Source organism: Prochlorococcus sp. MIT 1304 (genome assembly GCF_047305015.1).
GTDB classification, from domain to species: Bacteria; Cyanobacteriota; Cyanobacteriia; order PCC-6307; family Cyanobiaceae; genus Prochlorococcus_A; species Prochlorococcus_A marinus_E.
On record NZ_CP138974.1, the window covers coordinates 576,716 to 689,248 of the forward strand.

Sequence of the window (112,533 nt, forward strand, 5' to 3'; positions counted from 1 at the left end):
ATCTTAATAAATAACCCATTGAAACGTATTTAATTCGTATTATAAATTGAGAATTTAATATTTAAAAAGTGCTTCAAATCTCAAATTTATTACTAGCAGCAGATTTTTCTGCTGAAGTTGCAAATAATTCCGCAGTGGGAATGATAGGCAGTTTTATTGCTGCTGCTTTACTTATCGTTATTCCAGCCACTGCATTTTTGATTTTTGTCAGCCAGAAAGATTCCCTCGATCGTACTTCTACCGGAAGACGCTAGTTTTTGTAAAAGTTTTAAGTACACTATATATATAGGGGATATAAGTAACCCTTTAAAAATAAATTTTTGGAGAAAGAATGTGGTCAATGCTAGTCTCAATTGGGCCAGTATTGTTGGTATAGTTCTCGCGGTATGTGGAGGAGGCCTTTATTTTTTGAGGTCCTTTAAGCCTGCTTTGGCGCGGGATTATGATGTTTTCTTCGCAGCAATTGGACTTTTGTGTGGAGGAATATTATTTTTTCAAGGCTGGAGGTTAGATCCCATCCTTCAGTTTGGTCAGTTTTTATTAGCAGGAACTACAGTTTTTTTCGCGTATGAAAGTGTGCGATTGAGGGGAGTTGCTACTGATCAAGCTAGAAGGTCATCTTATTTTGACGATGATCCTATTTCTGATCTTCCAAGAAATTCTAGAGGTCGATTTAATGACGATTATGATAGGTTTGAAGAATCGGAAAGACCATCTAGAAGATTTAAACCCCAAGAAGATGAATTTGAAGAAGACTATAAGGAGGGTAGATCTCGTAGGAGGAATGTTTCAAGAGCAATACCCTCTTCTGCAGCAAGTAGAAGTAGGCCATCTATAAGGGAGATAAGTCAGTTTGAAAATGACGAGCCTTTAAGAAGGACAAGACAGACTTCTGAAGATAGAAATAGGAAACAACCAGAAACAAATAACTTTGGTGAAAGAAGAAATTTATCTCGCGATGAAGTGAAAACAGGGTCAAGACCCAGAATGAATCGTAGAGTTTCTAGACAAGATAATATCTCTCCTCCTGCTGATTCTTCTCCATTAAGAAAGAAACCTACTGGTTCCCCTATTAGGCAGCAAGCTTCAACAGCTCAAGTGGAAGATGCTTCATTTAAAGATGCTAATCAAGCTAAAAAACCACGAGAGTCTCGTAGAGTAAGCTCTTCAGCTAGATCAAGTTCAAAAAATCAAAATAGTAGATATAACGTTGGAACAAACAAGAAAAAACCCAGAGATAACAGTTCTAGATTTGATGATTAATTATAGGATTCCTGCCCATTTTAAAAACGATTGTTTACTAAATAGTTCAATCAATATTATTGAAAGAAAGCCAATCATTGCAAATCTTCCATTAGTTTTTTCAGAATAACTACTCCATCCAAATTTATATTCATCTTTAATTTCTATCGATTTTTCATCTAATTGATTATCTCCAATTTGTTCATTGATATTATTTGGTTCTTTCTGCTGTTCGATAAAACTCTCATTCTCTAGATTAGTGACTTCTGAGTTAGTTTGTTCTTCTTTCGAATTCATTTTTTTTGTTAATCCTTAAAATTATACTTATCAGACGTCAATAATTTCCAGTCTCCGTTTCCATTTAATTCTAAAACATTCTCGTGAAAATCTTTCAAGCTTGGTCTATGTCCAACACTAATAAGAGAAAGTTCTCTTTCCTTAAGTAAACTATATAGTTTTTTTTCAGTATTAATATCTAAAGCACTTGTTGCTTCATCAAGTACTGCAAATCTTGGAGAATTTAGTAATAGTCTTGCAAAAGCCAATCTTTGTTGCTCGCCTAAGGAAAGAATTCGTGGCCAATCTTGTTTGATATCAAGATTAGGATACCGATCCACCAAAGTTTTTAAATTTACTTCATGAAGTACAGAAGTAAGATGTTCATCACTAAATTTCTTTACTTCTGTGGGATAACATAATTGTTCCCTTAAAGAACCAAGTAGCATATATGGTTTTTGAGGTATGAATAATAATTCCCCAATTTTTGGTTTTTTAATTACACCCTGATCAGGTTCCCATAAACCACTAATCATTCTTAGTAAAGATGTTTTCCCGCATCCAGATGGTCCTACTACCAAAAGTGATTGATTATTGTTGATGCTCAAATTTAAATTTTTAATTATTGTTTTTTTTGATCCTGGTGGACAAAGGTCAGCATTATTAATAAGAATTGAGGGGTAATCTGAAATAACGTTTTGATTGCTGGTTGGGTTGGTTTGACTAATGGATTCAACTTTTGATTGGAATCCTTCTAATCTGCCAATACCAGCAGTAAATTTTGCAAGTTCTTCGATTTGATTAACAATGAAAAATAACGAACCTTCAACCATTCCAAATGCAAAGCTTGCCTGAATAAAGCGTCCATAATCAATATCACCTTTAAAGTAAGGGATTGCCATTATTAAATATGGAAAGAAATTTCCAGCATAATTAATGGATCTTCTCATTACGTCTATAATTACTCTCCATATAATCAATAAATTAAAGTTTCTCACCACTTCTCCTAATCGTCTTTCAGTTTCACTTTGCTCAGGACTCTCCCCAGAGTAAAAGGCAATTGATTCAGCATTATCTCGAATATGTACTAAGCCATATCGAAAATCTGCTTCATATCTGAGTTGATCAAAGTCAATCTTTACAAGATTTTTTCCAGCAATTAAGAGTATAGAAGTTGCAAATGCGGCGTAACCAAATAAAGAAAAAGTAAGTGTTGTACTAATACTCCATAAAATAAGAATATTGAGTGAAAATGTTAGTAAGGCATCAAAAATACCTAATGTGAAAGAGAGACTTTGCCCGGTAAAAGCTCGGGTATCATCTGTGATTCTTTGATCGGGATTATCTACATCGGTTTGTTCTTCATCATTGGGATTTAACTGGTAATAAGCTTTATTAGTCATATAATCTTTGACTAGACTTTTTGAAAGCCATTCTCTCCAAATTATTCCTAACTTATATGTAAAAAATATTTGGGAAACCCGTATTGGTAGAGCCACAGCGAAACAACAAGCGTAAATTCCCAATATCCGATAAAATCCATCCTCTTGTTTTTCTACTAAAGCATTTGTTAAATCTCTTGCGATGAATCCAATACCTGCGTTTATTCCGTTTACAGCTAAAAGCATTAATACAATTATCGCAAGGAATAACCAATGTAACCATCTACGGTTTTTTAATTGACGTCTTAAGCTAAAAAAGCTTCCTGATCCAATTAGAAATAATGTAGAGAAAAGCAATCCCCAACTCCCAGACCAAATTGAATTGACAGTACTTACTACACCTCCGAAATACTTTTCAAGAAAAATTGGTTGAAAGCTTTCAAAAAAACTTATTATTCCTGTAAGACCTACAAGTACTACTCCACCAACACAAAATAAAAGCGAAATCAAAAGCCATATGAATTGGAATCCATTACATTGATCTATGGGAAGAAAAAAAGGCTGAGATAGCTTCCTTAATTTTTGCAATTGGTACAGTATTTTGGATTTATTATTAACTGCTTTATTCATTACTAGACTAGTGTTATGAAGTAAATTATAACTTTTAGCAGTCTATTGACCAAAGCCAATAAATGAAAGTGCCCAGTCAGGTAAATTCAAATGATTCAAGATTGTTGCATCAAATTCATGAACTTTTGGAAAAGATTTATCTAATGCCCACCATAGTAGAAAAGGTAAATTAAATAAAATTTGTAATTGCCATTTATAAGTTAAAACGTTCCAAATTTTTATTAACTTAGTTTTGAGTGAATCATCTAGCTCTTCCCAATTTTTTGAAATTAAATTGAATAAATTTTTAGATTCTGTATTTAAGGACTCTGGAGTATTCATTTTGTTTTTATTTATTTATAACCCATTAATATTTCTTTCGAGAGTTTTAACCCGGAGGCCAATTCATTTTTCTTCCAGATAAAAAATGAATATGTAAATGAAAAACTGTTTGTCCAGATTCTGCTCCAGTGTTAATTACTGTTCTCCAATTAGTTAAATTTTTTGATTTAGCTATTTTGCTTCCAACAAAAAGTAAATGCCCTAATAAATTTGCATCTTGCTCAATACACTCTAATAAACTGATTATTGGCTTTTTAGGAATAACTAAAAAATGTACTGGAGCTTGTGCCTGGATATCATTAAACGCAATACAAAACTCATCTTCATAAAGCTTATCGCAGGGTATTTCTTCATTAATGATTTTTTGAAATATTGTTGTTTCAGTCATTAAATTAATTAATTGAGATAACGTCTTTTTCGTTAAATCCTTCTTTTAAAAGTTCTTTGTTCAAATCATCTTTTGATGTAACTCTATCTACAAATAATATTCCGTTTAAGTGATCCATTTCGTGTTGAATACACCTCGCTAAAAGTCCATCTGCTTTCATTTTACGTGGCCGTCCCATTTCATCTCTAAATTTTAATTTTATAGTTGATGGTCTTACTACATTCAAATAGACGCCAGGTATACTCAAGCAGCCTTCTTCATATGAATTAAGGGTTGTTCCAAAGTCTGTAATTTCTGGATTGATTAATATTAAAGGTTCTGCTGCTGAATCTTCAAAATTTACGTCTATGACAAGAAGCTCTTTGTTGATTCCAATTTGAGGTGCAGCAAGTCCAATTCCTTTAGCTGCATACATGCTTTGAAGCATTTCTCTAGCAAGTTTTCTAATCGATTCGTCAACTTTAGTTATTCTTTTGGAATTTTGTCTTAATACATCATCACCAAGTTTATAAATGTCTAGAGACGGCTTACCTGGTTGTTCTTTTGCAATTTTTTCTGCGTTTCCATTTGTTCTTGACTTTTTTGCAAGTTGTGAAAAATGGTTTGCCACGTTAAAAAAAAGGTTTTTACTTAAGAGTTTAGCTATAAAAATACTAGCACTTTAATTTGCATTCTTTATAGTTTTTTTAAATGAGTAATGATGATCAATTAAAAGTTAGGCAAAGTGTATCTAAAAAAAAATCTTTTAAGGAATTAACTATTGTTAGGGATATCATTTTTTGGATTGATCTTGTTGGCGAAGGTCAAAATGAAAATGCGATTTTTGCAAGACCATTTAATGAAAAAAGGGCGTTTCCTCAGAAATTAACAAGTAAAAAATATAATATTAAAAATAACTTTCATGGATATGGTGGTAAATCTTATAAATGTATATATTTAAAAAATAATTTTTATTTGATATGGATAGATCAGATTACCAACGCAGTATGGTTTCAAATTTTTAAAGAGGTAGCATCAAATTATAAAAGTCAAAAAAGATATCTCGATTCAGTTCAAGAACCTAGACAACTATCTAAATCAATTGATGGAAATTTCGATTCTTCATTTGTTATTTCTCAAAAAAATTTTTTGTATGGTATTTGCGAAATTAATAATAGAGATTACTTATTTTCTTTAAACTTAAAAAAAACTAAACAAGATATTTACCGAATTAAAAAATTTAAAAATTTCGCTGGAGAATTATCTTCCAATACTTCTATTAACTTACTTTCTTGGGTCGAGTGGGATTCTCCATACATGCCCTGGGAGAAAAATGATCTTTGTTTTGCTCAAATTGGCTTAGATGGAGAGATAACAAAAATAAAAAAATTCTCAGATAAGCTGATTAATGCTAAAAAAAAAGTTTCTTTTTTTCAACCTTATTGGATAAGTGAAACTCTTTTAGTATGTTCTGAAGATAGTTCTGGATGGTGGAACTTATTGTTTTTAGATGCTAGTAAAATTGAGAATATTTTTATTAAAAAAAGAGTAGAGAGAAATTTTGTTGAATATGGAGTACCTCAGTGGGTCTCAGGAATAACATTTTTTTCAGGGGATATAGAAGATTTATTTTGTTTAGCAAAAAAAGAAAATAATTTAGTAGTTGAACAATATAAAGATCTTCAATTCGTTAAAGAATTTTCTACTCCTTTTACTTCAATAAGTGATTTTAGTGTTTTTGAAAAGAAAGTAGTTTTGAAAGGTTATGGATCTGATTTTCTTGGAAATTTACTTGAAATTGATTGTAAAAAGGAAGTTTTATCAAATGTTTTTGAGGAAATAAATTCTGAATATATAAAAGATTGTTCAAAACCCGAATCTTTTTGGTTTAAAGGTTTTGAAGATAAATCTACTCATTCTTTTTTATATCGGCCGCTTGTTGAAAAATTTAGAAAACCACCGCTTTTTGTTAGAGCTCATAGTGGACCAACTTCATTTTTTGATGGATCATATAATTCTGAAGTTCAATATTGGACGTCGAAGGGTTTTTTTGTTGCTGAAGTCAATTATGGAGGATCATCAGGATTTGGCAAAGCATATAGAGAGAGGTTGAACTATAAATGGGGTATTGTTGATTCTTATGATTGCAAAGCACTAGCTCTTGAATTGATTAAATCAAATCAAGTAGATAGTGAAAAAGTGGTAATTTTTGGGAATAGTGCCGGTGGGTTAACTGCCCTGAATTGTTTATTATATGGGTCTATTTTTAAAGCAGCAATTTGTAAATATCCTGTTATTGATTTGAAGGATATGCATTACAACACTCATAGGTTTGAAAAAGATTATTTAAATTCTTTGGTAGGAAATTTTGAAAAAAATCATAATGACTATTTAAATAGATCACCGATAAATCATATTAACAAAATAAAAAAACCTATCTTATTGTTTCATGGAAAAAAAGATATAGTTATTTCTTATAAACAAACTTTAAAAATTCAAGAAATTTTGATTCAGAATAATAAATATTCAGAAGTTATTTTTTTTGATAATGAAGGGCATGGGTTTAGAAATATTGAAAATAAAGAAGTAGTAATGCAAAAATCTCAGGAATTTTTAAGAAATGCTTTGAATATTTAAGAATTGATTTTTAGAAAATCAATAGTATCTTTTAATTTTTCTATAAACATATCAATTTCTTCCTTATTTGTTGTAAAATTCATGCTGATTCTAGCTGTCGATTTAATTCCAATGTATCTATGAAGAGGTTGACAGCAATGGTGACCGCTTCTGATGCAAATTCCTTTTGAATCAAGAATTTCGGCAATATCGTTTGAATGTATATTTTTTACATAAAAAGTGGCAAGTGATGCTCTTTCTGGATCTATTTCGGGTGATGGACCTATGATTTCAACATTTTCTATTGCACTTAATTTTTCAAATAAATATTTAGTAATATTCTTTTCATATTCATGAATTTCACTCAATCCAATAGTGTTTATATAGTTAATTGCTTCTGCAAGACCTATTGCTTCTGCAATGGCTGGAGTTCCAGCTTCAAATTTATGTGGTAAATCTGCCCAAGTACTTGTCTCTTCAAACACATCTTGTATCATTTCGCCACCTCCAAAGAGAGGAGGAATTTTTTCTAGGATTTCTTTTCTTGACCAGAGGAAGCCAATACCTGTAGGACCGCAAAGTTTATGTCCTGATCCCGCTAAAAAATCTATATTAAGATCATTAACATCTAGTTTTTGATGGGCCAAACTTTGACATGCATCTATTAAAACTAAAGAACCTTTTTGTTTAGCTAATTTAGTGATCTCTTTGATGGGATTACAGCAACCTAGAGTATTACTAATATGTACAAGGCTAACAAGCTTAGTTCTAGATGTTAGTTTTGATTTAAAATCGTCTAAATCTAATTTCCCATTTTTATCTATACCTATAAATTTTAATTTGCAATTATTTTTTGCTGCAACCATTTGCCATGGAACAATATTGCTATGATGTTCCATTATTGATAAGAGAATTTCATCGTTTTCTTTTAATGAAGATTCGCCCCATGATCTAGCAGCTAGATTGATTGCCTCAGTAGCATTTCTTGTGAAAATAATTTCTTTTGTAGAATTCGCTTTTATAAATTTGCTAATTAAATATCTTGAATTTTCAAATTCTTCTGTCGCTTTAGCACTTAATTGATGTGCACCTCTATGTACATTGGCATTAAAGTTTCTATAGTATTCATTAATTTTTTCTAAAACTTGAATTGGTTTTTGAGTAGTTGCAGCATGGTCTAAATAAATAATTTGCTCACTACTTTTTAAGTTCTTATTTAAAAGGGGAAAGTCCTTCTTTGTTATTTCAGGAAAATTTTGAATTGTATCCATTAATTTTCATTTAAAAGTTTATCAAGCAAATCCCATCTATCTTTTGAAACGGGAATAAATGAAATTATTTCTTGAAAGTAAGAAGTTAATTGTAGTTTACTTGCTTCTGTTAATGTGATTCCTCTTGTTCGCATATAAAAAAGTTCTTCTTCATTTAGTTGTGAAATTGTAGCCCCATGTTTGCATTTGACATCATCAGCAATTATTTCTAATTGAGGTTTGGTATCTATTTGTGCGAGATTTGATAAAAGTAAATTTCTGCTTAATTGAGAAGCATCAGTTTTCTGGGCAATTTTCGGAACTATTATTGAACCTTCAAATATTGCATGTGATTTATCGTCAGCGAGTGATTTATTTATTTGATCCAGAAATCCATTTGGCCCATCAAAGTCTATTTTTGTATAAGTAGAAATTTGCTCATCTTTCTTTGTTATTTGCATACCTTTGATATTGGTTTTAGCGTTTCCTTCAGATTGTTTAATACGAATTTCAAATCTTGCATAATTAAATTTAGAATGTAGAGATCCTAAATTGTATTCGCTATTTTTTTGTTGAATTACATTGAGAGAATTTAATAGATTTGATTCGTTTACACCGTAAGAAACAACACCATGGTTTAGGGAACTATTTTCTTCTAAAGAAAAGAAAGTCGATTGAGATAATGAAGAGTTGTCTTCACCAAGATTTACTTGTAATAATTCAACATTACAATTCTTTTCTAAAAATATTATTAGGGTTTTTGCGTTTAAAGAATTACTTGATGCATGACTAAAGACTTCAATAGGAGGAATTTTTGATCCATTTATTTTTAATCCCAAAATATTATTTTTACAACTTAAAGATAGATTTAGTAGGTCACTCCAATTTTCGTTTTGATTAAAAAAAGATATCTGTTCCTTGATATATTTTTGTAATTCATCCTCACTTAATTGTTGTATTGAATAATTTTTCTCTATTAGTTTAATTTGGTAATTCTCACCAATTATTAACCTAATAGTACTTTGAGAATTTTTCGGATATGGTATATCAAATTTTGAATTGTTTTCATTAACTGAGTAATGTAAAAAGTTTGATAATTTTGATTTATTTGAAAGTCTCCATTGTTCACTTCTAGGATTGGGGAGGGGACTCGATTGTAATTTATCTAGACAGATTTTTTGTATTTCTGTTTGATTATCAATCGATTTTTTGGTTTTTATTTTTTCAATAATTTCCATTTATTTAGGTCTCTTTTATAAAGTTATCAGTCCATTCATACCCTTTCTTCTCAAGCTCTAGAGCAAGATCGCTCTCACCAGTTTTTATGATTTGTCCGTCTGACATAACATGGACATAATTTGGTTTAATCTCATCTAATAATCTTTGATAGTGGGTAATGAGTATAATTCCAGTTTGTGCATTAGATATTTTTTTAATTCCTGATGCCACTATTCTTAGAGCATCGATATCTAGACCAGAATCGGTCTCATCTAATATTGCTATCTTGGGCTCAAGTAAAGCCATTTGTAGAATCTCATTTCTTTTTTTTTCACCTCCGGAAAAGCCTTGATTTACACTCCTTGAAAGGAATGCCTGATCCATTTTCACAATTTCTAACTTTTCTTTAACTAATTCTTCAAAATCAAAAGTATCCAATTCTTCTTTGTTGAGGAATTTCCTTCTAGCATTAGTTGAAACTCTAAGAAATTCAAGATTACTAACACCTGGAATCTCAATTGGATATTGAAAACCAAGAAAAATTCCTGATTGAGATCTCGCTTCAGGTTCTAGAGAGTTGATGTTTTCGCCTAAAAATTTTATGTCGCCATTCGTAATATTATATGAGGGGTGTCCTGCAATGATTTTTGAAAGAGTACTTTTACCACATCCATTTCTCCCCATAATGGCATGGATTTCTCCAGGATAGACAGTAAGTGAAACCCCTTTTAAAATTGGAAGATTATCAGTAGATGCAGAGAGATTTTTAACTTCTAAAATTGGATCTGATTCATTCATTTTACTTTGCATTTCAGTTTAGAAATTAATTAACCTACTGATCCCTCAAGTTTAAGTGCCAGTAACTTATCTGCTTCAGCAGCAAATTCCATAGGTAATTGATTAAATACATCTCTGCAAAAACCGCTGACCATCATAGATACTGCCTCCTCAAATTCTATACCTCTGCTTTGGAGATAAAAAAGTTGCTCTTCTGAAATTCTGCATGTACTTGCTTCATGCTCAATTTCAGAATTGGGTTGTTGAGATTTGATGTAAGGGAATGTATTTGCAGAAGCTTGATCCCCTATTAACATTGAATCACATTGACTGTAATTTCTTGATCCTGTAGCTTTTGTTCCCATTTTGACAAGACCTCTATAGCTATTTTTTGAGTTACCTGCACTAATACCTTTGCTAACAATAGTTGATTTGGTCTTAGGACCAATATGGATCATTTTTGTACCGGTATCTGCTTGCTGAAGATTATTGGTGAGAGCAACTGAATAAAATTCCCCTACAGATTCTTCTCCTAAAAGAAGACAGCTAGGATATTTCCATGTAATTGCAGACCCTGTTTCAACTTGAGACCAGCTAATTTTACTTCTCTTACCTAAACATTTTCCTCTCTTGGTGACAAAGTTAAAAATTCCGCCAATACCTTCTTCATCACCAGCATACCAATTTTGCACTGTTGAATATTTTATTGAGGCATCGTCTAATGCTATAAGCTCTACAACTGCTGCATGCAGGGTATTTGTATCAAACATCGGAGCCGTACAACCTTCTAGATAACTTACAGAACTTGATTCTTCAGCAATGATTAGTGTTCTTTCGAATTGTCCCGAATCTCCACTATTAATTCTGAAGTAGGAAGATAGATCCATAGGGCAGGTAACACCTTTTGGGATATAAACAAAAGAACCATCACTAAAAACTGCAGAATTTAGTGCTGCAAAATAATTATCACTAGCTGGAACAACTGTACCTAAATATTTTTCAATCAAATCCGCGTGATTTTTTACTGCTTCACTAATTGAGCAAAATATAACTCCATGCTCAGCAAGTTCTTCTCTAAAAGTTGTTGCTATGGAAACACTATCAAAGACAGCATCTACTGCTACATTTGTGAGTTTTTTTTGCTCCGTGAGGGGTATTCCTAATTTGTCAAAAGTCTCAAGAAGTTTGGGATCAACTTCATCTAAGCTAGAAATTTTTTCTTTTTGCTTAGGAGCAGAGTAATAAATAATATCTTGATAATCAATTTTTTCATATCCTAATGCTGCCCAATCAGGCTCTTTCATTTTTTGCCATTTTTTAAAGGCTTTTAATCTAAAATCGAGAAGAAATCTTGGCTCTTCTTTTTTCTGTGAAATTAATTTTATAATATCTTCATTTAAACCTTTTTCTATTTTTTCAGTTTCAATATCAGTAACGAACCCATATTTGTAAGTTTCGTTTACTACATCTTTAACTAAATTTTCGTTGACCATGTTATCCAAAAATAACTTATTACAATTAGCTTTATATACTTTAACGAAAGATATCCCCAATATTGAGTTTTTTCCCTTTATTAAAACTAAAAATTAATGTCTAATCATCTTGATCCCTTGTCTAACCCATTAAACATAGAAACTATTCAAGAAATTGATAATCTTGATCTACCTACAATGCAAAAACATCATTTAAGAATTCTTGCTCATTGCCTTCAGATTTTAAAAAGTATCAATTTAGATAATAGTTTGGAATATCAAAATAAAAATCCCCTGAGAGAATGGTGTGATAACCAGTCCAAAAAATTTGATGATAAAAAATTTAGTGATCTTTTTTATGAGCAGCTTGAATCAACTTCGAAAAAATTAAATACTTTTTCAAAAAAAATAGGTAAAAGTATTGAGGATTTAGAGATAGATGATTTGGTACTTCTAGTTGAGCAACGCTGAATTCCCTTTTATTAACTGATCCCGAAGAAAAAATATATTTTTGTTGAGTCGTTAACAAATTTAGGTAATAAAATTTAAAAAAAAAGAAAATTAATTTACATTTCAAAAAGATCTGAAAATTAATTAATTTCATTGATACCAAGTGTTTTGAAGATAAATATCAATTTTGAGAATTTTTTAGTAGTCAGAGGATCCTGACGACAGGCCAAAAAGACACACAATTCCTAAAAAAAAAGAACATACTGATCCCAAACAAAAATGGAGAATTTAAAGTGACTGATGGGATCATGAATAAAGATCAATTACTATCACTAACCCTCAGACAATTACGTCAAGAAGCAAGTAAATTATCGGTTCCGCTGTACAGTCGCAAAACAAAAGCTGTTTTAGTTGATCTAATCCTTAAATATCAAAAAAAATCTACAAATAAAACATACACATCACCTCTTGATTCAATATCTGAAGAAACTTATGAGTCCAATGCCTCTAACATTAGCGAAGAAGTTAAAACAAATGTAGTTTTCTTACCCCGAGACCCAGATTGGGCTTATGTTTTTTGGCAAATTTCAGATTCAGATAGAGAAAAAGCCCAATCTTTAGGAGCTAATAAATTATGTTTACGATTATTTGATGCATCTGGTTCTGGAGGAAACAATTTGAATCAAGGAACACTAAGGGAGATAGCAGTTGATAGTTATAGTACCGAGTGGTATTTGCCAATCCCCCTTGCAGATAGAGATTATAAAGTTGAATTGGGTTACAAATATGGTTTTAACTGGATGTCATTGGCATTTTCTTCGATAAGCCATGTTCCTGGGTCTCATCCTTCTGAGCAAATTCTTGATAAATTTGTACCTTTTAATTTAGATTCTACTTCTGAGTCAATCCCAGATATTTCTAATCCTATTGTTTCAGAACAAAATGGTATGCATGAGAGGTTATATCAAGCAGCAACAAACATTCCTCTCAGAAGAAAAGTTGGCTCTGAAGAATTTATGGAAAATGTAAATTCAACAAACCTCAATGATAATCTTACAGATTCAGGTGCTGGTAAATGGTCATCAGGTTTAAATGATTCAGGAAGCGGAATTGTTAAAAATAGATCTTTTTGGCTCGTTGCTGATGCTGAATTAATTGTTTATGGAGCTACAGAGCCTTCTGCAAAACTGACAATAGGTGGAGAAGATGTACCTCTTGCTGCAGACGGTACTTTTAGAATTCAAGTTCCATTTAGAGACGGCACTCAAAAATATGATATTAAAGCTGTTGATGTATCTGGTGAACAAGAAAAAAGTATATCAATGAAATTTGATAGAACTACACCACTTGACGATACTAATGAAAAAGATAATGCTGAGACTGAATGGTTTTAATAAATTAAATTAATGTTGAAAAAAATTGTAGCTTTTACTCCATTGTTTGGTGCATTAACGTTTCCAATAATAGTTCCAATTACAATTTCTAAATTTGGTGTTAACTATGGAATTCTTAGTGCATTATTAATTTCTTCATTATGGTTTATCGCTATGTTAAGAACTTCCGAAATGCCTCATTAATTTAGTTAGATTTTTGGAAGTTTCTTAAAAATATGAATCAAGTTAGTGTAATTAATATTAATTCTCCTTTTCTAGATCAAAAACCAGGTACCTCTGGATTAAGAAAAAGTACTTTAAAGTTTCAGGAAGAACATTATCTAGAAGTTTTTATTGAAGCAATCTTACAATCATTAGAAGATTTAAAAGATTCAACATTAGTAGTTGGTGGTGATGGCAGATATGGCAATATTGAAGCAATAGAAAAAATTGTCCAAATATGTATTGCTCATAAAGTTCAAAAGGTTATTGTTCCAAAATTCGGTTTATTATCCACTCCTGCGACATCACATTTAATTAGAAAAGAAAACGCTATTGGTGGAATTATTCTTTCTGCAAGCCATAATCCTGGTGGGATTGATGGCGATTTCGGAGTAAAATTGAATATCTCTAATGGTGGCCCAGCTCCTGAGATAATTACTAATAAGATTTTCAAAGCTTCACAATTATTAACTAGTTATAAAATTTGTAAAATTCAATTACCCGATTTTTGTCAATATGGGACTTATCTTTACGACGAAACTACCTTAGAAATTATTGATGGATTAACAGATTATTCTAATTTGATGGAGAAAATTTTTGATTTTGATCAAATTAGTGATTTTTTAAAAAAAGACTACTCTTTAATCTTTGATGCAATGAATGCAGTTACAGGACCATATGCAAAAAATATTTTTGTTGAAAAAATGGGTCTTGCGCCTGATTGTGTCATGAATGGTAACCCGTTAAAAGATTTTGGAGGTTTACATCCTGATCCTAATCTTACTTACGCATCCCACTTGGCTGATTTGTTATTAAATAAAAAATCTTATAGTTTTGGTGCTGCATGCGATGGAGACGGAGACAGGAATATGATTTTAGGAAGCGGATGTTTTGTAAATCCTAGTGATAGCCTTGCAGTCATTACTGCTAACACAAAATGTGTCCCTGGTTATAAAGATGGTATTACAGGTGTGGCACGATCCATGCCAACCAGCTCAGCGGTTGATAATGTGGCTCGAGCATTAAACATACCTTGTTTCGAGACACCTACTGGCTGGAAGTTTTTTGGAAATCTATTAGATTCTAATTTAATTACTTTATGTGGAGAAGAAAGTTTCGGAACAGGTAGTAATCATGTGAGAGAGAAAGATGGACTATGGGCAGTTTTGTATTGGTTACAAGTTTTAGCTGAGAAAAAATGTTCGGTAAGTGATTTGATGCATAATCATTGGACGCAATTTGGTAGGAATTATTATTCAAGACATGATTATGAGGCAATTCCCTCAAATATTGCTCATCAAATCTTTGGTAATTTGACTTCTATGCTCGAAAATTTAAAAGGAAATAGTTTTGCTGGCCATTTAGTTAAAGTTGCAGATAACTTTTCCTATATAGATCCCGTTGATAATTCCATAAGTGAAAATCAAGGTCTAAGACTGGTTCTTGATGATAATTCTCGAGTAATTGTTCGCCTTTCTGGAACTGGAACTAAAGGTGCAACATTAAGACTGTACTTTGAGAAATTTTTCGATCCACAACAGAATCTTTCGTTAAATCCTCAGATCGCTTTGAAACCTCTAATAAATGATTTAGATGCTTTATTGAACATTTCAAAACTTACTCAAATGGAAACTCCTACAGTAATTACATAGAATTGAAAGTAATGATTTTTTGATTTTATTTATATGCATTCAGAAAATTTATTTACTAATTATTCTCAAATAGAAAACAATGCACCTTTGGCAGATAAATTAAGACCAAAGAATTTGGAAGATTTTTTTGGTCAACAACCAATCCTAAATGAGAATTCGCTTTTAAGAAGTGCAATACTAAACGATAAGATTAGTAATTTTATTTTTTCTGGCCCTCCTGGTGTTGGAAAAACTACTCTAATTGAAATTATTTCTTTTAATACGCGGTCAAAATTAATTAAGTTAAATGCAGTATTATCGAGTGTTAAAGAATTAAGAAGTGAAATTGCCAATGCAAAAGATAGATTAATCAATTCAAAAAGAAAAACAATTTTATTTATCGATGAGGTTCATAGATTTACAGCTGTTCAGCAAGATGCTTTATTACCTTCAATAGAAAATGGAACTATAACTTTTATTGGTGCTACAACTGAAAACCCTTTCTTTGCTGTTAATAAAGCGCTTGTTAGCAGGTCTAGTATTTTTACATTACTTCCTTTGGCAGAAAATGATTTGCAGAAAATAATAGAAAAAGTCATTACTCACTATTCAAAACAAAAAGATTCAAAAAAGGTTTATTTAACTCAAGATGCTATAAGTCATTTAATTAAATTTTCTAGTGGAGATGCCAGAACATTAATCAATGCGCTAGAGATGGCCATAGAAACAACTGCTGCAAATGATGCTAAAGAAATCCATATTAATCTCTCAATAGCAGAGGATGCATTGCAAAAGAAAAATATTGTTTACGATAAGAATGGTCAAAATCATTACGATGTAATAAGTGCCTTTATCAAGTCCATAAGAGGTTCTGATCCAGATGCAACTTTATTCTGGCTTGCGAATATGCTTGAGGCTGGTGAAGATCCTAATTTTATTTTTAGAAGACTACTCATATCTGCAAGTGAAGATATTGGAATAGCTGATCCTAATGCCATAGTAGTTGTACAATCCTGTTCTGATGCTTTTGATAGAGTTGGTTTTCCAGAAGGATTATATTTCTTAACGCAGGCTTCTTTGTTTTTATCTATATCTCCAAAAAGTAATAGTGCGAAAAGTATTTTTAAAGCAATTGAAACAATTAAATGCACCAATGCTTTTGATGTTCCTCTTCATTTAAAAAATAATTCTAATAGTTATGTCAATCCTCATAATTATCCAGGTAATTGGGTAGAACAAGAATATCTTCCTAAATCTTTAAGAGGTTTAAAAATATGGGAACCAAATAATAATGGATGGGAGAAAACTAAATATGAAGAACTGCTTAGAAGAAAAGAAAACTAAAAATTCTTCGAACAACAAATAATCTCAGGATTAAAAGAAGTTTTTTCTTCGTAGGCTAAAGCGATAGTCCAATAATGGAAGTTAATCTGTGAATAATTTAAATGTATGTTTTTTTTGTTATGAATTAACTCTTTTGGCTTTTCAAAAAATTGCCAATGGTTAATGTCTTCAGCTAATTTTCCGTGATCCCATTTTATAGCCGCTTCAACAGCACACCATTGATTTAATATCATATTTTTTGTCAAATAATTACTATGGTTTGATTTATTGGTATGAAAAAAATATTTTTCTGCAAATTTTTTATGGTTAAAATCTCTATCTTTTCTCTCAATATCAATCCCAATTTTACTTTTGTGCCAGACTATAGTTATGGCATCTTTACAATGGCTTAAACTTATATTTCCCATGCCAGAGGGTAAAGTTGGAGGTTCTCCAGGTTGAGCATTAATTGGAATTTCTAGGGGATCTAAATCAAAAAGTGTTGAAAGTGACTGTCTTAAATAAGCTCTTGTCTCTAAAAAAATCTTTGATCTTGAACTTGTTAGGTTGTTTGCAGTTTTGATTTCTTCTACCGTTGCGACATCTTGCACACCTTTAATCTCATAAAACCAAATTTTTGGTATTTTATATTCATACTCATTTAATAATTTCAATGGCTCTTCAGGTTGGCGACAAAGCACCAGAATTTAAATTAAAAGATTCTTTCGAGAAAGAAGTTTCTCTTAGTGATTTTAAAGGTAAAAAAATAATACTATATTTTTATCCAAAAGATAATACTCCAGGATGTACTAAAGAGGCCTGTAATTTTAAAGAGAATTGGGACTTACTCCAAAAAAATAACATTGTTGTGCTTGGTATTAGTAAAGATAATGCCTCCTCTCATCAGAAGTTTATCGAAAAATTTAATTTACCTTTTATTCTTTTAACTGATCCTGAACCTTTTAAAGTTTCCTCTGATTACGATAGCTATGGACTTAAGAAATTTATGGGAAAAGAGTATATGGGAATGATGAGAAATACTTTTTTGATCGATACCGATGGTAACATCGAAAAAATTTACTTAAAGGTAAAAGCAGCAATAATGGCTGATCATATAATTGCAGACCTTGGGTTAAGCTAATTTTTTTACGGACAGGTGATGAATTATCATCCCTTCCATCACTAAATTAGGAGCATTGATAATATTTCCCTTCTGAGTCTTTAGAGATTTTGCAAGGAATTCAGAGTCTCCTCCACAAGTTATCAAGATATCCTTTAATGGATTAAATGAACATTTAATTACACCAGTAAGAGAATTGATTACTCCTTTTAAAATTGCCTCTTCTGTCTTAATCAAATAATCTTTAGAAGGGATTTCAAATTTTTTGGGTACTTTAAGTTTTTGTGTGTATTGTTCCATAGATTTTAATTGTGTTAGAAAACCTGGAATAAGTTGACCACCGAGAACCGATCCATTTGAATTTAATTTTGTTATAGATAATATTGTTCCAAAATCTGCAATTAGCAAATCCTTTTTTAAAGGGTTTTCAATAGTGTTTAGAGCTGCGAGACAAGCAAGAGCTCGATCAACTCCGAAATAATCAGGAAGATTTGATAATTGGATATCTTTAGTTTTTATTTCATTTTCTTCCTTCAGCAAAAAAATTGGCAGTTTTCCTACAGAAGCCCAAATTAATTGATCAAGATCTATATTTTCGGGAACTTTTTGCTCTTTTTTGGTATGGAAGAATTTAGATTGATTTTTAGAATATTTTGCCCAATGAAGCCTACTATTGCCTACTAATAAAAAATTTATATCTGAGACCATTGTTCTATGATCAATTTAATTATTAGTGTGTATTCCACATTCTTGTTTAATCCCTCCAAATCTTGTATCTCTGCCCTTTGTTTCCATACCATCGGGACTGCTTGAATGCCAATCTCCTACAGAAGAATAACCTTTGATAAAAAGTGGATGGGCAGGTAAATTATTCTCTTCCATATAATAAAAAATATCTTTATTTGTCCAATTTAATAAAGGTCTTAAAGAGAGTCTTTGACGAATTACGTCTATGAATTTCATTTTGTTTCTAGTTTCTGTTTGGCCTGCTCTAACTCCGCTTGCCCAGCAATAAATACTATATTTTTCTAGACCATTTTCTAGAGGTTTTATCTTTCTTAATTCATGATACTTGTCTAAATCACTCACTTTATTTGTTTCCCAAAGTTTTCCGTATTTGGCCTCCATTCTTGCTGGAGATAATTCACTTTGCAGAACTTCAACTTTTAAGGATAAACGATCAATAAGATTTTCAGCGTAATGGTATGTTTCTGTAGGTAGGTAACCTGTATCTATCCAAAATATTTTGATTTTTTTTTGTAGAGATAATTTGCTGACCATATGTAAAAGGACTGATGACTGTATACCAAAACTTGTTGTAATAGCAAATTGATCATCAAACTTTTCATAACCCCATGTAAGAATTTCTTGAGGCTTCATATTTACAAGCTCTTGATTATATTTCATCAAGTTAGTTTGAATATTTTTGTGGATTTTTTCAATCATTCTTCAGTTTGATTATGAGTTTAATTTTATTTCGCTCAATTTAAAAATTATTCGTATAGTTTAATAATACATTTACGCATAACAATATTTCTCTAATGAAATCAATACAAAAACCAATAGTAATAGTTGGAGCAGGTTTTGCAGGCATGACATTTGCTTTGAGTTTAAAAAATCTTTATCCCTCTTTACCGATTCTTGTGGTTGATTCTGAACCTAACTTCATATTTAAACCTTTAATGTATGAAGTTTTAAGCAAAGAAATAAGAAGTTGGGAAGCCACCCCAAAATTTGCAAATATTTTTTCTGATGCTGGTATAACTTTTTTAAGAAATTGTTTAACCAAGATTTCCTTCAAAGATAGTATTCTTGAATTTAGTGACGAATTAAAATTAAGTTATCAGTATCTCGTTATCTGTACAGGATCTATTCCAAATAGTTTTTTTATAAAAGGTGTAGATGAAAATTGTTATTTTTTTAATGATGTTCACGATTTAAATAAATTAAATTCTTTTTTAAAAGAATCACAAGATACTGCGTCGCATAAAAAGTTATTCATAGTGGGAGGTGGTCCCTCTGGCATCGAGTTGGCATGCAAAATTAAAGATATATATACAGACCAATTTGAAATTAATGTAATAGAAAAATCAAATGAAATCCTAAATAAAAACAAAATTTTTAATAGAGAACAATCAGAGAAGGCATTAGAAAAAAGAAAAATCAATGTTATTTTGAATTCCACAGTTAAAGAAGTCTCAGAAACTAAGATTAGTATTTCTAGTGAGGTTGGAATAACTTCCTTGGATAAAGATATTGTTATTTGGACAGCAGGAGTTAAACCTAATTTGTCTTTCTTAGAAACGGATCAAATAACAAAAAAATTTGGACGAATTTTAGTCAATAATAATTTGCAAATAGAAAACCATAAAAACTGTTTTGCTATTGGTGATATTTCAGTTATTGAAGGAATGGAGGATTTACCCATAACTGCTCAGGTCGCTATGCAGGAAGGAAATCATCTTGCTAATAATTTTGAACTTTTAATTCAAGGAAAAGATTCGTTACCCTTTGAATTTCAAGACAATGGTGAAATGATTAGCTTAGGAATAGGCGAAGCTTCAATTTCTGGACTAGGGGTTACTTTATCTGGGAAATTGGCTTTTGAGGCAAGAAGGCTTATATATGCTTCAAAATTGCCTGATATTACAGAAAGCTTAAAATCTGCATCTTCATGGATATTCGAAAAAAAATCTATTTTTAAAAAGTTTCTTAAAAAAGATTATTCAAATTAAACTTTTTTGAAATATTGTTTTTGGGTATATTGAGTTAAATAAGTTTTGTATGAATTTAATTGCAGTAATTAGTAATAATTTTGATGCGTTTATAACGGTAGTTGTTTTAATAATGTCGATAATTTTGTTTATTAGAAATACTATTGCACCTGAATTGACTGGTTTGTTATGTGTCGGAATATTTATATCTACTGGGGTTCTTTCTCCTGAAAAAGCTTTAGCTGGATTTGGTAGCCCTTCCTTAATTACCCTTATGGGTTTATTTGCAGTTTCCTCAGCATTATTTAAAAGTGGTGCCTTAGACAGAGTAAGAGAATTGATTTCTTCTGAGAGTATTCGAACTCCAAGAAAATTAATTTCTTTAATAGCTTTTTTGATTGCTCCTATATCTGGAATTGTACCTAATACTCCAGTAGTAGCATCATTGTTACCTTTAATTGAAAGTTGGTGCGAGCGAAGAAATATATCTCCTTCAAAAGTTTTATTACCTCTTTCTTTTGCTACTTTACTAGGTGGAACTCTGACATTATTAGGTAGCTCAGTAAATCTTCTTGTAAGTGATATTAGCCAACAATTAGGTTATGGAGGTTTGGAATTATTTAGTTTGACTTCAATTGGAATTCCTGTGTGGCTTATAGGTACAACCTATATGATTCTATTTTCTGAGATGCTTTTGCCAGATAGAGGGAGAGATAAGGAGTTTATTAAAAATGGAGATATGAACATCTATTTTACCGAAGTTACTATTCCCTCTACTTCAGAATTAGTTGGACAATCTGTCAGAAATAGTAGATTGCAAAGACGATTTGACGTTGATGTTCTGGAATTGCAACGAAATGGAAAAGTTATTCTTCCTCCTTTGGCAGATAGAAAGATTGAACCGGATGATAGATTAATAATCCGCGTTACAAGGGCAGACTTATTTAGGCTGCAGCAGGAACATACTATTCTGTTAGGAGAAAATAAAACATCTTTTGATGGGGCTAATGTTTTCTCAGATGATGAAGGTACTAAGACCTTTGAAGCCTTGTTACCAGCTGGTTCAACTTTAGCCGGTGCAAGTTTGAGAGAATTAAGATTTAGGCAGCGTCACAATGCAACAGTTTTAGCATTAAGAAGAGGTCAACAAACTGTTCAGGAGAGATTAGGTCAAGCTGTTTTGAGGGCTGGAGATGTTTTATTATTGCAAGCACCGCTAGATTCAATAAGAGGTCTGCAAGCTAGTAATGATTTGCTTATTTTAGATCAATTCGAAGATGATTTACCTTTTTTGATAAAAAAACCTATATCGATTGCAATTGCAATAGGAATGGTGGTTTTGCCTTCGATTTCTAATATTCCATTAGTAGGTTCAGTTCTTTTGGCAGTGATTGCAATGGTTGCTAGTGGATGTTTAAGACCTGCAGAGATAAAAAAATCAATTAGGTTAGACGTCATTTTATTGCTGGGATCTTTATCGTGTTTTAGTGTAGCTATGCAGATAACTGGATTAGCAGATGTAATTGCAGTTAATCTAAACTTTGTCCTAAACGGAATGCCTCTTTATTTTGCACTAGTCGTAATTTTTGTATCTACAGTTATTCTGACGCAATTTATAAGTAATGCTGCTTCGGTTGCTTTGATTTTGCCTGTTGCTATTGAATTCTCAAGTGTTTTAGAAATCTCACCAACCGCTTTAATAATGCTTGTTTTATTTGGTGCAAGTCAATCTTTCTTGACTCCAATGGGTTATCAAACAAATTTAATGGTTTATGGTCCTGGAAGATATAGATTTTTTGATATCGCAAAATACGGAGCCGGATTAACGCTTATAATGTCATTTACTGTTCCAGCATTGATAATTTTAAATTACGGGTAATATAGTGAAACTCACAAGTAAGGTTTATAAGTTAAAAGATGCTTACAAAAAGCTATCTGTACCTCAATTTACTATTGTTACGGGCTTGTTTATTATTTGCCTTGGAACTTTAATTTTGAGCTCTCCATTATGTTCATCTTCAAAGGTTGGTTTGTGGGAAGCATTTTTTACATCTACTTCTGCAATAACCGTTACAGGCTTAACCATAATAGATATTGGTGTTGATTTAAATTTTTTTGGTCAAGTTTTCTTAGCTTTTATGCTTTTATCAGGTGGTTTAGGATTAATGGCCATTACAACATTTTTACAAGGGTTTGTTGTTAAGGGCACAAAGCTAAGAACTAGATTAGACAAAGGAAAGACTTTAGATGAATTTGGAGTTGGAGGCATTGGTCGAACTTTTCAAAGCATTGCTATTACTGCGATTAGTATCATATCCTTTGGCGCAATTATCTTATATTCTTTCGGATTTGTAGATATTCAAAATAATTGGGAAAGACTATGGTCCTCGATTTTTCACAGCATTTCTGCATACAACAATGCAGGTTTTTCGTTAATGTCAAATAGTCTTCAAGATTATAGAACAAATTATTTGGTGAATATTGTTTTTGTTTTTCTCATTGTTATGGGTGGATTGGGTTGGCGGGTTATTGATGATATTTGGAGTCATAAAAAAAATCTTTCTTATAAGAAATTAAGCCTTCATTCCAGACTAGTTATTAGGACAAGTTTGTCTCTAATATTGTTCGGATCATTAGGATTCTTTATCACTGAATCATTGCTAAATAGTCAATTTTTTAATGATTTAAATTTGTTTGAACGGTTGATTTCATCTATCTTCGAAACAGTTAGTGCTAGAACTGCAGGCTTTACAAATTTTCCGATTTCTTTGAACTCTATCTCAGATACTGGCCTCTTATTACTAATGACGCTTATGTTTATTGGAGCAAGTACAGGAGGTACTGGTGGAGGCATAAAAACAACTACATTTATTGCCTTAATGGCTGCAACTAGATCAACTTTAAGAGGTCAGAAAGATGTAATTATTAGCAATAGATTAATTTCAGATAAAGTGATCCTAAAGGCAGTTGGAATCACAGTTGGATCTTTGCTTTTTGTTCTTTTAATGGCAATGTTGCTTAGTACAACTAATACTTTTGTTAAAAAAGAATCATTCACTTTCCTAGAAATTCTGTTCACTTGCATATCTGCATTTGCAACAGTTGGTTTTGATATTGGTTTAACCGCAAAATTAAATCATTTTGGTCAATTTATTCTTATTGTGGGTATGTTTGTTGGCAGACTTGGGATCCTTTTGCTTTTAAGTGCACTTTGGCAGGCTCTTTATAAGAGTAGAATAGATAGACAAAAGAGAATTGGCTATCCTAGGGCTGATCTATATGTTTAGAATTGACTGATTTTTATTATGGCTGATTGGTGGCAGTGGTCTCAAAAGAGAGAAAATGAAGCACTCACTTTTGCAGTTGTCGGCGTTGGAAGATTTGGAACCGCAGTTTGCAGAGAACTTATTAGTAATGGTGCTGATGTTTTGGCTGCAGATTATTCGGAAAAAGCTATTGATGATTTAAGGCAATTAGAACCATCCATAGAAGCGAGAGTTGTAGATTGTACTGATGAAGAGTCTATGAAGGAATCGGGAATTCTCGAAATGAATACTGTTGTAGTGGGTATTAGTGAACCTATTGAAGCAAGTATAACTACAACTCTTATAGCTAAGGATAGTGAAGGTAGCAAAGTGAAAAGAGTAATAGCAAGAGCTACCAGTGACTTGCACGAAAAAATGTTAAAAAGAGTAGGTGCAGATAAAGTTGTTTTCCCATCCAGGATGCAAGGAGAAAGATTAGGTTTAGAACTAGTAAGACCAAACCTAATCGAAAGATTGGAACTAGATAATCAAACTGGTATAGATGAAATAACTGTTCCAGAGGAATTTATTGGAAGATCTTTAAGAGATTTAAATTTGAGGAAAAATTATCTAGTAAATGTTCTTGCTGCAGGACCTGCTGAAGAGTTAACAGTTAATCCTCCAGCAAAATATATTTTGGAAAGAGGAAATATTTTAGTAGTCATGGGTAAAACTGTAGATTTACAGAAATTGCCTCAAAATTAATAATTTTTAATCAGATTTTTTATAGTATCTAATCCTTTGAGGAGCTCTTTTTAATCTTCTGACGCTTTGTTTTTCAAGTTCATCTCTAAATTTATCAGTATTTAAATTATTTTCTGAAACAGGTGATTTACTTTCTTTTTCGAAATATTTTTTTATACCCTCTTGTATTAAAACTTTTGCCATATTACTTACTGTCCTAGATTCATTATCGGCCAAAATAGTTAATTGCTCACATATTAATTCTGGAAGAACTACTTGAATTCTGGGGGATTTAGGCTTCCCATTAGTTGAGTTTTGGCGGGTAGCCATGAGTCAAAGTTGATAACTGTTACTTATTAGTATACACAGTTAGTCAAGGATACTATCTTTGTGTATATTATTAGTAAGGAAATTTATGTCCGTATCAATTAATTGTTTTATTGTCCCATGAAAAATTCAAGAAAAATTGATTCTCCTAAAAGGTCGATAATTGATAAACCGAAAAAAAGATTAGTCAATTCTGATTCTTACGATAATGAAAATAGTGACGTTTTGGTATCAGCCGTAATTAGTCCATATTTGTTAACTCATCTTCACCATATTCTTCAGCAGTCTGAGTATTATGCCCAAAAAGATGGTAGAAAATCTCACGCAGCTAACTTTGCGAAACTAAGAAAAGTTTTATGTTTAGACGCAAGAAGTATGGCAGATGCCTCTGCAAAAGAGATACAAGATGTGGATAATGATTTATCTAATAATAAATTTAATGAACAAAATGTAGCTTGAAGTAATAATCTATTAATAAATAGATTTTAAAAACATGACAAGTAATGCTGAAAAGCTCTATAAGTTAATAGCCAACGATTCCAAAAAGAAACAAAGTCTGTTTATGACAGCCTTAACTAATCCCAAAAAAGCCTTAGATAAAATATGTGATATTGGCAATGAGTTAAATATTTCTGTGACTAAAGAGGAGGTTATTGAATATTTGAGTACAATTGATGATGAGGCAACTAAAATGTGGTTAATCAAGGCTCGAGGAGGTCTTTAGGAAAAGGTTTCGAATAATTATTATTTGGATTAGAAATAGGTTTTATTCTTTTGTTGTAGCCACCTCCACCAGCCAAAGTCCAAAAAAACCAATAACTTGGAATTGCAAGAGCAGCAGCTATGAAAATCACTACAATTTGTTCTATTCTTTTCATGATTTAATTTTATTCCACAAAATATTTTTTAGTAAATAAGCCACAGATTTTGTAAATTCTATTTTTAAAACAGTGATTAGATTTGAAGGTGTAAGCAAAATTTATTCTACAGATGTTGTTTTAAAAAATATTAGTTGGGAGATTAAGAAAGGAGAAAAAGTTGGCTTAGTTGGTTCTAATGGTGCAGGTAAATCAACTCAATTTAAGATTTTAATTGGAGAGGAAGAGCAAACAAGTGGAACGATTATCAAAGAGGGAAATCCTAAAATTGCTCATTTAAAGCAAGAGTTTGATTGTAATTTGAATTTTTCAGTGAGACAGGAATTAGAAAGTTCTTTTAAAGATATACAAATTGTTGCCATTAAACTTTTAGAAATTGAGCATAAAATGAAATCGTTGGATATAAAAAAAAATTCTGATGAACTTGAAATATTAGTAAATCAACTCGCAAAATATCAGGCAAAATTTGAAGCTTTAGGTGGTTATAACATGCAATCTGATGTAGAAAAAATATTACCAAAATTAGGCTTTTCTATGGAGGATGCTGATAAATTAGTTGGCAATTTCTCAGGTGGTTGGCAGATGAAAGTTGCACTTGGAAAAATAATATTACAGAAACCTGATTTACTTTTACTGGATGAACCAACCAATCATTTAGATTTAGAAACTATTTTTTGGTTGGAGGAATATTTATCATCGCTTAAAATTGCAGTTATGATTATTAGCCATGATAGATATTTCTTAGATAAATTATGTAAAAAAACAATTTTTGTAGAAAGGGGAACATGTGAAACGTATAATGGGAACTATTCTTTTTTTGTCGAACAGAAATCTTTGAATGAAGAATCACAAAATAAGGCATATCAATTACAACAAAAAGAAATTGAGTTACAGAAGAGGTATATAGATAGATTTAGAGCTAGTGCAACTAGAAGTTCTCAAGCAAAAAGTAGAGAAAAACAATTAAAAAAGATTTCTAAAATTGAGGCTCCCATAGCAAAATCAAAAAGTCCTGTTTTTAATTTTCCAGAGTGCCCTCGCTCAGGAAAATTAGTTCTGAATATCAAAAATTTGTCTCATAGTTTCGAGGATAAAATTCTTTTTTTAGATATTAATTTAAAGATTTCTTCTGGGGAGAAAATAGCTATATTGGGACCTAATGGCTGCGGCAAATCTACATTGCTTAAAATCATTATGAAAAAAATATCTCCTGAAATTGGAGATATTAATCTTGGTAAACATAATATAATTACTAGCTATTATGAACAGAATCAAGCTGAAGCACTTTCCCTTGACGAAAGGGTTATTGATTTAATATGTAGTAAATCTCCAGAATGGTCCCAAAAAAAAGTTAGAACATTTTTAGGGGGTTTTGGCTTTCAAAATGAATCTGTTTTTAAATATATTAAACAACTCAGTGGGGGAGAAAAGGCAAGATTAGCATTGGCGCTCATGATTATTAATCCTAGTAATTTCCTTCTTTTGGACGAACCAACTAATCATTTGGATCTTCAATCTAAGGAAAACTTAGAATTAGCAATTAAAAATTATAAAGGTTCACTATTAATCATTTCTCATGATAGGTATTTTATTTCAAAGGTTGCAAATAGAATTATTGAAATTAAAGATTCAAAGTTATTTTCATATGATGGTAATTACGAATATTTTTTAGAAAAAACTCAAAGCCAAAAAATTTGATTATTTTTAAATAAATTTACAATTGGCTAAGTAAGATCACTCATTTATCTTTACATAGTTTACTGTCCTTGATTATTGTTGAAAATACAAAAATTGGTTTTGACAACTTAAATGAAAAATTACGATTTCCAAGAAAAACATTTTCAAATTTCTGATCCTATTGAAAGTTATTTTGAATGCATAACTTCCTGCGATATGAGGGATGGTAGATGTATTTCTAGATGTGTGGAAATACTCAAACGGAATGACAATTAAATTTTTTAGTTATTTTGTAGATTAGTAATATCAGTTGGTATTACTTTTAATTTAATAAATTTATTTTTACGCTTCAATAATATATTTACTTGTTTTTTGATACCATTTTTACTAATTTGTTCTATTACGTCTGATGCTGTTTCAATATCTTTATTTCCTATTTTAATTAAAATATCATCTATCTTGATTCCACTTTTTTCAGCTGGACTGTTTGGTACTACATATCCAACTTTTACAACCTTATTTTTTCTCTCAGAAATACTTTCTTCTATTAGGCTAATTCCAATCATAGGATGTATTACTTTCCCATTTTGTAAAAGTTGATAGGCAATTTCCTTAGCTTTATTAATTGGGATTGCAAAACTCAAACCCGCTCCTGGACCTGATCTTATCAACGTATTAATACCAATTACTTCACCATCGCTATTCAACAGTGGACCTCCAGAATTGCCAGGATTAATAGCAGCGTCTGTTTGTATCAGTTCAAGTTTTTTATCATATATTCCTAATTGATTTACGTTTCTATTTAGATTACTAATAATACCAAGAGTAACTGTGTTTTCCAGTCCGAATGGATTTCCAACTGCTATAGCCCAATCACCAACTTTAATCTTTGCAGAATCGCCCAATTTTGCTTTTGGCCAAGGCCCTTTCCCTTCAATCTTTAACACAGCTAAATCAGTAAAAGAGTCTTGACCTATCAGTTGGGCGTTTAATTTTTTGCCGTTGGTTAAACCAACAATTACCTTATCTGATCCATTCACTACATGAGCATTGGTCATGACAAGTCCATCTGCAAATATAAATCCACTGCCTTGGTTTTGCTCTATCCTTGGTCGGTTTTCGTTAGGCAAATCTAATCCAAAAAATCTTTCAAAATATGGGTCTATAAATAGTTGAGAATTTCTTGGAAATTTTCTTTTTTTAACATATCTTTGAGTATCAATTGTCACCACAGCTGCACCGGTTCTCTCTACAGCTTTTGTTATGAAAGATTTGTTTGAAAATAAACTAACTTCATTAATGTTTGATTTGCTTAATGGTTGGGATATTACTTTTGCAGGATATGTAATGCCTATTGGAATTAATGAGACGATTACTAATAGCTTATGGATGTATCTTTTCAATTTTGATTTTCTTGTGTTTTTTCAGAGATTAAATCCACCATACTAGTGTAATTTAAATATAACTAGTAATTTAATTAATTGAATCTAGAGAATAATTTAGTGACTTAAAATAGCTAAATTTCTTTTTTTCGGGCTATGATATTAAACATATATCCAATTAATTTATAAACTCAATGACTATTTTATTTCCAATTATATATTCTGCGGCCTTAACCTATTTAGTGTGGAAAGCTTTTAAAGTAATGTCTAATGGCTGGGGTATATCTGATAATAAAAATCAACGTTTAGGTACTTCAAGTTTTAAACAAAAAAAGTACACAATACATCCAGAACTTTTAGATAAATCGGGTAATATAACAGAAGAGGAGCTTTTAACAGTTAGGTTTTCTAATGATAATGACTCTACATTAGAAGAAAAAGGTTCAACAACTGATTAATCAAAATACATCTAAGGAAAAATTGGAATTAAGAACAAAAATTGTTTCAGCGGTAATAAGATCCCTCAAATTGCCACCTAGGTTTCGTTTGAAAATAGTTAAAGAAGATCCAGTGAGACTTGAACTAAGTCTTACTCCTTCTTACGGTAAAAATCCAGTTATTGTTGGTATAGTTGAATCTTTAGACTTAGTCGCGCGAAGAGATAGAGAGGGTAGACTACCTAGAGATCTTCAAGGGACTTGGGACTGGACTGTAAGACATGGAAAGGTTAGTACTGGAGGTTGGAATCCTATGTTAAAAGAGGCATTGCAAACAATGTTTGATACAGGATTGCCTGCCATTGTATATGAGGAATTAACTGGAGATGAGTATCGACCTGTTGATGGTCTAAGACATGTTAAATAAAAAATTTATTTTTTTTCATAAAATCTTCCTTAAAACGTTAAAATAATCTGATAGATAATTTAGTTAATTATGAATAAAGACAATCAACCAAGATTTGGCTTTGTAAATTTTGCAGAAACATGGAATGGCCGTATGGCAATGATGGGTATTTTGATTGGACTTGGTACTGAATTAATTACTGGACAAAGTATTCTTCGACAAATTGGAATAGGTTAGTACTTTACTTAATTTCTTCTGCTTTCACATCAATGGTACTTTCACTAGGCTTTTTATCTAATTGATCTTGGTTATTTATATTCTCTAAATCTGCACCGCAATTCATGCAGGTTTCACTTAAACCTAACGATACAGCTCCACAATTACTGCATGTATTAATTTTAGATTTGTAAGAGTTAAAACCTATAAACACTAAAACTATTAATAAAAGAGGAATTAAAAATAAAAGAACTAGAATATTTCCAACAAAGCTAATGAAAAAGTTAAATCCAAAAATTGGAATAACGATAAGTATGATTAATGAGTAAGTAAGAAGATTTTTATTAGCTTTAAGAAAATAATTCACCTTAATTATACTTATCTATAATTTCTTTTTTTATTTACTAAAGTCATACTAGCAATTACTACGCTCCAACACTGTCCAAAATATAAAATCACTCCTAATAGCCATACCCATAAAGTAAGTACTAGAAAACCTCCAATAAAACCGTATGCTTGAAACCTTACTCCAAGTGAGAGAATACTTTTACTTACTGCAAGGTTCAATGTTGTTAGGCCAATTCCAATAAGAAAAGATCCAGGTAATAGTGGTTTCAATGGAACTTTTCTACTTGGTAAAAGTGCTTGTAATAAAAGAGCCATTAAAGAAAACCCAATTAGTGGTATTGCAAACTGACCAACTTGTAATAACGGCAACTTTGATAATAAATCAGAAATAAGATTATTAGATTTTGAAAGATTTTCTAAAACGTTACTTGGGATCATCCTAAGATTTGCACTAATTTGATCTAGTACCATTAAAAAACCAATAAAGAATACTATTAAAAAGGCTTCAACTCTATTTCGGAGAAACTTCGAAGCTTGCACTCTCCAAGCAGCATTAACTTTTTTAGAAGGAATTTCGTCCTCCCAAAGCCTATCCGAACCTCTTTGAAGAGATAGATATGCATTTCCTGCTGTAAAAAGCAAAAACATAGCTCCAAGAATTCCTGCTCCAAAACCTTGATCTATTAATTTAAATAATGTTGTCTCTACTAACTCAACTACTGAAGGAGGTAAAAGCTGGGCAGCAATGGCAATTATTTGTTGATCTAATCCTTCTTGTTTTCCTAGGAACCATGAAGCTATTGAAAGAGAAATAAGAAGGATGGGAAAAAATGATTGAAGTGTGTAGTATGCAAATGCAGCACTTAAATCAACACAATCAGATTTGCTCCATCGCTCACAAGCTCCCCATAAACTTTTCAATATCCAAGTTGAACTTCTCTGCATATTTATTTTCTTCAAATATTTATTTATTTACTTAATTTTTATTGTATCTGATTAAGAAATTTTTCAAGCAATTTTTTATTTATCATGCAACTATTTTGCTAATAATAAATTGCCCCATGGCTTTAAAATTTCAAATTTTTCAATAGATCTACAAGCAATTAATGGAAAATTAACATCGCTCAAGTCTTCTCCTGGAATTAAATTTAAAGGATTTGTTTCTAACCACTCTATAGAACAATTGAGTTCTTCTAATAGAAGCCAGGCTGCTGCAATATCCCATATCTTAGGGGTAGATTCTATTGCTCCAAAAGTTTGTCCCATCGCTACACTCGTAAGATTTAAACTCGATACACCTAAGAGTCTGATCTTGCCAGGAAATACTGAGTTTGGTTTTTTTTGTAAAATTTTTATTGATCTACTACATAAAGAAATGCATTCACTTTGACGATTATATTGGCTAGGATCGATTTTCTCGTTATTTAACCAAACCCCTTTACCTTTAATGGATACAAACTTTTTTTTCAATGTAGGAATTATTAAAAAAGAAGATTCTGGTTTACCATCAACGAACCTTGCTACAGATATAGACCAGTAAGGAATACCGGCAGCGAAATTTGTTGTCCCATCGAGTGGATCGACAACCCAGTAAGCTTTTGAATTTGGAATTAGCTTTTGCCCTTCTTCACTAAGGACGCCTTCATCTGGAGCTATTGAAGCTAAGCCATCTACGATTGTTTTGTCACTCCATAAATCACAACTTGTTAATAATGAGCCATCTGCTTTGTTACTGGCGCTAATATTTCCAAAATCTTTTGTTTGGCGTTGACTAACCAATTCAAATAAAGAATCTAATTTACGTAGCTGCGTATTAGTTAAATTTGTTGGATTCATCTTTATAAATTGCAAATAGACTCTGCATCTTTAATTTTAGTATTATTACTATTCAAACAATTTTTACTTTTATCAAGGAAAGTTAATCTTTCTAATTCATCTATATTCAGATTGTAACTATATATTGCATTAATATTTTTTGATTTCGCAGTACTTAATTCACTTTGCCTAACAAGAACATCTTTTAGAGTTGATATTCCGACATCATATCTAAGTCTGGTAAGCCTTACAGACTCTTTGCTAGATTCAATTTCTTTAAGAGAAGAGATTATTTTTTCTTCATTTAATTTAAGATTTAAATAGGCCTTACTAATACTTGTGGTTAAAACATTTTTTAGATTTTCATAGACATATTTTTCGGATTCTGCATCTGCTATTTTTGATTTGTAGGAGTTCTTATTTTGTCCGCCATCAAAAATGCTCCATGCAAAATTTAGACTTATGGTATTTGTATAATTAGATCCTGATTTTTCAGAGTCGATTTTAGTTGCTAAAGAGTCACCCTTTGAAAATGTACTAGATAATGAATTACTGATATAGATATTTGGCCTATTTTGAGCTAAAAAGCTCTCTGCTTGGCTCTTTTTGATTGATGTTTGAAAAATAAGGTTTTTTAGGGAAAGATTTTTATCTAAACCCTCATCAATATTTTTTTTCAATTTATGATTCCAAAAGCCTATAAGATTTTGCTCTTTATTAGTTTCTAAATCTCCCTTAACATTAAGGATCTCTTTAAGAGAAATTTTATTAATTTCATGTTCTATTTTCTTTTCATTAAGTGATTGTTGATCTCGAGATAATTGAGCTTCTGCTTCAAGAACTTCAAATTTTGTACCAATTCCAGCATCTAGCTTCGCTTTAGCATTTTTTAAACTTGTAGTTGATAAATTAAGTGTGAATTTTTTATTTTGAATATCTTGATATGACTTTTTGTATTTGTGATATCTGATTCTTGCTTCTTGAATTAAATCTTTTTTCTTAATCTCATAATTATTTTCTGCAATTTTGTAATTTGTTTTGGCAATTTTAATTTCAGATCCTCTTAGCGGAGCAATTAAATCCCATTTAATATTCAGGGAGGGATTAGCCGTAAATTGTGATGTTTTTAAAGTAGGTGAACTGCTATTGTACTTTTTGCCTGCGACATATTTTGGTAACCCATTGGCTTGAAAATCTAGGGATGGGTATCTTTTGGCAATTTGACTGGAAAGATTAAAGCTTGCAGAGGCTACTAGATTTTGTAATGATTTTAATTCTTGATTATTTAATACAAGTTTTTCTATTTCTTGATAATCAACAAAAGTAATATTTAATTTTTCCTCTAAAACATTATCTATGTAATTTTTTGTTTCGCTCGATAGAACATTAAACGTATTCGTACTTAGAGTAAGTGGTAATAATAAAAAAGGATTTATTACTCTTCTAAGCATTTTTTATAATTTCGAAAATATTGGATTAACCAATCAAAGTATTAATAATATCATTTGAATCATCAAGAACGTGAATTTTAGTATTTATTTGAGTCTCAACTTCTTGAATATTTTTATCATCTAAAAATAAATCAGTATTAATTTTTAACATAATAGATGGTATGTAAACAGCTTCTCCTAAATCCTTATTTTTCAACCCGTAAATTAGATCTTCTCCAGTAAGAAGACCTGTAACAACTTGATCTTGACCCCAATAAATACTTGGCAAACCATATAAATTAATTGTTAATCCATTAATTAAATTTAATTTCTTAACTGTGGGAATTAGGGCTTCATACACTAATTTACCAACAATCCAACTAACTTTTTTTGGCTTTTTTACTTTTTGGGGTAGGTTTTGAGTCTTTTCTCTTAATGCTTCTAGAAAGTTTCTAATAGTCCCAACTCCATTAGATTCTTGTGGCATATTTTCGTAGGTTTTGTAACTAGGTAAATTTGTACCAGCAATTAAATACCATTCGTCTGCTAGCCAACAAAAACGAGTCCCAAGAGTAATTTGAAGAGAGGCTTGAATTCTCTCTACTTGTTTAATAGTTTTTTTTGCGTATTCTGGGCTGATTGATTTCAATCCATCATTTTCAGGTCTAAATTTTGTAAGTCCTACAGGAACTATTGCGACTGAAAGTACTGTTTGAGAGTTTTTTTTGTAGAATTCAGCAAGTTCCAAAATTGATTTCTCAAGAATATCTCCATCGTTTATGTCTGGACAAACAACAATTTGAGCATGTATTTGAATAGAGTTTTTTTCAAACCAAGAAATTTGATCAAGTATCACTCCTGCTTTTTTATTTTTTAATAATTTTTCTCTTATGGCGGGATCAGTAGCATGAACTGAAATAAAAAGTGGGGATAGTTTTTGCATAGCAATTCTTTCCCAGTCTTCTTTTTTTAAATTCGTAAGAGTTAAATAAGAGCCATATAGGAAACTTAATCTATAATCATCATCTTTTATATATAGACTTTTTCTTTTACCACTTGGCTGTTGATCAATAAAACAAAATGGACATCTATTATTGCATTGCTTTATTGAATCAAATAATGCATCTTTAAAATTTATACCTAAATTAACGTCTTGATCTTTTTCAATATTTATATTGTGAATTTCATGATTTTTATCTAAAACTGATATGTCTAAAATTTCTTCACTAATCAGAATCTGATAATCAATTAAATCTCTTGGTTTTTTTCCGTTAATACTAATAATTGAATCACCTGATTCAAATCCTATTTCTTCAGCAATAGAATTAGCTTCAATACTTTCAATTTCCGCAGGGTTTATTTTATAAGTAATATTAGGAACTAAAAGATCAATGGGATCTTCTGTTAAATTAATTTCTTGCCACACAATTTAAGGCCAAATACTCTTGTTTATATTTATTCTAAACTTATATATGACTCAAAGTGTATTAAATACTTTTAAAAAACTAAATATAGGTGTGAAATTATGGGCCTTTTGTTTATTAAAATATAGCATTCGCAGTTTTCTAAAACACGATTTAGATTAATTAAAATAACCTTTTTCATTGAAAGAATTAATTACAAAAAATTTAGAAGTAAAAGATAAATTCAACTATGAATCCAATGAGATAGTTGATTCATACGAAAATAGTTTTTTATCAAATCCTATATCTTTAAGATTGTGGTCTTCTTTTTTTGTAATTTTACCTATTTTTGTTCAAGCCCCTTGGGTTAGATTAGAACCAATAAGTGCTCTTTGTTTTACTTTTGTTATTGTCTTAGTGGCAATTGTTTTGAATCAGAAAGCATCAAATAAGTGGTTTATTGTCAGTTCATTATTACTTGGTATATCAGGTAGTTGGCTCGGTGGATGTTTGTTCTGGGGATGGTTAAGCCCATTTCCTATCCTACACATACCTGTTGAAGCTGTTGTTCTCCCACTAGCTTTAATTGGATTTGGTACTAATTGGAAAATAGGTTCAAGTTTTTTTATATCTTCTTTATTTGGAACCGCAGTTACCGACATTACAATATTTTTAATCGGAATCATGGATCAATGGAGGCAGGTAATTACAGCAGATTCTGAAAATGCACCTATGATTCTTCAAAAAACTTCAGAGAGTCTTATTCAAATAAAATCATTATCTATTATCTTTTTTGTTGCTCTTATACTTTGGTTTATTTCAAAAGAAATTTTAGATTCTGGCACAATTAATACTACTAATGGCAAAGCACTCTTAGTTTCTGGTTACGTAATTCAAACGACATTAATTGTTGATGGTATTTTTATTGTTTTAGCAATTCTGCAACCCACTTTTAGTGGATTGGTTTAATGTTAAGGCCTCCATTTTCGCAAGAACCGATACCAATAAATAATTGGGATGTAATCGTTATAGGCGCTGGAGCTGCTGGCCTTATGACTTGTCTTGAATTACCCTCAAATTTAAAAGTGCTCCTTTTAAATAGAAATACTAGTAAGGCATCTTCCAGTAGATGGGCTCAAGGCGGAATTGCATCTGTTGTTAGACAAGATGATTCATTTGATCTTCATGCTGAGGATACTTTAAAAGCAGGGGATGGACTATGTGATTTTCAAGCTGTAGAAATGCTAGTTAAAGAAGCTCCAAGTTGTGTAGAAAGGTTGCAGAATTTAGGGATGATTTTTGATCAAAGTTCTGATCAACTAGCTACTACCTTGGAAGCAGCCCATTCGCGAAGAAGAGTTTTACATGTTAAGGATCGTACTGGACGAGCATTAGTTGAAGTTCTAGAAGATCATATTGAGAATCAAAAAAATATTCTTCACTGCAGGGGTGTAAGAGTAACTGAACTTCTCATTGAAAATAAAGAATGTAGAGGAGTTCAGGTTCTTGATGGAGCAAATTTATATTGGATTAAATCTAGAGCTGTTGTTTTGGCTACAGGTGGGGGTGGGCACTTATTTACAAATACAACAAATCCTTCTCAATCCTCTGGTGAAGGGATTGCTCTTGCATGGAAAGCAGGAGCTGCTATCGAAGATTTAGAGTTCGTACAATTTCATCCAACAGCTTTAAAATTTTACGGTGCACCTTGCTTCTTAATATCTGAGGCCCTTAGAGGGGAGGGAGCGATTTTAGTTGATAAAAATGGTGACAGTCCAGTTAAAAATCTTGAAAATCGTGATCTAGCTACTAGAGATCAGGTAAGTAGAGCAATTATGAAAAATATGCATGATAATGATGAAGATCATGTTGGCTTAGATCTTCGGTATATTGACCCAGAAAAAATTGTAGAGCGCTTCCCCACGATTTTAAGTCGATGTCAGGATTATGGCGTTAACCCTTTAAATGAGGTTATTCCTGTAGCTCCTGCAGCTCATTATTGGATGGGAGGTGTTAAAACTGATCTAAATGCATCTTCAACAAGAAAAGGATTATATGCCGTTGGAGAAGTTGCTTCTACAGGTGTGCATGGTGCTAATAGACTGGCAAGTAATTCGCTGATGGAGTGTCTTGTTTTCGCAAGAAAAATGTCTTCAATTGTTTTGAATGACTTTTCTAAAGTTGAAAAATTTGATAGATCATTTCAAGAGTTTGATATTGAAGATCCTACAGAAGATCAAATTTCTATAATTACTGAAAAAATTGATGAACTAAGAAAACTATGCTGGTTAAATTTAGGTGTATCTCGAAATAAGGTAAATATGAGTAAATTTTTAAATTACATTCAAAATGATATAGATAAATTAAATAAAAATGATTTACTAAATAGTCTTGAAAAAATAAAATTTGATCAAAAAATAAAACTTAGTGAACGCAATAGAAGAACATTAAATCTTTTACTTGATTTAAAGAATAGACAAATAACCACCATAACTTTATTAAAAGCTTGTCTATTTAGAAAGGAAAGTAGAGGAGGGCATTATAGAGATGATTTCCCTGATAAAGATAAAAATTGGGAATGCCATACTAGACAACAGTTAGATCAAAAAATTCAAAAAAGATTTATTAAAAATTAAGATCTCCCTGATAGTCGGTTTTTGTTGCTAATTCATTTAAGGAACGCGTACCACTAATAATTTCTCCATTTATTTCCCAAGAAGGAAATCCACTGATTCCTTTCGTTTGGCACAGCTCATACTCATTATCTTTACCATCTTTGGCACACTCAACTACTTTTAATTCTTTAACTGCTTCTTTACCAAATAATTGTTTCTGATCGTAGCAATGAGGGCACCAGTATGCACTATACATAACAATATTGTTTTCACTTAAAAATTTTGCAAACTTTACTTTCTGGGGAGAGCTTGAAGTGGTAATTATTGGGGATACATTTTCAGTGGGGTTTGCAACATCAATAGCATTAGATGGGTCAACGCTTGTTGACCAAATTAGGCCTCCCAGCAGTACACTAATGGCTACAATGAAACCTCTAAAAATCATAGGTTCTCTACTTTCGAACTTTGCTCCAATCATAGAAATTATAAAGATAGAAAACGATAAAATTGCTGAAAGTATGCAAAAAAAGCAATATGCTTGAATCTTAAAAAACATTATATTTATCAATAAAAAGCTAAATGTTGATGACGCACAAGAAATTAGAAATACTAGCCACCAGAAAAACTTATTTAGTTTTTCTTTTGGGGAAATTACATTAAGCGAGAGTATTATTGTGATAAATAATATTGATAAATATGTTATAAATCCAGCTAATGAGAGAGGTATATTAACTTGATTATTTTCAAATAAAGTACCCCAAGGACTGTTTAAAACTGTTTCACAACCATTTTGTATCCCTGGGCATGAAAGCGAAGTAAATAATCCCCAGTTTTTTAAAGTAATCGAACCTGTATCAACTATGCCTATAGTGCTAAGGATTGCGATTATAATTTTTGGCCATTTCAAATCTTTTTTATTTCTTCTATTTAAAGTCTTAAGGGACATACAAAAAGAAAGTTTGTTATTTACATTATCTATCCTAATATTATCTTGGCATGATAGTTATATAAAAATGCTGCTTAAATCTTTTAATTATTGTTTTTTAAGTTGTGAAACAAAATAGTCTCAATGTAAAACAAAAAAAACTATCTAAGATCGCATTCAGTCATGTTGGTTGTGAGAAAAATCTTGTTGATACTGAACATATGCAAGGCTTATTACATAAAGAGGGTTATGAAGTTGACAGTAATATAAATGATGCAAATGTTGTTGTTGTAAATACTTGCAGTTTTATTGAAACAGCTAGAGAAGAATCTATTAGAAAAATTCTTGAATATACAAATCAAGGAAAGGAAGTAATAGTTGCAGGCTGTATGGCTCAGCATTTTAAAGATGAGCTTATAAAAGAAATCCCTGAAATAAAAGGTTTGGTTGGAACAGGAGATTATCAAAAGATAGCCAAGGTTTTAGACAGAGTAGAAAAAGGGGAAATAGTTAATGAAGTTTCAAAAATACCGGAATTTATTGCAGATGAGGAAATGCCTCGTTTTGTAGATAAAAATAAATTTGTTGCTTATCTTCGTATTGCAGAAGGCTGCAACTATAATTGCGCTTTTTGCATTATTCCTAAGTTGAGAGGTCCTCAAAGAAGTAGAACAATAGAATCTATACTCTCAGAAGCCAAAAGTCTTGCAAAAAAGGGTATTCAAGAAATCATTTTAATTAGTCAAATAACAACTAATTATGGTCAAGATATTTATGGAAAACCATCATTAGCCAAACTTTTGAATGAGCTTTCTAAAGTTCCAATTCCTTGGATAAGGATACATTATGCTTATCCAACAGGTTTAACTGATGAAGTTATTAGAGCTTTCAAAGATTCAAAGAATATAGTTCCTTACTTTGATTTACCACTTCAGCATAGTCATCCAGATGTGTTGAAGAGTATGAACAGACCTTGGCAAGCTTCCTTGAATGAATCAATTTTGGAGAAAATTAGAGAAGAAATTCCATCTGCTGTATTAAGAACTAGTCTCATTGTTGGTTTCCCTGGAGAAAAAAAAGAACATTTTGAACATCTTCTCCAATTTTTGGATAGGCATAAATTTGATCATGTTGGAGTTTTTATTTTTTCTCCTGAGGAAGGAACTGCAGCTTTTCATTTGCCAAATAAAGTATCTCCAGAGGTTGCAGAGGCAAGAAAAGATAACGTTATTTCAGTTCAACAAAATATCTCTAGAGAAAAAAATCAGATATATGTAGGTTCAAAAATGAAGATTATGGTAGAACAAATATCAGATAATAACGAATTAATTGGTCGGTCCTACAATTTCGCGCCTGAAATTGACGGAACTGTAATTTTATCTGTTAAAGAAAAAATTGATTTGAAAAATTATATTGGTAAATTTGTTGAAGCAAATATTTCTTTTGCGGATGAATATGATTTATATGGAGAGACTATTAAAATTTTGTAGTTTTTTAAATTAATTTAACTGCTCTTAATAGCTTATCTAATGCGAAAGCAGCTCCAAAACCAAAACCAATAAATGCAAAATAGAAAATGATGTTCATTAATTTTTTTATTTTTATTTAATTTAACATCAGATGAAAAGATTAGATTTTTTCGTTTAATTTCTTAATCTTGAATATATGGTAATTTTTTGTATAAACATTCCTCTGCTTTTTGTAGTTCCCGGCCTAGATATAGAGCATGATCGAATCTTGTTATTAAGTCATTTCTTTGTTCAGTGATCAATATTCCAAGTTGTTTCGCACTAATTCCTTCAAAAACTTCATTACAAACTCTTTTATTTTGAGAGTCGCATTTAATTGGTTCATTTGTTTCTGGGTCAAGCGCATATCCGTCATCATTAATAGTATTTAGAAAGTGCTCTAAAATTATTTTATTTTCTTCTAAATCTACTTTTATAATGAAATAACCGTTTGGATCTAAGTCTATAGATCGGTTGGATAGACTATTATCAATCTTTATTTTTCTATTTAAACTTTGACTTGAATCCATTTTAGGAATTTAATTTCAAACTATATTACTAATATAATCTTTGGTAAAGCCGAATAATTTTTTATTTAAAGGGTATAGATTTATTTTCAAAATCAATTTCCATCTCGGTTTGTTTATTCACTTCATTTAGCCAAGGACTAATTATATTTTCCATATTTTTGTCAAACCACTTATGCAAGCTAATAGTGCTTTTTGCAAAAAATCCTCTACGTCTCTTATGTTTGCCACCCGCTCCAGGATCAAACAAATGGATACCATTTTTTATTGCCCATTCAATTGGCTGGTAATAGCATAATTCAAAATGTAAATTAGATATTTCTTTTTGACTACCCCAATATCTACCCCATAAGTTGTTTTGATTTTTAACGCACATCGACATAGCAAAAATTTCATCTGAATCATGTTTTGATGCGCTAAAAAGTAAAAGATTTTTTTTATTATCAACCAGTGTTTCGAAAAATGTAGATGTTAGATATTTACTTCCCCAAACTCCCCACCTCGAGCAATGCTGTTCATAAAAATTATGCATTTTTTTGAGTATTTCTTGGTTGATATCATCTTCATTAAAAATTTCTACTTTAATATCTTGTTTAGTAATTGATTTCCTCTCTTTTTTTATATTTTTTCTCTGATTAGAGTTAAATCTAGAAAGAAAATCATTAAATGTTTTTTCTCCATTACTCCTCCATTCACTGCTGGAATTTATCCATTCATGGTATCCCAAAGATTTAAGATGGTTGCCCCAGCTTTCATCAATATATAAAAAATTACAACTTAGAACTTTGTTTTTAATCGCAAAGCTTTCGATGTGGTTTATAAGTAAATTTGTAATTTCGTTCTTGTCTTTATTTTTTTTATAAAGAAATTGATATCCATTTACAGGACTATAAGGACTCATTCCAATTAATTTAGGGTAATAATTTAAATTCAGCTCTTGAGCCAATCTTGCAAATGATTGGTCAAAAATGAATTCTCCATAGCTATGATTTTTTAAAAAAAGTGGTGCAATACCTAATATCTCTTCATTTTTAACAGCAACAAAATATAATGGCTGCCAACCAGTTTCTCTTGAAACACTTTTTGATATCTCAAGGTTTTTAATCCAAGTCCATTCATAAAATGGATTATTAATTCCATTGGCTAATTCATTCCATATCTCCTTGGAAATTTCTTTAATTGATAATTTGACTTCAACTTTATGTATTGGTTGGTTCATCTATTATTAAATCTATCTTAAATTTTTTTGTAATGAATATGGATTTCATTATTCATTAAATTTTTAATTGATTTTATTTCCCATAGTCTTTCGAGATTAAAAATCGCATTTGTTTGTTCTGGAGGGATCCATGTATATCTACCTCCAATAATTCGTGGAATTATTGTAATTTTTATATCTGTTATTAGATCCTCTTTTATAAATGAATTTATAAGTTTTGCACCTCCTAATAGAGCTAAATCATTTATCCCTTGTTTTTTGAGTGAAATTAAAGTTTTTTCCCATGAATCTTCGAAAAAGAGTTCTTTCTCGAATTCATTATTCGACGAATTATCAACTTTACTTGAGCTTATTAGCCATCTTCTAATTGGTTGACGAAAGTATTTCCAATTATTGTTAAATTTTTTGCTATTTGAAGCAACTATAGAAATTGGTTGGCTTTTTGATATATTTACTTCGTCATTATCATTGAGATTTTTAACCAGATACGTTGATTGATGAGCTACTAAAGTACCTAAACCAAAAATGGTGGCGTCAACCATTGATAAGTTTTGATTTAATATTTTTTTATCTTCATCGCTTCCAAGATGTGATTCTCCACCTCCAGGAAATGCAATTCTCCCATCAAGACTTGATGCTATAACAATTATTACTCTTGGGATACTCAAGTTTGCGTTACTAAACTATTTTCAAATTTCAACTTCAATGAGTTGGTTAACTTTTGATCAACATAAATTTCTGCAGCATTATTTGGACTCTCTTGGAGTCTTATTTTGTGTAATGTTGCACCAAGTTGATGTATTGGTTTTTTAAGAATATCAGAAATATATAAAGCTATATTTTCAGCAGTTGGAACGCAATTATGGAAAAATTCGATGTCTTTATTAAGAAAAGTATGATCTAGTTGTTCAACAATTAAATCGTTAATTGTATCTTGGAGGGCAGATAAGTCGCAAACCATTCCTGTTCTTTTATCAATGTCTCCTTTGACAGTAATATCAACAAGATAGTTATGACCATGTCCATTAACTCTGGCACATTTCCCATAGATTTTTTTATTCTCATCAAAGGATATCTCTTCTTTTGCAAGTCTATGAGCCGCTGCAAAATGAGTTTGTACTGTTAAAAATGCTTCCATGTTTTTTCCAAAATAATCTGCCCATAAATTTGGGTTTTCATAAAGTCTTAGACTTGTAAGAGGTAAATCATCCTTCAGACGATGCCAAATCACCTGTACTAATGCTTCAGTTGTTGGAAGTATACCCTCTTGATTATCAACATTAAATTCAGGCCAGACATCATTTAAAAAACGAAAATCTAATTGTCCAGTAACCTTATCTTTAATGGAGTGTTTTACATCAGAGAGATTAAGTACCATTCCATCAGAGTCTAGTTCTCCACCCATTGAAACAATAAGTTCATAATTATGACCATGTCCTGGTGCAATACTGCACTTTCCAAAAAGAGATAAATTTTCTTCTGGGCTTTTTTCAGGAAGCCAATAACGGTGACTAGAACTAAAGCAGGCACGTCGAGTTATGACGCATTCACGTCCTTTTCCATGTAATGGTTTGGATTGTGTAGAAGTCATACCTGTCTGCGATAATACTATCTTAAGGTTTTAAATACGCTTTTGTCTTTATGGAACAATCCATTATCGAAAAAACAGTTCATACCATCAAGGGCAGAAGCATATTTTTAATAGGAATGATGGGTTCTGGCAAGTCACAAACTGGTTTGAAGCTGGCTGAATTATTGAAGTATAAATACATTGATTTAGATACATTAATAGAGAAGTTGGCAAAAAAATCTATCAATCAAATTTTCAATGATGAAGGAGAAGATAATTTCCGTGAATTAGAAGCAAACTGTCTTAAAGAAACTATCAAAATTCCTTCATTAGTAATCTCAACTGGGGGAGGAATAGTTACCAAATCGGAAAACTGGGGAATCTTAAGACAGGGAATAATTGCTTGGATAGATCTCGACAAAGATATAGCAATTGAAAGATTGAAAAATGAAATTAAAAATAGGCCACTTCTTCAGGGAAAGAATCTAAATGATCTATATATGAGCATTTTTCAATCTAGAGAAAATTTGTATTCTCAAGCAGATTTAAGAATTCAAGTAAAAAAAGAAAATATTGAAGAAGTTGCTTTGAAAATAATTAATGCAATTAATAAAGAAATAATTAGTTAATCTGGTTCAATTCTTACTGCAAACCATTTGATAACGTATCCTAATTTTATTTCTAATTCATAAGTGCTTTCCAACAATTCTTCAAAAAATTCCTGATCAGGATCTTCTATATTTTGATATATTGTTTGTGTTTCTGTCTTACTAAGCCAATTCTTCAACCATAAAATTGCTTCTTGCTTAGATACAATTTTTTCTTTTGAATCTGGCTCTAATAATACATAATGATCTGATGCTCTTATTAGTGGATTTGACATAATGAAAATTCTTCTTGGATTAATTCTTTGCTTGATTTTTCAAGGAATTTTTTTAGAAAATTCTTTTGCTCTAGTAGATTCTAACGTAAGAGAGTTTTTGGAAAATCGTGTAAATCAATGGCCCGAATTATATTTACCAAGTTTTAAATTGTCGGATACTTCTAAGGATTTAATTTATCCTAAATGGTTCGAGGGGAATTGGCTTGTTACTTCTCAAGATATAGTTAATGATTCAGAAGAGCCAGTTATTTATAAAGTAAATTTCTTTAAGAATGATTCAGATTTAATTGTTGGTGATCGTGCAAAAAATTCTGAATCTATTGGAAAAGCAATATTTGGTGAAACCTTAATAAAGGTTGTAAATGATCCTCAATCTATTAATAATCAAATTACTTATTTAAAAGATGATTTTTATATTGATTCACGAATTACTGGGAGAAATCAGATCCAAGATGATGATATTTTTTTCGCAGATGAGCTAATTATTCAAACAGCACATAAGCCAGGTGCTTCAAGGATTAATCAGGTAGAGACCATAACTAAATTTCAAAAATGTTCCGAAGAAATATTGGAAGTTGATAATTCAATCAAACCATCAATTTGTGGAGTGCAATATGTAGCTTCTTATGGTTCAAAAGTTGGTGATCCTTCTATTCGTGCTATAAAAACAAATAAATATAAATTGAAGTTTGAATTTATTGAGAGTTAGCACTAAAAAGGTATTCTTCTAAGTTGTTTCTCCAAATGAAAAGATTTTCTAAGTAAGGGTTGTTTATGTATTCTTGGCTTCCCTCTCCTGAAAGAATTGGTCCTGCAGACTTTGGAAATTTTAGAAGGGATAATTGAGCAGCAATTGAAATATCTGCGATTGATAAACTATCTCCAACTAAATATTTCTTGTTGATCAAGGATTTTGATAAAGCTTCTAGTAATTTTTGGAGTTCTAAATTATCTTTAGAAGACAAAACTACATTAGAAATTTTGCTAAGATTTTTAAAAGGTAATTTATCAACAATACTTTTAACTGAAGAAGGTATTTCATCTGGAAGTAATGCAGTCCTTAGTTGTGGATTTTCAATTGCAGATTTTATTAAAGCTTTTCTACAAGTTGTAGCCATTGTAGTATCTGCCCAGTCTTCAATTAGTTTGCATTGTGCAAATAATATTGGATCCTCCGGAAAGAGTGGATTGTTTTCATTTTTTTTATCTAAATATTCACAAATAGTTGAAGAGTCATTAATAATTTGATCATTACTATCGACGATTATAGGTACTTGTTTTTGACCTGATAATTTAAAGATTTCAAATTGGCCTATTCCAGGTGTTACTTCTTCAACTCGATATTGTAGTTTTTTTGCATGAAGAGCCATTCTTGTTTTTAAACAAAAAGCACTATGCCTAAATTGATATAATGTAATCATGCTGTTTAATGTTTGTTAAAACTTAGCTAAAAAAGTAATCTATTTGTGGAGCTGATGGGCGAATTTTTCTCTAATGTTGCGAGATATCCAAAGTATTTGATATCTATCATTATTGGGGGACTTGTTGCTTTGCTTGAACCTTTATTCAAGAATAGATCAAATCCACTCACAATAGTAGGGTTGATATCTTCTGTCTTAAGTGCTTTCATAACTGTTTATTTTGTCTTGCAAGCGATGACAAACCCAATAAATTTACAACCATAATGCCAAATAATTACCGTCTTGCAAAAGTTTCTTCTCTTTTGAAGAAAGAAATAACCCTTATTTTGCAGAATGATTTGGAAAATGATCTCATTAGAGATCATTTCGTCAATATTTCTAAGATTGACTTATCAGGTGATTTGCAACACTGTAAAATTTACATAACTTCAACTGCTGAAGAGAAAGTCAGGAAAGAGATTGTGGAAAACTTGAATACTGCTAAAAGCTCTATAAGGCATAGTTTAGGAAAAAGAATTGAGATGAGAAGAGTTCCAGAGATAATTTTTAAAGACGATGTTGTTCTTGATAAAGGATTATCAGTCTTGAAACTTCTTGATGAATTAAAAAATAAAAATCAAAATAATAATGTTGAGGAAAAGGATGCCAAAAGTTAATCTACCCCTTGATCAAAGAAATATAATAATTACTCGATCAAAAGAAGGGATATTGGATATAAAAAAGATTTTCACAAGCAAGGGCGCTAATGTATTTGATTTGCCTGCAATAAGTATTGGTGATCCTGATGATTTGAATCCTCTTGACGAAGCATTAAATCAAATAAATGATTTTCATTGGATTATTTTTTCCAGTAGTAATGGGATTAAATTTGTAGATAAAAGACTTAGATACTTTAATAGTTCATTAAAAGAATGTTCTAAAAAAACAAAAATAGCCGTAGTCGGAGAAAAAACCTCTAAAACTCTTGATGATTTTGGGATTAAGGCTGATTTCATACCTCCAGAATTTGTTGCTGAAAGTTTAATTGATAATTTCCCAGTATCTGGTTATGGACTTCGAGTTTTTGTACCAAGAGTTCAGACAGGTGGTAGGGATCTAATTGCAGATCAATTTAGAATGGCTGGTGCTCGTGTATTTGAGGTTGCTGCATATGAAACTAGATGTCCTGACTCAATTCCGGAAGAAACAATTGATATTATTTCTAATCGAAAAGTAGATGCAATTATTTTCTCAAGCGGTAAAACCGTAGTAAATGCTGCTTTTTTACTAGAAAAAAAACTTGGTAAACAATGGTTAGATTATTTTGATCAGATTAAGTTGTTATCTATTGGACCTCAGACAACAAAAATATGTAACAAGATTTTTGGAAGAGTTGATAGTCAGGCACAAAAATATACCTTTGAAGGACTGCTAGATCTGGCAATTAATATTTTTAGTTAGAAAATTTTTTTGAATAGTTCTTTTCAACTAAATCTTTGAACCTATCAATATTGGCCTGTAATTCGTTTGTTACCATTTTGCCTAATATATTTTCTTCCATAAACCGTGCGATCATTTTAGGTAGCTCATAAGTTATTGCTAAATTTACCGTTGTGATTTGATCAGTTTTACTTTCGAAAACTACTGATCCCTCAGTTGGTAAACCTCCTATTGATTTCCATTTAAGTTTGCTTTTTTCAACCCTTTCTGTAATTTGAGCTTTCCATTTAAATCTAAAGCCATTTGCAGCTAAAGTCCATTCTGTTAAATCTGGTAACGTATTAGTTTCTTCGTCAACTGTTTTTACAGATTCAATCCAGCTCATCCAAAGTGACATTGAGTCCAAATCGCTCCATGTGTCCCATACATTTTCAAGAGGCGCATTAACAACTGTTATTACGTCATGTTTTAGCCAAGTACCCATTAATTAACTTACTGCAAGATTTTTTGCTAATTCGGCTTTCTTCTCTAAAATTGCAGCGGCAGCTAAATGACCACTCATTGTGGCTCCCTCCATAGAGTCTATATAATCTTGTTTTGTATAACTACCAGCCATGAAGAAATTAGATATAGATGTTTTTTGATCGGGTCTGAAAGGTTCCATACCTGGAGCTTCTCTATAGAGTGATTGTGGAATTTGTACCACGTTACTCCAAAGCAATTTAAGGTTTTTTGAGGATGGGAATAGACGGCGAACTTCTTTATCAATTTCTTTTGTAATTCTTTCTGTGGATCTTCCCATCCATCTATCGCCAGGAGTTAAAACACATTGGAGAAGCGATCCCATATCTTTTTTTCTATAGTCTGCTGGACTTGCTAGTGCTAAATCAGCAAAACAACTGAAAGAGGCATCAGCAGAATAAAGAAGGTTATCTAGTCCAATTGGTTTGTTTCCAGTATTATCTTTTTGTAATTCAGTAACCCAACCGTCATATCTTAATTGGATTGTGGCAACAGCTACAGCTCTAAGTTTTTTTAAACCTTCAAATTCTTTAAATTGATACCATTCCTTGGGAATTATTTTTTTTATTCCAGGAACATCACAGGCAGCTAGAAATTTATCTGCAAATACTGTTTTAATTCCTTCAGGAGAAGATATTTTTAATTGATTTACTGAATAAGAGGAAGATTCCTTTTCAAAAATGATTTCTTCTACCTTATGGTTAAGATGTATTTCTGCTCCTTTGCTTGTTATGTAGTCCACGATAGGTTGAGTTAACCACTTATGTGGGGAACCTTTTAAAAGATTAAGTTTTGAAGCTTCTGTTTTTGAAGCAAACATCATGAATATAGTTAGCATGCATCTTGCTGAAATATCTTTGCAATTAATAAAACCTAATGCATACGCGATAGGATCCCACATTCTTTCTAAACTTTTTTCACTTCCACCATGGTTTAAAAACCATTCTTTAAAACTAATTTTATCTAGATCTCTTATTATTTTCATTGCGCCTTCATAGTCTATCAATCCTCTAACGATCGGACTTGTCCCTAAAGCTAAGGCATTTCTGAACTTATCCACCCAAGTAAGTTGTTCGGTGGTAAAAAAAGCTTTAAGTCCGTTAAATGGAGCACCTAAAGGGAATCTGAAGTCTAAAGATTTTAAATTACCACCATTATTGATAAATAGATGAGTATGATCTTTAGGGAGTAAATTGTCCAGAGCTCCCACTTTTTTCATTAATTTAAAAAGGTTTGCATAATTGTAAAAAAATACATGTAAACCCATTTCTATGTGGTTGCCATCCTTATCTTCCCAACTTCCAACTTTACCTCCCCAAAATGACCTGCTCTCGTAAATTTCTACTTCGTGACCTTCATCAACTAAATTGACTGCTGCTGTAAGACCAGCTAATCCAGAACCAACTATTGCAATTTTCACTTTTTCTTAAAATTATAACAAATCAAGTTTGGATAATGTTTGTTCTATGCATCCTATCGATTAAGTTTTTATATTATAAATAGTAGAAATCCTTTGTTTATGGAAAATGTAGAAATTAAACAGGAAATTAAAAATTCTGATGATGGCAAAGGTATCTTAATTACGAATGATGCTATAGAACAAATTTCAAATTTATTGAAGGGCCAAAGTGATAAAAAAGCACTAAGAGTAGGAGTAAGATCAGGCGGTTGTAGTGGGATGAGTTATACGATGGATTTTATAGGAACTGATGAAATAAATCACGATGATAATGTTTATGATTATTCATTAAAAGCTGATCAAAGCTTTCAAGTGGTTTGTGATCCTAAAAGTCTTTTATATATTTATGGAATGCAGTTAGATTTTAGTAAGGAATTAATTGGAGGTGGCTTTAATTTTGTAAATCCCAATGCCTCCCAAACTTGTGGTTGTGGAAGCTCCTTCGCAGTTTAATAGATAATGACTAACGAAATTAATCCCATCGAAGAGGATTTTAATGCAGCTTTATCAAGATATAAAGCAGGGCAAGATTTAATTCCAATCGTTCAAGATTTTCAAAAAATTATACAGCAAATTCCAAATCATTTTGCTGCTTGGACTTGTTTATCATGGCTTCAATTACTTTTGAAAAATAATGAAGAAGCTTTGTCAGCTGCTAGACAAGCTGTTCGTTTAAATCAGCAAGATCCACAAGCAAGAATGAATTTGTCTTTAGCTCTTTTGGCTACCAATAATAAAGGTGTTAGGGATCATATTGAGTTAATAAAAAAAATGTCTATGATGATGCCAGATGTGAAAAGTGAGTTGAAAGAATCTGTTGAAGACGGATTAAGTAGATATCCAGATTGGCCTGAGTTAACCAAAGTAAAAAAATGGTTGGAATTTTAAATTGTTTAAGATTTTAATATTGAGTAATGGGCATGGAGAAGATCTATCTGGCAGTCTAATAGCTAAACAATTCGTAAAAAGTGGTTATTCTGTTCATGCTTTGCCAATTGTTGGTATGGGAAACCATTACGAAAAAGAACAAATTAAAATTATCGGTAAAACTAAAGAATTTAGCACTGGAGGAATTGGCTATAATTCTTTCAAGGGAAGACTTACTGAGATATTAGGAGGAGAAATATTTTATGTCTTAAAAAGATTATATTTAACTTTTAAAATAAGAAAAAAATATGATTATTTTTTTGTAGTTGGAGATATTGTGCCAGTTTTTTTTGCATGGGTTTGTAAGAAAGATTTTTTCACATATCTAGTAGCTTATTCCAGCCATTATGAAGGAAAGTTGAAATTACCATGGCCTTCTAAATTTTTCTTGCTCTCACAAAAAGCAAAAAAAATATATACGAGAGATTCCCTTACAGCTAATGATTTAACATTGCAATTAAAAAAGAAAGTGTCTTTTTTAGGAAACCCATTTATGGATAAGTTTTTTCCTAGAAAAAAAGAATTAAATAAAGCTGAATTTAGTATTGGATTATTTCCAGGAAGTAGATTCCCTGAGATTTTAGATAATTTTGTTTTGATTTTAGAGGTATTAGAGGCATTATCAGATTTAAGATATTTTCAAAAAATTAAGTTTAATTTTGCAATAGTTAATGCTCTTTCTTCATTAAAAATAAAGGAGATATTTCAAAAAAGAGGATGGTTAAAAATAGAAAATATAAAAAATAATAATCTCTTGAAATTCCAATATAAATTTTTAGAAGTGAACATATATTGGAATAATTTTGACAAAATATTATTGAAAAGTAGATGCTGTATCAGCATGGCAGGAACAGCAGCAGAGCAAGCGATTGGATTAGGAAAACCGGTTATTCAGATTGAAGGTAAAGGTCCACAATTTACGAGAACTTTTGCAGAAGCTCAGAGACGTTTGCTTGGAAAATATGTTTTTTGTGCCACTAAATATAAAGATAAGAATGATCAAATCAATCAGACAATAAAATTGATCATAAAAATAATATACCTTATACAGCTGAATAAGAAGTTTATGATCTCATGCAATGAAAATGCTAAAAAAAGACTGGGTGAAAACAAAGCTTGTTTTAAAATGGTTGATGATATGAATATTGTTATAAAAAATGATTAAGGAGAATAATCAAAATAAGTTAAAACAAATTATCGATAATTTGTTATTAATAAATTTATTTACAGTCATTTTTTTTGCAATATTTTTTATTTTTGCAATCATCATGCAATTTAATGGCATATTTATTTTTATTAATTTTATTCAGATAGTTTGGAATCCTCTTATAGTTCCATTGATAACAATTCTTATTTTTGGTGCTTTAGTAAACGGTATTAGTTCTTGGTGGAAGCGTAAATTGCTTTCTCAAGAAGAGGATATTTAAAAGTATAATTTTTGAGTTTACTGCTTATTACTTTTTGTCCTTCCAATACAACTTTTGCTCCATCTCCTAACAATATTTTTAAAACCGCTCCAGGCACTGGAAGTAAATTAGGTCTATTCAGACATTTGCCTAAAGTCTGAGAAAACTCTCTCATTAATACTGGATTTGGTGCAACAGCATTAAATACTCCTGAATACTTTTTATCAACTAATGCTTGAGTAATTAATGCACATAAATCAGTTCTATGAATCCAACTCATCCATTGCTTACCATCTCCAATTGGTCCACCTAATCCAACTTTAAATATAGGGAGCATTTTCCCTAATGCCCCTCCGTCTGCCTCTAGAACTATTCCAATTCTAAAAATAACTAACCTTGAGAAAAATGGTTTTTCATCAGCGACCGCTTCCCATTTTTTGCAAAGATTAGCTAAAAAGTCTTTTCCTCCAATACTATTTTCAGTGAATTCACCAGACAAACTTGTACCGTAATAACCTATTGCTGATCCATTTATAATGACTTTTGGGTTTATTTTTAAATTTTTAAGGGTCTTCATCATAAATTTTGTCGTTTTAATACGACTATTTTCAATCTCCTGTTTTTGTTCAGAAGTCCATTTTTTTTCTGCTATAGGTTCTCCCATCAAGTTAATAATTCCATCGGTCTCTCTTAAAATATTTAGAAGATTTTCGTTATTCCAGTTTTTTTCTTTTGATAAATCTGTTTGAAAAAACTTAAATTTGTTGAAATCTAAATCAACCTTTAATTTACTAATGGGTTTTCTACTTACAATGTATATTTCGTGATTTTCATTAAGTAGTGTTGGAACTAACTCTTTCCCAACAAATCCAGTGCAGCCAAGTAGTAAAAGACGCATACCATATTAATGTTTATCATTTAAGGCTATTAAATTTTTAAGACGTTTGTCATTGTTATTCCGGTATAAATTTTTTTTAATATTTTTCAAAAAAGTTTTTGTATAATAAATTTCAAATAACTTTCTTGAATTTATTATGACAGATTCTATTCCAAAGAAACCTCTCAAGAAAGGAAGCTTAGTTTTTGTCGATAAAGAAAATTATATAAAAAGTATCGAGGCTCTAGCTAGTGATCACGATTTACCTAATTATGTGTTTGAAGGTCCTGGAGAGATACTCTCAGTCAAAGACGAATATGCTCAGATTCGATGGCGCAGACCTGTCCCAGATGTTTGGTTTAAATTAGAACAACTCAAAGAATATTTGCAATAAAGTTTTGTATCTAAAAGTTTTTATTTTTTTTCTCTGTAGACATCTTTGATTGGATTCTTTTTGCCTCTTTGATCATTTCCTTACCATCAAATAAGTAATTATCTACATATCCTTGTGTATATCTATCAAACTCTGATAGTGCATCTTTAACTTGTGAAAAACAATGATAAAGATCAAGGCCTAAAGCTGAAATAGCCTTTGGAACTATTTTTTTGTTATAAATTTTTTCAACTTTTTCTATTTTTTTTTGTGAAAGATTTATGTAACTGCAGAAATTTTCCATTAGTTGGTCATCATATGGATCCGCAGATAGTTCTTTTGTTTCGTTGTTCAAAGGTTTAATTATTTGACTAATTAATCTATTGATTGGACTGTAAATTTCTTTAATCCATGTTTCAACTTCTTTGTCTTTAATTGACGAATTATATTTTTTTGAATTAATTTTTTTTTCCCAATTTTCATTTAATGAATCAAATGATGAACTGGAAGAGACAAAACTTCTATCATATTGTTCTTTTTTGATAGGGTCATTTAGAGTCTCCCAGGCATTTTGTATTGCCAGAAATCGTTCTTTTTCCCCCCCCTTATCAGGATGATGTTGTTTTACTAAAGAGCGATATGAAGATTTGATTTGACTTCTGGTTGCATTTTTTTTGAGGCCTAATTCTTCATATAAATTTTTTTCCATTTTTATAAATTATGGATTAGAGATAACCATCTTTTCTGGCTTGAATTGAAGTATTAGATTCAAACATTGCTGTTGATAAATATCTTTCACCAAAACTTGGAAGAATAACTATCAATCTTTTGTTAGTTAGTTCTTTCCTTTCACCGATTTTAATAGTTGCTGCTAGAGCTGCACCGCTACTTATGCCAGATAAAAGGCCTTCCAATCGAGCTAATAAACGCCCATAATAAAATGCTTCATCGTCATCTATTTTTATAATTTCATCAATTAATTTAGTATCCAGTACTTTCGGCACGAAACCTGCTCCTATTCCTTGAATCGAATGAGATCCAGCTTTTTCTCCAGAAATCACAGCACTTTTTTGGGGCTCTACAGCATAAATTTTGCAATTTGGATTAACTTTTTTCAGGAAACGTGCGCAACCCGTGATTGTTCCTCCTGTTCCTACTCCTGTAACGAGTCCATCTAAATTGTTATTGGATTGAGACCATATTTCTTGTGCCGTTGTTCTTTCATGAATATCCGGATTAGCAAAGTTTTCAAATTGATTAAATTGATAGCTATTTGCAATGGTTGAAGACAACTCATTAGCTAAATCTAAAGCTCCTTTCATTCCTTCTTTCCCAGGCGTTAACTGTAATTCAGCTCCATATGCTCTCAACATTGCCCTCCTCTCAATACTCATCGTATCCGGCATAGTTAATATCAATTTATAGCCTTTTGCTGCAGCAACCATTGCTAATGCGATGCCCGTATTACCACTTGTAGCTTCAATCAATGTTGTTTTATCTGGTTTTATCAAACCGTCTTCTTCTGCTTTGCATAACATTGAATAAGCGATGCGATCCTTCACGGACGCTGATGGATTGAAACTTTCTAATTTGGCTATTATTTCTGGATAGCAATTAAAATGATTTCTAATTCGATTTAATCTAACTAATGGGGTATTTCCAACAAGAGAAGTTATATCATTTGCTATTTCCATGAAATGATTTTTTAAATTTAAAAATACAATCTTCTAAATACATGATAAATGTATTTGTAGATCTTTTATAAAATTTTCTCAAAAGAATTTAATTAAAAATAACTTTCTGCCTAAAAAAATTTACTATTATAAAAGGTAGTTTTTATAATTATTATGTATTCTCTGGAACTAAGTCTGAGATATTCGCCTTTTCCACTTTCAATTCAGAAGAAAGAATTTGATGATGTTAAAAGAATTTATGATGAAATAAAAACTGCTATGAATGAAACTTTAGAATCCTCAAACTTGATCGAATTAAGTTGTGACAAAGTGCAAGATAAATTAATTACTGTAAGAGCTAAAGAAATCATTTCTGTACAGATATATGAAAAATCTTCAGTAGCAGGAGGAGCTAAAAGACCAGGTTTTTCTCTAGATATAGATTGATAAAATTAATGCGAGATTCCCTTGAAAGTGAAATACCTCATATTAAATTTAAAGATGTTTCTTTTTCATATCCTGGAGAGAAAGAAAATTTAATTTTTCAATGTAACTTTTCAATAAAAAAACCTGGATTTTGGATGGTCGTTGGTAAAAACGGAAGCGGAAAAAGTACTCTTTTAAAATTAATTAATGGAATAATCAAACCCCAAAATGGTGCAATTGATTCCAATGCTAATGTTGGCATGGTGTTTCAAAACCCTGACCATCAAATATTGATGCCAAATTGTAGGAGTGAACTTCTGATTAATATTAATCAGAATATAAGTCAAAATGAAATTAATAAAAAAATTGAATATGTGCTTGATCAGGTAGGAATGACTGGTTTTGAAAAAAGGCCAGTTCATACTTTGAGCGGTGGACAAAAACAACGCTTAACTATTGCATGCGCTCTGATTAGTAATAGAAATTTTATTCTTTTAGATGAGCCTACAGCGTTACTTGATCAAACCAGCCAATTAAAAGTTTTACAAACTATTAAAAATCTTACAAGTGACCATATAAAACCTTTATCAGCTTTGTGGATTACTCATCGTTATGAAGAATTAACTTATGCTGATGCAGTAGCAGAGTTGAAAAATGGATTTTTATCTAGCTGGCAAGAACCATCAAAATTTCAATATAATTAACTTTTGTACTTGTCATAAGGTACTTTAAAGAGCTAAATTCATTCTATATTCCTCGGTAGCTCAGCGGTAGAGCGATCGACTGTTAATCGATTGGTCGCAGGTTCGAATCCCGCCCGGGGAGTTTTAAAGTCTCGAAAAGTCATACAAAGTCACCCTTAGGTGACTTTTTTTATGTCAGTCAATCAGTTATAAGAGAAAAATGTCTAGACGAATGGTGACATTGTAGTGCAATTCTATTAGTCCAGTATTCGTCTTTTTATTCGTCTTTTGGTGAAAATATTCGTCCATATTTTTATCACTAATAAGACATAAAAAAAGACCCCTATTTCTAGAGATCTTTTTCTGGTTTTACTAAATGAAGTGTTTCCTTGTTTCCACTGTTTCAGTAAAACCTCTCCTACACACATCTATAACTTATTACGCATATTTCTTTTTTGTTAAAGGGGTTTGGTAATGTTACTTATTCGACACATATACCAGTTATACCTTTTACGACTTAGTTGCATTAAAAAACACCCTAATTTAGAGAAAAGGGTGTTTGGTTATCAGAAATTAGTGTGTGAGGAGTTTCTGATGTATATAACTTACTGGAACAATGGCACAAATATCTACAGTATTAATTCCTATTAATACTAATTTGTTCTTTTTTACATTGACGGGATAATTAAAAATAAACAATTAACTATTTTGAAAGAGACTGCTAAAGAAGTTGGGAAAAAATTATTAGAAATTGTGAGATTTATATTCTTTATTCCTGCAGGATTTTTGGCAGGAACTTTAGTCAAATTTCCGTTGCTACTACTTGCAAGAATACAAGAATCAATGTTTGGTTTAAAGATGGACAGTTGGGGAACTCATCTATGGCAAACATTGATATTTTATGTCGTATGTTTTCTTGCTTCTATCTATGTAAAACCTAAGTTTTTAAAATCCAAATACTTTATACTCGCTTGGTCAGTTCTCCTTGGTTTCAATGCATTCATCTTTATGAGTGCTTTGCCAAATCCTCCTTATTCAACACCAATCAAAATTATTATTGATGCTTTTGCTCCTATTGGAGTTTTAATTTATCTAATAGTAGATAAACAAAATGATTTTTTGAAATTAAGTAAAACAAATAATTCACCTAAAGAATGAAAAAAATATTTTTAATAAGTCTATTTTTTGCTTTATTGTTTCCTGCTAATGCAGAGCAATATCAAAGGCACAAATATACCTGCCCAGAATCGCAAGGTGAATGTTCTGAAGGAGAAAAAGCAGCAATTAAATTAGTTAATGAAACTTACTGGGAGATGCTTACAGAAAGAATTAAAGAGAATAAATTTTACAAATTCCCTTGGTATTGGGTTTATCAAAAAGATGTCTTCAATGAGTGTAAATATACTGTTGCTGCAAAAGAGGATATGCCAACTCATACTGCAAATATGGAATGGATAGATGTTGATATTTGCGCTAAGACAACCAAATTAATAGATCTAGGTCGTCGCAGATAATGAAAAGATTTTTATTGATAAGTTTGTTTTTCGGTCTTATGTCTCATACTGCAAATGCTAATGATGCAGTAAAGTTTCAACTCGCTGAATATAAGTGCCTTTGGCAAGAAGGATTTTTCACTCTAGATGTCATTGAAAATATGATGGAGAAGGAAAAAGAAAATGATCCGGAATTTGGTAATTTATTAATCTCAACCTACAAAGGCGGAACTAATCAAAAAGAAATAGAAGAACAGAATAAATTGATAGCAAAAATGGGCGGTTGTAGAAACATGATTGTCACTTGGATTAATATGTCTTATCCGGAGAAAGAAGCAACAGATTTCATAATGCTTCTTGCATTAGATGGTTGGTTTGGAGAAGAGGATGAACCAATAAAAGATATTCCTTTTAGAGAAAAATCCTACTTCGATAGTTCAGATAAAAAAATCTATTGCAAAGAACCGCTCCCTCCAATGAATACTTTCGAAGGAAGTAATCCAAATGCATTAAAAGTAGAGGAACTATGTTCATGTATGTGGAACAAGTTTCCAGAAAAGAGTTGGGAGAGAAAAGTCTTGATAAAACTTTATAAGAATAATTATCAAGAAGGTGTTCTTCGGCAGCAAAATTTATTTGAAAAGTTAAGTCGTAATTTTGGAAGTTGTGGAGGATACCAACTTTGAAAAAAGTTAATTTTAAGATTTAATCAGGAAAAATTTCTTCGTCAAAATATTCGTCCATTTTCTAATTTATTTCATATATGTCATGACAAAGCATGTCATATCAAGACTTATTTTGTTACACCGACTTTCGCCCGGGGAGTTTATAAATACCAAAAAGTTATCCAAAGTCACTTTAAAAAGGTGACTTTTTTATTTCTTTGACCTCTTTTTAGTCAAATACAAGTTAGCAGAATATGTAATCAAGAATATTTGATGTAGTATTAAGAACAGTATATAGAACATATAAAATATCAAAGTTTATATTATTTATAATAAAAAATTCTAAAATTATAAGAAATGTTTTTGAGAACAGTAATTAGAACATTAACTTAATTCACCACAAAAATGAAAAAAAGTTCTTTGATTTTCATTTTTAAATTAAGACATATTTTTTGTTGATATCGTTTGAATTATTACACCATTCAGGAAACTCTAGTCATCCCACATATCCTTTTTCTCTTGATCCAAATTATTCCTTTCAAGTAATTCTATTCTTTACTTCTGAGAATCTATTTCTGTTTCAATTACGTTTTTATCGTCAATGTATTTTGTTTGTATTTCTAGGATAATTATTTCAAATTGTTCTTCAAAGAAATCTGACATTTCTCTCCATGCTTCCATTTCCTCTTCTTTGCCAATAGTATCGTTTATCTGATGGGAAATAATTTCTAATACATATTGTTTAAGTTCTTGATGACTCATCGATTCAACTTTTTTTTGAATGTAAAGTTCTTTAAGAATTTCTAGTTGTTTTTTTGATAAATCTGAATAGACAATAGACTTTTTTTTCATAGATACTTAAATTTTTTTTTAATATAGACAAAATTATAATTTCAAACATTTTGGAGAAATTAAAAATATTAAACTTAGCTAATTCCTACTTGAAAATTGCAAATCTCTATTTATTAATTCAATTTTTTAAACCTTATAATGGCAATCTGAATTAGATATTCTTTCAATTTGAACCATTATTTGTTTCTAATAATCCTTTGATTATTAAGAAAAAGTAAATAGAATCGAAAGAAATTCTAAAATTTCAACTTTTTAAAAATTTGTAATTTCTACTTAATCCATTACTATCACTAAGTTATTTGATAAATCTAATTGATAAAATTGTTTACAGTAATTCAGCAATCTTTATAAATTCTTGAGAGAATCATATTACAAAAACTTAATTTTAATTTAATAGTTGATAAATATGAAAATTTCAATTCTTTTAATTGAAGACGATCGTGACATGCGCGATCTGGTGGCTAGGCATTTAGAACATTCTGGTTTCGATGTCCAAAAAGCTGAAGATGGAATTAAAGGACAAGCATTAGCCCTTCAATATTCACCTGATTTAATACTTTTAGATTTAATGCTACCAAGTGTTGATGGTTTAACTTTATGCCAGCGACTAAGAAGAGATGAAAGAACATCAAATATACCAATTTTGATGATAACTGCGTTAGGGGGTCTTAAAGATAAAGTTACTGGGTTTAATTCTGGAGCAGATGATTACATTACTAAACCATTCGATTTAGAAGAATTACATGTACGCATAAAAGCTCTATTAAGAAGAACAAACAGAGCACAACTAAATTCTAGTAACCAGCAAGAAATATTAAATTATGGCCCTTTAACTCTTGTTCCTGAAAGATTCGAAGCTATATGGTTTGAATCTCCTGTTAGATTAACTCATCTTGAATTTGAGCTTCTTCATTGTCTTTTGCAGAGACATGGCCAAACTGTATCACCAGCATTAATTCTCAAAGAAGTATGGGGATATGAACCTGATGATGATATTGAGACAATAAGAGTTCATATTAGACACTTGCGCACTAAACTTGAACCCGATCCACGAAAACCTATTTATATAAAAACTGTATACGGTGCTGGATATTGTCTCGAGTTACCTATTGGTTCTCAAGTAGAAACTGCTAGGCAAGAGTTCATTCAAGCAAGAAATCCTGACTTGATAAATTCTGCAGTAGATTAATCTCATATATCATCTATTGAAATTTTTAATAAAGTTATTTCCCAAGCCAACCTTGGTTGAATGTTTTTTCTTAATAGGTATTTTAAATTTTCAAGTTTTTTAACTAACCTGATGTTTTTTGTTTTTCTCCACCAAATTGTTTGTATTAAATTTACTAAACAAATTTGTTGAGAAATTTCGAATTTTTCAGATATTGATTTAGATATTTCTAATATTTCCAGACTACTTTTAACTGGAGAATCTAATTTACTTATAATTTCATCTGAAAAATCGTTCCAAATTTCAATATTTTTCAATAATTGATTTGGAGATCCATTTGCAGAGTTTATCAAATCTTCGAATTTTAATTTTGCATTGATCTTTAACTTAGAAGTGTCTAAATATTCTTTTAAAATTGATTTTATTTGTTTATTAGAAAAAGATCGAAATCTGACGATTTGACATCTTGAGATGATCGTATCTAAGAGAAGGTTTAATTTAGACGTTAGTAAAATAAAAATGCCGTTACTAGGTTCTTCTAAAGTTTTTAAAAGACAATTTGAGGCTGCTTCGTTTAAGAGGTGTGCATCAATAATCAAAACAATTTTTTTTTCTGAGTTTATTGATTTTTGACTAAGAAAAGTTTTGATATTACGTATTTGAGCAATTTTAATAATCTCATATCCACTTTTTAATGTTTTTTCAGGATCGAAACTACCTGAACTTTTGGTTGCCAAAAGAGAATCAGGTTCAATAATTAAAAAATCAGGATGGTTATTGTTTGTAATTCGCTCTTCAATATTTTCGCTTGGTGAAGACTCTTTGAAAATCTCTTGTATAAATTGAAGGGCAGTTTGCTTTTTGCCTAATCCTTCAGCACCATAAAATATATAGCCATTAGTAAATGATTTGTTTTTAATTATGTTCTTAAGAATAGTATTGACTTCTTCATTTAAGAAAAAATTATTTTTTTTAACCTCAATCATTTGGCATTGGAAAAATTGTTTAGCAAAGTCTCTTTAATTTGATTAGAAATAGTTTTAATATTTTGTGAAGCAGATATTACTTTCCAGTTTTTTTGTTTGGCAATTAGTTTGAAGCCTTCATTTACTCTTTCTAAAAATCTAATACCTTCTGATTCTATTCTGTCTGGAATTTCATTTTTTCTTCGGAATATGCTCTCTTCTGGAGAAATTTCTAAGAAGAAAGTGAGATCTGGAGATGCTCCTTGACACACAATAGATTCAATATTTTTAATTATTTCTAAATTTATATTTCTTCCATAACCTTGATAAGCCAGTGTGGAATCGGAAAATCTATCACTTATTACCCAATCATTATTATTTAATGCTGGCAAAATAATTTTTGAAACGTGTTCAGCTCTATCCGCTGAATAAAGCAATAATTCTGCAAGAGATGAAGGCTTGTTATTTTCATTATTATCAAGAATCAGTCTTCTAAGTTTTTTTCCTAAAAGACTGCCTCCAGGTTCTCTAGTTGTGATTAATTTAGACTCTTTCTTTAGTAGACCACTAATAGGAAGCCATTTAGATAGTTCATCTATTTGGGTAGTTTTACCACATCCATCAATACCCTCAATAACGATAAATTTTCCTTTCATTTAATCCAAAGATAAAGCATTAATTACAACTGTAATAGAGCTAATAGCCATCAATAATGCTGCTATTGAGGGAGTAAGAAGAATACCGTATTTAGGGAATAAAATGCCGGCGGCTATAGGTATAGCTAGTAAGTTGTAACCAAAAGCCCATGTTAGATTTTGTTTTATTTTTCTTATAGTTTTTTTTGCGAGATTTAAGGCGTAGGGTAATCCATTTAGTTGATCTCCCATCAAGACTACATCTGCATTTGCCTTGGCTATTTGAGTCCCTGATCCCACCGCAATTCCTAAGTCTGAGGATGCTAAGGCAGGGACATCATTAATACCATCACCAATCATTGCTACTTTGTTATCAATTTTTAAATTTTCTATAGTCTTTAGCTTCATTTCAGGAAGAAGATCCCATTTTACTTCTGCTTCTTTAAAACCAATTTTTTTTGCTAAAGCTAAAACCGTTTGTTTTCTATCTCCACTTAAAATATTAATTTTAAATTTGTTTTTTCTTAAATTTTGCACTGTTTTAATAGAATCATCTCTGAGTAAATCTCCTAGGAAGATAAAGCCTAATAATTTATCTTTAATACTTACTCCAATAATAGTGTTAGTTTTTGTCTCTTCATTTTCAATTACTTTTTTTGCATCACTATCAATAATTATTCCTTTACTTAGTAGCCATTCAATATTTCCAATATTTATGAGTCCATCAATTGACTCTAGTTCTCCAGAAATCCCCCGGCCTGAATGAGTGACAATTTTTTTTATTGGAAATAAACTTAAATTTTGTTTTTTGGCTTCTTGAATTAACGCATCTGCAATTGGATGTCTGCTTTCCTTTTCTAAACTGGCAGCTACTTTTAATAAAAAAGAATAATCATCATTATTTTTATAATCAACGATGAAAGGCTTACCTTTTGTTAATGTACCTGTCTTGTCAAAAATAATGTGATTAATTTTTGAAGCCATTTCTATTTTGTCCCCACCTTTAAATAGAACCCCCTTTTTTGCTGCTTTACCTGATGCGACAGTTATTACAGTTGGGGTGGCTAAACCTAATGCACAAGGACAAGCTATTACTAAAACAGCAATTGACAATTGAATGGCTAAACTAAGGAAGTTCTCAGCATTACTACCAAGCGAACTATGAAGTGTATGGCTTGAGTGAGTGATGAATTGATGATTATGACTTAATAAATCTGGCCAAATGTTTCTTGCCCCTTGCCACCAAAAGAAGAAGGTTAAAGTAGCAAAAATAAGTACAAAGTAAGTAAATTTGCCTGCAATTTCATCAGCAATTCTTTGAATGCGAGGTTTTCTAGCGTTTACAGACTCAATAAGATTTACTAGTTTTGCAAGAGAAGAATCCCCTCCGACCTTTTGTACTTTAAGTCTGAGTGTTGAATTAAGATTTAAAGATCCACTAGATAGATTTTCGCCTTCTTTTACCTCGATAGGTTTAGATTCTCCAGTGATATGTGAAACATCAACATATGAATTACCTTGAGTAACAATGCAGTCAGCAGGTACTCTGTCTCCTGCTAAAACTTGAATCTCTTGATTAGGTCTTAAAGTGTTTACCCTTATTGATTTTATTTGATTATCTTCTGTATAGATATTTGCCATTTCAGGTTGAAGATCTAATAACTCTCCAATGGATGAACCAGTTTGATATCTTGCTCTTTCCTCCAAGAAACGCCCAATCAATATGAAACCTAACAACATAACTGGTTCATTAAAAAAACAAGGAAAACCAGTGGCAGGAAATATTAAAGATAGAAGACTTGTTATATATGCGCTAGTTACTCCAAGAGCTACTAGAGAATCCATATCAGGACGGTTCTTAATAAATGATTTAAACCCATTAATAATTATTTCTCTGCCAGGAAATAATAGAGCTAATGTTGCTAATGAAGCGTGAAAAAAAATATTACCTAATATCGGAAAATTTATATATCTTCCCTCTGCTAGATGACCTAAACCTGAAAATAATAAAAGTAATAAAGCAAAAGTTAGTTTTTTCCATTGATTATTCCACTTCTTTTTTTTTTCTAATTCTTCCTTATTTATTTTTTTTGAAAAATCATTTATGTAAATCTTTGAAGGGAAACCATTTTCTTTTAAATTTTTGAGAACTGCTTCTATTTCGATATGTTTCTGAGTAATTTCAAAATATGCACTTTCAGTTAGTAAGTTTACAGAAACATTTTCAATACCATCAGAATTATTTAATATTTTTTCAACAGTACTAACACAACCTCCGCACTTCATTCCTGTAATCCTTAATTGAATGCTTTCCATATTTTTCACTGTTGAAGCAAATTAATGCTCGGCCTATTTTTTAACTATAATAATAAATGTAATAGACTTTTTAAATAGTTATTTTTTAAATTACTATATTAACTTTATTAGTTTTAGAGCAGTGCCTAGTAATCAAAACAGAGACAATTTTATCGATAAAGCTTTTACAGTAATTGCTGAATCAATAGTAAAAATAATGCCTATTGCAGAGAAAGAAAAAAAAGCATATATCTACTATAGAGATGGCCTAGCTGCACAAAATAATGGGGATTATTCGGAAGCATTAGAGTATTACAAAGAGAGTTTACTACTTGAAGAAAATAAAATTGATAGGGGTGAGACTTTAAAAAATATGGCGATAATATACATGAGCAATGGTGAAGAAGATCTGTCTATTGAAACTTATGAAAAAGCATTAGTAGAAAATCCCAAACAGCCATCATGCCTTAAAAATATAGGTTTGATTTATGAAAAAAGGGGAAGAAATGCTGAGCAGAATGGTGATTTAGACCAGAGAGATATTTGGTTTGATAAAGCTGCAGAAGTCTGGTCTAAAGCAGTAAGATTATACCCAGGTGGTTATCTAGACATAGAGAATTGGTTGAAAAACTCAGGAAGAAGTTCAATCGATATGTATCTCTAATTTTTTAAACTGATAAAGAATAGTCAACTGCTTCTTTAATATTGGATATCTCTTTGATATTTATTAAATTTTGAAAATTATTATTTAGTTCCTCCTCTAGTTTTGGCACTACGATATTTTTGATCCCTAGTCTTACAGCTTCTTCTATCTTTGTTCGAAGGTTATTAGATTTTCTAACCTGACCGCTCAAACCCAATTCTCCAATAAATGTGCAACTAGTCAAAGGAGGAATATTTTTCAAACTGGATAAAATTGATATTGCTACACCTAAGTCAGATGAAGGATCATTAATCTCAAAACCCCCACCAGTAGCAATGTAACAATCAAATTCAGATAATTTTATCCCTACATGTTTTTCAATTACAGCTAGGATTTGATGCAATCTATTGATACTTATTCCAGTGGTAGTCCTTCTTGGGTTACTGTAGAAAGTTTTATTTACCAGTGCTTGTATATCAACTGCTAATGGTCGAGTGCCTTCATTTGTAATAGTAGTTGTTACACCTGAAATATTTTCTTTATTTGTAAAAATTGAACTTGGGTTTTTTATCTCTCGTAAACCCTCATCAAGCATTTCAAAAATTCCAATCTCGAAGGTAGATCCAAATCGATTTTTTATACTTCTTAGTAATCTATGTGAGGAAATATTATCTCCTTCAAAGTTTATTACTGTATCAACTAAATGCTCTAGAGTTTTAGGGCCAGCTAAAGCACCATCTTTGGTTACATGACCAATTATTAGAAGCGCAATATTATTTTCTTTTGCAAGATTTTGTAATTCAGATGAACAGGCTCTAACTTGAGAAACCGATCCTGGAGCACTTTGCATTTCATGATTGTGGATGGCTTGAATACTATCAATAATTGCGAAATTTGGATTTAAACGTTTGATTTCTTCAATAATTAGGGATAAATTGGTTTCTGCAAAAATTTTTAAATCAATACTATTTTGATTTAATCTTTCCCATCTAATTTTTACTTGTTCTAAAGATTCTTCTGCAGTTATATATAAAACTTTCTCATTTAGAGATATTTTTCCTGCTGATTGAAGAACTATTGTGCTTTTGCCTATGCCTGGTTCTCCTCCAAGTAAAACAACAGATCCAGGAACGATTCCACCTCCAAGTACTCGATCAAATTCCATAAAACCACTTGTAAATCTTGATATTTTTTTTGATGAAATCTCGTTAAATGATATAGATTTTTTACTATTTTTAATTTCTTGATAATTAGATCTTTTACTTTTTATTTCTTCAACAATGGAATTCCATGAGTTGCAATTTAAGCATCTACCAAAATATTGAGAAGTTTCAGATCCGCAATTCTGACAAATAAAAGTTGATAATTTGCTAGACATTTAGTTTTTGAATCAAGTATTAGAACTAGAATGTTTGGGATATTGCCCCTCTACAAGTTAGATTAGGATAATAATTAATTCTCTTACTGATTAGCTAATAGAAACAAATGGCTCTATCTAGTCAAACTAAAGAAACAATTCTTGTCGCAGATGACGAGGCAAGTATTAGAAGAATTTTGGAGACGCGCCTCTCCATGATTGGTTACAAAGTAGTAACTGCTCGTGATGGTAAAGAAGCACTAAAGTTATTTAAAGATTATGAGCCTGATTTAGTCGTACTTGACGTTATGATGCCAAAATTAGATGGCTATGGAGTTTGTCAAGAATTAAGGAAAGATTCTGATGTTCCAATTGTCATGTTAACTGCGTTGGGAGATGTTGCAGACAGGATCACAGGTTTAGAATTAGGGGCTGATGACTATGTTGTTAAACCATTTAGCCCTAAGGAATTAGAAGCTAGAATTAGATGTGTTCTAAGAAGAATTGATAAAGAACAAATTCCTGGAATGCCTAATTCAGGATTAATTTTAGTTACTGATATAAAAATTGATACAAATCGAAGACAAGTTTTTAAAAGTGATGAGAGAATTAGATTAACCGGTATGGAATTTAGTCTTTTAGAGCTTTTGGTAAGTAGGTCAGGCGAGCCTTTTAGTAGGGGAGAAATTCTGAAGGAAGTTTGGGGATATACACCTGAGCGACACGTAGATACAAGAGTAGTCGATGTTCATATATCAAGATTAAGATCAAAACTGGAGGCTGATCCTGCAAATCCTGAATTGATATTGACAGCAAGGGGCACAGGATATCTTTTTCAAAGAATTGTAGATATTACTTCTTTTGACAGTAAATAAATGGGAAAAGAAAGTGTACAAAAAATTAATAAGCCCAGAGCTATTAGAAGATTAGTTATCTGGTATAAAAGAAACTCGGCTGTAACTTCAATAGTAGATACTGCTGCTAGTTCTGCAGTAACCGCTAGTAATGTGGCGGGTAATGTAGTTTCTAGTGCTGGTTCCGTCGTAAGCACAGCTAGTAATGTCGCGAGTAATGTTGCAGGTAATGTCGCAGGTAATGTAGTTTCAAGCGCTGAATCTGTTGTGAATACTGCAAGTAGTGTCGTTTCAAATGCTAGCTCAATAGCAAAAAATACATTACAGCCATTAGTTTTTGACCCATTAAAAAGACTACAAAACAACGATTATATTTTAGATAAGGTGGAGGAATCTCAATCTAAAAGAATTTGGATCGCTGTTGATGGTATGGGTGGAGATTATGCTCCTGGTCCAATTCTTGAGGGTTGCCTTGAAGCAATAAGTAGATTTCCAATAAATATAAAATTCGTCGGCAAAATTGAAGAAGTTAAAGATGCAGCAGAAAAAACAGGTTTAGCAGAATTATTAGAAAATGAAATTGATAATAATCGTCTTGAATTAATTGATAGTGGAGAACCTATTGGGATGAATGAAGAAGCTACTGCAGTTAGAAAAAGGAAAAATGCAAGTATAAACGTTGCAATGGATTTAGTGAGAAATAATAAAGCTGAAGCTGTTTATTCAGCGGGTAATTCAGGCGCCATGATGGCTTCTGCCATATTTAGAATTGGGCGATTGAAAGGGATTGATAGACCAGCTATAGGAGCATTATTTCCAACAAGAGATCAAACTCGCCCGGTATTAGTTTTAGATGTTGGTGCAAATACTGATTGTAAACCATCTTATCTGCATCAATTTGCTCTTCTAGGTAATATTTATGCAAAAGATGTCTTACAAGTAAAAAAACCAAGAATTGGACTTTTAAATATCGGAGAAGAAGAATGCAAAGGTAATGATTTATCTCTAAAAACATTTGAATTATTATCCTCTGAAAAAAGTTTTGATTTTGGAGGTAATTGTGAAGGGAGAGATGTATTATCAGGTAATTTCGATGTAGTAGTCTGTGATGGATTTACTGGAAATATATTATTGAAATTTCTTGAATCTGTGGGAGGAGTGTTATTAGACATTTTGAGATCTGAGCTACCTCGTGGAAGGCGGGGGAAAGTTGGCTCAGCTTTTTTAAAAAGTAATCTACTTAGAATTAAGAAAAGGCTAGATCATGCCGAACATGGGGGAGCTTTATTACTTGGGGTGAATGGTATTTGCGTTATTGGTCATGGAAGTAGCAAATCTTTATCAGTAGTTAGTGCTCTTCGCTTGGCACACTCCGCAGTGAATCATGGTGTTATGGAAAATTTAAATCAACTGCAAAAGCTTCAAGTTTTAAATTCATAAAACATAATGAGTCAAATTTATGTTTGACTAATATAAGTAACTAAAAAACTCTTTTGGAAGGAATAGATTTTAATCAGATTGGAGTATCATTCAAGGGAAGCGGAAGTTATGTGCCTGATCAAATATTAACCAATCAAAAAATTAGTCAAAAGGTTGATACAAGCAATGAATGGATAAAATCTAGAACAGGAATTTCTGAGAGAAGAATCTCTAGCTTAGGAGATAATGTTAATGAGATGGGTTATAAGGCGGCTCTAACTGCTATAGAAATGGCTAATTGGGATATTAAAACAGTTGATTTGATTGTTTTAGCTACTTCTACTCCGCATGATTTATTTGGATCAGCGCCATCCATCCAAGCAAAATTAGGGGCAGCTAATGCTGTAGCTTTTGATTTAACTGCAGCATGTAGTGGCTTCTTATTTGCCTTAATTACAACCTCACAATTTTTAAAAGGTGGTAGTTTTAAAAGGGCTATTGTTATAGGAGCAGATCAACTATCAAGCTTTGTTGATTGGAATGATAGAAGGAGTTGCATTCTTTTTGGAGATGGTGCGGGTGCATTAGCAATTGAAGCCACTAATCAATTTGATAATTTAATTGGTTTTGATATGAGAACTGACGGAGAAAGGGGTTCTTTTCTTAATCTCCCATCAAAAAATAATAAGGATTTAATAATTGATAACATTGATTTTTTAAGTGGAGCTTTTTCTCCAATTCAGATGAATGGTCAGGAAGTGTATAAATTTGCAGTTAGAGAAGTTCCGATAATTCTTGAAAAGTTGTTTAATAAAACGCACTATACTTCAGATGAAGTTGATTGGCTTGTACTGCATCAAGCTAATCAAAGGATATTGGACTCTGTAGGAGATAGGTTAAAAATCCCTAGAGAAAAAATTCTTAGCAATTTAGAAAAATACGGTAATACTTCAGCAGCAACAATTCCACTAGTGATAGATGAGGCTATTAGAAGTAATAGAATTAAACAAAATGATATTATTGCCACAAGTGGTTTTGGTGCTGGGTTAAGTTGGGGTGCAGCCCTCATTAAATGGGGTTAAAAAAAAGGAGCATTATGACAGTTGCATGGGTATTCCCTGGACAGGGTTCGCAAAAAATTGGAATGGCAAAACAAATTGAAAATTTGCCAAATACAAAAGAGAGGTTTAATTATGCATCTGAGATATTTGAGAGAAATTTATTTGAAATTTGTGAGTTAAATACTGAACCAACAAATCCTCTTATCGATTTAAATAACACAAGAAATACACAAATATGTCTTTTTTTGGTTGAATCAATTTTATTAGATGCCTTAAAAAAGAAAGGTTTTAAGCCAACTTATGTTGCTGGACATAGTCTAGGAGAAATCACTGCACTATATTGTGCGGATGTTTTTTCATTCGAAGATTGTGTTTCTCTAATAAAAGAAAGGTCTCAATTAATGGTAAATTCTGGGGAAGGATCTATGGCAGCAGTAATTGGTTTTGATAGAAATCAACTTGATCTATTAGTACAAAAAATTGATGATATTGTGATTGCTAATGATAATAGTTCTTCCCAAGTTGTCTTATCCGGATCTGCTGAAGCATTAGATGATTTATCGAGAGAAATTTCTTGTAAAAGATTCTTGAAATTAAATGTTTCAGGTGCATTTCATTCCCCATTTATGAATGAACCTTCATCAAAATTTTCTGAATATTTAAAACAGATTAAATTCAATAATCCCTCTTTCCCAGTCATAAGCAATTACGAACCTTCACTTTGTAGTGATCCCAACGAGCTTAAAATTAGATTAGAAAAGCAAATGTGTAATGGTGTGAGGTGGCGAGAAACTATGGATTTAATGGCAAAAGATACTGATCTTCATATTGTTGAAATAGGCCCTTCTAATGTACTAAGCGGTTTAGGAAAAAGACATCTTAAAGATGTAAAAATTTCTCAAGTTTCATCTTCTGATCAAATATCATATTAATCTTTATGAAAAATGATGTTTTTCAAAAATTAATCTATCAATTAGTAAGCAAACTTTTAGTATTTCCAATTTATAAATTTGTATTTAGAGGTTGTTTGATAGGTAGAGAAAATATTCCGCAAAAAGATTCTTTTATAGTTGTTTCTAATCATGGTTCTTTGCTTGACCCTCCTTTGTTAGGACATGCACTTGGACGTAATATATCTTTTATGGCTAAGGCAGAACTTTTTAAAGTGCCTTTTCTTGGCTTTATTATCAAGGCTTGTGGAGCATATCCTGTAAAAAGAGGAATTGCGGATAAAAATACAATTAAAACAGCATGTAAAAAATTATCAAATGATAATTGTATTGGAATTTTTATTGATGGTACTCGTCAAAAAAATGGTCGAGTGAATAAGCCCAAACAAGGTGCAGCATTATTAGCTTTTAAAAATCAAAAATTATTATTGCCTGTTGCAATAGTTAATTCTCATAGGGTAATGAGATTTAAATTCTGTATTCCTTTATTTTCAAAAATAGTTATTAAAGTTGGAAAACCTTTTCAACCTCCACAAAGTTCATCAAGAGATGATCTAAATTCTTTAACAAAGCGCCTTCAAGATGAAATTAATTATTTGATTGGATGAATATTTAGTTAATTGGAGAAATAGGGTAAAGAGGCAAAACTGTTTTCCAGGAATCTACATTTGAATTTAATAAATTTTTATTAGACAAATCTAATAGTTCTTTTAAATCTTCTTTAGCATCATAAATAGCTTCAAAAAAAAGTTCTTTGCTATCAAGTTCTTTTATAACTTTTGGTAAAACTGTTTCTCGAATGACTAGATCAGAGGTATTTTTTTCGTTATGACAAATTTCATATTTACCAGCAATAATACCCTTTCGTTTTAATTTTTTGTAAATCCAGAATGATTTTTTGTTTATGAAGATATTATTTTTTGATGCAATTCTTTTTGCCATTATTTCAAATGAACTAAAACTGTCTAGAGGACAATTTATTTGTTGTGAGATAGTTCTTGCTAAAACTACAATAAGTCGTGAGGCATTAAAATTTGCAGGCCCTACACTAACAGATAACTTATTTACTTTTTGTAAATTTTCTTTGGAAATGAATTTGATAAGGTCATTTATTAAATTGTTGCAAAGGTCGTTATCAAATTTTTTGATGAATAATTGATCAGATTCAGAGTTATTGTTTTTTCTATAACCAAAGCCAAAAGAATTGTCTGTGCTGTAGATCACTAGTATAGGGTAATTTTCTCTTTGTTTTAGTTTATTTGTCATCTATTACCTTTAAACAGGTAATTCCATGCCAGGGTTACATTTAGACCATTTCCCAAATTCATTTTTAAAACTTTCACAAGATTGGACATCCCAATCAGTTTTATAATCACCATTATTATCTTTAACTATACTGACATGAATGAATGGTTTTTTTGCTTTAAAATCAGGTAGATCACAAATGTGATCAACACCATGATTATTTTCAACATCATGATATGTAATACATCTATCAACCCATTTACAGTTGATGCAAATGCACATAATAAATAAATAAAATGAAAAATAGCGTTCTCACAGATCATACACTAATTATTGATGAATTAGAAAAAAGTATAAAATTTCATAATTTGAATTTTATATTAGGTTTTTTACCTAAAGGATCATATTTGGTTGGCGGTTACATAAGGGATATTATTTTAGGAAGAAAAACTGAAAAGCTAGATGTTGATATTGTGGTACCTTTAAAAGCAATTGAAATTGGGAAAAAGATTGCAGAAAATATTGAATCAAAATTTATAGTTTTAGATGAAAAAAGAGAAGTAGTAAGAATTTTTCTTAATAATATTGATATTGATATTGCTAATCAAGTTTCATCTACGATAGAAGGAGATTTGTTTTCTAGAGACTTTTCGATTAATTCAATTGCTTTTTTATTAGATAAGAAATGTTTGTTAGATCCATTAAATGGTCTTAAAGATCTAGAGATTTCTTTGCTTAGAAGTCATTCTGAAAAAAATTTACTGAATGATCCTTTGCGAATATTAAGATGTTTTCGATTTGTTTCGGAATTGAATTTTAAAATTGATCTTAATTTAATTACTTTTATAAAAAAAAATAAAGTGAAATTATATATTGCTGCTAAAGAGAGAATTAATTATGAAATACAGAAAATAGTTAATGGAGCGAATGCTCTTGAGGCAGTATTGCTGATAAAAAAATTAAATATATTTGGTATTGATAATTTATTTGAAGATTCTTTTTTTTTGGATTTAGAGAAAATTAATTATGCAGAACTTAATCAGGAAGAAAAAGAAAAATTTTTACCATCATTTTTTATTGCTCAAATTTTAGATGTTGTATCTCTAGAGAAACTTAAATTTAGTAAAGCTGAAATTTCAAAAACTAAGTTATTACGAAAATGGCATTTTTTGTTGGAGAAAAAAAATATCTCTCAATTAACTGAAGCAGAAAGATTTGCATTACATAAAGAATTAGAGATGTTTCTTCCATTATTTATTTTTTATTTACCTCAAAACTCTCGATTAGATTGGCTTCATAGATGGCGTGACAACAATGATAAATTATTCCATCCTTCAAACTTACTTAATGGTGATGTAATTAAAAAAAATTTAAAAATAAAGGATGGGCCTATCTTAGGAGAGCTTTTACAGTATCTTTCGAAAGAACTTGCGTATAAAAGATTGAATAATTTTGATGAAGCTATTTATAAAGCAAAGCGATGGATTGAACAAAATGCGCCAAAATGTGATTAAATACACATAGCTTAGTTTTGTTTAGAAGTTCAGACTTCAAAATCATTTTTAAAAATTTATGAGCATTCGCATTTACGTTGGCAACTTACCACAAGGATTTAATCCAAAAGAATTTGATACACTTTTAAAGTCAGTTTCTGATTCGATCAGATTTAAAGCAGTTCTAGATAAGGAAACTAAGGAATGCAGAGGTTTTGGTTTTGCGACAACTAATAATGAAGATAATGCTAATTTATTAATTCAAAAGTTAAATGGTTTTGAATTTAATGGTTCTAAATTAAGAGTAGAGCTATCAGAAAAGAAAGATTCTGCTTCAAATAAAAGAAATGGTGGAAAATTAAATAAGAATAAGAAGAGGAAAGACTTTAAGAAAATTGTTCACAGTGATGCCCCTAACTTAGAAGCTCCTGATCCAAGATGGGCTGGAGAACTATCTAAATTAAAAGATTTGTTAGCTAATCAGAAGACTCCTGCTTAGTCATTTAATTCGAGAAATTAAAAACGATATTGGAATTTCAAAAGCTTTTACTGAATTTTTTACGAAAGCTCTATTATTAAAGACATCATAGTCTAGCCTTTCTATAGAATCTAATATTCCTCTGTAAAGACGTAAGGATGTCCAAACAGGCCATCTTGCATCGGAAGATAACCATTTGATTCCATCTTCAGATTTCTGGAACCAATCGCGAGCTCTAGTTAATTGAAAGTTCATAAGTGCTTTCCATTGTTTGTTTATTTCACCTTTTAAAAGTTTTTCTTCAGAATAATTAAATTTTTCAATATCTTCTTGAGGGAGATAAATTCTACCTCTTTGCCTATCTTCGCCGACATCTCTTAATATATTTGTTAATTGATTAGCTATACCTAAAGCTATAGCGGCTTCTGAGGGGTCAGGTTTGGCACTCCATGGGGCTGATGTATAAGCGCTATCAATCCCCATGACATTCTGAGTCATCAAACCAACTGTCCCTGCGACTCTGTAACAATAGAGTTTTAATTCATCAAAATCTTTGTATCTGAATTTATTAAGATCCATTCTCTGGCCATCTATCATGTCTAGATAAGGTTGAATACTTTGTGGATATTTTTCTATGGTGTCTAGTAGAACGGCATCTAATTCCGATTTAATGTTGCCTTTAAAAACATTCCTTGTATTTTCTTCCCATGCATTTAAATTTTCTGTAAGTTCATCTTGCGATTTAGTTGAAGCTTCTAAGCTATCCATTATTTCATCTGTTCTTCTACACCAAACATAAATAGCCCAAATAGCTTTTCTTTTCTCTACAGGTAGCAGAAGCGTTCCCAAGTAAAAGGTTTTAGCCCACTTTTGGGTTTCTTTTCGGCATATCTCGTATGCTTGATCTAGTTGAGAAATTGAATTTTTCAAAAAGTTTTAGATGAATTTTTAAATTACTGAAATGTAAATCTCATGAAGAAACATTTTGAGGAGTTTTGGAATACTCCTTATTGATTGATTCCGCGCATAATTTACCACTTAAAACAGCTCCTTCCATTGATGCTAAATATTTTTGCATAGTATAGTCACCTGCTAAAAAGAAGTTTTTTATAGGAGATTTTTGACTAGGTCTGAACTCTTGGCATCCAGGAACTGCTTTATAAACAGATCTTGGAGTTTTGACTACTTTATATTTGCGTAAGTTTGTTTTATCGTCTCCCATGAAATGAGTTGGGAATAATTTTTTGAGTTCCTCCATAGTTGCGTCAACAATATCCTGATCACTCCTATTTATCCAATCTTTTGCTGGTGCAAAAACCAATTCAAGCATTGATCTATTTGGATCTTCATATTCTTTGCAGGTGATACTCATATCTGCATAAACACTGAGGAGAGGTGATCTGCTGAATAATAAATGATCAATATCTGTTAATTTTTTGTCAAACCATAAATGGATATTAATGACTGGCACGCCATTTAAACCATCTAATTTAGAAAAAGCATCTAACCCTTTCCATTGTTTTGGGATCATTAATTTAAAGAGATCTACAGGCATTGCACTTACATAAGCATCAGCCGTAAGCTCTTTCTTTTCGTTTTTATCTAAAGAGGCAATAGTAAAACTTTTAACAGTGCTGTCCTCATTAAGATTGATTTCCCTTAATGGACTATTCATGTGAACTTCACCACCACGAGCGGTAATATAATCAACCATTGGCTGGCATAGTCTTTCTGGAGGAGCTCCGTCAAGGAATGCCATTTTAGAACCATTTTTTTCTTGTAGAAATCTATTTAATGCTGTTAATAAAACTGTAGATGATATTTCATCCGGTCCAATGAAATTAAGAGCTTTACTCATCGCTATAAATACTTCATCATTAACTCTTTCCGGTATATTGTGCTCTTTTAGCCAATCTGTCCATGATTTTGTATCACACTTATCTAAGTATTTTTGGCCTCTCAACATTGCAGGGACTAAACCTAATCCAAATAGAATCTTTTCATTCCATGAAAGCATATCATTATTGCTTAGTATTGCTGATACACCGTTAACTGGAGCAGGTATATCGGGAAAGTCGAATCTACTGTAAGTTCCAGGCTCTGATGGCTGATTAAAAATCATTGAATGACTTTTCCATTGGAGCCTGTCTTCAATATCTAATTCCTTAAAAAGTTGCAGCATATTTGGGTAGGCTCCAAAAAATATATGTAACCCAGTTTCATACCAATCTCCATCTTCGTCTTTCCATGCGGCAACTTTCCCACCTAAAACGTCTCTGGCTTCAAGTACAATAGGAATGTGTCCATTATCGACCAAGTATTTAGCGCAAGATAAACCCGCTAAACCAGCACCAGCAATTACAACACGCATTATTAAATCAAAAAATAAATTAACACTTACTAATAAGCTACATTAAAGTTAGAACATAATAGTTTATTTCGTTGATTATTTCGTAAAATTATGGAAAAAATGCTTTTAAAATCGACTACCAGGCATGTAAGAATTTTTACTGCCGAAGTGGTAGATGAAGAATTAAAGTTTCATCCTAATAAACTAACTCTTGATTTAGACCCCGATAACGAATTCATTTGGAACGAAGATTCTCTAAACAAAATAAATGAAAAATTCAATGGATTAATAAAAGAGAGAGCAGGAAAGGATTTAGATGATTATGAACTTCGAAAAATAGGATCAGAAATTGAAGGTTTGATTAAATTTTTGCTTCAAAATGGTCAGCTTAGCTATAACCCTGATTGTAGAGTAATGAATTATTCAATGGGTTTACCAATGACAAATGAAGTGCTGTGAATAGATCATCCTCAAATAGAAGGCCAAGAAGAGGCTCTAATAGAAGTTATTATCCACCAAATCCAAAGGACATGGACCCGTACGGTCAAAGAAGCAATAGATTGCCTGCTTCTTCTGAACAAAAGATCAACTTTAGTACAGGAACCATTGCCGTACTTGCTGGAGTATTAATTTTAGGAGTTGGTATCGGGAGCGCTATTACGAGTACAACTGATGGTGGGCAAGGAAATATAGCAAGTCAACAACAATTAGATATGGCTGTTCCAGATCCTGAATTTTGCAGACAATGGGGAGCTAGTGCTTTTGTAATTGATGTTGAAATGTATACGACTCTAAATCCATCTACGAGTTTTGTAACGCAACCAGCTCTTCAGCCAGGGTGTGTTATAAGAAGAGAGAATTGGACAGTGTTACAAAAACAGGGCGCAATTAGTAATGAAGATGTAAGAGAATGTAAGCAAAGGATGAATACTTTTGCTTATATAGGTTCTATAAGGGATAAGCCAATAGTTAAATGCGTTTATCAGACTGATGTAAATGAAAATAAATTTATAATTAAGGGTGATGGACAAGCTGAAGACGGCGGTGTAGGTATTAATAAAGAAGCAATTCAGTTTTGATCGATATTATAAATACCTCAAAGGGCTTTCTAAACTAGCAAATTGTGGAAGAATGTTTTTCTTAAATACTTCTGATGCTCTTGATGTATATCTTGACGGATTAGTAATTAATTTAAGTTCTCTTTTTACCTCTAAATCAGCAACGAATGCTTTGTGGATTGTTCCAGCCGATAATTCTCTTTCAATAGAAACAACAGGCAAAAAGGAAGCTCCCAAACCTGATTGAACTGCATTCTTGATTGCTTCAAGAGAGTTAAGTTCCATCTCAATTTTTAATCTTTGAATATCAAGCCCAGAATCTTGGAGAAGTTTGTCAACAACTTTTCTCGTTGTAGATTGTGAGTCTAAAGTTACAAAATTTAATTTGTATAAGTCTTCTTTTAGAAGCTCTTTTTTAGTCGAAAGTTGATGTTTAGATGGTAAAACTAATGCCAATTCATCAGTGGCATATGGAATTACTTGTAGCAAATTTTCCAAATCTCCAGGTAATTGTCCGCCAATAATGGCTAAGTCAATTTGTCCATTGGCCACACTCCAACCAGTTCTTCTTGTACTGTGAACTTGAAGTTGAACTGATACATCAGGGTATTTTTGTCTGAATAGTCCTATCATTCTCGGCATTAAATAGGTACCCGTTGTTTGGCTCGCTCCAATGACAAGAGTTCCACCTTTTAAGCTATTTAAATCTTCAATAGCTTTGCAAGCTTCGTCGCATTGATTCAAAATTCGTTCACAATATTCAAGCAATAGTCTCCCTGCTTCAGTCAAAAGAGCCTTCCTACCACCTCTGTCGAAAATTGTGATTTCAAGTTGTTTTTCTAAATTTTGTATTTGTAAACTTACGGCAGGTTGGGTTACATATAAGATATCTGCAGCTTTTTTAAAACTTCCTTGAGCTGCTATAGCTTTTAATATTCTTAATTGGTCGAGTGTAAATGGTAATTCTGGCATCTATTATGCCTACAATTTCTTATAATTCTAATGCTTAGGAGCATTCTTGTTAAGAACAAAATTTATTTGAACAATTTAATTTAATGGAGACTCATAAAACTTCGCTGATCATCCTAATTTTGATTTTGATTTTTGCGGTTATTCATAGTGGGGGAGCTGCTTTAAGAATCAAAGCAGAATCTATTATGGGTCCAAGATTATGGCGGTTATGTTTTGTTTTTTTAAGTTTGCCATCTGCAATTATCTTGATTAGTTATTTTTTAGCTCATAGATATGACGGAATCAGATTATGGAATTTTCAGGGCAATAATTATGTTTTTATGGTCGTTTGGTTCTTAACAGCGATTAGTTTTTTATTTTTATATCCCGCTACTTACAATTTGCTAGAAATTCCTTCCGTTTTAAAACCTAAAGTACGAATTTATGGGACTGGGATAATGCGAATCACAAGACATCCACAAGCATTTGGTCAGATAATTTGGTGTTTTGCTCATACTTTATGGATTGGTACATCATTCACATTAGTAACTTCTATTGGCTTAGTTTTGCATCACCTTTTTGCAATCTGGCATGGCGACAAGAGATTAGCAAATAGATTTGGAGAAGAATTTGAAAAATTTAAAAAAAATACTTCCATAATTCCTTTCTTGGCGATAATTGAGGGGAGGCAAGAATTTAAGATTAAAGAATTTTTTAGGTTATCTCAAGTTGGAATATTAATTGCAATAAGTGTACTTTGGTGGTCTCATCAATATATAAATATTGCTGTTAAAACATTTAATTCATCATTTTTGTCTGAATTTTTCAATTGACAGTTTAAAATCAATGTATAAATCCTTTAAAAAATGCCACAAGCTTCAGAAATTGCCTGGTTAATTCCCGTTTTCCCACTTATTGGAGCAGTGCTTTCTGGCTTAGGACTAATAAGCATCAACAAGAAAATTAATAATTCAAGAGAAATTGTTTCTGTAGGTCTGATTTCTTTCGTTGGAATTTCTGCAGTAATTAGTTATAAAGCTTTAATTGAACAAGTTAATGGTTATCAATCAGTAGAAAAATTATTTGTATGGGCCAATGCAGGCGATTTCACAATTCCAATGGGATTTGTCCTCGATCCTTTGGGGAGTGTAATGCTTGCTTTAGTAACTACAATAACTTTGCTGGTAATGATTTACTCTCATGGTTACATGGCTCATGACAAAGGATATGTCAGATTTTTTACATATTTAGCATTATTTAGCAGTTCAATGATGGGATTAATAGTTAGTCCGAATTTATTAGAAATTTATGTTTTTTGGGAATTAGTTGGGATGTGTTCTTATTTATTAGTTGGTTTTTGGTATGACAGGGATGGCGCTGCACACGCTGCACAAAAAGCATTTGTTGTTAATAGAGTGGGAGATTTTGGTTTACTACTAGGAATTCTTGGCCTATTTTGGGCAACAAATAGTTTTGATTTTAACGAAATAGCTACTGGAATTTCTCAATCGATATCTGACCATTCGATACCCATTTGGGCTGCTTTATTACTTTGTTTTTTAGTTTTTCTAGGGCCAATGGCTAAATCTGCTCAGTTTCCTCTTCATGTGTGGTTACCTGACGCAATGGAAGGTCCTACGCCAATTTCTGCACTTATCCATGCTGCAACAATGGTTGCAGCAGGAATCTTTCTTGTAGCAAGACTTCAACCTTTGTATTCAATATTCCCCTCTATTCAGTTCATTATTGCTTTAGTTGGTACCATTACTTGTTTTTTAGGAGCCTCTATAGCTTTGACTCAAATGGATTTAAAAAAAGGGTTAGCTTATAGCACTGTTTCTCAGCTTGGGTATATGATGCTCGCAATGGGTTGTGGAGCACCAGTAGCAGGAATTTTTCATTTAGTAACTCATGCTTGCTTTAAAGCAATGCTATTTTTGGGATCAGGTTCCGTAATACATGCTATGGAAGAAGTAGTTGGCCATCAGCCTGTATTAGCTCAAGATATGAGATTGATGGGCGGTTTAAGAAAAAAAATGCCATATACAGCAACAACATTTTTAATAGGTTGTGTAGCAATTAGTGGAATTCCCCCATTGGCAGGTTTTTGGAGTAAAGACGAGATACTCGGAAATGCTTTTATATCATTCCCAGCTTTTTGGTTTGTAGGACTTCTAACAGCTGGCATGACTGCTTTTTATATGTTTAGGCTTTATTTCTTGACATTTGAAGGAGATTTCAGAGGGGAGAATAAAGAATTGCAAAAAGAGCTTCTAATAGCCTCTAAAACAAACCTAGATGAAGAAAATGAAGAAGAGCATCAAGAACACGGCTCTATTCATGAGTCACCCTGGTCAATGACATTTCCTTTGGTATTTCTAGCTGTACCGTCTGTAATTATTGGTTTTATGGGACTTCCCTGGGATAGCAAAATTGCAAATTTACTTAATCCTGAAGAAGCAGAGACTGCTGCAAAAGCCTTTGAGTTAAAAGAATTTTTGCCTTTAGCACTTGCGTCAGTAGTTATTGCATCAACTGGAATCATTATTGCTTATCAGGCATATTTTGTGAAAAAAATTAATTTGTCAGTTTTATTCGCCGAAAAGTTTCCTCGCATCAACCAATTTTTATCCAACAAATGGTATCTAGATGATATTAATGAAAAACTTTTTGTTAAGGGTAGTAGAAAACTTGCCAAAGAAGTTTTGGAGGTTGATTCTAAGGTTGTTGATGGAGTCGTAAATCTAACTGGACTTGTAACTTTAGGTAGTGGAGAGGGTTTAAAATATTTTGAGACTGGTAGGGCTCAATTTTATGCCCTTATTGTTTTTGGAGGAGTAATTCTGCTGGTTGCTATATTTGGTTTTCAATCTCCTCAAGTATCTTAATTACAATTGTGTGTCTTCACTGTCCATTGGGGTGAAAAAATACAGAAAATTTCTAGACTTTATTTAAGATAAATTTCTTATTAAATTGAGTACTTATTTTTATACGCATTTTGCGACACAAATTTTTGGAATGTTGGGAGCTGGATTGTCTAACTTTCCTTGGTTGTCTGCCTCAATTTTATTCCCAATTGGTAGTGCATTTGTAATACCTTTTTTCCCAGATAAAGGGGATGGCAAAGAAGTGAGATGGTTCGCATTATCTATTGCATTAATAACTTTTTTAATAACTGTAGGTTCATATATTAATGGCTTTGATATCAATAATGAAAATGTTCAACTGAAAGAAAATATTAGTTGGCTCCCGGATTTAGGGCTTACTTGGTCTGTTGGTGCTGATGGCATGTCTATGCCTTTAATACTATTAACTAGTTTTATAACTGCTTTAGCAGTTCTTGCTGCATGGCCAGTCAAGTTCAAACCAAAGTTATTTTTCTTTTTGATATTGGTTATGGATGGTGGGCAAATCGCTGTATTTGCTGTACAAGATATGCTTTTATTCTTTCTAACTTGGGAACTGGAGTTGATTCCAGTATATTTATTACTGGCCATTTGGGGTGGCAAAAATCGACAATATGCCGCAACTAAATTCATTATCTATACGGCTGGCAGTTCTATTTTCATTCTTTTAGCAGCATTAGCAATGGGTTTCTATGGTACAGAAATTCCTAACTTTGAGTTTTCTCACTTGGCAGCTCAAGATTTTAATCAGAAATTCCAAATATTCTGTTATGTAGGGCTACTAATTGCATTTGGAGTAAAACTCCCAATAGTACCTCTTCATACATGGCTTCCAGATGCACATGGAGAGGCTACAGCTCCTGTTCATATGCTTCTTGCAGGAATTTTATTAAAGATGGGAGGATATGCTCTTTTAAGATTTAATGCACAATTATTACCCGTTGCTCATGCTCAATTTGCCCCTTTGTTAATAGTTTTAGGGGTAGTCAATATAATTTATGCTGCATTAACTTCTTTTGCTCAAAGAAATCTTAAAAGAAAAATTGCATACAGTTCGATAAGTCATATGGGTTTCGTTCTCATTGGAATAGGTAGTTTTAGTAGCCTTGGAACAAGCGGAGCTATGCTGCAAATGGTTAGTCATGGATTAATTGGCGCAAGTTTATTTTTTCTTGTTGGGGCTACCTATGACAGAACAAAGACTCTTAAACTTGATGAAATGAGTGGCGTTGGACAAAAAATGAGAATAATGTTTGCCCTTTGGACTGCTTGCTCCCTGGCTTCCCTCGCTTTACCTGGTATGAGTGGATTTGTTTCCGAATTGATGGTATTTACAGGATTTGTTACTGATGAAGTGTATACACTTCCTTTTAGGGTAGTGATGGCCTCTTTAGCTGCTATCGGTGTAATACTTACCCCTATTTATCTACTTTCTATGTTAAGAGAGATTTTCTTTGGTAAAGAAAATCCTAAATTAATCGAAGAACGAAAACTTATAGATGCAGAGCCAAGGGAAGTTTATATTATAGCTTGTTTACTTTTGCCTATTATCGGAATAGGTTTGTACCCAAGATTAGTTACTGAAAGTTATATTGCTTCTATAAATAATTTGGTCGATCGAGATTTAACTGCAGTTAAAAGTGCAGTTAAAACAAATATTTTTTCAGGAACTAAGACAAATGATATTCTAAAAGCTCCAACAATATAATTTTTTAAATTAATGCAATATTGTTTGGCATTAAATCAATTAAAAGATATCTTGTGAGTAGATTTTATCTAATTTAAAATATCCGATTTCAATCCTATTGACAGGCAACAATTAGGTCCTAGATTGTTGATTAAGTTTCTTCAAGACGCAGCAGGCAAAGGAGAACTTGATCCATGGGATATTGATGTAATAAGTGTAATTGATAGTTTTTTAGAGCAATACTCTCATACTTTTAATCAATCTTCAAATAGTCAACTCTCCTATCATAAGGATTTAGCTGAGACCAGCGAAGCATTTTTTGCAGCCTCCGTGCTAGTTAATCTTAAGGCTCAGGTTTTGGAATCTGATGTCTTTAAAGAAAATTCTTCCGATTTTGAAGATGAATTTGACATGGAAGATCAAGATTGGATTGATAAAGAGTTTGATATTCCAAAATTCCCTGAAAAATATCTTAGGAGAAGATCAATTGCACAACCAATTCTTAAACGTACAACAACATTGGGAGAACTTGTAAGTCAGTTAGAGTCTATAGCAGAAGTTATAGAAACCCAAGATCTTCTGCTCATGAAGAGAAAAAGAAATAAAAAATATTCTGATAAGGCTTTAATTTCTCAAGTAAAATCTCTAGCACATCGCGAGAAACTTCCAGAAACCACTAAAGCATTGGGGAAATTTATTGATGGATGGGAAAAAGCATTACAATGGACAGATTTTGAATATTTAGTAAAGAAATGGCAAACAGTAGTAAAAAATGATTTGGATAAAGATCGGTTGGGAGTTTTTTGGGCTTTGTTATTTTTATCATCTGAGAATAGAATTGAAATTAAGCAAATTAATTCCTTATATGGTCCAATTCAAATTAAAAGAATAATACCTGATGGTGGCTTAGCTCAATTGCCTATAGAAAATCTTGAAGTGAGTAATGCCTCTTCATCGGCTGCTTAGAAGCTTCATAAGCAATAACGTATAATTTAAAAAATGGTTTTGTATTTATGAAGGCAATGATACTTGCGGCAGGTAAAGGCACACGTGTTCAGCCTATTACTCATGTGATTCCGAAACCGATGATTCCGATTTTACAAAAACCTGTTATGGAATTTCTCTTGGAACTTTTAAGAGAACATAACTTTAAGGAAATAATGGTAAATGTTTCACATCTGGCTGAAGAAATTGAAAATTATTTTAGGGATGGACAAAGATTTGGAGTAGAAATTGCTTATAGTTTTGAGGGAAGAATTGAAGATGGAGAATTAATAGGCGATGCTTTGGGATCAGCAGGAGGATTAAAAAAAATTCAGGATTTTCAAAGTTTTTTTGATGAAACTTTTGTTGTTTTATGTGGTGATGCTTTAGTTGATTTAGATTTAACTCAAGCTGTTAAAAAACATAAACAGAAAGGAGCTATTGCCAGCTTGATAACAAAGAAAGTAACTAAAGATCAAGTATCAAGTTATGGTGTAGTAGTTTCTGATGAAAATGGAAGAATAAAGGCTTTTCAGGAAAAGCCAACAGTTGATCAAGCTTTAAGTGATTCTATAAATACAGGAATTTATCTTTTCGAACCCGAAATTTTTAATTACATACCTTCAGCAGAGAAATTTGATATTGGAGCTGATCTTTTTCCTAAACTTGTTGAAATGGATTTACCATTTTTTGCATTACCAATGGATTTTGAATGGGTAGATATTGGGAAAGTTCCTGATTATTGGAGTGCTATTAGAAATGTATTGCAAGGCAAGGTAAGACAAGTACAAATACCAGGTAAGGAAATAAAACCAGGAGTTTTTACTGGTTTAAATGTAGCGGCTAACTGGGAAAAGATTAATATTACTGGGCCTGTTTACATAGGAGGAATGACTAGGATCGAGGATGGAGCAACTATTATTGGCCCCTCCATGATTGGACCAAGTTGTTGCATTTGCGAGGGAGCAACTATAGATAACTCAATTATTTTTGATTATTCTAAAATTGGTAAAGGTGTAAGACTTATGGATAAGTTAGTGTTTGGTAAATATTGTGTTGGGAAAAACGGAGATCATTTTGATTTGCAAGATGCATCTTTAGATTGGTTAATTGCAGATTCAAGAAGATCTGATTTGACTGAGCCATCGCCTCAGCAGAAAGCTATGGCAGAATTATTAGGTACTGATTTGATTAATATTCCAGACTAATATCAGCTTTTTCAAGAATATCAGGAATTAAATGCTCTGCTTTTACGGCCATTATATGAACACCATCTGCGATATTAATAAAATCATGAGCTTGTTCTGCTGCAATTTTAATACCCTCTTGTAAAGGGTTTTTAGCATTTTTAAGACGATTTAAGATGTTTTCAGGGATGTTTGCGCCTGGAACGTATTTGTTTATAAAGAGAGCGTTTTTGTAAGACTTTAATAGGAAAACACCGGCAATTACAGGAATTTCAAGAGGATTGCTAATTTGTTCACAAAAATCTATCAAATTTTGTCTTTCCATAACCATTTGAGTTTGTACAAATCCAGCTCCAGCCTCTTTTTTTTTTCGCATTCTATTTTCTAAACTTCTTTTATTTTTGCAACTAGGATCAGCTGCAGCACCTGCAAAAATAGATGTTTTTTTATCCGAAAGTTCTCCGAGAGTAGGATCAATTCCTTGATTGAAAGCCTGAATTTGTTCAAGCAATCTGACTGACTCAAACTCATGTACGGCTTTGGCGTCATGTTGATCCCCAGCTTTTACTGAATCACCGGTAATGCACAAGATGTTCCTAATTCCTAAAGCATTTGCTCCCAGAATGTCTGATTGTAAAGCAATTTTATTACGATCCCTGCAAGAAATTTGCATTACTGGTTCTATCCCATTTTCCAGTAATAGTTTAGACATTGCCAAGCTGCACATTCTCATTACAGCTCTGCTTCCATCAGTAATGTTAACAGCGTGTACCTTATCTTTCAAAAGTTGTGCTATCTTAAGAGATCTTATGGGGCTTCCACCTCTTGGCGGCATTAACTCTGCCGTTATTACCTTAGATCTTTTTTCTAAGGTCTGCTGAAGTTTTGATTTCAATTGCTTTTGTTTCCTAGTTGGTTAACAAGTGTACTGAGATTGCTAAACTTAATTAATATAAAAAAGGAACTGTTTAAATGCAAATGGTTGAAGAAGAAGTAAACAACATTGATATGATGGGTCTCTCAGCAAGAGAGATGGAAATCATTGATCTCGTAGCTGATGGGCTTACAAATCAAGAAATTGCGGTAAAGTTAACCATTAGTAAAAGAACTGTCGATAATCATGTAAGTAATATGTTTACAAAAACTGGTTCTAAAAACAGAGTAGCGCTTTTAAATTGGGCAATGGACAACGGCAAGATTTGTAGAGATGGATTTAATTGTTGTACACTTCCAGACTCTGATCAAGATTAGTATTACCATTTTCTTTTTTTGTATCATTCACCAAATCCATTAGACAATAATTTGTAGAACCTAATTCGAAGAGTTCAGCATATGCAATACATGCATCCTTGTCTGAATCAACAAATCTCAATATTCCTTCCTTGTCGTAAAGACCATACATCCGAAGTGAATAAAAATAACTTTTCTTAAATATAAAGAAAATATAAAGTATCAGAGGCTCCTTTGACTACTTACTTTTGAAAGTTGTTAAATAGTCTTCTTTCCACTTTGAAAAAGGATTGTTAGCGAGATTGAAATTGGAGTAATGGGTCAGCCCAGTAATTTCTTTTGAAATGAAAGATGGAATAAATAAATCTTCTTCTTCATTGGAAAGTTCAATTTCTGCAATTTTAAGAGGATAATTATTTTCTTTAAAGCAATCTACAATCCAAGATTTTTTTTCAACTTCTAAAAAGAATCTATCTTTTTTAATTGTATTTGAAATATTTGAAAGTATTGTTTCAGCATCGCTTCGTGGAATGGAGTATTCAAATTCAAAGTTGGTAAAGCCCTTAATATGTTTTTTCAGTGCAATTTTTGAATTTTTGTCTGTCAACCTTACTCTAATTATCCAACCATCTAAACTGTTGGATAAATATCCTTGTTCAATAGGAATTTTTTTATTTATGAATTCTTTCCAATTGTCATTTTTTATAAGAAATCTTCTTTCTATCTCTAAGGCCATTTAATGTTTTGGATATTTTTGAGATAAATCGCCTTTCCAGTCTAGTTTTTTAATTAGGGTATTGTAGTAATTAGTGCTTTTTTTAAATTTTATTATTTTGCAGGGTGATTGCCCTTTTTTGATCTCACAATAATAATTTTCCTTGATGGTCATACATTTTGAACCATCTCTCCATAATTTAATTTCCCCTTTACTTTTTTTTACAGGTTTGATTATTACCTTACTTGTATTAGGTATGACTATTGGTCTACTAGCCAAACTCATCGGGCATATAGGGTTAATTATCATCGCATCAATACTTGGGTGCACTATTGGCCCCCCTGCAGCCATTGAGTAGGCTGTTGAGCCAGTAGATGTAGATATGATTAATCCATCACCTTTATATTCGTTAACCTTCTCGTTATCTATTTCAATCTGTATTTGATTGGTTGGAGAAATGTCTTCTTCAACAGATTTAAAATAAAAATCATTTAACGCATCGAAACTTTTTATTATCTTTTTCTCAGAAATTGTCCCATTAATACAGACATTACAGTTTAATCTATTACGAAAGTCAATTGTATATTCTTCTTTTTCAAGTATTTCAATAAAAGATTTATCAAACAAAAAATCTTTTTCTTGTGTAAGAAAACCCAGATTTCCACCAATATTAATGCTCAACAAAGGAATATCATAATCAGCTAAAGCATTTGCACATTTTAGAAAGGTTCCATCTCCACCAAGAACTATGCCAATATTTGGTTTTAATTCCTTATTACAAAAATATTTTTCAATTTCATCTTTATAAAAATCACTTTCAATTCTTTTTGATTTTATGTTTTTAGCTTTGAGGACTTCTTCACAGAATTTAGAAGCCTCTTTAGCGATAGAACTATCTGAACGATATACAATAAGCACTAATGAGAGTTTCATTTAGTGGTTTTACCATTTTAATAAATTAAAACTTTCCATATCTACAGTCACCCTATTCCTATAAAGAGATAATAAGATAGCTAACCCTACAGCAGCTTCTGCGGCAGCAACAGTAATCACAAAAATTGTAAAAACTTGTCCTTGTATTAAATTATTATCAATATAGGAAGAAAATGCCATTAGGTTTATATTTACTGCATTGAGCATTAACTCAATGCTCATAAGAACTCTTACTGCATTTCTGCTATTTAATAATCCCCAAATACCAATACAGAATAGTGATGAAGATACTATTAAAAATGCTTGAATAGGAATTGATTCTAAACTCATTATACGAAAGGTGAAAGGTTAGTTTTTATTTGTAAGCAATGGTTCTGATGATTTTTCAATTAACTCTTGATCAACAGGTAATCCAGTGGAAATATCCTTACTCATTACATCTCTTCTAGCTAAAACAATAGCCCCAATCATTGCCATCAAAAGTAAAACTGAGGCTACTTCAAATGGGAGTAAATAATCACTAAAAAGATGTTCACCAATTCTGATAGTTGATTCTTCACCTATAGAGTTTTGAGTACTTGATAGGCTCCATGTATTAGTCAAGTCAACTCTTATTAAAAGGCTAAGCAGGGTTAAACATATTGATGTCGATATAATTCTTCTTGATTTGATGTCATTGATTGGTTTTAAATCTTCTTTTTTATTGACTAGCATTATTGCAAAGATTATTAATACATTAACTGCACCCACATAAACTAGTACTTGTGCTGCAGCAACAAAACTGGCATTTAAAAGAAGATATAGTCCTGCTACACTCATGAAAACTCCTCCTAAAAGAAAGGCTGAATAGACAATACTTTCTAGCAATACAACACCTAGTGCTCCAATCAGAATCACTAAAGACAAAATTGTAAAACAAATAATTTGAGTTGTTATTGCGATGGACATAAATTAATGGAAATTAATTGTTTGGATTAGAAGCTTTATCTTTTTTTTCATTGGATTCTGATCTCATCCAATCATAAACTTCTTCTGGTAATTTACCAACTCTAGTATCTGAGCTTGGGACTTCATGAGGGTCCATGACCCCTTTAGGAAGATAGGCAAGTTCTCTTAGGGGTTTTACTGAAGGATCTGTTGTCACGTTTGTAGGTAACCTTCCAAGTGCAACATTATCAAAATTTAGATTATGTCTGTCAAAAGTAGCTAATTCATACTCTTCGGTCATTGAAAGACAATTAGTTGGACAATATTCAACACAATTTCCGCAAAAAATACAAACTCCAAAGTCTATAGAATAATTTCTAAGTTCCTTTTTTTTGGTTTCTTTATTCATTACCCAATCAACTACTGGGAGATTTATAGGGCATACTCTCACGCAAACTTCACAAGCAATACATTTATCAAATTCATAATGTATTCTCCCTCTATATCTTTCAGAGGGTATTAATTTTTCATATGGATATTGGACAGTAACAGGTCTTCTTCGAAGATGATCAAAAGTAACTGAAAAGCCATTATATAAATATTTGCCAGCATTAAATGCTTCTTTGATATAGCTATTAATTTGTTGAAGGAAATTTTTCATTTTGAAGAATTTACTCAGTGATTTTATTTTAGTGGATTAAATTTAAATTTAAGTATTTTTACTTAAGTTTAACCTCCAAAGAATTGCGGAAAAGCAAGTTTTAATCCTGCAGTTATCAAAAGATTAGCAAGAGAAATTGGAAGAAGAAACTTCCATCCTAGATCCAATAGTTGATCTATCCTGACTCTAGGAGTTGTCCAACGTAATAATATTGCAATGAAAACTAAAAGATAAGCTTTCAATACAGTCATTACAATTCCTATTGATGCAGTAAAGACTTGTATTAAAGGTGCATTAATGGGCAAATTTAGAAACTTGGCTATTAATTCAACTGGAATAGGAAAACCCCAACCTCCTAAATAAAGTATTGATACCAATAATGCTGAAAGGATTAAATTTATGTAACTACCAAGGTAGAACAGTGCGAATTTCATCCCTGCATATTCAGTTTGATATCCTGCAACTAATTCTTCTTCAGCTTCAGGTAAGTCAAATGGAAGTCTCTCACATTCTGCAAGTGCACAAATCCAGAAGACTATAAAACCAACAGGTTGTCTCCATATATTCCAACTTAGGATTCCAGCACCACTTTGTTGATTAACAATATCAATAGTACTTAGAGAATTTGTCATTAGTACGATAGCCAGTACAGATAAAGCTAAAGGAATTTCATAACTTATTGATTGAGCTGCTGCTCTTAATCCCCCTAACAATGAATATTTATTATTTGATGCATATCCGCTCATAAGAAGTCCAATTGGCTGGATACTGCTTAAAGCGATCCATAGGAAAATTCCAATACCTACATTACTTATTAAAAGGTTTTGTCCAAAGGGAACGATCAGCCAGGACAGAATCACTGGAACAAGAACTAATATGGGCCCTGCGGTGAAGAGGATTCCATCCGCTTTAGCAGGAATAATATCCTCTTTAACAAGTAACTTCAGACCATCTGCAATTGGTTGAAGGACGCCAAGTGCACCTGCATATTCGGGACCTATTCTTTGTTGAGCGGCAGCAGATATTTTTCTTTCAAGCCAAACTGTTACTAAAACGCCAACAACTGCCGCTACTAAAACCAAAAGCATAGGTAGAGGGAGCCAAATTATATGAGCAATTTCGCTGGACAGGCCAAAACCTTTTAAGAATTCATTAAAACTATATTCGAGATCTAATCCGTATTCCAAAATTTTTATGTTATTTACTTAATAGATTAACTCTTCACAAACAATATGTGTGTTTTTTATGAAAAGCTGCAAATATTATTTTCTGTTTTCTAGGCTGATCCAATCTCTTGGTGCTGAACCAGTATAGATTTGCGATGGTCTAAAAATTCTATTTGCTCCAAGTTGCTCTCTCCAATGAGCTAACCAACCAGCGACTCTAGAGATGGCAAAAATTGGAGTAAACAAATCACGAGGAATACCAAGTTTTCTATAAACAAGACCAGAATAAAAATCCACGTTAGGGAATATACCCTTAGGTCCAAGTCTTGGTATTGCTTCTGCTTCAAGTGATTTTGCAACTTCATACATTTCATCTGCTCCAAATCTAATAAAAAGCTCCTCTGCCAGTTTTTGAAGAATTATTGCTCTTGGATCTTTGACTTTATATTCTCTATGACCGAAGCCCATAATCTTACTTTTATTTTTTATCGCGTTATCCAAAAAAGAAGCAGCATTTTCTGGAGTTTTGATCTCTTCTAACATTGCAATCACATCCTCATTTGCTCCTCCATGCAGCGGACCAGCCAGGGTTCCTACTGCAGAGGCTATGACAGCGTATGGGTCTGTAAGAGTGCTTGCAGTAACCCTAGCGCTAAATGTACTTGCGTTTAAACTATGTTCGGCATGTAGGATTAAACACCTATCAAAAACTTTTGCAGCTATTGGATCTTGTTCTTTTTCTGTCAGCATGTAAAGAAAATTTGATGAGTAAGTTAAATCGTCACGAGGTTGAATAGGGTCTTGTCCTTTTCTTATAAGTTGAAACGCAGCAATCATAGTAGGTATTTTTGCTATAAGTCTTATTACTGCGTTGTAAATGTAATTAGGATCATCTATTGCTCTACGTGAATAGAAAAGCCCTAAAGAAGCTGCACTAGATTGAAGAGCATCCATAGGATGACCTGTCGCAGGAAAACATTTCATCATATCTCTGACTCTAAAACTTAACCTTCTATGCATTTGAACTTCTTGTTCAAAATCCCTTAGTTGAATAGCTGTGGGCAATTCACCCCAAATCAATAGGTAAGCAGTTTCTAAAAAACTGCTTTTTTGGGATAGTTCCTCAATGGAGTAGCCCCTATACAATAATTTACCTTTGTTCCCGTCAATATCACAGATAGATGAATTAGTAACTGGGACACCTTCTAATCCTGGTTTTAAAATTAGTTTGTTGCTATCCAATTGCTTAATTCAATATCAAATACTTATAGATTAAAGATAGTCAAATAATTTTTAATTAACCACAAGTTATTAATTTGGCGGAGAATTTAAATTGATTTTTTTTAAGCTTAATTCAAGTAAGTTTATTAATTAATTTTTAAACTAGTTTCTGTATAGAGAATTGGATTTTTTTCAGGAATAGATTGTCTTATGATTTCAATAGATTCTTCATTTGATATTTTTAAAATATTTCTTATGAGAAAATTAAGATCTTCCAAATCAGAAAAATATTCAACTTTATTAGAATTTCCATTTTTGATATCAACTTTTGCATAGAGAAAAGCAGAATTATCTTTATTATTTTTTAAATTATAAAATTTTTTTGAGATTGTATCTAGTTTTTTACCATCAATTAAATGATTACTTATGATTTTTAAATTTCCTGCTTCTATTGAATAGATATTTTCATAAGTTAATTGTTTTATTACATCGTCTTTTTCTTCAAGAATATCTTTGGAATAAATCGAGTAAATATCTTCGTTTTGTTTTAAAGTATATTTGTTGAAATCTTTTAGTTTTTTCCAAGCACTTAAATCAAATTGATCTTCAGTATTTTTTTCAAATGTAATAAGCCAATTTTTTTTTGAATTGAGAATTAAAATATTTTGACTTGCGGTTTGATTTAAGTCTTCAAAAAAACTATTTTCAAAATTATTAGTTAGAGGTTTTAGATATTGCTTAAAATTTTTTACATCACTAAAAATTGAAACTTCAGGATAATCTTCATTCGTATTTTCTTTATTTATTAGGTTATCGTAAGTAAGAATATCAATATTTTTTTTACTATTTAGTAAAAATGATTTTAAAATTAAATTATCATTTTTTAAGTCGAATATTGTTGCTACAACATCCTCATTTCCCTCATTCAAAATTTCTTTATTAAAAAAAATACTATCTCTAAATTTCTTTGTAAATAGTATATTTTTTTGGTTTTTTAGTCCGAAAAGTTCTCCCTCATATTGAAATTTTTTTTCTTTAAAATCATTTCTAGAGTTAATACTATTTTTAATCAATTTTTTATCAGATGAAGCAATTATATAATTATCTTCAGTACGGTATATATAGTTAAGGAAATTTATTTTGTTTTCTCTATTAATTGAAATTATCTCATCAATCTGATCAATTTTATTAGGCAAATTTAATAAATCGTCTATTGTTTTTTCTGGCTTAATTTTAAAAACAATCAAAATGTCATCTTTAAGTTTTTTATTATTTTCAAAAGTTGAGATTATAAGTTCATTATTATAGATATCTTCTAATTTATTGTTGTCTAGATCTATTCCTAAGTAATCTAATATAGAGTCTTTTATTAAAAAAAAGTTATCTTTATTTGTTGGATTTTTATCCTTTTCATTATTATTAACGATATTAAAATTATCTAAATTTGAAATAAATAATAATTTATTGTTTTCAGGTGCATATTTTAAGATATTTAGTTGCTCAATATTTGTACTTTGTTCCTTATTTTTATTAGTAGAAACTTTTTTAAAACCAAAAAAAAGTAATAAAGATAATAATAGGATTATTGCTATTACTCTAAGTTTCATTATCAATGTTTATTTTTATTTTTAACAATAAACTTCCTATTGCAACTTAATTTATTAAATTGTAAATAACACATAATTTATCCTATAAATTGGGAAGTTATCCAAAATCTATAAATGCTTCTAGTCTAAATGATTGGTTTAATTCTGAGAAAGAAGATCCAGTCTTGATTGATGTAAGAGAGCAGTCAGAGCTTGAACTAGCTCGTTTCTCAAAAGAATTTTTACATATACCAATTAGTAAAGTTACATCTGAATATGTTGAAGAAATATTCGCTGGTTTATTAGGTAGAGAAATTGTAGTTACCTGTCATGCAGGAATAAGAAGTTATAACTTTTCACAATGGTGCTTGGATAATAATATTGTGAGCGAAATATGGAATTTGGAGGAGGGTATTGATGGATGGAGTAGATATATTGACCCATCAATACCAAGGTATTGATTAAATATCTAATGAAGATGCAACAGTATTAACATCTTTGTCGCCTCTTCCAGAGCAATTGATAACTATATGAGTATCTTTTTCAAGAGTAGGGCATAATTTATCTAACCAAGCAAAGGCATGGGAAGTTTCAAGTGCAGGAATAATTCCTTCTAGTTCACTAACAAGTTTTAAAGCGTCTAAAGCTTCTTGATCTGTGACTGATCCATATTCTGCTCTACCTATTTCTTTTAAATGGCTATGTTCAGGTCCTACTCCAGGGTAATCTAAACCTGCACTTATTGAGTGAGCTTCTTGTACTTGACCATTATCATCTTGCAAGAGAAGACTCATTGATCCATGCAAAATTCCAACTGAACCTTTAGTGATTGTGGCAGCATGTTTGTCAGTATCAACTCCGCTTCCTGCGGCTTCAACTCCAATAAGACGCACAGAAGTTTCTTTAACAAAAGGATGGAAAAGCCCCATTGCATTTGATCCCCCACCTACACAAGCAAGCAAAATATCGGGAAAAGAGCCAAATGATTCTAAACATTGTTTTTTAGTTTCTTCACCTATAACTGCATGAAAATCTCGCACAATCTTTGGGAAAGGGTGTGGGCCGGCAACAGATCCTAAAATGTAGTGTGTGGTTTCGACATTAGAAACCCAATCTCTAATGGCTTCACTAGTGGCATCCTTAAGTGTTGCAGTTCCAGAATTTACAACTTTAACTTCAGCTCCTAGAAGTTTCATTCTGAAAACGTTAAGGGATTGCCTTTTTATATCTTCAGCACCCATGTAGATAATACATTTCAAGCCAAATCTCGCACAAACAGTAGCCGTAGCAACTCCGTGCTGACCTGCTCCAGTTTCTGCAATTATTCTTTTTTTGCCCATTCTTATTGCAAGTAAAGCTTGTCCGAGGGCATTATTAATTTTGTGAGCCCCAGTATGATTTAAATCTTCCCTTTTAAGCCATATTCTAGGGGTTGCTTGTTTAGTTTTGTAATGTTCAGTAAGTCTTTTGGCTTCATAAAGTGGTGTTTCTCTTCCTACATAAGTCTTAAGGAGATGATTTAATTCTTCTACAAAAAGTTTATCTTTCCATGCATTAGATGCAGCTGTTTCAAGCTCAAAAAGAGCAGGCATTAGCGTTTCAGGAACATATTGACCACCATATTTTCCAAATCTTCCCTCTTTAGAGGGTTGATTTAAATCGTCATTTTTATAATTCTGATCTTTGCGAGAAAATGTACTTACCACTTTTTCTATAGAATAAGTATTAACTAACTATAGATTATATTGAAAATAATGGGAAAAAAGAATTGGATCGAATTTGATAATCAAGAAAAAAAATCACAAGAAACAGCTAAAGTAGATACCGTTAATAAAAAATTAAAAATAAATATTTCAAAACAAAAAAAAGGTAAAAAGGGAAAGACTGTAACTTTAATTCGAGGTTTAGACGCTGAGGATGAAATCTTATTAAAAGAATTACTAAAAAAAATTAAAGTTTTTTGTGGGACTGGAGGAACATTGATTGATAAAAATATCCAGTTACAGGGTGATATGGTATCGAAATCAATTGAGTTTCTTCGTAAAGAGGGATTTCATAATTTATGAAGCAAGGGTTAGGATAGGTTTTTAATTTTGATAGTCCAAACAATGAAAGAACAAGATCAAACAAAGTCAACCAATATAAAGTGGCACAATTTAACTATTGATAGAGAAAAGTTAGAGAAAATGAGAGGTCATAAAGGTATGGTTATATGGTTTACAGGTTTATCTGGCTCTGGTAAAAGTACTTTAGCTAACGCTTTAAATGAAGTTTTACACTTAGATGGTTTTTCGACTTACGTGTTGGATGGAGATAATATTAGACACGGTTTATGCAAAGATCTTGGGTTTTCGGATGAAGATAGAGAAGAAAATATAAGAAGAATTGGAGAAGTTGCGAATCTATTTATGAATGCTGGGATAATAACTATTACAGCATTCGTTTCACCATTTATTAGCGATAGAGATAAGGTGAGAAAAATTATTGGATCTCAAGATTTTATTGAAGTTTATTGTGCTGCAGATATCACAGTTTGTGAGAATAGGGATACTAAAGGTCTTTATAAGAAAGCTCGTTTGGGCGAAATTAAGGAATTTACAGGGATTTCTAGTCCATATGAAGCTCCTCATAATCCCGAAATTGTTGTTGATACAGGTTCGTTAGATTTAAATGATTCCGTTGAGAAAGTTATTAACTACCTTAAAAAAGAAAACTTTCTTAAAAAGGCCTAATAAAAAAAATTACTTCATTTATTTTGAAGATAATTGTCAGGTCCAATAGTTGATAACTTACTATTTTTAGTTCTTACCTGTGTATGTAGATTTTCTCTGAATTCTTTTAAAGTTTTCTTTATGGATGCATCAAATAAACTGATCATCTCTATTGCTAATAATCCAGCATTCTGAGCTCCATTAATTGCAACTGTTGCAACTGGAATCCCAGCGGGCATTTGAACTATTGATAAAAGAGAATCAATCCCCTTAAGTGTCTTACTTTCTACTGGTACTCCAATAATAGGAATACAAGTTATGGATGCCAGCATTCCTGGAAGATGAGCAGCACCACCAGCACCGGCAATTATTACTTTTATGTTTTCTGATTCTGCATTTTTTGCATATTCCATCATTTCAATAGGAGTTCGATGAGCAGAAAGTATACAAACTTCAGTTTTTATTCCAAATTCTTTTAAAATATTGATAGCTGGTTTCAATGTTTTAAGATCTGAATCACTACCCATCACGACAGCAATTTTATAAATATCTTTAGAATTAAATTTTGACAAAATAACAAATCAATTCTTTCCTATAATGGCGTGCAATTAATTTGGCGCCAGTTAGTTAGTATAAAAAGAATAAATTTTCAAAGAATATTATGACGTCAAATAAAATTATCGAAAAAAGTGAAGTTAGGGAGTATTTTAATGGTACTGGCTTTGAAAGATGGAATAAAATTTATAGCAAATCTGATGAAATTAATACAGTTCAGAAAAATATTAGGAAAGGTCATCAAAAAACTGTAGATGATGTAGTCTCGTATATCAAAAATTATCCTGAACTAACAAAAAAAAGTTATTGTGATGCAGGCTGTGGTGTAGGAAGTCTTTCCATACCTTTACTAAGACTTGGTATAAAAGAACTACAGGTGAGCGATATTTCTTCTGAAATGATTAAAGAAACAAAGAAACGCATTAATGAATTAGGTTTGAATCAAGGTAAAATCAAATATGAAGTCTGTGATCTGGAAAAATTAAAAGGATTATTTGATGTTGTAGTTTGTTTGGATGTATTTATTCATTATCCTCAACCGGTCGCAGAAGAAATGGTTCAACATCTATGCGATTTAAGCAAAGAAAAACTAATCGTTAGCTTTGCTCCTTATACTCCAGTTCTTGCTGTTCTAAAAAATATTGGGAAATTATTTCCTGGGCCAAGTAAAACTACAAGAGCATATACATTGAAAGAAAAGGGTATTATTAATGCTGCTAAAGAAAAAGGATTTAAAGTGGTTAAAAAGAAATTAAATCAAGCTCCTTTTTATTTCTCAAAACTAATTGAATTCGAAAAAATTTAATAGTTCATTTTACTAAATGATTTTCAAGTGCATAACGAACTAATTCGGTTCTGCTAGACGTACCTGTCTTAATAAAAAGTCTACTTACATATTTCTCAACATTTCTAATAGATGTTTCAAGCTGCCTTGCAATTTCCTTGTTCATCAGCCCCTCTGCTACTAGTTGAAGTACACTTGCTTCTCTTGGAGTAAAACTAGGAAGATTTATTTTATTTTCTGGATTAGCCTGGTTTTGGTCTGTGAGCATAGATTTTATTTCAGTAATTTGTTTTGCCATTTTGCTTACGTCAATATCTGCGAATCGTGCCGCTTCTTTTAATAAGCGTTCTTGTCTGTTGATTACATTTTTGACTCTTGCAGCCAATTCATCGGGATCGAAAGGTTTGGAAATATAATCATCAACTCCTGCAAGATAACCTTCTGTTCTGTCTAGGGTCATTCCTTTTGCAGTTAGAAAAATAACTGGAGTTCCTCCTAATTTTTCATCCTCTCTAATTTTTTCTAGTAAAGCATAACCGTTGGCTCGAGGCATCATAACATCACTAATTATCAAATCGGGGAAGACTGTTTGAGCTTTTTCCCAACCATCCTCTCCATCAACTGCAATAAATATTTCAAAGCCTTCATCTTCTAGAAATGTTTTAACAGCTGTTCTTAAACCAGGCTCATCATCAACTAATAAAATTCTTGATTTTCTTACAGGTTCATTATTTATTAGATTAATTTCATTCATTTTTTTAATTCTTTAATTTGATTTTCTAGTAATAAATAGAATTTTATATACTAAACATAATGCTATCAACTCCCATACTACTAGACTATCAATCTTCGACTCCTTGCTCTAAAGATGTCGTTGATTCTATGAAACCTTTTTGGAGTGAGATATTTTCTAACCCTGCAAATAAATCTAATTTGGCTGGGATTAACGCAAGCGCTATATTGGAAGCCTCAAGAGAAAAAATAGAACAAAGTTTATTTCTTAAGAATAAAAAAGTTATTTTTACAAGTGGGGCAACTGAATCTAATAACTTAGCCTTATTAGGTTTTGCTAGAAATTTCTATAAAAAAACAGGAAATTATGGACATATTATTACCTTAAAAACAGAGCATAAAGCTGTTTTGGAGCCCCTTAACCAACTTAAAAAAGAGGGATTTATGGTTACAGAAATTAATCCTGAGAAAGATGGCTTAATTTCAGAAGAACAATTCAAAAAAAATATAAGAGAAGATACATTTCTGGTTAGTGTCATGTTGGCAAATAACGAAATTGGAGTTATTCAGCCTCTAGAGAATATTTCAAAGATATGTAAATCGAGGGGAATAACTTTGCACTCTGATTTCGCACAATGTTTAGGTTATATCGAGTTAGACAATCTTTTATCAGACGTAAATATGATAACGATTAGTTCTCACAAAATATATGGTCCTAAAGGGATAGGACTTCTTTTGATTGATGAAGAAATTAATCTTGAGCCTTTAATTGTTGGAGGAGGTCAGGAATATGGTCTTAGGTCTGGCACATTACCTCTTCCTCTAGTAGTTGGCTTTGCTAAAGCAATAGAGATAGCAGTTCTTAATCAAAAAAATAATGCTGAGAAATTACTTTTTTATAGAAATAATCTTTTAGAGGGGTTGTTAAAAAATAATTCTGGTTTAATAATTAATGGCTCAATAGAAAAAAGATTACCTCATAATTTAAATTTGACTGTATTGGATTTAAACGGAGCAAAGTTTCATAAACTTTTAAAATCTAAAATAATTTGTTCTACTGGATCTGCATGTAGTAGTGGTCAACCATCTCATGTCTTACTAGCCTTAGGTAGATCTCTGAAAGAAGCAGAATCTTCAATAAGGTTAAGTATTGGATTAAGTACTAATTCAAAAGATATAAAACAAGCAATTCATATTCTTACAAATACAATCAGATCATTACGATAGAAATTATTGGCTTTTAATTTAATTGAGCAATTCTTAATTTTCCACTTCTAGCTCTTTTATTAAGTTCGACTTCTTCTTCGGAAGGAGTTATTGGTTTTTTTGTCAGGTTTTTTAGTCTTTGATCATTCTTAAAACAACTTTTAACTAACCTGTCCTCAAGAGAATGAAAACTAATAACAGAAATAATACCCCCTGGCAAAAGCCATTCAGGTACAACTTGCAAAAATTTTTCTAATACTTCAATTTCTTTATTAACAGCAATTCTTAGTGCTTGAAATGTTCTTGTTGCTGGATGTATTTTTTTATATCTTTGTTTTGGTGGGAAGCAGCCTGCAATAGAGTAAGCTAACTCTTTTGTCCCAGAATATTTTCCATTTTCCTTCAAATCTAATTTTATTTTCCTAGCAATCTTTCTTGATAATCTCTCATCTCCATATTTATAGATTAGGTTAGCTAGATCTTTTTCATTTAAAACCTCAATTAATTTCTCTGCATCAACATCAAGCAAAGGATTCATTCGCATATCAAGCGGACCATCTTTTTGGAAACTAAATCCTCTTTTAGGGTCATCAAGTTGGTTACTATTTACTCCAAGATCTGCAATCACAAAAGAAACTTTTTCTTTTGGTACAAAATCCGCAAAATTTGAAGCCCTTATATCAATCCTACTTTTAAACTCATCAAGTTTTTTTAATGCTGATTTTCTCGCGAATGGATCTTGATCAAGTCCAATTATATTTAAATCCGAATATTTTCTCAATAAATGATAAGAGTGCCCGCCTCCGCCTAAAGTTGCGTCTATTCCCTTAAGTTGATTGTTATGTATAAGTGGGTAATGCTCTAATGAGGCCATAATCTCATCTGTCATAACTGATTTATGATTGAAAAAAGATGAATCAGATAGGTCAGTTTGCATAACTTTCGACTAAGATTTGTTTAGAAGTTAAATTTCGAATGGCTCAGCTAGAGACTAGAACAGAACCAATGGTGGTGAATTTTGGCCCTCACCATCCTTCAATGCATGGGGTTTTAAGGTTAGTTGTAACTCTTGATGGTGAGAATGTCATTGATTGTGAGCCAGTAATTGGATATTTACATAGAGGAATGGAAAAGATAGCTGAAAATAGAACAAATGTAATGTATGTCCCTTATGTAAGCAGAATGGATTATGCAGCAGGAATGTTTTATGAAGCTATTGTAGTAAATGCTCCTGAAAGATTAGCTAATATTCCAGTTCCCAAAAGAGCTAGTTACATCAGAGTTCTTATGCTCGAACTTAATCGAATTGCTAATCATCTTTTATGGCTTGGTCCCTTTTTAGCAGACGTAGGAGCTCAAACTCCATTTTTCTATATTTTTAGAGAAAGAGAGATGATCTATGATCTCTGGGAAGCTGCTACTGGACAAAGGCTAATAAATAATAATTTCTTCAGGATAGGCGGTGTCGCATGTGATCTCCCATACGGATGGTTAGAAAAATGTATAGACTTTTGCGATTGGTTTGGTCCTAAGATAGATGAATACGAAAAATTAATTACAAATAATCCAATTTTTAGAAAAAGAATTGAGGGTCTAGGAACAATACAAAGAGACCAGGCAATTAATTGGTCTTTGTCTGGCCCAATGCTTAGAGCTTCTGGAGTTTCTTGGGATTTAAGGAAAGTCGATAGTTATGAATGTTATGACGATTTTGATTGGCAGATAGCTTCGGAAAAAGAGGGAGATTGTTATGCGAGATATCGAGTAAGAGTTGAAGAGATGAGACAATCACTAAGCATTATTCGCCAAGCCTGCAAAATGATTCCAGGAGGTCCAACAGAAAATTTAGAAGCTCAAAGAATGTCGACTGAAGATAAGAAAAGTGAAATATTTGGTATTGACTATCAATATGTAGCTAAGAAGGTTGCTCCAACTTTTAAAATTCCTAACGGAGAATTATATACAAGATTAGAGTCCGGCAAAGGAGAAATAGGTGTATTTATTCAAGGAAATAATGAAGTTACCCCATGGAGATTTAAAATCAGAGCAGCTGATTTAAATAATCTGCAAATATTACCTCATATTCTTAAAGGTGCCAAAATCGCTGATATTATGGCAATCCTTGGTTCAATAGATGTCATTATGGGATCTGTTGATAGATAATTTCTTTAAATGAAACCCTCTGACTGGTTAATATTGCAGAAGAAAGTAAGGTTTGGTGATTGTGATTCTGCAGGTGTAATTCATTTTCATAACTTATTAAAATGGTCGCATGAAGCTTGGGAAGAAAGTATTGAAATCTATGGGATCCCTTGTAACGATATTTTTCCAGATTTTTCTATACGTAAAAGTCAAATTATTTTTCCAATAGTAAATTGTGAAGCAAACTTTAATGCGCCTATAAAAATTGGAGATTTATTAAAAGTAAAAATTGCCCCTCATAAAATTAATACTCATTTGTTCCAAGTAAATAGCTTTTTTATAAAAAATGGAAATAAAGTAGCCGAAGGAAAAATTATACACTGTTCTTTAGATGTTGATTCAAGAAATAAAATAGAAATTCCCGATCAGTTAGAAAGATGGATAGAGGCTTCTAATGTGAGTACAAATTTAAAAGAATGCTGAATATTATTTTTTAAATTTATAGTTTATTTTTTCTGTAATGCTATTTTTGTTTTTAACAATCCACTTTTCAGGCTTTTCATGTTTAGGCCAACTTTGAGAAAAATTTTTTAATAAATTTAAAGAAATTTCAATATTTTTATCATTTGTAAGTTCTCTAAATTCAACTATTACTTTAATTTTATTTCCCCATAATTTGTTAGATACTTTCGCAATATTGAATTTATTAATTGGGATATTTTCTTTCATAATGAAATCATTTAATCTAGATTCAATTACTTCAGGGAAAACAACTTCTCCTCCTGAATTAAAGGCATTATCACTTCTTCCAACAAATTTTAAATAGTAAGAATTATTGATTTGCTTAATTTCACCTAAATCACTTGTTTGCCACCACCCATTTTTATTTTTGAAATTTTCAGTTTTTAAAGAATCTATTATTTCGATTCCAATTCTGGCTGATTTTATTTCGATTAATCCTTGTGCGTTAATTCTTATTTTTGTATCAGGTAGTATTTCTCCAACATTTTTAAAACCCATTAAGAATTCTTTTGGTTTTAAACTCGTAACCATTGCTGCTGTTTCAGTTGCGCCGTAACAAGGTGCTAATTTTATTTTTTCTTTTATACATTGTTCTGCCGTTTCGTCTGAAATTGAAGCTCCACCTACCCAAATTAGATCAAAAATTTTTAGCCAACTAATTCCATCTTTTTGAGCTAAAAGTCTTTGTAATTGGGTAGGTACTAATGATGTAATCAAGTGTTTTTTGTTTTTTTTAAATTTAATTGTGAAAAGTAAAAGTTCTCGAGTTTTTTTTATCAAATTCGGAGAAATATTAATACAATCACATCCCCAAATTTGACTTCTAAAAATTGGCATTAATCCACTTATATGGTTCAGGGGTAAAGTATTTAAAATTAAGCAGTTTTGTAATTCAAATCCTTGCTCTATTAGCCATTGACCTGATGTAGTTGCAGATAATTTAAGATTATTTAAATGGTGAAAACATTGTCTCGGTTTTCCAGAACTCCCACTACTGTTTAAGATAATTGCTGGCCCATTTTCAGTAATTGAATCTAATACATCTTTGTCTTCATAAAATTTGTTTTTTACATAAATAATTTTATTATCTCTAATTTTTTCAATAATTTTTTCTACAGATTGAGTTTCGTTATTTTCAACTTCAATAGTATGAATTTTATTTTTCATAGTTGATCCCATATCGTTTTTGCTTCATTTAAAAATAGAAACGAATTAGGGAATTTATTCATTGCTAAACCAGGAACTTTTGGTGTTGGTCCTTGTAATTGTAGAGAAGATAAATGATGGAGCCATCTCTTTCCTATTCCAGTTTCAAATGAGGTACTTATAGATATTAAAGCTTTTTTATTTTCTAATTCTCTTAAAAGCTTAACTGGATTATTTTCTTGAGAAGGCCTTCTAATTTGCCAACCCTTCCACTCATCAATCAAAGTTGGAAATTTTAAAAGTGATTCGTCTAAAGCTATTGGAATTTTTTTGTTTAGTTCTGTCAGTCCATCAATATCATCAACACAGAGAGGTTGTTCTAACCAATCTATATTTTTATTATCTTTTAAAATATCAGCCCATCTATTAGCTATCTCTCTTCCCCAAGAACCATTAGCATCTATTCTTAACTTAATATTATTACCTATTTTGCTTAAAATTTCTTCTAATTTTGCTTCTTCCTCATGGTTATTTTTTAGTGCTACTTTCCATTTTAAGGTTAATGATTTTCCAATATCACAATGTCTTTTTTTAATATCATTTAGATCTGAAACTACATTTTCATGATTTAACAATATGGCTGTTTTACCAATTTCATCAAAGTAGTAGTTTTCTTTAAAAATTATTTTTCCATTAATCTCAGCTAATGCAGAATTTATTGCAGATTGAATGCATGGGTGAAAAATATTTATTTGCTCAGATAAATTAAATTCCTCTATATACTCAGGGATCATATCTAGTTGTTTCGCACACTTTTTTAAGTCTTTTTTTTGTAGCGGTGAAACTTCTCCAAACCCTATTTTTTTATCATTACTTATTAATTTAATTATCCAACCCGATTTTGTATGGTAATTGGTTTTAGAATTTTCTACTTTGGCCGATAACTTAAAGCTATAAGATTTTTTTTGAAATATTAAGTTCATTTATTTAGCAAGTAATTAAATATTAATCCTGTGATTAAACCAATTCCATTAAGCGTTTGAAACTTTATTGCGATGAATTTGCAATTTTTTATTGCAGAAGGTTTTGCATACGAAGATTTTAATAAATTTATAAGTCTTTTTGCTTGAGGGAAACTAAGCAAATAAAGGATACAAAAAACTGGAATAAATCCATAAACTATTGTGAAAAGTTGAAAAATATATATTGTAAAAATTATCCAAGGCACAAATTGAGAACCTTTTTTTGCCCCTAAGCGAACTAAAGGGGAATTTTTCCCATGCTTTTTATCTTCAGAAATTTGATGAAAATGAGAACAAAATAACACAAGAGTTGTTGCCAAGGAAGGTCCTGAACCAAGTAATAAAGAAACTTTCCATGGAATATCTTTAAAGTAAATATTAGATGGATTTAACGCAATTAAGACTGCAGAGTACGCAAAAGGTCCAAATGCAAGCCAGCATAATGGTTCTCCTAAACCTTGATAGCCTAATCTAAAAGGAGGACCTTGATATAAGTATCCTAAGAAGCAGCAAGCTGCCACCAAAATAAAAATGTTTATACTTGTTGATACTGAAATAATTAAAATTATTAATAAACCAATAACTAAAGATGTATATGCAATAAATGAAATTATATTTTTATTTTTTACAAGATTTACAATTGAATGGAATTTAAATTCATCGATTCCTGTTTCTGCGTCGTATAAATCATTAGTTAGATTTTCCCAAAGTAATATCAAAATTGCAGCTAAAGTAAATGAAATCAAATTATAAATTTTTACCTCTTCATATTGATTGAGCAAGTAAGCCCCTGTTATTAAAACTGGAAGAATGGCCACAGAATAAAGAGGCCATTTTATTGCTTTTTTCCATAATTTTTTTTTATCTTCGTCCATTTTTAATTAACATGCAAAATTAGATAATTATTGGATGTAGTTTATAAATTGAGTTACATTTTTTACTTTATTGCATCATTTTTAGTTATTTTCAATAAGTAATGAAAAATGATTTAAACTTAACAGATTTTTTAAAAGATGTATTTTCCTCTTTCGATAAGAAAGTAGAAAATTCTGGATTAGTAAGTATTTGTGTTGAGATTCCTTGTATTGATTTATTTCAAGTTTATGAATTGTTAATAAATCAATATCCGTTTTCTTCATTTTGGGAGGAATCTGATGGCATTTCATATATAGCTTTCGAGAAGTGTAAATATGTTACTCTGGATGGCCCAAAAAGATTTGAGGTAGCAAAAGAGTTTAATTCTGAGAATTTTAAAAATTTAATTAACTTAACTAATGAATCGCATAATTCTGCACTTTCAAAAATAATTTATTTATTTTCTTTCTCTGAAAATTTGAATAATAAGAATTTACCTTCAGATATCCCTAGTTTGGAAGCAATTTTGCCAAAAATATTAATTACTAAAAGTGGCAAGAATTGCTGGTTAAGAATCAATGGTCATGTTGAAGGTAAATCATCATTAAGAACATTAATTGAAGAAATATGGACAATTAGAAATCAAGTTATTAATTCTGGTTCAGAATTAATAAAATCATCTGGCCTAAAAACTAGTTTTGATTCCCCTTTTATTGATGATTTCTCACGCTCCTTAGAAACTTCTAAAACAAACATGAAAAAAGTAGTAAATAAAGGAATTCAATTAGTAGAGAAAGATATCCTCGAAAAGATAGTTTTAGCGAATAGGATTAAAATAAAACTTAAAAATAAATTAGATTTAGTAGAAATTTTAAAAAGATTTAAAAAGAAGCAACCAAATACATGTAGATACGTTTGGAAAAGGAATAGTAAGGATATTTTGTTTGGAGCATCTCCAGAAAAATTATTTTCTTTCTCTAAACCTAATTTAACTTTAGAGGCTCTTGCTGGAACTATCTCTACTAATTCAAATTTTAAGAAACTTCTAAAAAGTACTAAAGACTTAAAGGAACATAATTATGTAATACAACATTTGATTAAATCCTTAGAAGTTTCAAAAATAACAAACTTTAAAAAAAGTGATATCAAGGTAAATTCATTTGGAGATATTTCTCATTTGCAAACACTCATTTTCTCTAAAGTTGAAAATATTTGTCCTTTTGAATTGCTTAAAAACTTACATCCATCTCCAGCTGTTTGTGGATACCCAAAAAATGCAGCATTGGATTGGATAAACACTCTTGAGTCTTTTCCTAGAGGAAATTATGCTTCTCCAATGGGTTGGGTTGATTCATCAGGCAATGCTTCATTTCTTTTGGCAATAAGAGGCGCAAGATGTATTGAAGAAAATATTGAATTTACTGCAGGTTCAGGTATAGTTTCTGGCTCCGTTTTAGAGAAAGAAATAGATGAGATTAAATTAAAATTTGAATCTATAGTAAAACAGATATTTTGCGCTAAAAACCCTAGATAATTTCTACTAATTTTTCAATAACTTCCTCTGAAACATTTTTATTGGATAAATTTTCTATTTCTCTTAAACCTGTTGGACTGGTTACATTAATCTCGCTAAGCATTCCATTTATTACATCAATACCTACAAAAAATAAACCCTCATCTTTGAAGTGTTGACATAATTCTGAGCAGATACTTTTTTCTTTTTCTGTTAATAATGTGGGTTCAGCCTTGCCTCCCATCGCTAAATTACTTCTAAAATCGCCTCCTTGAGGAATCCTATTTATTGATCCAATTGCTTCTCCGTTTACGATAATTATTCTTTTATCACCCTCTATGACTTCAGGAATAAATTTTTGCATCATAACGGGTAATTCTTCTTGAGAAGTGATTAATTCTATGATTGATTTAATTCCTGGAGAATTTTTATTTATCCTTATAACACCTTGACCACCTTTTCCTCCTAAAGGTTTTATAACTACTTCATTATTTATATTTGCAAAATTAATAAGATCTTTTACCTTACTCGCAACTATTGTAGGTGCCATTAAGTGGCTGTATCTTAAAGCACCTAGCTTTTCATTCCACGCTCTTAACGATGAGGGTTTGTTTATTACTTTTACTCCTTTTCTTTCAGCAACTTCTAAAAGATGGGTTGCATACAAATAAGCCTCATTTACAGGAGGATCTTTTCTCATCCAAATACAATTAAATTCGGCGAGAGGGATGCACTCATTCTCTTTGAAAGAAATCCATGGATTAACTTCAACTTTTACGGAAGATGCCCATACTTCATCACCTCTAGCTTCAAGGTCTTGAGGCGTACAACTCCAGATTTCAATATTTTTTTTGGATGATGCTTGCATTAATGCAGCAGATGAATCTTTTAAGGGATTTATATTTTTAATTGGATCTATTACGAATAGAAATTTCATAAGATCTAGTTTAATAATGCGTCTAATTTATTTTCATTTTCTAGTGTGTAGAGATCGTCGCATCCTCCGATACCCTCGTTATCTATAAATATTTGTGGTAGTGTTCTTCTACCATCAGCTCTTTCAGTCATCAATGCTCTGGCATCTTCATCGCCATCAATCTTATATTCTGTAAAAATTATATTTTTTTTCTTGAGTAGAGATTTTGCTCGAATACAGAATGGGCAATATTGCCAAGTATAAATTTCAACTTTGGACATTTTTTTAAAATAATACTTAGTTTATACTATTAAACAAAAGTGCTTGTTAGATTATAAATAACGATTAAATTCTATTTTGATAGATATTACAGATTTCAAAAAAGATCTTTCGGAACTAACAGAGCGCCTGGGTAATGCTCAGGATTGTCTTTGACGTTCCAAGATTAAAAGCCAAAAGGAGAGAGTTAGAGCAAATTTCTGCTCAGCCTGAATTTTGGGAGAATCAAGAAGAAGCAAAAAAACAAATGTTAATCCTTGATGATGTTAAGGCACAACTCGAATTGTTGGATAAATGGAAAACTTTTATTTCTGATGCTAATGCCTCTCTTGAACTTTATTCTTTAGAACCAGAAGAGGAAATGATTTTGGAATCCAAGCAGGGCCTAAAGAAATTAAGAGAGAATTTAGATAAATGGGAATTTGAAAGATTGTTATGTGGTGAATACGATAAGGAAGGAGCAGTAGTTTCTATTAACGCAGGTGCTGGTGGAACAGATGCTCAGGATTGGGTAGAGATCTTATTGAGAATGTATTCAAGATGGGCTGATAATAATCAAATGAGTTTAATCATCAATGAATTATCTCAAGGAGAAGAAGCAGGTATCAAAAGTGTAACTTTTGAAATTGATGGAAAATATGCATATGGATATTTACAACATGAAAAAGGCACTCATAGATTAGTAAGAATTTCTCCTTTTAATGCCAATGGCAAAAGACAAACCAGCTTTGCTGGGGTAGAGGTTATGCCAAAATTAGATGATAATATTTCACTTGATATACCTGAAAAAGATTTAGAAATTACAACGAGTAGATCTGGTGGAGCTGGAGGACAAAATGTTAATAAAGTAGAAACAGCAGTGAGAATTGTTCATTTGCCTTCAGGGATTTCAGTAAGATGTACCCAAGAAAGATCTCAATTACAAAATAAAGAAAAAGCTATGTTACTCCTAAAGTCTAAACTATTAGTGATTGCTAAAGAACAACGAGCTGCTGAAGTCGCTGATATTAAAGGTGATATTGTTGAAGCTGCATGGGGCAATCAAATAAGAAATTATGTTTTCCATCCCTATCAAATGGTAAAAGATCTTAGGACTATGCAGGAGACTAACGAGTTAGATAGTGTTTTAGATGGTGGACTTGAACCATTTATTCATGAATTATTGCGCATGAATATTTCTTCTAACGAATCTATTGAATAACTAATGAAAAATAAAAACGAAATTTTAGAAAAAAAAGTTTCTCCTCCAAGCTTTATAAAGCTTGCTATGAGAAATATGGTAAGGAAAGGCTCAAAAAGTATTTCTCATTTTTCAATAACCTTTCTAGTTTTAATTGGGATATTAATACTTGTGGCCACAATAGGTAAACCCAATATTCCAGTTTAAGAATGTATGAAAGAAAAAATTATTTCTGAAATAAGTTTAGATTTGGTTTTTCAATGTAATGATTTCTCTCAATTTTCAAATAAGTTAAAAGATACTAATACTCATCTTATTTTTGAATCTATTTTTTGGGAGAAAGTTTTTTTATCTTGGATAAATACAATATTAAAAAAAGAGGATTATGAATTACCAAATTATATTTTTGAAAAAAAATCTTTTTCATTAGGCTTGCAGATAATATCAAATCAAGAAATTGCTTCTTTGAATAAGAAATGGATGCAAAAAAATGGTCCAACTGATGTTCTATCTTTTCCAATTATTTCTGATGAATCTCTAAATAATTTAGATCATATAGAGTTGGGAGATATATTTATATCATTAGAGATGGCACTTGAGCAATCTTATGAATATAAAAATTCAATCTATAGAGAGATGATCTGGTTGGCTAGTCATGGATTTTTACATCTTTTGGGATGGGAACATAATAATGAGCATGATTTAGAAAATATGTTAAATTTCCAGGAATATTTAATTAAAAAATTAGATTAAAAATGTATGGAAAAAAAAATAAACTCTTTTAAAGATAGAATAGGATCATATAAAACTTCTAGTAATGTATTTATAAGTTTTAAGTATGCTTTTAGTGGAATAAGTTACGTATTAAAAACTTCAAGAAATTTTAAAATTCAATTAGTTTTTGCAGTTTTAAGTTTAATAATTGGTTTTTTACTCAAAATTAGTCTAAGTAATTATGTTATTTTGATTACAACAATAATGTCTGTTTTAATATTAGAAATATTGAATACATCTATTGAGTCAATCGTTGATTTAGTAGTTAAAAAAGAATTTAGTATTTTGGCTAAAATTTCAAAAGATACTTCTGCAGGAGCGGTATTATTAGCTTCCATTAATTCTGTTATTATTGCTGTATATATCTTTGTTCCTAAAATAAAGTTGTTATTTTAAATCCATATAAATATGTTTCTTGTTATTGATAATTACGATAGTTTTACTTATAACCTCGTTCAATATTTAGGAGAACTTTCAGTTGAGCATGAAATAACTAAAGAATTAATAGTTAAAAGAAATGATGAAATTAATTTAGAAGAAATTATCAAACTAAATCCTGGTGGAATTTTATTATCTCCAGGTCCAGGTAATCCAGATCAATCTGGAATTTGTCTGCCAATTCTAAAAAAATTATCAAAAAATATTCCGACATTGGGTGTTTGTTTAGGTCATCAAGCTTTGGCCCAAGCTTTTGGAGGTAAGGTTATAGTTGGGAAAGAACTTATGCATGGTAAGACATCCAAAATATTTCATAATCAAAAAGGATTGTTTAAAGATATCGAGACACCATTTGTGGCTACTAGATACCATAGTCTTATAGTTGATTCAAGTTCTTTACCATCATGTTTCGACATAACTGCGACTTTAGAAGACTCAACAATTATGGCTATATCTCATAAAGAATATAAACATTTACATGGAGTACAGTTCCATCCTGAAAGTGTGTTGACGCAATTTGGTCATAAATTAATTAGTAATTTTCTAAAAATGGCTGAACAAAAGTAAAATAAAAAAAAATTAATATTATGATTTCTCAAATTAAAAACTTTTTATTTTTGATATTAGTTAGCTGTTTTTTACCTACCTCATTATTGGCAAGGAATTTAGGAATAAAAAGTTTGGGACATAGTAGTTTTTTAATTACTAGTGCAGATAAATCTATTCTTATAAATCCCTTTAAAGCAATAGGTTGTACAAGTGATTTAAAGGAGCCAAAAGAAGTCAACGTAGATTTTATTTTGGCTAGTTCTAGGCTTCCAGATGAAGGATATAACCTTAATGATCAATTAATGTTCGTTGAGCCAGGAATCTATCAATTTGAGGATATTTTATTAAATGGAATTTCTGTACCACATGACAGAGTAGATGGAAGAAGATTTGGGATGGCAACTGTTTGGAGTTGGGAGCAGAATGATCTTAAAATTGTTCATATGGGAGGAGCTGCTGGTGATATTGATATAAACAGTCAAATTATTTTGTCTAGTCCAGATATATTGTTTATTTCAATTGGAGGCGGAATAAAATCTTACAATGGTAAAGAAGCCTCAAAAATAGTTAAAATCTTAAAACCTAAAGTAGTTATTCCTGTTCACTTTCAACGCGGCAAAAAAATTAATAAAGAATGTGATTTCTCAAATGCTGATTTATTTATTGAAAATATGAAAGATTTTAAAGTAAAATATGTTGGAAAAGATTTTCAAATAAAACCTAAAAGAATCGATCAAAATACAATTTATATTTTCAGCGATTAATTTTTTAAATCTAATATCTCGTAATTGTCCCAGAAAAAAATCATTTGCTCTTTAGTTCCAATACTAACCCTTATTGAATTACCGATATCTTTTTTGTTTTCCATACTTCTAATAAGAATACCTTTTTCTCTCATCTGTTGTATTAAAATTCTAGGATCTTTTTTTGGCCAAATTAAGAAATAATTACCTCCACTAAAGTGAGTTCTGATTTTTGTTGATTTAAATTTATTTAAAATCCATTCCCTCGCCTTTTTTACTTCTAAAACATAATTATCAATATATGATTTGTCTTTAAGTGCTGCTAATGCAGCTGTTATAGCAAAGCTGTTTACATCATATGGGCCTGTAATTTTATTAATGTACTTAATTAAACTTTGATTGCCAAAAGTAAAACCTATTCTTAAACCAGCTAGACCTGCAGTTTTTGAAAGAGATTGTATTATTAGTATATTTTTATTCTTTTCAAAATCTATCGATTCAAGAAGACTATCTCCATTAAATTTTTCATATAGTTCATCAACAACTATTAATGAATCGTTATTGATATTGGCTAAATTAATTATTTCATGGGAGCTTAGAACAGTTCCTGTTGGATTATTTGGATTGCAAATAAATATTAACTTTGGATTATGCTTTATTATTTTTTCCCTAAATTCTTCGATGGGGAATAGAAAATTTTCTCCAATGTAGGAACAACTTATTTTTTTCATTCCTCGGATTTCTGCACAAGGAGAATAGTAACCAAAAGTTGGATTTGTGGTTAGAAATATTTGATCTTTTTCTCCAAAGCAATTGAAAATTGCATTTATTGCTGCATCTGCTCCATTGAAAATTCCGATTTCATCATTACCAAATTTTCTTGAATCAAGATATTTATCACATAAAAATTTTTTTAAAAAATTATATTCTGGATAAATTGAAATCTCATCTAATTTTATCGCTTGTAATGCCTCTAAAACCTTAGGACTTGGACCTAAAGTATTTTCATTAAAGTCTAAGCGAAGTAAATTTCTTCTATTTTCTAAAGGTGCAGAGTAAGACTGCATATTTATTATTTCTTCTCTTGGTTTTGGGAAAAGACTATTTAATGGATCAAAATCATTCATTACATTCTTTCTAAAGTTTCAATTCCTAAAAGCTCTAAGCTTAATTTTAGTGTTTTTGCAGTTAGGTCACATAAATTAAGCCTAGAAATTTTTATATTTTTTTCTTCTTTGAGGATTGGAACTTGATCATAGAATCTATTAAAAGTCTGACATAGCTCGAACAGATAATTGCATAATCTATTTGGCATTAAGTCTTTTTCAATAGAAATTATAACTTCATCGAACTTAAGTAATTTTCTGATAAGTTTCCACTCAGATTTATTTTCATAATTTACGTACTGAAAATCTTTAGAGTCATAAACGAAATCATTTTTTCTTTTAATTCCTAAAATTCTTACAAGTGTATATAACAAATAAGGAGCAGTATTACCATTAAGGGAAAGCATTTTATCAAAACTAAATTGATAATTGGTAATCCTATTTTGACTTAAATCTGCATACTTAACAGCTCCAAATCCAATAATTCTTGAAGTATTTGCTATAAACTCTTCGTTCTCATATCGATCTTCATCTTCTAATCTTTTCAATAAATCTTCTTTTGCTCTTCTAACTGCTTCATTTAATAAATCTTTTAGGCGTATTGTTTCACCTTCTCTTGTCTTTAGTTTTTTGCCATCAATTCCTTGAACTAACCCAAAAGGGACATGGTCTACTTGACAATTTTCTGGTATCCATTTTGCTTTTTTTGCAACTTGAAAAACTCCAGCAAAATGATTTGCTTGCCCATGATCAGTTACATAAATAATTCTTGAAGCATCATCGCCATTAGGAGGTTTATTGAATCTGTATCTTATAGCAGCAAGATCTGTGGTGGCATAATTAAAACCTCCATCTTTTTTTTGAATAATTAGCGGTAAAGGTTTGCCTTCTTTATTAGTCATCCCATCTAGAAATACACATTTTGCTCCTTGATCTTCTACTAATATTTTTTTTAAATTCAAATCATCAATAACTGATTTTAAGAAGGGATTATAAAAAGATTCACCTCTTTCTTCTATTTTTATTTTTAAATTTTTATAGATTTCATCAAATTCTTGCCTTGATTGATCACATAATAATTTCCAAGCTTTAATCGATTT

The 112,533-nt window shown here is 31.3% G+C and carries 133 protein-coding genes and 1 tRNA gene (1 of these 134 running past the window's edge); 70 read left to right on the forward strand and 64 right to left on the reverse strand.

The window, feature by feature from the left end; all coding sequences use genetic code 11:
• Positions 1–68: 68 nt before the first annotated feature.
• Positions 69–254, forward strand: coding sequence for a photosystem II reaction center X protein (psbX, locus tag SIB45_RS03105; RefSeq protein ID WP_011862101.1), 186 nt, complete (start codon positions 69–71; stop codon positions 252–254).
• Between the two features lie 79 nt (positions 255–333).
• Positions 334–1,263 carry a Ycf66 family protein gene (locus tag SIB45_RS03110; RefSeq protein WP_011862102.1) on the forward strand — a complete coding sequence of 310 codons (930 nt, stop codon included), beginning with the start codon at positions 334–336 and terminating at the stop codon, positions 1,261–1,263.
• On the opposite strand, the gene SIB45_RS03115 is transcribed toward SIB45_RS03110, so the two are convergent.
• From SIB45_RS03115 to def, 5 genes are read right to left on the reverse strand one after another with little or no spacing between them, the layout of a single operon-like run.
• Positions 1,264–1,539, reverse strand: a complete 276-nt coding sequence (locus SIB45_RS03115; RefSeq protein ID WP_011862103.1) for a chlorophyll a/b-binding protein — start codon at positions 1,537–1,539, stop codon at positions 1,264–1,266. It lies immediately after the preceding gene.
• 8 nt (positions 1,540–1,547) lie between these two features.
• Positions 1,548–3,530, reverse strand: coding sequence for an ABC transporter ATP-binding protein/permease (locus SIB45_RS03120; protein WP_011862104.1), 1,983 nt, complete (start codon positions 3,528–3,530; stop codon positions 1,548–1,550).
• A gap of 42 nt (positions 3,531–3,572) precedes the next feature.
• On the reverse strand, positions 3,573–3,851 hold the full coding sequence (locus SIB45_RS03125) for a hypothetical protein (RefSeq protein WP_011862105.1): 279 nt from the start codon (positions 3,849–3,851) through the stop codon (positions 3,573–3,575).
• A gap of 46 nt (positions 3,852–3,897) precedes the next feature.
• Positions 3,898–4,239: a histidine triad nucleotide-binding protein gene (locus tag SIB45_RS03130; protein WP_011862106.1), complete on the reverse strand. Its 342-nt coding sequence runs from the start codon at positions 4,237–4,239 to the stop codon at positions 3,898–3,900.
• 4 nt (positions 4,240–4,243) lie between these two features.
• A complete protein-coding gene (gene def / locus SIB45_RS03135; protein ID WP_011862107.1) occupies positions 4,244–4,849 on the reverse strand; it encodes a peptide deformylase in 606 nt (201 codons plus the stop codon).
• Positions 4,850–4,929: 80 nt separating this feature from the next.
• On the opposite strand from def, the gene SIB45_RS03140 reads away from it, so the two are divergent.
• Positions 4,930–6,855: an alpha/beta hydrolase family protein gene (locus SIB45_RS03140; protein WP_011862108.1), complete on the forward strand. Its 1,926-nt coding sequence runs from the start codon at positions 4,930–4,932 to the stop codon at positions 6,853–6,855.
• On the opposite strand, the gene SIB45_RS03145 is transcribed toward SIB45_RS03140, so the two are convergent.
• From SIB45_RS03145 to sufB, 4 genes are read right to left on the reverse strand one after another with little or no spacing between them, the layout of a single operon-like run.
• Entirely contained in the window at positions 6,852–8,105 is a 1,254-nt protein-coding gene (locus SIB45_RS03145; RefSeq protein WP_011862109.1) for an aminotransferase class V-fold PLP-dependent enzyme, read from the reverse strand. The two genes, SIB45_RS03140 and SIB45_RS03145, sit on opposite strands and share 4 nt — an antisense overlap.
• Positions 8,105–9,322, reverse strand: coding sequence for a SufD family Fe-S cluster assembly protein (locus tag SIB45_RS03150; RefSeq protein WP_011862110.1), 1,218 nt, complete (start codon positions 9,320–9,322; stop codon positions 8,105–8,107). Before SIB45_RS03150 ends, SIB45_RS03145 begins: the two co-directional genes overlap by 1 nt.
• 4 nt (positions 9,323–9,326) lie before the next feature.
• Positions 9,327–10,112, reverse strand: a complete 786-nt coding sequence (gene sufC, locus SIB45_RS03155; RefSeq protein ID WP_011862111.1) for a Fe-S cluster assembly ATPase SufC — start codon at positions 10,110–10,112, stop codon at positions 9,327–9,329.
• A 17-nt stretch (positions 10,113–10,129) separates the two neighbouring features.
• Complete coding sequence (gene sufB, locus SIB45_RS03160; RefSeq protein WP_041484649.1) at positions 10,130–11,572, reverse strand: Fe-S cluster assembly protein SufB; 1,443 nt, start codon at positions 11,570–11,572, stop codon at positions 10,130–10,132.
• A gap of 96 nt (positions 11,573–11,668) precedes the next feature.
• On the opposite strand from sufB, the gene SIB45_RS03165 reads away from it, so the two are divergent.
• The 5 genes from SIB45_RS03165 (at position 11,669) to SIB45_RS03185 (ending at position 16,571) form a co-directional block, all read left to right on the forward strand.
• On the forward strand, positions 11,669–12,022 hold the full coding sequence (locus SIB45_RS03165) for a hypothetical protein (RefSeq protein ID WP_011862113.1): 354 nt from the start codon (positions 11,669–11,671) through the stop codon (positions 12,020–12,022).
• Between the two features lie 272 nt (positions 12,023–12,294).
• Entirely contained in the window at positions 12,295–13,395 is a 1,101-nt protein-coding gene (locus SIB45_RS03170) for a DUF4912 domain-containing protein (protein WP_080513426.1), read from the forward strand.
• A 12-nt stretch (positions 13,396–13,407) separates the two neighbouring features.
• Positions 13,408–13,578: a hypothetical protein gene (locus SIB45_RS03175; protein ID WP_011862115.1), complete on the forward strand. Its 171-nt coding sequence runs from the start codon at positions 13,408–13,410 to the stop codon at positions 13,576–13,578.
• A 32-nt stretch (positions 13,579–13,610) separates the two neighbouring features.
• The gene (locus SIB45_RS03180; protein ID WP_011862116.1) at positions 13,611–15,248 is read left to right on the forward strand and encodes an alpha-D-glucose phosphate-specific phosphoglucomutase; all 1,638 of its coding nucleotides are present in this window, start codon (positions 13,611–13,613) and stop codon (positions 15,246–15,248) included.
• A 33-nt stretch (positions 15,249–15,281) separates the two neighbouring features.
• A complete protein-coding gene (locus tag SIB45_RS03185) occupies positions 15,282–16,571 on the forward strand; it encodes an AAA family ATPase (RefSeq protein ID WP_011862117.1) in 1,290 nt (429 codons plus the stop codon).
• Here the strand turns inward: SIB45_RS03185 and SIB45_RS03190 are convergent.
• Positions 16,568–17,224: a 4'-phosphopantetheinyl transferase family protein gene (locus SIB45_RS03190; protein ID WP_041484650.1), complete on the reverse strand. Its 657-nt coding sequence runs from the start codon at positions 17,222–17,224 to the stop codon at positions 16,568–16,570. The two genes, SIB45_RS03185 and SIB45_RS03190, sit on opposite strands and share 4 nt — an antisense overlap.
• Between SIB45_RS03190 and bcp the strand changes: the two genes are divergently transcribed.
• Positions 17,224–17,691, forward strand: coding sequence for a thioredoxin-dependent thiol peroxidase (bcp, locus tag SIB45_RS03195; protein WP_011862119.1), 468 nt, complete (start codon positions 17,224–17,226; stop codon positions 17,689–17,691). The two genes, SIB45_RS03190 and bcp, sit on opposite strands and share 1 nt — an antisense overlap.
• Here the strand turns inward: bcp and SIB45_RS03200 are convergent.
• The gene (locus SIB45_RS03200) at positions 17,683–18,378 is read right to left on the reverse strand and encodes a type III pantothenate kinase (protein WP_011862120.1); all 696 of its coding nucleotides are present in this window, start codon (positions 18,376–18,378) and stop codon (positions 17,683–17,685) included. The genes bcp and SIB45_RS03200 overlap by 9 nt on opposite strands.
• 15 nt (positions 18,379–18,393) lie before the next feature.
• Positions 18,394–19,116, reverse strand: a complete 723-nt coding sequence (locus SIB45_RS03205) for a phosphoadenylyl-sulfate reductase (RefSeq protein ID WP_011862121.1) — start codon at positions 19,114–19,116, stop codon at positions 18,394–18,396.
• Between the two features lie 95 nt (positions 19,117–19,211).
• On the opposite strand from SIB45_RS03205, the gene SIB45_RS03210 reads away from it, so the two are divergent.
• The 4 genes from SIB45_RS03210 to SIB45_RS03225 are packed head-to-tail and all read left to right on the forward strand — an operon-like array spanning position 19,212 to position 24,394.
• Positions 19,212–20,405, forward strand: a complete 1,194-nt coding sequence (locus tag SIB45_RS03210; protein ID WP_011862122.1) for an NAD(P)/FAD-dependent oxidoreductase — start codon at positions 19,212–19,214, stop codon at positions 20,403–20,405.
• A 49-nt stretch (positions 20,406–20,454) separates the two neighbouring features.
• Complete coding sequence (locus SIB45_RS03215) at positions 20,455–22,263, forward strand: SLC13 family permease (RefSeq protein WP_011862123.1); 1,809 nt, start codon at positions 20,455–20,457, stop codon at positions 22,261–22,263.
• A gap of 4 nt (positions 22,264–22,267) precedes the next feature.
• Positions 22,268–23,671, forward strand: a complete 1,404-nt coding sequence (locus SIB45_RS03220) for a potassium transporter TrkG (protein WP_011862124.1) — start codon at positions 22,268–22,270, stop codon at positions 23,669–23,671.
• An 18-nt stretch (positions 23,672–23,689) separates the two neighbouring features.
• Positions 23,690–24,394 carry a potassium channel family protein gene (locus SIB45_RS03225; protein WP_011862125.1) on the forward strand — a complete coding sequence of 235 codons (705 nt, stop codon included), beginning with the start codon at positions 23,690–23,692 and terminating at the stop codon, positions 24,392–24,394.
• Positions 24,395–24,400: 6 nt separating this feature from the next.
• Here the strand turns inward: SIB45_RS03225 and SIB45_RS03230 are convergent, their stop codons facing one another.
• Positions 24,401–24,703, reverse strand: coding sequence for a ribbon-helix-helix domain-containing protein (locus SIB45_RS03230; RefSeq protein WP_011862126.1), 303 nt, complete (start codon positions 24,701–24,703; stop codon positions 24,401–24,403).
• A gap of 117 nt (positions 24,704–24,820) precedes the next feature.
• On the opposite strand from SIB45_RS03230, the gene SIB45_RS03235 reads away from it, so the two are divergent.
• Positions 24,821–25,159 (forward strand): hypothetical protein, encoded by a 339-nt coding sequence (locus tag SIB45_RS03235; protein ID WP_011862127.1) that lies wholly within the window; start codon positions 24,821–24,823, stop codon positions 25,157–25,159.
• Between the two features lie 34 nt (positions 25,160–25,193).
• Positions 25,194–25,424, forward strand: coding sequence for a hypothetical protein (locus tag SIB45_RS03240; protein WP_011862128.1), 231 nt, complete (start codon positions 25,194–25,196; stop codon positions 25,422–25,424).
• Here SIB45_RS03240 and SIB45_RS03245 read toward each other — a convergent pair.
• Positions 25,402–25,578, reverse strand: coding sequence for a hypothetical protein (locus tag SIB45_RS03245; protein WP_011862129.1), 177 nt, complete (start codon positions 25,576–25,578; stop codon positions 25,402–25,404). The two genes, SIB45_RS03240 and SIB45_RS03245, sit on opposite strands and share 23 nt — an antisense overlap.
• A 72-nt stretch (positions 25,579–25,650) precedes the next feature.
• Between SIB45_RS03245 and SIB45_RS03250 the strand changes: the two genes are divergently transcribed.
• Together SIB45_RS03250 and SIB45_RS03255 are read left to right on the forward strand one after the other, a co-directional pair.
• Positions 25,651–27,276, forward strand: coding sequence for an ABC-F family ATP-binding cassette domain-containing protein (locus SIB45_RS03250; protein WP_011862130.1), 1,626 nt, complete (start codon positions 25,651–25,653; stop codon positions 27,274–27,276).
• Between the two features lie 111 nt (positions 27,277–27,387).
• Positions 27,388–27,531, forward strand: coding sequence for a hypothetical protein (locus SIB45_RS03255; RefSeq protein ID WP_011862131.1), 144 nt, complete (start codon positions 27,388–27,390; stop codon positions 27,529–27,531).
• Between the two features lie 5 nt (positions 27,532–27,536).
• On the opposite strand, the gene SIB45_RS03260 is transcribed toward SIB45_RS03255, so the two are convergent.
• Positions 27,537–28,658, reverse strand: a complete 1,122-nt coding sequence (locus SIB45_RS03260) for a trypsin-like peptidase domain-containing protein (protein ID WP_011862132.1) — start codon at positions 28,656–28,658, stop codon at positions 27,537–27,539.
• Positions 28,659–28,831: 173 nt separating this feature from the next.
• Here SIB45_RS03260 and SIB45_RS03265 point away from each other — a divergent pair, with 173 nt between their 5' ends.
• The 3 genes from SIB45_RS03265 to SIB45_RS03275 all read left to right on the forward strand — a co-directional run bounded on the left by SIB45_RS03265 (position 28,832) and on the right by SIB45_RS03275 (position 29,717).
• Positions 28,832–29,095 (forward strand): DUF2973 domain-containing protein, encoded by a 264-nt coding sequence (locus SIB45_RS03265; protein WP_011862134.1) that lies wholly within the window; start codon positions 28,832–28,834, stop codon positions 29,093–29,095.
• Positions 29,096–29,117: 22 nt separating this feature from the next.
• Positions 29,118–29,501, forward strand: a complete 384-nt coding sequence (locus tag SIB45_RS03270) for a hypothetical protein (RefSeq protein WP_011862135.1) — start codon at positions 29,118–29,120, stop codon at positions 29,499–29,501.
• Positions 29,502–29,570: 69 nt separating this feature from the next.
• Entirely contained in the window at positions 29,571–29,717 is a 147-nt protein-coding gene (locus SIB45_RS03275) for a high light inducible protein (protein ID WP_011862136.1), read from the forward strand.
• 4 nt (positions 29,718–29,721) lie between these two features.
• Here SIB45_RS03275 and SIB45_RS03280 read toward each other — a convergent pair whose 3' ends face one another.
• The 5 genes from SIB45_RS03280 to SIB45_RS03300 all read right to left on the reverse strand — a co-directional run bounded on the left by SIB45_RS03280 (position 29,722) and on the right by SIB45_RS03300 (position 34,715).
• The gene (locus SIB45_RS03280; RefSeq protein ID WP_011862137.1) at positions 29,722–30,063 is read right to left on the reverse strand and encodes a DUF2614 family zinc ribbon-containing protein; all 342 of its coding nucleotides are present in this window, start codon (positions 30,061–30,063) and stop codon (positions 29,722–29,724) included.
• Positions 30,064–30,074: 11 nt separating this feature from the next.
• Complete coding sequence (locus SIB45_RS03285; protein WP_011862138.1) at positions 30,075–30,989, reverse strand: YihY/virulence factor BrkB family protein; 915 nt, start codon at positions 30,987–30,989, stop codon at positions 30,075–30,077.
• Between the two features lie 90 nt (positions 30,990–31,079).
• Positions 31,080–31,880 (reverse strand): inositol monophosphatase family protein, encoded by an 801-nt coding sequence (locus SIB45_RS03290; protein WP_011862139.1) that lies wholly within the window; start codon positions 31,878–31,880, stop codon positions 31,080–31,082.
• A 2-nt stretch (positions 31,881–31,882) separates the two neighbouring features.
• Positions 31,883–33,310 (reverse strand): TolC family protein, encoded by a 1,428-nt coding sequence (locus SIB45_RS03295; protein ID WP_011862140.1) that lies wholly within the window; start codon positions 33,308–33,310, stop codon positions 31,883–31,885.
• Between the two features lie 25 nt (positions 33,311–33,335).
• Entirely contained in the window at positions 33,336–34,715 is a 1,380-nt protein-coding gene (locus tag SIB45_RS03300; RefSeq protein WP_011862141.1) for a TIGR03279 family radical SAM protein, read from the reverse strand.
• Between the two features lie 178 nt (positions 34,716–34,893).
• Here SIB45_RS03300 and SIB45_RS03305 point away from each other — a divergent pair, with 178 nt between their 5' ends.
• Positions 34,894–35,661: a DUF3120 domain-containing protein gene (locus tag SIB45_RS03305; RefSeq protein ID WP_011862142.1), complete on the forward strand. Its 768-nt coding sequence runs from the start codon at positions 34,894–34,896 to the stop codon at positions 35,659–35,661.
• Entirely contained in the window at positions 35,661–37,328 is a 1,668-nt protein-coding gene (gene nadB, locus SIB45_RS03310) for an L-aspartate oxidase (RefSeq protein ID WP_011862143.1), read from the forward strand. Before SIB45_RS03305 ends, nadB begins: the two co-directional genes overlap by 1 nt.
• Here nadB and SIB45_RS03315 read toward each other — a convergent pair.
• Positions 37,318–38,253 (reverse strand): vitamin K epoxide reductase family protein, encoded by a 936-nt coding sequence (locus SIB45_RS03315; RefSeq protein WP_011862144.1) that lies wholly within the window; start codon positions 38,251–38,253, stop codon positions 37,318–37,320. The two genes, nadB and SIB45_RS03315, sit on opposite strands and share 11 nt — an antisense overlap.
• A gap of 104 nt (positions 38,254–38,357) precedes the next feature.
• On the opposite strand from SIB45_RS03315, the gene rimO reads away from it, so the two are divergent.
• Entirely contained in the window at positions 38,358–39,722 is a 1,365-nt protein-coding gene (gene rimO, locus SIB45_RS03320; RefSeq protein WP_011862145.1) for a 30S ribosomal protein S12 methylthiotransferase RimO, read from the forward strand.
• Between the two features lie 4 nt (positions 39,723–39,726).
• Here rimO and SIB45_RS03325 read toward each other — a convergent pair whose 3' ends face one another.
• From SIB45_RS03325 to SIB45_RS03345, 5 genes are all read right to left on the reverse strand, one after another.
• Positions 39,727–39,819, reverse strand: a complete 93-nt coding sequence (locus SIB45_RS03325) for a cytochrome b6 (protein WP_011375671.1) — start codon at positions 39,817–39,819, stop codon at positions 39,727–39,729.
• Between the two features lie 64 nt (positions 39,820–39,883).
• Positions 39,884–40,270, reverse strand: a complete 387-nt coding sequence (locus SIB45_RS03330) for a DUF4346 domain-containing protein (RefSeq protein WP_011862146.1) — start codon at positions 40,268–40,270, stop codon at positions 39,884–39,886.
• Between the two features lie 61 nt (positions 40,271–40,331).
• On the reverse strand, positions 40,332–41,486 hold the full coding sequence (locus SIB45_RS03335; RefSeq protein WP_011862147.1) for a GNAT family N-acetyltransferase: 1,155 nt from the start codon (positions 41,484–41,486) through the stop codon (positions 40,332–40,334).
• A 17-nt stretch (positions 41,487–41,503) separates the two neighbouring features.
• A complete protein-coding gene (locus SIB45_RS03340) occupies positions 41,504–42,154 on the reverse strand; it encodes a dihydrofolate reductase family protein (RefSeq protein WP_011862148.1) in 651 nt (216 codons plus the stop codon).
• Positions 42,151–43,077, reverse strand: a complete 927-nt coding sequence (locus SIB45_RS03345) for a 6-pyruvoyl trahydropterin synthase family protein (RefSeq protein ID WP_011862149.1) — start codon at positions 43,075–43,077, stop codon at positions 42,151–42,153. Before SIB45_RS03345 ends, SIB45_RS03340 begins: the two co-directional genes overlap by 4 nt.
• A 50-nt stretch (positions 43,078–43,127) precedes the next feature.
• Between SIB45_RS03345 and SIB45_RS03350 the strand changes: the two genes are divergently transcribed.
• Entirely contained in the window at positions 43,128–43,685 is a 558-nt protein-coding gene (locus tag SIB45_RS03350) for a shikimate kinase (RefSeq protein ID WP_011862150.1), read from the forward strand.
• On the opposite strand, the gene SIB45_RS03355 is transcribed toward SIB45_RS03350, so the two are convergent.
• Positions 43,682–43,939 carry a chlororespiratory reduction protein 7 gene (locus SIB45_RS03355; RefSeq protein WP_011375677.1) on the reverse strand — a complete coding sequence of 86 codons (258 nt, stop codon included), beginning with the start codon at positions 43,937–43,939 and terminating at the stop codon, positions 43,682–43,684. The genes SIB45_RS03350 and SIB45_RS03355 overlap by 4 nt on opposite strands.
• A 1-nt stretch (position 43,940) precedes the next feature.
• Here SIB45_RS03355 and SIB45_RS03360 point away from each other — a divergent pair, with 1 nt between their 5' ends.
• The gene (locus tag SIB45_RS03360) at positions 43,941–44,648 is read left to right on the forward strand and encodes a DUF6816 family protein (protein ID WP_011862151.1); all 708 of its coding nucleotides are present in this window, start codon (positions 43,941–43,943) and stop codon (positions 44,646–44,648) included.
• On the opposite strand, the gene SIB45_RS03365 is transcribed toward SIB45_RS03360, so the two are convergent.
• Positions 44,635–45,360, reverse strand: coding sequence for a glutathione S-transferase family protein (locus SIB45_RS03365; RefSeq protein WP_011862152.1), 726 nt, complete (start codon positions 45,358–45,360; stop codon positions 44,635–44,637). The two genes, SIB45_RS03360 and SIB45_RS03365, sit on opposite strands and share 14 nt — an antisense overlap.
• A 54-nt stretch (positions 45,361–45,414) precedes the next feature.
• Here SIB45_RS03365 and SIB45_RS03370 point away from each other — a divergent pair, with 54 nt between their 5' ends.
• From SIB45_RS03370 to SIB45_RS03380, 3 genes are read left to right on the forward strand one after another with little or no spacing between them, the layout of a single operon-like run.
• Complete coding sequence (locus tag SIB45_RS03370; RefSeq protein ID WP_011862154.1) at positions 45,415–45,624, forward strand: DUF751 family protein; 210 nt, start codon at positions 45,415–45,417, stop codon at positions 45,622–45,624.
• The gene (gene rbfA, locus SIB45_RS03375; RefSeq protein ID WP_011862155.1) at positions 45,624–46,016 is read left to right on the forward strand and encodes a 30S ribosome-binding factor RbfA; all 393 of its coding nucleotides are present in this window, start codon (positions 45,624–45,626) and stop codon (positions 46,014–46,016) included. The genes SIB45_RS03370 and rbfA overlap by 1 nt, the downstream gene beginning before the upstream one ends.
• The gene (locus SIB45_RS03380) at positions 46,003–46,800 is read left to right on the forward strand and encodes a uroporphyrinogen-III synthase (RefSeq protein WP_011862156.1); all 798 of its coding nucleotides are present in this window, start codon (positions 46,003–46,005) and stop codon (positions 46,798–46,800) included. The genes rbfA and SIB45_RS03380 overlap by 14 nt, the downstream gene beginning before the upstream one ends.
• Here SIB45_RS03380 and SIB45_RS03385 read toward each other — a convergent pair.
• A complete protein-coding gene (locus SIB45_RS03385; RefSeq protein WP_011862157.1) occupies positions 46,793–47,263 on the reverse strand; it encodes an SRPBCC family protein in 471 nt (156 codons plus the stop codon). The two genes, SIB45_RS03380 and SIB45_RS03385, sit on opposite strands and share 8 nt — an antisense overlap.
• A 3-nt stretch (positions 47,264–47,266) precedes the next feature.
• The gene (gene zds, locus SIB45_RS03390; RefSeq protein WP_011862158.1) at positions 47,267–48,721 is read right to left on the reverse strand and encodes a 9,9'-di-cis-zeta-carotene desaturase; all 1,455 of its coding nucleotides are present in this window, start codon (positions 48,719–48,721) and stop codon (positions 47,267–47,269) included.
• Between the two features lie 99 nt (positions 48,722–48,820).
• Between zds and SIB45_RS03395 the strand changes: the two genes are divergently transcribed.
• The 4 genes from SIB45_RS03395 to SIB45_RS03410 are packed head-to-tail and all read left to right on the forward strand — an operon-like array spanning position 48,821 to position 51,114.
• On the forward strand, positions 48,821–49,213 hold the full coding sequence (locus SIB45_RS03395; protein WP_011862159.1) for a HesB/IscA family protein: 393 nt from the start codon (positions 48,821–48,823) through the stop codon (positions 49,211–49,213).
• 6 nt (positions 49,214–49,219) lie between these two features.
• On the forward strand, positions 49,220–49,648 hold the full coding sequence (locus tag SIB45_RS03400) for a tetratricopeptide repeat protein (protein ID WP_011862160.1): 429 nt from the start codon (positions 49,220–49,222) through the stop codon (positions 49,646–49,648).
• A gap of 1 nt (position 49,649) precedes the next feature.
• On the forward strand, positions 49,650–50,852 hold the full coding sequence (locus tag SIB45_RS03405; RefSeq protein WP_011862161.1) for a lipid-A-disaccharide synthase-related protein: 1,203 nt from the start codon (positions 49,650–49,652) through the stop codon (positions 50,850–50,852).
• On the forward strand, positions 50,845–51,114 hold the full coding sequence (locus SIB45_RS03410) for a hypothetical protein (RefSeq protein ID WP_011862162.1): 270 nt from the start codon (positions 50,845–50,847) through the stop codon (positions 51,112–51,114). Before SIB45_RS03405 ends, SIB45_RS03410 begins: the two co-directional genes overlap by 8 nt.
• Here the strand turns inward: SIB45_RS03410 and SIB45_RS03415 are convergent.
• Positions 51,065–51,991, reverse strand: a complete 927-nt coding sequence (locus tag SIB45_RS03415) for a TIGR01777 family oxidoreductase (RefSeq protein ID WP_011862163.1) — start codon at positions 51,989–51,991, stop codon at positions 51,065–51,067. The two genes, SIB45_RS03410 and SIB45_RS03415, sit on opposite strands and share 50 nt — an antisense overlap.
• Before the next feature lie 136 nt (positions 51,992–52,127).
• Between SIB45_RS03415 and SIB45_RS03420 the strand changes: the two genes are divergently transcribed.
• Positions 52,128–52,364 carry an NAD(P)H-quinone oxidoreductase subunit O gene (locus SIB45_RS03420; RefSeq protein WP_011862164.1) on the forward strand — a complete coding sequence of 79 codons (237 nt, stop codon included), beginning with the start codon at positions 52,128–52,130 and terminating at the stop codon, positions 52,362–52,364.
• 10 nt (positions 52,365–52,374) lie between these two features.
• Here the strand turns inward: SIB45_RS03420 and SIB45_RS03425 are convergent, their stop codons facing one another.
• Positions 52,375–53,052: a J domain-containing protein gene (locus SIB45_RS03425; protein WP_413682142.1), complete on the reverse strand. Its 678-nt coding sequence runs from the start codon at positions 53,050–53,052 to the stop codon at positions 52,375–52,377.
• Positions 53,053–53,068: 16 nt separating this feature from the next.
• Complete coding sequence (cysK, locus tag SIB45_RS03430; protein ID WP_011862166.1) at positions 53,069–54,037, reverse strand: cysteine synthase A; 969 nt, start codon at positions 54,035–54,037, stop codon at positions 53,069–53,071.
• Positions 54,038–54,190: 153 nt separating this feature from the next.
• Between cysK and SIB45_RS03435 the strand changes: the two genes are divergently transcribed.
• The 6 genes from SIB45_RS03435 (at position 54,191) to SIB45_RS03460 (ending at position 57,304) form a co-directional block, all read left to right on the forward strand.
• Complete coding sequence (locus SIB45_RS03435; protein ID WP_011862167.1) at positions 54,191–54,463, forward strand: hypothetical protein; 273 nt, start codon at positions 54,191–54,193, stop codon at positions 54,461–54,463.
• An 8-nt stretch (positions 54,464–54,471) separates the two neighbouring features.
• A complete protein-coding gene (locus SIB45_RS03440) occupies positions 54,472–55,146 on the forward strand; it encodes an ABC transporter ATP-binding protein (protein WP_011862168.1) in 675 nt (224 codons plus the stop codon).
• A gap of 49 nt (positions 55,147–55,195) precedes the next feature.
• Positions 55,196–55,267 (forward strand) — tRNA-Asn (locus SIB45_RS03445).
• Positions 55,268–55,833: 566 nt separating this feature from the next.
• Positions 55,834–56,283: a hypothetical protein gene (locus SIB45_RS03450; protein ID WP_011862169.1), complete on the forward strand. Its 450-nt coding sequence runs from the start codon at positions 55,834–55,836 to the stop codon at positions 56,281–56,283.
• Complete coding sequence (locus SIB45_RS03455; protein WP_011862170.1) at positions 56,280–56,639, forward strand: hypothetical protein; 360 nt, start codon at positions 56,280–56,282, stop codon at positions 56,637–56,639. The genes SIB45_RS03450 and SIB45_RS03455 overlap by 4 nt, the downstream gene beginning before the upstream one ends.
• A 38-nt stretch (positions 56,640–56,677) precedes the next feature.
• On the forward strand, positions 56,678–57,304 hold the full coding sequence (locus tag SIB45_RS03460) for a hypothetical protein (protein WP_144038810.1): 627 nt from the start codon (positions 56,678–56,680) through the stop codon (positions 57,302–57,304).
• A gap of 534 nt (positions 57,305–57,838) precedes the next feature.
• Here SIB45_RS03460 and SIB45_RS03465 read toward each other — a convergent pair.
• On the reverse strand, positions 57,839–58,135 hold the full coding sequence (locus SIB45_RS03465) for a hypothetical protein (RefSeq protein WP_413682143.1): 297 nt from the start codon (positions 58,133–58,135) through the stop codon (positions 57,839–57,841).
• Positions 58,136–58,541: 406 nt separating this feature from the next.
• On the opposite strand from SIB45_RS03465, the gene SIB45_RS03470 reads away from it, so the two are divergent.
• Positions 58,542–59,324 carry a response regulator transcription factor gene (locus SIB45_RS03470; protein ID WP_011862173.1) on the forward strand — a complete coding sequence of 261 codons (783 nt, stop codon included), beginning with the start codon at positions 58,542–58,544 and terminating at the stop codon, positions 59,322–59,324.
• Between the two features lie 2 nt (positions 59,325–59,326).
• Here the strand turns inward: SIB45_RS03470 and SIB45_RS03475 are convergent, their stop codons facing one another.
• The 3 genes from SIB45_RS03475 to SIB45_RS03485 are packed head-to-tail and all read right to left on the reverse strand — an operon-like array spanning position 59,327 to position 63,219.
• Positions 59,327–60,289: a DNA polymerase III subunit delta' gene (locus tag SIB45_RS03475; RefSeq protein ID WP_011862174.1), complete on the reverse strand. Its 963-nt coding sequence runs from the start codon at positions 60,287–60,289 to the stop codon at positions 59,327–59,329.
• Positions 60,286–60,924, reverse strand: coding sequence for a dTMP kinase (gene tmk, locus SIB45_RS03480; protein WP_011862175.1), 639 nt, complete (start codon positions 60,922–60,924; stop codon positions 60,286–60,288). The genes SIB45_RS03475 and tmk overlap by 4 nt, the downstream gene beginning before the upstream one ends.
• On the reverse strand, positions 60,925–63,219 hold the full coding sequence (locus tag SIB45_RS03485) for a heavy metal translocating P-type ATPase (protein WP_011862176.1): 2,295 nt from the start codon (positions 63,217–63,219) through the stop codon (positions 60,925–60,927).
• Positions 63,220–63,340: 121 nt separating this feature from the next.
• Here SIB45_RS03485 and SIB45_RS03490 point away from each other — a divergent pair, with 121 nt between their 5' ends.
• Positions 63,341–63,862 (forward strand): photosystem I assembly protein Ycf3, encoded by a 522-nt coding sequence (locus tag SIB45_RS03490; RefSeq protein ID WP_011862177.1) that lies wholly within the window; start codon positions 63,341–63,343, stop codon positions 63,860–63,862.
• Positions 63,863–63,866: 4 nt separating this feature from the next.
• Here the strand turns inward: SIB45_RS03490 and radA are convergent, their stop codons facing one another.
• The gene (gene radA, locus SIB45_RS03495; RefSeq protein WP_011862178.1) at positions 63,867–65,219 is read right to left on the reverse strand and encodes a DNA repair protein RadA; all 1,353 of its coding nucleotides are present in this window, start codon (positions 65,217–65,219) and stop codon (positions 63,867–63,869) included.
• 107 nt (positions 65,220–65,326) lie between these two features.
• Between radA and rpaB the strand changes: the two genes are divergently transcribed.
• The 5 genes from rpaB to SIB45_RS03520 are packed head-to-tail and all read left to right on the forward strand — an operon-like array spanning position 65,327 to position 70,090.
• Positions 65,327–66,073, forward strand: a complete 747-nt coding sequence (rpaB, locus tag SIB45_RS03500) for a response regulator transcription factor RpaB (protein WP_011862179.1) — start codon at positions 65,327–65,329, stop codon at positions 66,071–66,073.
• Positions 66,074–67,492, forward strand: a complete 1,419-nt coding sequence (plsX, locus tag SIB45_RS03505) for a phosphate acyltransferase PlsX (protein ID WP_011862180.1) — start codon at positions 66,074–66,076, stop codon at positions 67,490–67,492.
• Positions 67,493–67,545: 53 nt separating this feature from the next.
• On the forward strand, positions 67,546–68,553 hold the full coding sequence (locus SIB45_RS03510) for a beta-ketoacyl-ACP synthase III (RefSeq protein ID WP_011862181.1): 1,008 nt from the start codon (positions 67,546–67,548) through the stop codon (positions 68,551–68,553).
• A gap of 14 nt (positions 68,554–68,567) precedes the next feature.
• Complete coding sequence (fabD, locus tag SIB45_RS03515) at positions 68,568–69,464, forward strand: ACP S-malonyltransferase (protein ID WP_011862182.1); 897 nt, start codon at positions 68,568–68,570, stop codon at positions 69,462–69,464.
• Positions 69,465–69,469: 5 nt separating this feature from the next.
• Positions 69,470–70,090: a lysophospholipid acyltransferase family protein gene (locus SIB45_RS03520; RefSeq protein WP_011862183.1), complete on the forward strand. Its 621-nt coding sequence runs from the start codon at positions 69,470–69,472 to the stop codon at positions 70,088–70,090.
• A gap of 4 nt (positions 70,091–70,094) precedes the next feature.
• On the opposite strand, the gene SIB45_RS03525 is transcribed toward SIB45_RS03520, so the two are convergent.
• Complete coding sequence (locus SIB45_RS03525; protein WP_011862184.1) at positions 70,095–70,748, reverse strand: hypothetical protein; 654 nt, start codon at positions 70,746–70,748, stop codon at positions 70,095–70,097.
• A 9-nt stretch (positions 70,749–70,757) separates the two neighbouring features.
• Positions 70,758–71,009, reverse strand: coding sequence for a Ycf34 family protein (locus tag SIB45_RS03530; RefSeq protein WP_011862185.1), 252 nt, complete (start codon positions 71,007–71,009; stop codon positions 70,758–70,760).
• A 14-nt stretch (positions 71,010–71,023) separates the two neighbouring features.
• On the opposite strand from SIB45_RS03530, the gene SIB45_RS03535 reads away from it, so the two are divergent.
• Both SIB45_RS03535 and SIB45_RS03540 read left to right on the forward strand, forming a co-directional pair.
• Positions 71,024–72,241: a CCA tRNA nucleotidyltransferase gene (locus SIB45_RS03535; RefSeq protein ID WP_011862186.1), complete on the forward strand. Its 1,218-nt coding sequence runs from the start codon at positions 71,024–71,026 to the stop codon at positions 72,239–72,241.
• 58 nt (positions 72,242–72,299) lie between these two features.
• Positions 72,300–72,719 (forward strand): RNA recognition motif domain-containing protein, encoded by a 420-nt coding sequence (locus tag SIB45_RS03540; RefSeq protein ID WP_011862187.1) that lies wholly within the window; start codon positions 72,300–72,302, stop codon positions 72,717–72,719.
• Here the strand turns inward: SIB45_RS03540 and SIB45_RS03545 are convergent, their stop codons facing one another.
• The gene (locus SIB45_RS03545; protein WP_011862188.1) at positions 72,720–73,628 is read right to left on the reverse strand and encodes a phytoene synthase; all 909 of its coding nucleotides are present in this window, start codon (positions 73,626–73,628) and stop codon (positions 72,720–72,722) included.
• A gap of 40 nt (positions 73,629–73,668) precedes the next feature.
• Positions 73,669–75,069 carry a 15-cis-phytoene desaturase gene (gene pds, locus SIB45_RS03550; RefSeq protein WP_011862189.1) on the reverse strand — a complete coding sequence of 467 codons (1,401 nt, stop codon included), beginning with the start codon at positions 75,067–75,069 and terminating at the stop codon, positions 73,669–73,671.
• A 90-nt stretch (positions 75,070–75,159) separates the two neighbouring features.
• Between pds and ndhM the strand changes: the two genes are divergently transcribed.
• Together ndhM and SIB45_RS03560 are read left to right on the forward strand one after the other, a co-directional pair.
• Positions 75,160–75,507: an NAD(P)H-quinone oxidoreductase subunit M gene (gene ndhM / locus SIB45_RS03555; protein ID WP_011862190.1), complete on the forward strand. Its 348-nt coding sequence runs from the start codon at positions 75,160–75,162 to the stop codon at positions 75,505–75,507.
• Positions 75,504–76,127: a DUF3172 domain-containing protein gene (locus tag SIB45_RS03560; RefSeq protein WP_025943236.1), complete on the forward strand. Its 624-nt coding sequence runs from the start codon at positions 75,504–75,506 to the stop codon at positions 76,125–76,127. Before ndhM ends, SIB45_RS03560 begins: the two co-directional genes overlap by 4 nt.
• 6 nt (positions 76,128–76,133) lie before the next feature.
• Here the strand turns inward: SIB45_RS03560 and SIB45_RS03565 are convergent, their stop codons facing one another.
• Positions 76,134–77,078, reverse strand: coding sequence for a LysR family transcriptional regulator (locus SIB45_RS03565; RefSeq protein ID WP_011862192.1), 945 nt, complete (start codon positions 77,076–77,078; stop codon positions 76,134–76,136).
• An 83-nt stretch (positions 77,079–77,161) separates the two neighbouring features.
• Between SIB45_RS03565 and SIB45_RS03570 the strand changes: the two genes are divergently transcribed.
• The 5 genes from SIB45_RS03570 to SIB45_RS03590 all read left to right on the forward strand — a co-directional run bounded on the left by SIB45_RS03570 (position 77,162) and on the right by SIB45_RS03590 (position 83,842).
• A complete protein-coding gene (locus tag SIB45_RS03570; RefSeq protein ID WP_011862193.1) occupies positions 77,162–77,890 on the forward strand; it encodes an NnrU family protein in 729 nt (242 codons plus the stop codon).
• A gap of 33 nt (positions 77,891–77,923) precedes the next feature.
• Positions 77,924–79,945, forward strand: a complete 2,022-nt coding sequence (locus tag SIB45_RS03575; protein ID WP_011862194.1) for an NAD(P)H-quinone oxidoreductase subunit 5 — start codon at positions 77,924–77,926, stop codon at positions 79,943–79,945.
• A 130-nt stretch (positions 79,946–80,075) separates the two neighbouring features.
• Entirely contained in the window at positions 80,076–81,671 is a 1,596-nt protein-coding gene (locus SIB45_RS03580; RefSeq protein WP_011862195.1) for an NAD(P)H-quinone oxidoreductase subunit 4, read from the forward strand.
• 123 nt (positions 81,672–81,794) lie between these two features.
• Positions 81,795–82,616, forward strand: a complete 822-nt coding sequence (locus SIB45_RS03585; protein WP_011862196.1) for a segregation/condensation protein A — start codon at positions 81,795–81,797, stop codon at positions 82,614–82,616.
• A gap of 47 nt (positions 82,617–82,663) precedes the next feature.
• The gene (locus SIB45_RS03590) at positions 82,664–83,842 is read left to right on the forward strand and encodes a nucleotidyltransferase family protein (RefSeq protein WP_011862197.1); all 1,179 of its coding nucleotides are present in this window, start codon (positions 82,664–82,666) and stop codon (positions 83,840–83,842) included.
• On the opposite strand, the gene SIB45_RS03595 is transcribed toward SIB45_RS03590, so the two are convergent.
• Entirely contained in the window at positions 83,826–84,716 is an 891-nt protein-coding gene (locus SIB45_RS03595) for a methylenetetrahydrofolate reductase (protein WP_011862198.1), read from the reverse strand. The genes SIB45_RS03590 and SIB45_RS03595 overlap by 17 nt on opposite strands.
• Before the next feature lie 77 nt (positions 84,717–84,793).
• Here SIB45_RS03595 and SIB45_RS03600 point away from each other — a divergent pair, with 77 nt between their 5' ends.
• The gene (locus SIB45_RS03600; RefSeq protein WP_011817646.1) at positions 84,794–85,072 is read left to right on the forward strand and encodes a helix-turn-helix domain-containing protein; all 279 of its coding nucleotides are present in this window, start codon (positions 84,794–84,796) and stop codon (positions 85,070–85,072) included.
• Here the strand turns inward: SIB45_RS03600 and SIB45_RS03605 are convergent.
• The 9 genes from SIB45_RS03605 to SIB45_RS03645 all read right to left on the reverse strand — a co-directional run bounded on the left by SIB45_RS03605 (position 85,035) and on the right by SIB45_RS03645 (position 92,281).
• Positions 85,035–85,223 carry a hypothetical protein gene (locus SIB45_RS03605; RefSeq protein WP_011862199.1) on the reverse strand — a complete coding sequence of 63 codons (189 nt, stop codon included), beginning with the start codon at positions 85,221–85,223 and terminating at the stop codon, positions 85,035–85,037. The two genes, SIB45_RS03600 and SIB45_RS03605, sit on opposite strands and share 38 nt — an antisense overlap.
• A 66-nt stretch (positions 85,224–85,289) precedes the next feature.
• Entirely contained in the window at positions 85,290–85,787 is a 498-nt protein-coding gene (locus SIB45_RS03610) for a CYTH domain-containing protein (RefSeq protein WP_011862200.1), read from the reverse strand.
• The gene (locus SIB45_RS03615) at positions 85,788–86,699 is read right to left on the reverse strand and encodes an NAD(+) kinase (protein WP_011862201.1); all 912 of its coding nucleotides are present in this window, start codon (positions 86,697–86,699) and stop codon (positions 85,788–85,790) included.
• Between the two features lie 9 nt (positions 86,700–86,708).
• A complete protein-coding gene (nuoK, locus tag SIB45_RS03620) occupies positions 86,709–87,029 on the reverse strand; it encodes an NADH-quinone oxidoreductase subunit NuoK (RefSeq protein ID WP_011862202.1) in 321 nt (106 codons plus the stop codon).
• 18 nt (positions 87,030–87,047) lie between these two features.
• The gene (locus SIB45_RS03625; protein WP_011862203.1) at positions 87,048–87,647 is read right to left on the reverse strand and encodes an NADH-quinone oxidoreductase subunit J; all 600 of its coding nucleotides are present in this window, start codon (positions 87,645–87,647) and stop codon (positions 87,048–87,050) included.
• 13 nt (positions 87,648–87,660) lie between these two features.
• On the reverse strand, positions 87,661–88,287 hold the full coding sequence (gene ndhI / locus SIB45_RS03630) for an NAD(P)H-quinone oxidoreductase subunit I (protein ID WP_011862204.1): 627 nt from the start codon (positions 88,285–88,287) through the stop codon (positions 87,661–87,663).
• A 68-nt stretch (positions 88,288–88,355) separates the two neighbouring features.
• Positions 88,356–89,474, reverse strand: a complete 1,119-nt coding sequence (gene nuoH, locus SIB45_RS03635; protein ID WP_011862205.1) for an NADH-quinone oxidoreductase subunit NuoH — start codon at positions 89,472–89,474, stop codon at positions 88,356–88,358.
• A gap of 75 nt (positions 89,475–89,549) precedes the next feature.
• Complete coding sequence (locus SIB45_RS03640; RefSeq protein WP_011862206.1) at positions 89,550–90,695, reverse strand: citrate synthase; 1,146 nt, start codon at positions 90,693–90,695, stop codon at positions 89,550–89,552.
• 125 nt (positions 90,696–90,820) lie between these two features.
• Positions 90,821–92,281: a hypothetical protein gene (locus SIB45_RS03645; RefSeq protein ID WP_011862207.1), complete on the reverse strand. Its 1,461-nt coding sequence runs from the start codon at positions 92,279–92,281 to the stop codon at positions 90,821–90,823.
• 89 nt (positions 92,282–92,370) lie between these two features.
• On the opposite strand from SIB45_RS03645, the gene SIB45_RS03650 reads away from it, so the two are divergent.
• Entirely contained in the window at positions 92,371–92,721 is a 351-nt protein-coding gene (locus tag SIB45_RS03650) for a rhodanese-like domain-containing protein (protein WP_011862208.1), read from the forward strand.
• Here SIB45_RS03650 and trpB read toward each other — a convergent pair whose 3' ends face one another.
• Positions 92,722–93,966, reverse strand: coding sequence for a tryptophan synthase subunit beta (gene trpB / locus SIB45_RS03655; protein ID WP_011862209.1), 1,245 nt, complete (start codon positions 93,964–93,966; stop codon positions 92,722–92,724).
• Positions 93,967–94,014: 48 nt separating this feature from the next.
• Here trpB and SIB45_RS03660 point away from each other — a divergent pair, with 48 nt between their 5' ends.
• Positions 94,015–94,326 carry a translation initiation factor SUI1 gene (locus SIB45_RS03660; RefSeq protein WP_011862210.1) on the forward strand — a complete coding sequence of 104 codons (312 nt, stop codon included), beginning with the start codon at positions 94,015–94,017 and terminating at the stop codon, positions 94,324–94,326.
• 42 nt (positions 94,327–94,368) lie between these two features.
• On the forward strand, positions 94,369–94,992 hold the full coding sequence (cysC, locus tag SIB45_RS03665; protein WP_011862211.1) for an adenylyl-sulfate kinase: 624 nt from the start codon (positions 94,369–94,371) through the stop codon (positions 94,990–94,992).
• 14 nt (positions 94,993–95,006) lie between these two features.
• Here the strand turns inward: cysC and purE are convergent, their stop codons facing one another.
• Positions 95,007–95,498, reverse strand: coding sequence for a 5-(carboxyamino)imidazole ribonucleotide mutase (gene purE / locus SIB45_RS03670; RefSeq protein ID WP_011862212.1), 492 nt, complete (start codon positions 95,496–95,498; stop codon positions 95,007–95,009).
• Positions 95,499–95,632: 134 nt separating this feature from the next.
• Between purE and bchM the strand changes: the two genes are divergently transcribed.
• Entirely contained in the window at positions 95,633–96,331 is a 699-nt protein-coding gene (gene bchM, locus SIB45_RS03675; RefSeq protein ID WP_011862213.1) for a magnesium protoporphyrin IX methyltransferase, read from the forward strand.
• Between the two features lie 4 nt (positions 96,332–96,335).
• On the opposite strand, the gene SIB45_RS03680 is transcribed toward bchM, so the two are convergent.
• Positions 96,336–97,064, reverse strand: a complete 729-nt coding sequence (locus SIB45_RS03680) for a response regulator transcription factor (protein ID WP_011862214.1) — start codon at positions 97,062–97,064, stop codon at positions 96,336–96,338.
• A 59-nt stretch (positions 97,065–97,123) separates the two neighbouring features.
• Between SIB45_RS03680 and SIB45_RS03685 the strand changes: the two genes are divergently transcribed.
• Entirely contained in the window at positions 97,124–98,269 is a 1,146-nt protein-coding gene (locus SIB45_RS03685; protein ID WP_011862215.1) for a cysteine desulfurase family protein, read from the forward strand.
• Positions 98,270–98,282: 13 nt separating this feature from the next.
• On the opposite strand, the gene rsmH is transcribed toward SIB45_RS03685, so the two are convergent.
• Complete coding sequence (rsmH, locus tag SIB45_RS03690; RefSeq protein ID WP_011862216.1) at positions 98,283–99,185, reverse strand: 16S rRNA (cytosine(1402)-N(4))-methyltransferase RsmH; 903 nt, start codon at positions 99,183–99,185, stop codon at positions 98,283–98,285.
• A 38-nt stretch (positions 99,186–99,223) separates the two neighbouring features.
• On the opposite strand from rsmH, the gene SIB45_RS03695 reads away from it, so the two are divergent.
• Positions 99,224–100,411: an NAD(P)H-quinone oxidoreductase subunit H gene (locus SIB45_RS03695; protein ID WP_011862217.1), complete on the forward strand. Its 1,188-nt coding sequence runs from the start codon at positions 99,224–99,226 to the stop codon at positions 100,409–100,411.
• A gap of 9 nt (positions 100,412–100,420) precedes the next feature.
• Positions 100,421–100,873 (forward strand): acyl-CoA thioesterase, encoded by a 453-nt coding sequence (locus SIB45_RS03700; protein WP_011862218.1) that lies wholly within the window; start codon positions 100,421–100,423, stop codon positions 100,871–100,873.
• A 3-nt stretch (positions 100,874–100,876) separates the two neighbouring features.
• On the opposite strand, the gene SIB45_RS03705 is transcribed toward SIB45_RS03700, so the two are convergent.
• Genes SIB45_RS03705 through menA form a run of 3 tightly spaced genes read right to left on the reverse strand, consistent with a single transcriptional unit; the run spans position 100,877 to position 103,955 of the window.
• Positions 100,877–102,079, reverse strand: coding sequence for an AMP-binding protein (locus SIB45_RS03705; RefSeq protein ID WP_011862219.1), 1,203 nt, complete (start codon positions 102,077–102,079; stop codon positions 100,877–100,879).
• Positions 102,076–103,041, reverse strand: a complete 966-nt coding sequence (locus SIB45_RS03710) for an o-succinylbenzoate synthase (protein WP_011862220.1) — start codon at positions 103,039–103,041, stop codon at positions 102,076–102,078. The genes SIB45_RS03705 and SIB45_RS03710 overlap by 4 nt, the downstream gene beginning before the upstream one ends.
• Positions 103,038–103,955: a 2-carboxy-1,4-naphthoquinone phytyltransferase gene (gene menA, locus SIB45_RS03715; RefSeq protein WP_011862221.1), complete on the reverse strand. Its 918-nt coding sequence runs from the start codon at positions 103,953–103,955 to the stop codon at positions 103,038–103,040. The genes SIB45_RS03710 and menA overlap by 4 nt, the downstream gene beginning before the upstream one ends.
• A gap of 101 nt (positions 103,956–104,056) precedes the next feature.
• Between menA and SIB45_RS03720 the strand changes: the two genes are divergently transcribed.
• Positions 104,057–105,469 carry a chorismate-binding protein gene (locus tag SIB45_RS03720; protein WP_011862222.1) on the forward strand — a complete coding sequence of 471 codons (1,413 nt, stop codon included), beginning with the start codon at positions 104,057–104,059 and terminating at the stop codon, positions 105,467–105,469.
• Here SIB45_RS03720 and gshB read toward each other — a convergent pair.
• Both gshB and grxC read right to left on the reverse strand, forming a co-directional pair.
• Positions 105,462–106,385 (reverse strand): glutathione synthase, encoded by a 924-nt coding sequence (gene gshB, locus SIB45_RS03725; RefSeq protein ID WP_011862223.1) that lies wholly within the window; start codon positions 106,383–106,385, stop codon positions 105,462–105,464. The genes SIB45_RS03720 and gshB overlap by 8 nt on opposite strands.
• Positions 106,386–106,390: 5 nt before the next feature.
• A complete protein-coding gene (gene grxC, locus SIB45_RS03730; RefSeq protein WP_011862224.1) occupies positions 106,391–106,645 on the reverse strand; it encodes a glutaredoxin 3 in 255 nt (84 codons plus the stop codon).
• A gap of 76 nt (positions 106,646–106,721) precedes the next feature.
• On the opposite strand from grxC, the gene prfB reads away from it, so the two are divergent.
• The 6 genes from prfB to SIB45_RS03760 all read left to right on the forward strand — a co-directional run bounded on the left by prfB (position 106,722) and on the right by SIB45_RS03760 (position 110,348).
• Positions 106,722–107,844, forward strand: a protein-coding gene (gene prfB, locus SIB45_RS03735; RefSeq protein ID WP_144038811.1) for a peptide chain release factor 2 whose coding sequence is annotated in 2 segments (ribosomal slippage) — positions 106,722–106,796 and positions 106,798–107,844 — 1,122 coding nt in all. Because the reading frame shifts where the segments join, the coding sequence is not laid out codon by codon here.
• A gap of 3 nt (positions 107,845–107,847) precedes the next feature.
• Positions 107,848–108,030 carry a DUF3285 domain-containing protein gene (locus SIB45_RS03740; RefSeq protein ID WP_011862226.1) on the forward strand — a complete coding sequence of 61 codons (183 nt, stop codon included), beginning with the start codon at positions 107,848–107,850 and terminating at the stop codon, positions 108,028–108,030.
• A gap of 6 nt (positions 108,031–108,036) precedes the next feature.
• Positions 108,037–108,576 (forward strand): rRNA maturation RNase YbeY, encoded by a 540-nt coding sequence (gene ybeY / locus SIB45_RS03745; protein WP_011862227.1) that lies wholly within the window; start codon positions 108,037–108,039, stop codon positions 108,574–108,576.
• A 6-nt stretch (positions 108,577–108,582) separates the two neighbouring features.
• Positions 108,583–108,993, forward strand: a complete 411-nt coding sequence (locus SIB45_RS03750) for a diacylglycerol kinase family protein (protein ID WP_011862228.1) — start codon at positions 108,583–108,585, stop codon at positions 108,991–108,993.
• 12 nt (positions 108,994–109,005) lie between these two features.
• On the forward strand, positions 109,006–109,602 hold the full coding sequence (locus SIB45_RS03755; protein ID WP_011862229.1) for an anthranilate synthase component II: 597 nt from the start codon (positions 109,006–109,008) through the stop codon (positions 109,600–109,602).
• A gap of 20 nt (positions 109,603–109,622) precedes the next feature.
• The gene (locus SIB45_RS03760) at positions 109,623–110,348 is read left to right on the forward strand and encodes an MBL fold metallo-hydrolase (protein WP_011862230.1); all 726 of its coding nucleotides are present in this window, start codon (positions 109,623–109,625) and stop codon (positions 110,346–110,348) included.
• Here the strand turns inward: SIB45_RS03760 and SIB45_RS03765 are convergent.
• Positions 110,345–111,454, reverse strand: a complete 1,110-nt coding sequence (locus SIB45_RS03765) for a pyridoxal phosphate-dependent aminotransferase (RefSeq protein ID WP_011862231.1) — start codon at positions 111,452–111,454, stop codon at positions 110,345–110,347. The genes SIB45_RS03760 and SIB45_RS03765 overlap by 4 nt on opposite strands.
• Positions 111,454–112,533, reverse strand: partial view of an arginine--tRNA ligase gene (argS, locus tag SIB45_RS03770; RefSeq protein WP_011862232.1) — the 3' portion only. 735 nt of this gene lie beyond the right edge of the window; only the last 1,080 of its 1,815 coding nucleotides appear in the window; its start codon lies off the right edge, out of view — the gene reads right to left on this strand; its stop codon occupies positions 111,454–111,456. The genes SIB45_RS03765 and argS overlap by 1 nt, the downstream gene beginning before the upstream one ends.

What these genes read in the sequence shown, in the direction of transcription:
- radA (WP_011862178.1), bottom strand. Translation starts at nt 65,219, where the DNA reads ATGTCTAGCAAATTATCAACTTTTATTTGTCAGAATTGCGGATCTGAA.
- SIB45_RS03625 (WP_011862203.1), bottom strand. Translation starts at nt 87,647, where the DNA reads ATGTCCATCGCAATAACAACTCAAATTATTTGTTTTACAATTTTGTCT.
- SIB45_RS03150 (WP_011862110.1), bottom strand. Translation starts at nt 9,322, where the DNA reads ATGGAAATTATTGAAAAAATAAAAACCAAAAAATCGATTGATAATCAA.
- pds (WP_011862189.1), bottom strand. Translation starts at nt 75,069, where the DNA reads ATGCGTGTTGTAATTGCTGGTGCTGGTTTAGCGGGTTTATCTTGCGCT.
- SIB45_RS03530 (WP_011862185.1), bottom strand. Translation starts at nt 71,009, where the DNA reads ATGTGCATTTGCATCAACTGTAAATGGGTTGATAGATGTATTACATAT.
- SIB45_RS03600 (WP_011817646.1), top strand. Translation starts at nt 84,794, where the DNA reads ATGCAAATGGTTGAAGAAGAAGTAAACAACATTGATATGATGGGTCTC.
- SIB45_RS03145 (WP_011862109.1), bottom strand. Translation starts at nt 8,105, where the DNA reads ATGGATACAATTCAAAATTTTCCTGAAATAACAAAGAAGGACTTTCCC.
- SIB45_RS03245 (WP_011862129.1), bottom strand. Translation starts at nt 25,578, where the DNA reads ATGAAAAGAATAGAACAAATTGTAGTGATTTTCATAGCTGCTGCTCTT.
- SIB45_RS03540 (WP_011862187.1), top strand. Translation starts at nt 72,300, where the DNA reads ATGAGCATTCGCATTTACGTTGGCAACTTACCACAAGGATTTAATCCA.
- SIB45_RS03380 (WP_011862156.1), top strand. Translation starts at nt 46,003, where the DNA reads ATGCCAAAAGTTAATCTACCCCTTGATCAAAGAAATATAATAATTACT.
- SIB45_RS03580 (WP_011862195.1), top strand. Translation starts at nt 80,076, where the DNA reads ATGTTGGGAGCTGGATTGTCTAACTTTCCTTGGTTGTCTGCCTCAATT.
- SIB45_RS03750 (WP_011862228.1), top strand. Translation starts at nt 108,583, where the DNA reads ATGGAAAAAAAAATAAACTCTTTTAAAGATAGAATAGGATCATATAAA.
- SIB45_RS03720 (WP_011862222.1), top strand. Translation starts at nt 104,057, where the DNA reads ATGAAAAATGATTTAAACTTAACAGATTTTTTAAAAGATGTATTTTCC.
- SIB45_RS03165 (WP_011862113.1), top strand. Translation starts at nt 11,669, where the DNA reads ATGTCTAATCATCTTGATCCCTTGTCTAACCCATTAAACATAGAAACT.
- SIB45_RS03325 (WP_011375671.1), bottom strand. Translation starts at nt 39,819, where the DNA reads ATGAACATCATTTTCTATTTTGCATTTATTGGTTTTGGTTTTGGAGCT.
- SIB45_RS03240 (WP_011862128.1), top strand. Translation starts at nt 25,194, where the DNA reads ATGACAAGTAATGCTGAAAAGCTCTATAAGTTAATAGCCAACGATTCC.
- SIB45_RS03760 (WP_011862230.1), top strand. Translation starts at nt 109,623, where the DNA reads ATGATTTCTCAAATTAAAAACTTTTTATTTTTGATATTAGTTAGCTGT.
- SIB45_RS03525 (WP_011862184.1), bottom strand. Translation starts at nt 70,748, where the DNA reads ATGACAAATAAACTAAAACAAAGAGAAAATTACCCTATACTAGTGATC.
- nadB (WP_011862143.1), top strand. Translation starts at nt 35,661, where the DNA reads ATGTTAAGGCCTCCATTTTCGCAAGAACCGATACCAATAAATAATTGG.
- sufC (WP_011862111.1), bottom strand. Translation starts at nt 10,112, where the DNA reads ATGCAAAGTAAAATGAATGAATCAGATCCAATTTTAGAAGTTAAAAAT.
- SIB45_RS03535 (WP_011862186.1), top strand. Translation starts at nt 71,024, where the DNA reads ATGAAAAATAGCGTTCTCACAGATCATACACTAATTATTGATGAATTA.
- SIB45_RS03200 (WP_011862120.1), bottom strand. Translation starts at nt 18,378, where the DNA reads ATGGTCTCAGATATAAATTTTTTATTAGTAGGCAATAGTAGGCTTCAT.
- SIB45_RS03465 (WP_413682143.1), bottom strand. Translation starts at nt 58,135, where the DNA reads ATGAAAAAAAAGTCTATTGTCTATTCAGATTTATCAAAAAAACAACTA.
- purE (WP_011862212.1), bottom strand. Translation starts at nt 95,498, where the DNA reads ATGGGTAGTGATTCAGATCTTAAAACATTGAAACCAGCTATCAATATT.
- menA (WP_011862221.1), bottom strand. Translation starts at nt 103,955, where the DNA reads ATGGACGAAGATAAAAAAAAATTATGGAAAAAAGCAATAAAATGGCCT.
- grxC (WP_011862224.1), bottom strand. Translation starts at nt 106,645, where the DNA reads ATGTCCAAAGTTGAAATTTATACTTGGCAATATTGCCCATTCTGTATT.
- SIB45_RS03400 (WP_011862160.1), top strand. Translation starts at nt 49,220, where the DNA reads ATGACTAACGAAATTAATCCCATCGAAGAGGATTTTAATGCAGCTTTA.
- SIB45_RS03235 (WP_011862127.1), top strand. Translation starts at nt 24,821, where the DNA reads ATGAAAAATTCAAGAAAAATTGATTCTCCTAAAAGGTCGATAATTGAT.
- cysC (WP_011862211.1), top strand. Translation starts at nt 94,369, where the DNA reads ATGAAAGAACAAGATCAAACAAAGTCAACCAATATAAAGTGGCACAAT.
- bcp (WP_011862119.1), top strand. Translation starts at nt 17,224, where the DNA reads ATGGCTCTTCAGGTTGGCGACAAAGCACCAGAATTTAAATTAAAAGAT.
- SIB45_RS03115 (WP_011862103.1), bottom strand. Translation starts at nt 1,539, where the DNA reads ATGAATTCGAAAGAAGAACAAACTAACTCAGAAGTCACTAATCTAGAG.
- SIB45_RS03255 (WP_011862131.1), top strand. Translation starts at nt 27,388, where the DNA reads ATGAAAAATTACGATTTCCAAGAAAAACATTTTCAAATTTCTGATCCT.
- rsmH (WP_011862216.1), bottom strand. Translation starts at nt 99,185, where the DNA reads ATGCAAACTGACCTATCTGATTCATCTTTTTTCAATCATAAATCAGTT.
- SIB45_RS03410 (WP_011862162.1), top strand. Translation starts at nt 50,845, where the DNA reads ATGATTAAGGAGAATAATCAAAATAAGTTAAAACAAATTATCGATAAT.
- SIB45_RS03330 (WP_011862146.1), bottom strand. Translation starts at nt 40,270, where the DNA reads ATGGATTCAAGTCAAAGTTTAAATAGAAAAATAAAGATTGATAATAGT.
- SIB45_RS03275 (WP_011862136.1), top strand. Translation starts at nt 29,571, where the DNA reads ATGAATAAAGACAATCAACCAAGATTTGGCTTTGTAAATTTTGCAGAA.
- SIB45_RS03740 (WP_011862226.1), top strand. Translation starts at nt 107,848, where the DNA reads ATGAAAAATAAAAACGAAATTTTAGAAAAAAAAGTTTCTCCTCCAAGC.
- rbfA (WP_011862155.1), top strand. Translation starts at nt 45,624, where the DNA reads ATGCCAAATAATTACCGTCTTGCAAAAGTTTCTTCTCTTTTGAAGAAA.
- SIB45_RS03365 (WP_011862152.1), bottom strand. Translation starts at nt 45,360, where the DNA reads ATGATTACATTATATCAATTTAGGCATAGTGCTTTTTGTTTAAAAACA.
- SIB45_RS03415 (WP_011862163.1), bottom strand. Translation starts at nt 51,991, where the DNA reads ATGCGTCTTTTACTACTTGGCTGCACTGGATTTGTTGGGAAAGAGTTA.
- SIB45_RS03345 (WP_011862149.1), bottom strand. Translation starts at nt 43,077, where the DNA reads ATGACTTCTACACAATCCAAACCATTACATGGAAAAGGACGTGAATGC.
- SIB45_RS03485 (WP_011862176.1), bottom strand. Translation starts at nt 63,219, where the DNA reads ATGGAAAGCATTCAATTAAGGATTACAGGAATGAAGTGCGGAGGTTGT.
- plsX (WP_011862180.1), top strand. Translation starts at nt 66,074, where the DNA reads ATGGGAAAAGAAAGTGTACAAAAAATTAATAAGCCCAGAGCTATTAGA.
- SIB45_RS03460 (WP_144038810.1), top strand. Translation starts at nt 56,678, where the DNA reads ATGTCTCATACTGCAAATGCTAATGATGCAGTAAAGTTTCAACTCGCT.
- ndhM (WP_011862190.1), top strand. Translation starts at nt 75,160, where the DNA reads ATGGAAAAAATGCTTTTAAAATCGACTACCAGGCATGTAAGAATTTTT.
- ybeY (WP_011862227.1), top strand. Translation starts at nt 108,037, where the DNA reads ATGAAAGAAAAAATTATTTCTGAAATAAGTTTAGATTTGGTTTTTCAA.
- SIB45_RS03215 (WP_011862123.1), top strand. Translation starts at nt 20,455, where the DNA reads ATGAATTTAATTGCAGTAATTAGTAATAATTTTGATGCGTTTATAACG.
- SIB45_RS03315 (WP_011862144.1), bottom strand. Translation starts at nt 38,253, where the DNA reads ATGTCCCTTAAGACTTTAAATAGAAGAAATAAAAAAGATTTGAAATGG.
- SIB45_RS03370 (WP_011862154.1), top strand. Translation starts at nt 45,415, where the DNA reads ATGGGCGAATTTTTCTCTAATGTTGCGAGATATCCAAAGTATTTGATA.
- SIB45_RS03765 (WP_011862231.1), bottom strand. Translation starts at nt 111,454, where the DNA reads ATGAATGATTTTGATCCATTAAATAGTCTTTTCCCAAAACCAAGAGAA.
- SIB45_RS03210 (WP_011862122.1), top strand. Translation starts at nt 19,212, where the DNA reads ATGAAATCAATACAAAAACCAATAGTAATAGTTGGAGCAGGTTTTGCA.
- SIB45_RS03475 (WP_011862174.1), bottom strand. Translation starts at nt 60,289, where the DNA reads ATGATTGAGGTTAAAAAAAATAATTTTTTCTTAAATGAAGAAGTCAAT.
- SIB45_RS03350 (WP_011862150.1), top strand. Translation starts at nt 43,128, where the DNA reads ATGGAACAATCCATTATCGAAAAAACAGTTCATACCATCAAGGGCAGA.
- SIB45_RS03335 (WP_011862147.1), bottom strand. Translation starts at nt 41,486, where the DNA reads ATGAACCAACCAATACATAAAGTTGAAGTCAAATTATCAATTAAAGAA.
- SIB45_RS03425 (WP_413682142.1), bottom strand. Translation starts at nt 53,052, where the DNA reads ATGGAAAAAAATTTATATGAAGAATTAGGCCTCAAAAAAAATGCAACC.
- SIB45_RS03140 (WP_011862108.1), top strand. Translation starts at nt 4,930, where the DNA reads ATGAGTAATGATGATCAATTAAAAGTTAGGCAAAGTGTATCTAAAAAA.
- SIB45_RS03605 (WP_011862199.1), bottom strand. Translation starts at nt 85,223, where the DNA reads ATGTATGGTCTTTACGACAAGGAAGGAATATTGAGATTTGTTGATTCA.
- SIB45_RS03565 (WP_011862192.1), bottom strand. Translation starts at nt 77,078, where the DNA reads ATGCCAGAATTACCATTTACACTCGACCAATTAAGAATATTAAAAGCT.
- SIB45_RS03185 (WP_011862117.1), top strand. Translation starts at nt 15,282, where the DNA reads ATGCATTCAGAAAATTTATTTACTAATTATTCTCAAATAGAAAACAAT.
- SIB45_RS03470 (WP_011862173.1), top strand. Translation starts at nt 58,542, where the DNA reads ATGAAAATTTCAATTCTTTTAATTGAAGACGATCGTGACATGCGCGAT.
- SIB45_RS03290 (WP_011862139.1), bottom strand. Translation starts at nt 31,880, where the DNA reads ATGAATCCAACAAATTTAACTAATACGCAGCTACGTAAATTAGATTCT.
- SIB45_RS03685 (WP_011862215.1), top strand. Translation starts at nt 97,124, where the DNA reads ATGCTATCAACTCCCATACTACTAGACTATCAATCTTCGACTCCTTGC.
- SIB45_RS03395 (WP_011862159.1), top strand. Translation starts at nt 48,821, where the DNA reads ATGGAAAATGTAGAAATTAAACAGGAAATTAAAAATTCTGATGATGGC.
- nuoK (WP_011862202.1), bottom strand. Translation starts at nt 87,029, where the DNA reads ATGAGTTTAGAATCAATTCCTATTCAAGCATTTTTAATAGTATCTTCA.
- SIB45_RS03420 (WP_011862164.1), top strand. Translation starts at nt 52,128, where the DNA reads ATGACAGATTCTATTCCAAAGAAACCTCTCAAGAAAGGAAGCTTAGTT.
- bchM (WP_011862213.1), top strand. Translation starts at nt 95,633, where the DNA reads ATGACGTCAAATAAAATTATCGAAAAAAGTGAAGTTAGGGAGTATTTT.
- tmk (WP_011862175.1), bottom strand. Translation starts at nt 60,924, where the DNA reads ATGAAAGGAAAATTTATCGTTATTGAGGGTATTGATGGATGTGGTAAA.
- SIB45_RS03660 (WP_011862210.1), top strand. Translation starts at nt 94,015, where the DNA reads ATGGGAAAAAAGAATTGGATCGAATTTGATAATCAAGAAAAAAAATCA.
- SIB45_RS03285 (WP_011862138.1), bottom strand. Translation starts at nt 30,989, where the DNA reads ATGCAGAGAAGTTCAACTTGGATATTGAAAAGTTTATGGGGAGCTTGT.
- SIB45_RS03455 (WP_011862170.1), top strand. Translation starts at nt 56,280, where the DNA reads ATGAAAAAAATATTTTTAATAAGTCTATTTTTTGCTTTATTGTTTCCT.
- SIB45_RS03265 (WP_011862134.1), top strand. Translation starts at nt 28,832, where the DNA reads ATGACTATTTTATTTCCAATTATATATTCTGCGGCCTTAACCTATTTA.
- SIB45_RS03610 (WP_011862200.1), bottom strand. Translation starts at nt 85,787, where the DNA reads ATGGCCTTAGAGATAGAAAGAAGATTTCTTATAAAAAATGACAATTGG.
- SIB45_RS03575 (WP_011862194.1), top strand. Translation starts at nt 77,924, where the DNA reads ATGCCACAAGCTTCAGAAATTGCCTGGTTAATTCCCGTTTTCCCACTT.
- SIB45_RS03355 (WP_011375677.1), bottom strand. Translation starts at nt 43,939, where the DNA reads ATGTCAAATCCACTAATAAGAGCATCAGATCATTATGTATTATTAGAG.
- cysK (WP_011862166.1), bottom strand. Translation starts at nt 54,037, where the DNA reads ATGGAAATAGCAAATGATATAACTTCTCTTGTTGGAAATACCCCATTA.
- SIB45_RS03130 (WP_011862106.1), bottom strand. Translation starts at nt 4,239, where the DNA reads ATGACTGAAACAACAATATTTCAAAAAATCATTAATGAAGAAATACCC.
- SIB45_RS03180 (WP_011862116.1), top strand. Translation starts at nt 13,611, where the DNA reads ATGAATCAAGTTAGTGTAATTAATATTAATTCTCCTTTTCTAGATCAA.
- SIB45_RS03755 (WP_011862229.1), top strand. Translation starts at nt 109,006, where the DNA reads ATGTTTCTTGTTATTGATAATTACGATAGTTTTACTTATAACCTCGTT.
- SIB45_RS03615 (WP_011862201.1), bottom strand. Translation starts at nt 86,699, where the DNA reads ATGAAACTCTCATTAGTGCTTATTGTATATCGTTCAGATAGTTCTATC.
- SIB45_RS03710 (WP_011862220.1), bottom strand. Translation starts at nt 103,041, where the DNA reads ATGAACTTAATATTTCAAAAAAAATCTTATAGCTTTAAGTTATCGGCC.
- SIB45_RS03590 (WP_011862197.1), top strand. Translation starts at nt 82,664, where the DNA reads ATGAAGGCAATGATACTTGCGGCAGGTAAAGGCACACGTGTTCAGCCT.
- SIB45_RS03645 (WP_011862207.1), bottom strand. Translation starts at nt 92,281, where the DNA reads ATGAAACTTAGAGTAATAGCAATAATCCTATTATTATCTTTATTACTT.
- SIB45_RS03205 (WP_011862121.1), bottom strand. Translation starts at nt 19,116, where the DNA reads ATGATTGAAAAAATCCACAAAAATATTCAAACTAACTTGATGAAATAT.
- gshB (WP_011862223.1), bottom strand. Translation starts at nt 106,385, where the DNA reads ATGAAATTTCTATTCGTAATAGATCCAATTAAAAATATAAATCCCTTA.
- SIB45_RS03435 (WP_011862167.1), top strand. Translation starts at nt 54,191, where the DNA reads ATGTATTCTCTGGAACTAAGTCTGAGATATTCGCCTTTTCCACTTTCA.
- SIB45_RS03570 (WP_011862193.1), top strand. Translation starts at nt 77,162, where the DNA reads ATGGAGACTCATAAAACTTCGCTGATCATCCTAATTTTGATTTTGATT.
- SIB45_RS03700 (WP_011862218.1), top strand. Translation starts at nt 100,421, where the DNA reads ATGAAACCCTCTGACTGGTTAATATTGCAGAAGAAAGTAAGGTTTGGT.
- SIB45_RS03230 (WP_011862126.1), bottom strand. Translation starts at nt 24,703, where the DNA reads ATGGCTACCCGCCAAAACTCAACTAATGGGAAGCCTAAATCCCCCAGA.
- SIB45_RS03440 (WP_011862168.1), top strand. Translation starts at nt 54,472, where the DNA reads ATGCGAGATTCCCTTGAAAGTGAAATACCTCATATTAAATTTAAAGAT.
- SIB45_RS03125 (WP_011862105.1), bottom strand. Translation starts at nt 3,851, where the DNA reads ATGAATACTCCAGAGTCCTTAAATACAGAATCTAAAAATTTATTCAAT.
- SIB45_RS03360 (WP_011862151.1), top strand. Translation starts at nt 43,941, where the DNA reads ATGAAAATTCTTCTTGGATTAATTCTTTGCTTGATTTTTCAAGGAATT.
- SIB45_RS03680 (WP_011862214.1), bottom strand. Translation starts at nt 97,064, where the DNA reads ATGAATGAAATTAATCTAATAAATAATGAACCTGTAAGAAAATCAAGA.
- SIB45_RS03385 (WP_011862157.1), bottom strand. Translation starts at nt 47,263, where the DNA reads ATGGGTACTTGGCTAAAACATGACGTAATAACAGTTGTTAATGCGCCT.
- SIB45_RS03695 (WP_011862217.1), top strand. Translation starts at nt 99,224, where the DNA reads ATGGCTCAGCTAGAGACTAGAACAGAACCAATGGTGGTGAATTTTGGC.
- SIB45_RS03520 (WP_011862183.1), top strand. Translation starts at nt 69,470, where the DNA reads ATGAAAAATGATGTTTTTCAAAAATTAATCTATCAATTAGTAAGCAAA.
- sufB (WP_041484649.1), bottom strand. Translation starts at nt 11,572, where the DNA reads ATGGTCAACGAAAATTTAGTTAAAGATGTAGTAAACGAAACTTACAAA.
- SIB45_RS03120 (WP_011862104.1), bottom strand. Translation starts at nt 3,530, where the DNA reads ATGAATAAAGCAGTTAATAATAAATCCAAAATACTGTACCAATTGCAA.
- SIB45_RS03225 (WP_011862125.1), top strand. Translation starts at nt 23,690, where the DNA reads ATGGCTGATTGGTGGCAGTGGTCTCAAAAGAGAGAAAATGAAGCACTC.
- ndhI (WP_011862204.1), bottom strand. Translation starts at nt 88,287, where the DNA reads ATGAAAAATTTCCTTCAACAAATTAATAGCTATATCAAAGAAGCATTT.
- SIB45_RS03175 (WP_011862115.1), top strand. Translation starts at nt 13,408, where the DNA reads ATGTTGAAAAAAATTGTAGCTTTTACTCCATTGTTTGGTGCATTAACG.
- SIB45_RS03705 (WP_011862219.1), bottom strand. Translation starts at nt 102,079, where the DNA reads ATGAAAAATAAAATTCATACTATTGAAGTTGAAAATAACGAAACTCAA.
- SIB45_RS03295 (WP_011862140.1), bottom strand. Translation starts at nt 33,310, where the DNA reads ATGCTTAGAAGAGTAATAAATCCTTTTTTATTATTACCACTTACTCTA.
- fabD (WP_011862182.1), top strand. Translation starts at nt 68,568, where the DNA reads ATGACAGTTGCATGGGTATTCCCTGGACAGGGTTCGCAAAAAATTGGA.
- rpaB (WP_011862179.1), top strand. Translation starts at nt 65,327, where the DNA reads ATGGCTCTATCTAGTCAAACTAAAGAAACAATTCTTGTCGCAGATGAC.